Source organism: Streptomyces sp. NPDC012474 (assembly GCF_042955185.1).
GTDB lineage: Bacteria > Actinomycetota > Actinomycetes > Streptomycetales > Streptomycetaceae > Streptomyces > Streptomyces cahuitamycinicus.
Genome location: NZ_JBIBEP010000021.1, coordinates 57,672 through 170,113, shown reverse-complemented (window position 1 = coordinate 170,113; position 112,442 = coordinate 57,672). Strand labels below are relative to the sequence as shown.

Sequence of the window (112,442 nt, the reverse complement as noted above, 5' to 3'; positions counted from 1 at the left end):
TCGGCGTTGCGGACATCGACGGTGTTCTGGGCCAGGTCACGAAAGTCTTCCCAGTCTTCCGGCTCGACACCCCGCAGGCGTACCTTCTCGCCGGCCCACATGTCACTCATGGCGCCTACTATTTCAGTCGGTTGCAGGCGCTGTCGGCCGTGCACGTCAAATGCCACACGATATCGGCGGGATGCGGTCGCGCATCGAGTGGGCTCTGCTCTTGACGCCGCGTTCGACACCTACCTCCCGCTCCGCTACTCGTCGTGCCGGCAGTGCTGCGCTGTGACCAGCGGCCCGGCGGCCTGGCCGGCGGCAACGGAGTACACCGCACCACCGTGACCCGATGGGTCCGCGAGGTCATCGGCCTGCTCGCCGCCCGCGCCCCACGCCTGGACCGGGCCCTGAAGGGGATCGCCCGAATGGGCGGCGGCATCGTACTGCTGGACGGATCGGTGGTCCGCACCTGCCACGGCCTGCTCGTGATCGCCCTCACCGACGACCGGGGCCGACTGCTGTGGATCTCGGCGGCCCGCCCCGGGCGCACCTCGGAGATCACCGCCTGCCGGCACGACAAGCTCACCCAGAAACTGCGGGAAGTCGGACTCGGAGCCATCGCCGACCTGGGATTCGTCGGCCTCGACGACGGCGGCCCCGACGCCGACCCCGCCTGGGCGACCGCCCTGGTCAGGGCCTTGCTGGTCCTCACGAACCGGCGGAGTCGCCCGATGACCGACGATCTTCACCAAAGTCACCTGCCGGCGACCAGCACGAGCATCCCGATGCCCACGCACACCAGCCCAGTGACCAGCAACTTCAGCTTGCACACCTCCCACTGGTCCCGCCTCTTCGAAGAGCTGCCTGGCCTCGCGCGCATGCGTGCCACGACAGATCCCCGCATCGCCTCGATCATCGTCTGGAGCGACGTCACACGGGCCGAACACCCGCAATGCCCCATCGTCAGGAAGGAGCGCGGCAGCGGAAACGCCCGACTGCTCACCTCCCGCACCAGCGCACTCCACGAAGCCGACGTCGGCCGCGGCGAACGATTCCGCCTGCGCCAACGCCTCAGCCTCTACGCGACGCGACTCGCGGCAGCCTGCGACCAGAATCAGCCCCTGTGCGTCTCCGTACGCGCGATCATCGCGGAAGAGACCCGTACTCGCCGCACGGCCCAGTTGCGCTGGCCCTGCGGAATCAGCAGGTCAGCGGGCCTAGGACGCCAACCAGCCAAGCCCATCGCGCGTCAGGCCGAGCGCTCCGCTCAGTGCCAACTATCCCGCTTTCATGCCAACGAAAAAGCCTCGTCACACCCCGTCAGCGCCGGACCCTCGGCATCCCCAGCCCGATCCACGAGATGATCTCCCGCTGGATCTCGTTGTTGCCGCCGCCGAAGGTGAAGATGACCGCCGAGCGGTAGCCGCGTTCCAGTTCGCCGCGCAGGACCGCGCCGGCCGAGCCCTCCTTCAGGACACCGGGGGTCGCGACGATCTCCATCAGCCAGGCGTAGGCGTCGCGCCGGGCCTCGGAGCCGTAGACCTTGACGGCTGAGGCGTCCTGCGGGGTGAGGGTGCCGTCCTGGACGGCGCTGACCATCTGCCAGTTGAGCAGTTTGAGCGCGTCCAGGCGGGTGTGGGTGCGGGCCAGGAGGCGCCGTACCCAGGGCAGATCGGCGACGCGGCGGCCGTCGGCGAGTTTGGTCTCCATCGCCCAGCGCTGCACGTCGTGCAGGGCGCGGATCGCCATGGTGCCGTGGGCGGCCAGGGTCACGCGCTCGTGGTTGAGCTGGTTGGTGATCAGCCGCCAGCCCTGGTTCTCGGCGCCGACCCGGCGGGAGACGGGGACGCGGACGTTCTCGTAGTAGCCGGCGGTGGTGTCGTGCGAGGCGAGGGTGTTGATCAGGGTGCAGGAGTAGCCGGGGGCGGTGGTCGGCACCAGGAGCATGGTGATGCCCTTGTGCGGCGGGGCGCCGGGGTCGGTGCGCACGGCCAGCCACACCCAGTCGGCCGTGTCGCCGTTGGTCGTCCAGATCTTCTGGCCGTCGACGACGTACTCGTCACCGTCCCGTACCGCCCTGGTGCGCAGGGACGCGAGGTCCGTGCCCGCGCCCGGCTCGCTGTAGCCGATGGCGAGGTCGATCTCGCCGGAGAGGATCCTCGGCAGGAAGTACGCCTTCTGCTCGTCGGTGCCGTACTGCATGATCGTCGGGCCGACGGTGTTCAGCGCCATCAGCGGCAGCGGTACGCCGGCCTGGGCGGCCTCGTCGAAGAAGATGAACTGCTCCATGGCCGTCAGGCCTCGCCCGCCGTACTCCTTCGGCCAGCCCACACCGAGCCAGCCGTCCGAGCCGAGCCGCCGGATGGTCTCGCGGTAGAACCGCTTCTGGGCGGCCGGGTCGCCGTGCCGGGCGTACAGGTGGTCCGGGACCAGTTCGGCGAAGTACGACCGCAGTTCGGTACGCAGCCGCTGCTGCTCGGGCGTGTATTCGAGGTGCACGGCGCCTCCAGGCTCCCAAGGCCGGTCCTGTCGGCGCACACCGTAGAACGTGTTCCAGAAATAGGGAATGGCGTTGTCAGTTCAGCGTGGCGAGGAAGTCCGTGCACGCCCGCGCGCAAGCGCGGCATGCCGCCGCCGAGTCCTCCGCTCCTGGTTGCCGGTCGAAGACGTGGGCGGCCTCCAGGCACACGGTCCGGCACCACTCCACCTGGACTCGGATGCCTGCCTCGTCCACCTGGTTCTGCTCGGACAGCACGCGGCAGGTCGCGTCACAGACCTCCGCGCACATGATGCCCTTGCGTCGTACGAGTTCCTGGTTCTCGGTGCCGTCGGGATCCACGAGGCTCGCGCGCAGCGCGCACGCCCGTGCGCACTCGGTGCACGCCTGCGCACAAGCGAAACGGTCCTCCAGGAACCGGAACAGCTCCTGCTGGGATGTCGTCGAAGTCACACCGCGCGGGTAGCCCCGGTCGGCGCCGGTCAAACCGGTGTCCCCGCGGAGAACCCTCCGACAAGCGTCCTGCTCCCGTCGGCCGCGAGGGCCGGGTTCATGGTGAGGGCCAGAGGACCAGGGGTACCCGCGTGCCATGAATAGCGCATGGATGGAGATGGCCGCGGGCGGCGACGCCCCCGGCTTCGGGTTCGTCGTGACCGGTCTGGTGGTCGTGGCGCTGCTGTTGGGCGCCTTCATCCTGGGCCTGCGGCACAAGCGCCGGCGCCCGCCGCGGCCCGACGAGCAGCCCAGGCTCCCCGAGGGCGGCCCGGTCCGCGAGACGCTGGAGCGCCGTGAGCCGGACGAGATGCCGAGAAGTGAGGAGCGTCTGACGCCGCACGAGCTGAAGACGCACGGCAACCAGAGCGATCGGACCAGCGCCTCGCAGACGCGCCCGCGCTGGAACGAGGGCAGCAGCGGTGGCTTCGGCAGCGGCGGCCCGGGAGGCCGCTGAGCCGCCACCGGCTCGTACAGCACGTCGTACACAGGGAAGTGAGAACCATGGCCGATCCCGCCCGCAGCACCCTGCCACTGCCCGACTACGACCACCTGCCGATCGGCAGCCTGGAGAGCCGGGTGCGGTCGCTGTCCGCGGACGAGGTCGAGCAGCTGCTCGCGTACGAGCGGTCGCACGCCGACCGACTGCCGGTGATCCGGGTGCTCGACTCCCGGCTTGAGCAGTTGCAGGGGGGCGCCGAACCGACGTCCGGCGACCCGAACGCCCTGCGCCCCGAAGCGGGGGCGGGCGGCAGGGGAGGCTCTCCCGTGTCGCCGGCGACCTCGCCGCAGCCGCACAGCCCCCCGCCGCACGGCACACCGGACCAGCCGGCCCAGCCGAAGGGTGACCGCACGTAAGGAAGCCACCCCGCCCAGGAAAGGGCCCGTGCCTGTGCACGGGCCCTTTGCCATGCCTCGCCTCCGGTGAAGTGAGGTGGATCACAGGCTTGGGGTGCAGCGTGGGGCGGGGGCCAGCGTCTTTTCAGAGGTGTAGGGGGCCACTGAGACGCAGGACGGTGAGGATGGAGCAGGTTCGGGCGGACGGCTTCGACGAGTTCGCGGCCGCCCGTTGGTCGGCGCTGCTCCATGTCGCGCGTCTGCTCACGGGGGGCGATCGGCAGCGTGCCGAGGATCTTGTGCAGGAGGCCTTGGTCAAGTTGTGGTTCGCCTGGCCGAAGATCGCCGAGCAGGCTCCGGAGGCGTACGTCCGCACCGTGCTGGTGCGGCTGGCGGCCCGCTCGGCGCGGCGGCGCTGGTGGGGGGAGCGCCCGGTGGAGCAGCTGCCGGACCGGGCCGACCCGGGCGACATGTCGTCGGCCGTCGCGGAGCGTTCGCGGCTGGAGGCGGCGCTCGCCCTGCTGTCACCGAAGCAGCGGGCCGCGGTGGTGCTGCGCTACTACGAGGACCTGCCCGAGGCGCAGGTCGCCGAGGCCCTGGGCTGCCCGGTGGGCACCGCCCGGTCCCATGCGTCGCGCGGAGTCGCGCAGCTCCGCCGGATCCTGTCCGACGCCGTCAGGCCCGTGGGGTGAAAGGAGAACCGATGGACGACTTCGAGCGGGACCTGTCGCGGCTGATGCGCGACACCCGGCAGCACACCCCCTATGAGCCCGAGCACCGGCAGCGGCTGCACGCGGGCATCCGCGCCCGCCGCCGGTCGCGACTGCTGTGGAAGGCGGGGGGCTCCGCCGTGGCGGTGGCCGGGCTCAGCGTCGGGCTGGCCCTGCTGCCCAGCATGCTCACCCGGGCGCAGCCCGCCGACCACCGGCCGCAGCCGGCGACGAGCCCGACGACCTCGCCGGACAGCACGCCATCGACCGCCCCACCGGCGCCGAGCACGACGCCGACCGAGCAGCCCGAGACGAACCTGCCCGCGACCATGACCGACGGCAGCACCCCGACCGTGCCGACGAGCGAGCCTGCCGCCTACCCCACGCCGACAGCCACGGCCTCCGAGGGCCGGGCCGGCACGACGCCGCCCGCGACGCCGCCCTCCCCGACGCCCACGACGGCCCCTGCGTCCCCACTGGACTCCGAGGAACCCTCCGCATCGGTCCACCCCGAGTAGCCGCCTGAGCGGCCCTCCCCGTCCCGGGCGATTTCGCCCCGAACCTTCCTTCACCGCACCACCCGCCACGGGCGCCTTCGGCATGCCCGGAACCGGCGCCCGGGCCCGTCCCGCGCCAGAAGAGGACCGTGAAACAGCCATGCGAACCGTACGGCGGTCGGCCCTGATCGACCGCCCGATACCCGAGCCGTCCGCGTTGCCCCGGCGGGCGCCCCTGCCCGCGCACCACCCGGAACCCGTCCTCGACGTGGTCGTTCCCGTGTACAACGAGGAGAACGACCTGGAGCCCTGCGTCCGGCGGCTGCATGCTCACCTCGGCGAGACCTTCCCCTACGCCTTCCGCATCACCATCGCCGACAACGCCAGCACCGACGCCACCCCGCGGATCGCCGCCCGGCTGGCCGCGGAGCTGCCCGGCACGGACTGGATCCGGCTCGCCGAGAAGGGGCGGGGCCGGGCGCTGCACACGGCGTGGTCACGCTCCCGCGCCCCGGTGCTCGCGTATCTGGACGTGGATCTGTCCACCGACCTCGCCGCGCTGCTGCCGCTGGTCGCGCCGCTGATCTCGGGTCACTCGGACATCGCCATCGGCTCCCGCCTGGCCCGGGGCTCACAGGTGGTGCGCGGACCGAAACGGGAGATCATCTCCCGCTGCTACAATGGGCTGCTGCGCTCCACGCTCGCCGTGGGGTTCTCCGACGCGCAGTGCGGGTTCAAGGCGGTGCGGCGGGACGTCGCCGAGCGGCTGCTGCCACTGGTGGAGGACCGCGAGTGGTTCTTCGACACCGAGCTGCTGGTGATCGCCGAGCGCGCGGGGCTGCGGATCCACGAGGTGCCGGTGGACTGGGTGGACGACCCCGACAGCCGGGTCCACATCCTCTCCACGGCACTGGCCGATCTGCGGGGCATGGCACGAATCGGCCGGGCCCTGGCCGGCGGCCGGCTGCCGCTGACCGCGCTGCGCCGCAGCGGCGGCGACCTCGACGGGGAACTGCCCGCGGGCCTGGCCCGGCAGGTGGTGCGCTTCGCCGCGGTCGGCGCCGCCAGCACCCTGTGCTATCTGCTGCTGTACACCCTGCTCAGACCGGCGACGGGAGCGCAGGCCGGCAACGCGCTCGCCCTGCTCGCCAGCGCGATCGCCAACACGGCGGCCAACCGGCGGCTCACCTTCGGGGTGCGGGGCCGCGACGGCGCGCTCCGTCACCAGCTCAAGGGCCTGGCCGCCTTCGTGGTCGGGCTGTTCCTGACCAGCGGTTCGCTGGCCGTCCTCCACCACACCGCGCCCGGTGCCGGCCACCGGGTCGAGCTGGTCACGCTGATCGCCGCCAACCTGGCCGCGACGCTGCTGCGCTTCCTCCTCCTCCGGGCCTGGGTGTTCCCGGCCCGCCGTACGACAGGAACCACCTCGCCATGAGTACCGTCCAGCTGCGCCGCCCACCCTCCGGCGTCGGCCGCCCCGAAGTCCCCAGCGGCTCCAGGGAGTTGCGGCCGAGGCTGCGTGCCGCCGCCATCCGCTACGGGCCGGTGCTGCTGACGTACGGCGTGCTGAAGCTGGCCGGCTTCGCCGTCTTCATGTACCTGCTGGACTCCGCGGGCGACTTCCGGAAGAAGAACCCGCGCTTCGGCGGCGGCGAACACGCCTGGGACGTCCTGGCCAGTTGGGACGGCTGGTGGTACCAGCAGATCGCCGAGCACGGGTACGACCCCGCACTGGAGCCCGTCCCGGGTGCGAAGGGCCTGATCACGCTGGAGGGCAACTCGGCGGCGTTCTTCCCGCTGTACCCGACCCTGATGCGGCTGGTCTCGGAGTGCACCGGACTGGGCCTGTACGGCGCCGGCATGACGGTCTCCGTCATCGCCTCGTTCGTCGCGGCACTGGGCGTCTACGCCGTGGCGAAGCGTCTGGGCGGCCACCGGGCCGGTCTGGTCGCGGCGGGGCTGTGGGCGGTGTGGCCGGGCTCGGGCACGGAGTGGTCGGGCTACTCGGAGTCCCTCTACACGGCCCTGGCCGCGTGGGCCTGTCACGCCGTCATGTCCCGCCGCTGGCTCACCTCCGGCTTGCTGACCTGCGCGGCGGGGCTCTGCCGGCCCACCGCCATCGCGCTCGTCGCCGCCCTGGCCGTGGCCGTGGCGCTGTCCTTGCGCCGTGGTGAGGACGGGGTGCGCCGCCCGCTCGCCGCCGTGGCGATCGCGCCGTCGGGCCTGTTCGGCTACCTCGCCTGGGTCAACTACCGCATGGGCGACATCAACGGCTACTCCAAGCTGCAGGACGGCGCCTGGGCCCACAAGTTCGACTGGGGGGTCCACACGTTCAACGTGCTGACGTCCATCCCTGTCGGTCACTTCGACTACCTGTTCGCGATGCCCTTCGAGGACGTCATCGGAGTCTGCGTGGTGCTGATGGTGCCGGTGCTGACGGTGCTGCTGCTGCGTCTGCGACCGCCCGCCGTGCTCGTCGTCTACACGGTCCTGTCCTACCTCATGGTGATGACGACCCAGCAGTACTTCGGCAACGTCTCGCGCTATCTGCTCCCGCTCTTCCCGCTGTTCGTCCCGCTCGCCCTCGCGCTGCGCCGGCTCGGATGGCCGTCCCTGGTCACGGTCCTCGGCACGGCCGCGCTGGCCTCCGGGTCGTACGCGGGGTACGTGCTGTTCGTGCTCGGAGTGCCGTAGACGAACCCCGAACGGCCCCGGCGCCCGCTGAGATGTCTCCGAAACATTCCCTTCACGCAGGAAGTATTTAGGGGTAACGGCCGCTGCCTACCGTGCCTGCCTTGTCGTCCCCGACCCGCAGCAAGGAGGCCTGGCATGAGTGCCGAGCCACGACTGGCAGAAGTCGCCGAGCCGGAACCCGCGCAGGAGGCAGCGCAGGGTACGGACCAGGCCGTCAAGGAGACCCTGGAGGACTACACCCTCCGCTTCGCACCGCGCAGCTACCGGCGCTGGACCCCGATGGTGGTGGCGACGACCGCGCTCGGCGGCATCGCCTACATGGCCGACTTCTCCATCGGGGCCGGCATCGGCCTGGCCCACGGCACCGGCAACGCGCTGCTCGCCATCGCCGTCGCCGCCGTCGTCATCTTCGTGACGGGCTTTCCGCTCGCCTACTACGGGGCCCGCCACAACATCGACCTGGACCTGATCACCCGCGGCTCCGGCTTCGGCTACTTCGGTTCGGTGCTCACCAGCGTCATCTTCGCCAGCTTCACCTTCATCTTCTTCGCCCTCGAAGGCTCGATCATGGCCCAGGGCCTGAAGCTGGGCCTCGGACTGCCGCTCTGGCTGGGCTACCTGGTCTCCACCCTGATGGTGATCCCCCTGGTGATCTACGGCATGACGGCGCTGAGCAAGCTCCAGGTGTGGACCACCCCCATCTGGCTGCTGCTGATGGTCGGCCCGCTGGTCTACCTGGTCACCACCGACCCGGGCAGCGTCGACCGCTTCCTCGCCTACGCGGGCACCGACGGGGAAGGCGGCGTCAACACCGCCTCCGTGCTGCTCGGCGCGGGCGTTTGCCTGTCGCTGATCGCGCAGATCGGCGAGCAGATCGACTACCTGCGCTTCATGCCGCCCAAGACCGAGGCCAACAAGCGCAGTTGGTGGACGGCCGTGGTGATGGCCGGTCCGGGCTGGGTGGTGCTGGGCGCGCTGAAGCAGGCCATCGGCGTGTTCCTCGCGGTGTACATCATCGCCGAGGTCGGTGCCTCCGCCGCGCCCGAACCGATCCAGCAGTTCAAATACGCCTTCGACGCGATGATGCCGTCCTGGATCGTCCTCCCGCTGGCCGTGGCCCTGGTCGTGATCAGCCAGATCAAGATCAATGTCACGAACGCCTACTCCGGCTCCCTCGCCTGGACCAACTCCTTCACCCGGGTCACGAAGCGCTACCCGGGCCGGATGGTCTTCGTCCTGGTCAACCTGGGCTTCGCGCTCGCGCTGATGGAGGCGGACATGTTCAGCTTCCTCAACGGCATCCTCGGCTTCTACTCGAACTGCGCGATCGCCTGGGTGGTCACCGTGGCCACCGACATCGGCATCAACAAGTACGTGCTGAAGCTGTCCCCGCACGCCCCCGAGTTCCGCCGGGGCATGCTCTACGCCGTCAACCCGGTCGGGGTCGTCTCCTTCGTCGCCGCCTCGGGGCTGTCCATCGCGATGTACTTCCACGGCCTCGGCGACACACTCCAGCCGTACTCCCCCGTCGCCGCGGCCGTGATCGCGTTCGTCCTCACACCGCTGATGGCCGTGGTCACCAAGGGCAGGTACTACCTGCGCCGCACCGACGACGGCATCGCCGAGCCCCTCCTGGACGAGGACGGCAACCCCAGCGCCGTCACCTACGAGTGCCATGTGTGCCGGCAGCAGTTCGAGCGGCCGGACGTCGCCGCATGCCGGACGCACGACGCGGTCGTCTGCTCGCTGTGCCTGAGCACCGACAAGGTCGGAGACCACGTCCTGCCGGCCGCGGTCTGACCCGTGGGCGGGAGCGCGGCCGGGCGCTCCCGCCGCAGGACACGTTCCAACTCGGTCTCGGACGCGTCGTACGGGACCGGACGGGCGGCGGCTCCGGGGCCCGGCCTGCATACTGATCTTGCGCTGCGCGGCGAGCGGGCCGACGGTCGGAGAGGGGATGACGGGACGTGACCACCGATGAGCATGACGGGCGGGGAATCCCCCACGATCCGCCGGGCATCCCCCCGGCCCCCGACGACGTGTGGCTGAGGTTCCTCACGGACAGCGAGTCCGCCATACGCGTCTCCGCTCCCCGGGAGCCCTCCGCCGAGGAGCGGGCGGCGGGGCGGGGACTGCGGCCCCCGCTCGCCGTCGGCGACCTGTGGCAGCCGGAGGAGTTGTGGGTGCGCGTGGCGTGGCAGGACCTGGACCGCCGTGCCAAGGTCCGGCGCGCGGGACGGGTCGTCGCCACCGCGGCGGCCGTCGCCCTGGCCCTGGGGGCCTGGTCCCAGCTGTCCACCGGCGCGGGCACGGGCCACCGGCCCGGCGAGAGCACGGTGCGGCAGGTCGAGGGGGCGACCGCCCGGCTGCCCACGGCCACACCCGTCCCCTCCGCATCCCCCTTCCCGCAGCCGTCCCGATAGCCCACGCAAGGGGTACGGTCGCGCCCCGCCGCCTAGGATGAACGACACAGGCCGGATCTGGGCGCTCGTCCGGGCGCGGCCCCCCACAGGCAGGAACGCGCAGGCACCGAAGGGGGACGGAGATGAGCGCGCCACGCCTCAGCAGCACTCCATTGCCGGGTATAGGGGTCCGCTACGACCTGACGACACGGGACAACGGCCGGCGCCTCTCGGTGGTCGCACACCGCGACGGGCACCGGACGGTCAGCGCCTACCGCGAGGACGACCCGGACGCGTGCGACCTCTCGGTGCGACTGACGTCCGAGGAGGCTGCCACGCTCATCGACGCCCTGATGCCCGAGCACCACACGCCGAACCTGCTGTCCACCACCGACCTGGGACTTGTCGCCGAGCGGATCGAGCTGCCCGGCTCCTCGCGCTGGAACGGGAGGCTGCTGGGCGAGTCCCGGATCCGTACCGAGACCGGTGCGTCCGTCGTGGCGGTGCTGCGCCGGGCGGAGGCGATCCCCTCCCCCACCCCGGGCTTCCGGCTGGCCGGCGGCGACATCCTCATCGTGATCGGGACCCGCGAGGGCGTGGAGGCGGCCGCCGCGATACTCGGGCGGGAGTGACCCGCCATGCACTCCTCCGCCGTCTTCCTGATCGAGTTCGGCTGCCTCATCCTCGGGCTCGGGCTGCTCGGCCGCTTCGCCGGGCGCTTCCGCTTCTCGCCGATCCCCCTCTATCTGCTGGCCGGGCTCGCCTTCGGGGAGGGCGGGCTGCTGCCGCTGGGCGCCAGCGAGGACTTCGTCGCCGTCGGCGCAGAGATCGGTGTCATCCTGCTGCTGCTCATGCTGGGCCTGGAGTACACGGCCACCGACCTCGTCTCCCACCTCAGGACCCACTACCCCGCCGGGCTCCTCGACGCCGTCCTCAACGCCCTGCCGGGGGCGGTCCTGGCCCTGCTGCTCGGCTGGGGCCCGGTCGCCGCCGTCGTCCTGGCCGGCGTCACCTGGGTCTCCTCCTCGGGCGTCATCGCCAAGATCCTCGGGGACCTGGGGCGGCTGGGCAACCGCGAGACCCCGGCCATTCTGAGCATCCTCGTCCTGGAGGACCTCTCCATGGCGGTGTACCTGCCCATCGTCACGGCCCTGCTGGCCGGGGTGGGCCTGGCGGCGGGCGGCGTCACGCTGGCCATCGCCGTGGGCGTGCTGACCCTGGTGCTGGTCCTCGCTGTGCGCTTCGGCCGCCTCGTCTCACGCTTCGTCTCCAGCGACGACCCGGAGAAGCTGCTGCTGGTCGTCCTCGGTGTCACGCTCGTGGTCGCAGGGGTCGCCCAGCAGTTGCAGGTGTCGGCGGCGGTGGGCGCCTTCCTGGTGGGCATCGCGCTGTCGGGTGAGGTCGCCGAGGGCGCGACGACTCTGCTCGCGCCGCTGCGGGACCTGTTCGCCGCGGTGTTCTTCGTCTTCTTCGGCCTGCACACCGACCCGGCCAGCATCCCGCCCGTGCTGCTGCCCGCCCTCGCCCTGGCCGCCGTCACCACCGCCACGAAGATCGCCACGGGCTACTGGGCCGCGCGCCGCGCGGGGATCGGGCCCAGAGGCCGCTGGCGCGCCGGCGGCACCCTCGTCGCCCGTGGCGAGTTCTCCATCGTCATCGCCGGGCTCGCCGTCACGTCCGGCATCGAGCCCTCCCTCGGGCCCCTGGCCACGGCGTACGTCCTCATCCTGGTCCTGCTCGGCCCTCTGACCGCCCGCTGGACGGAACCTCTGGCCACGCGCCTGACCGCACGCTCCCACCTGCGCAGGACGACGGTCTCCCCGGGCGCGCACGAGGCACTCGGCGACCAGGACACGGTCGGCCGCACCTGAGCGAACCCGGGGCAGCCGGTGAGGACCCTCGTGGGCCGCCGGAGCAGGCAAGGAGCCCCGGCGGGACAGCCGGTACCGCCGCGTTCAGCCCGTCTTCCAGCCCTTGCGCGTGTCGATCCGCTCCCACTCCGCGTCCCACTGGGCGAAGCGCCGCCGGTCGAGGGCCAGGCGGGTCAGCCAGACGACTGACAGGACCGCTCCGCCCGCGAACACCCCTGCGAGCGCGCCGCCCATCGCGGTGTGGAGCCACACCTCGCCGTCGGACACCGGCCGGCTCGTGATGTCACCGTTGCGGTTCACCCATACGGCGATGGTGCTCCCGGCGGGGGCCCTGGGCGCCACCCGGGCCTCCTCCCGGTGCGTGGAGCCGTCAGGCGCGGTCCACCGCACCTTGCCCCACACCCGGTGGTCGCTCGCCGTACGGGCCGGGGACGGGCCGGGAGCGTCCTCGACGACCACCGCCGTGACCCGGCGGGTCTCGGCACGCTGGCGTTCGGCGGCCCGCTCGACCGTGCCCGCCGCCATCGTCCCGGCGACCAGCCCGCCCAGCAGGGCGAGCACCCAGCCGGCGAGCACGACCCAGGCTTCGACGACGTCGACGCGCCGCTTGAGCGCGTTGCGTCGCCACCGCCACCACCGCACGGTCACCCGCTCTGACGCTTTCATGGGCCGACACCCCCTCTTGAGCACCGGCAGCACCCTTCCAGTGTGCGCCTGACTGCCGCTGACGCTCGCCGATCAGTGCCGGGCCGCTCACCGCGAGGGTGTGAGGAACGTGGTTCACACGGGAGAGGCCGCGATCCGTACCCGGTCGCTCTCGTCGCCCGAGAGGAAGGAGGCCATCGCGCGGCCCTCCTCGGCGACGGCGCCGCGGTCGGACCGGGAGAAGCGGCGCAGCGGGTTCACCAGCACCGTGTCCGCCTCGACGGTCCAGGTCGCGGCGACCCTGCCGTCGACCAGCACGACGCGCTCACCTGCGACGGACAGGTGGCGGTGCGCGTCGTCGATGATGCGGCTGCGGTCGTGGTAGCCGAGGATCGCGTTGTCGAACGCCGGCAGGAACCGCACGGGCGCCGGTGTGTCGGGGTCGGGGCGGGGCGCGTCGGGGAGGTCGAGCAGTTCGCGGCCGCGTTCGTCGCGGAAGGCGACCAGTTCCTCGCGCAGGGCGGAGACCGCGGCGGGCAGTCCGGCGAGGCCGCACCAGGCGCGCAGGTCGGCCGAGGCGGCGGGGCCGAAGGCCGTCAGGTAGCGCCGCACCAGCGCCTGGCCGACCGGGTCGGAGCCGTCCGTCGCGGGCGGGTCGACCTCGCGCCCCAGCCAGGAGGAGATGAGCGCGTAGCGCACTCCGGCTTTCGTGCGCCACAGTCCGCGCGGCGGCAGTTGGACCGTCGGGAGGAGGGCTGCGACCAGCATCTCGCCCAGGGGCCGGGGCCCCGGCGCGGGCCAGCGGCCGGCGACGGCTCGCGCGAGTTCCGGCATGGAGCGCGGCTCGCCGTCGTCCAGGACCTTCCGGCCCGCCGCGGCGAGTTCTCCGGGATCGACCCCGTCGAGCTCGCGCCGGTAGACCCCGAGGACCCGCTGGCGCAGCATGCCGTCATGGCGGGCACGCCAGGCGACGACGTCGTCGGCGGTGACGAGATGGACGGTGCGGCGCATGAGGTGGGTACGCACGACGCGCCGCCCGGTCAGCAGCTCCGACAGCTCCGCCGGGTCGAACGCCCGCAACCGCGACCACAGGCCGGGGAACGGCTCCTGCGGTTCCTGCGCCTGAAGGCCGCACAGGTGCGCGACGGTGTCGAGGACCGGCAGGTCGGCGCGGGCGAGGAGCAACTGCCGGGCGAGGGTGGCGCGGTTGAGCGCCCGGGCGTCGAGAACGGTCATCGGTGCACCTCGGCCTTTGCGTCGTGTGCCGACCCGCGGTCCAGGTGCCCGGGCGGCGTCCACGATCACCGTGGCACGGGATGCGGTCAGGTCATGACCGCAAAGTGCGCCGCCGGGGGCGGTCATGACCGCATGGGCCACCGCAGCCGGCCGCCCGGGGCGCGGTGGTCAGCGTGGTCCTGCGCGTCCACCGCCTGTGCGGCCGGCTGGGCACGCTGCTGTCGGTGGCCACGCACAGCGCGCCCGTCCGCCGCGCGCTCGAGGCGAACGCCGACACCGCCGGCACGCGACTGGTCGTCCACGCCCGCGCCGACACCGCCGTCGCCGCGGCGTTCGCGGCAGCGGCCTGAGACCGGTTCCGCTGCGTCACGGCATCGTGCTCTGCGCGCTGACCAGCTCGGTGACCGCGCGCAGACCGCCGTGGGCGAGGGCGGCGCGCTGCCGGTCCGCGCCGGTCCCGTCCTGCAGCAGCCGGTGGATCAGGGAGGTGACCTGACGGCTGTCACCGGACGCGTCGAGGGCGGGAGCGACGTGCCGCAGGAACTCGTAGAGCACGTCGCCGGCGCGGTGCGGTGTGCCGTCCGGGGCGATCAGGGTGTCGCCGAGCCCATGGCGGGCGGCGTGCCACATGGCGGCCTGCAGCAGTTCGGGCGCGCAGTCGGGCAGGGGCATGTCGGCGGCCGCTTCCGCCAGTGAGGTCTCCACGAGAGCCCGGATGATCGCGGCGAGCATGACCGCCTCGTCCGCCCTCAACTGGACGTCCAGGCACCGCACCTCGATGGTGGGGTAGGTCGCCGAGAGCCGGGCCTGCCAGTAGAGCTGACCGGTGTCGGAGATCAGACCGGACTCCTCCAGCCGTTCCACGCGCCGGTCGTAGTCGGCGGCGTCCTGGAAGTGCGGGGGCATGCCGCTGACCGGCCACCGGCTGAAGATCACCGTGCGCCAGCTCGCGAAGCCGGTGTCGTGGCCGTCCCAGAGCGGGGAGTTCGCGGCCATGGCCGTCAGTGTCGGCAGCCGGAAGCGGATCCGGTTCAGGACCTGGACGCCCGCCTCCCGGTCGGGAACGGCGACGTGCACATGCGTGCCGTTGACCAGTTGTTCCGCCACCAGTTGCGGCGCCTGGGTGACCATGGCCCGGTAGCGGGCCTGGTCGGTGACGGCGATGGGGCGGCCGTGCCGCAGCGGCGGTGTGCCGCAGACCCCGATCCGGCAGCCGTGCTCCTCCGCGGCCACACCGACGGCGTGCCGCAGCCGCAGCAGGTGGCCGCCGACCTCCTCCAGGGTGTCGCAGACCGGGGTAGCGACCTCGACCTGTGCCTGGAGCAGCTCGTACTGCACCTCCTGGTCGGTCACGAGATGTCCCACGCCCGCCGCGGCGCGCACCTTGTCCGCCTGAGGTACCGGCAGGCCCGTGACCGGGTCGAGCAGCAGGTACTCCTCTTCCACGCCGATCGTCGTCATCGAACCCTCTGTTCCGCCCGGCGCCGGGCCGGATTCCGGCGCGCGGGTGGCGCACCGCACGCGGCCGGCCATCTTCCGGGGACCGGCCCGTGGCCTACCGAGTGCCGCACCCGGCCCGGAACAAAACGTGACACAGACACAGAAAACGCTTACACCGAAAAGAAGCCCTGGACGAAGCCCGTTGCGCCGGATCGGCACCGCGTGGGAGTCGGTCCGCAGAACCGCGCCCACGCACCCCCAACCCGTCGTCCCGCGACGGCCGCCCGGCAACGCGCTGCCGGGTGTGCGGCTCAGTTTCTACGACCGGATACGTGACGGGCTCGGGCCGGTCCTCCCTTCCGCCGTGATGAAGAGGATTCTCACCGGACTCACCGGACTCAGCGGCCTCCTCGTTTCCCTCGCGGCAACCGCGATCGTGCGCAAACGGCGTTGACCCACCGCTCGGTCGGACCCCACCGCTCGGTCGAATGGATCACTCCGCCATTCGGCCGAAGGACACTCGACGGCAGGCAAGGGTGACGAACCGGAAGCAATAGGTTCCTCCGGGGCGGATCACCGCCCGTGCACCGTTGCCGGCGATCGAGGACTGATGGCGACACATACTGAACCGGTTGCGCCCGTACCCGCGGTGGAGCGCCGCGGCCGAGGGAAGGTGGTCGTCTCCTGGCTGACGACCACCGATCACAAGAAGATCGGGCACCTGTATCTGATCACGTCGTTCGGTTTCTTCCTGGTCGCCGGGGCGCTGGCGATGCTCATCCGGGCCGAACTGGCCCGACCGGGACTGCAGATCGTCTCCAGCGAGCAGTACAACCAGGCGTTCACCATGCACGGCACGATCATGCTGCTGCTGTTCGCGACGCCCACCTTCGCGGGCTTCGCCAACGCGGTCATGCCGCTGCAGATCGGCTCGCCCGACGTGGCCTTCCCGCGGCTGAACATGCTGTCGTACTGGCTGTTCCTCTTCGGCGGCCTGATCGTGCTCGGCAGCTTCCTCACTCCGCAGGGCGCCGCCGACTTCGGCTGGACCGCGTACACCCCCCTCAGCGGCGGGGAGCGCACCCCTCACATCGGCGGCGACCTGTGGATCATGGGGCTGGCGCTGTCCGGCTTCGGCACCATTCTCGGCTCGGTCAACTTCATCACCACCATCATCTGCATGCGCGCCCCCGGCATGACCATGTTCCGGATGCCGATCTTCACCTGGAACGTGCTGCTCACCTCGGTGCTGGTGCTGCTGGCCTTCCCGGTCCTGGCCGCCGCGCTGCTCGTGCTGGAGGCGGACCGGCGCTTCGGGGCCCAGGTGTTCAACGCCGAGAACGGGGGTGCGGTCCTGTGGCAGCACCTGTTCTGGTTCTTCGGCCATCCCGAGGTGTACATCCTGGCGCTGCCGTTCTTCGGGGTGATCACCGAGATCATCCCCGTCTTCGCCCGTAAGCCGATCTTCGGATACACGGGTCTGGTCGGCGCCACCGTCTCCATCGCCGGGCTGTCGGTGACGGTGTGGGCGCACCACATGTTCGCCACCGGAGCGGTACTGCTGCCGTTCTTCTCCTTCATGACGTATCTGATCGCCGTGCCGACGGGTGTGAAGTTCTTCAACTGGATCGGCACGATGTGGCGGGGCTCGCTGTCGTTCGAACCACCCATGCTCTGGGCGCTCGGCTTCCTGGTCACCTTCCTCTTCGGGGGCCTGACCGGCGTCGTCCTGGGCTCCCCGCCGCTCGACTGGCACGTCACCGACAGCTATTTCGTGATCGCTCACTTCCACTACGTGCTGTTCGGCACCATCGTGTTCGCGATGTTCGGCGGATTCAGCTTCTGGTGGCCGAAGATGACCGGCACGATGCTCGACGAGCGTCTGGAGAAGATCCACTTCTGGACGCTGTTCGTCGGCTTCCACACCACGTTCCTGGTGCAGCACTGGCTCGGCGCCGAGGGCATGCCCCGCCGCTACGCCGACTATCTGGCCGCCGACGGTTTCACCGCCCTCAACACCGTCTCCTCGATCGGCGCGTTCCTGCTCGGCCTGTCGACCCTGCCCTTCCTCTACAACGTGTGGCGGACCGCGCAGAAGGGCGAGAAGGTCGAGGTCGACGACCCCTGGGGCTACGGCCGCTCCCTGGAGTGGGCCACGTCCTGCCCGCCGCCCCGCCACAACTTCCTCACGCTGCCCAAGATCCGCTCCGAGTCCCCCGCCTTCGACCTGCGTCACCCGGACCTGGCGAGTTTCGACGAGGCGGAGAACACCGGGCGGCGCGATGTGCTCGACGCCGAGGGGCACAAGGGCGACCGGCGGTGAGACGCGGCAGGCGCGTGACACCGGCCGGTGAGCCGAGCAGCGTCCTGGCCGACGAGACCGAGGGGTACCTTCTCGCCCACGCCCACCGCCACCAGGCGCAGCAGGAGGCCGAGGATCTCTGCGCGCGGATGCCGTGGCTGACCACGGCCCAGGCCGAGGAACTCACCGCCCAGTACATTCGCCGGCGCCTCGATGTCACCCGGCAGCTGATGCTCGGCACCGTGCGACGAGCCGCAGAGCTGCGGGAGGAGTACGAGAGCCGCTACGCCGAGCTCCGGAGGGCCCTGCTGCGGCGACACGCGGCCGGTGCCTGCGCGGTCCTGACCTGCGCCGCCGGGGTGGGCACGGTGGCCGGTGTGCTCGTCCGCTGACGGTCCGGATCAGCGGCCGTTGCCGTCCTCCCGGGGCAGCGGCCCGACGGCGGCATGGCGGCCCGGGCGGCGGGCGGCGTGGCGTTCAACCCGGGCCGGGGCCGTTCCGGGCCGCCAGGGCGTCGGCCACGGCATCACGCATCGGCGAGTGCCCCGGCGGCCACGGCCTCACCACGGAACAGCACTCGGCGGTTCTCAGTGACCGTACGGCGGCTCGAAGCGGCCGGTCTCGGGGTACGGGGCCGCTGTTCCCCGTTCAGGCAGCAGCCGACGCGTGCCGCGCAGACGCGTAGGGGGTAGCGCTTCGCAAGCTGCCGTCGCCGAACCGGAACACGGCCTACCGGGGTTCGAAATTTCGCATGCCATTCGGAAACTCGCAGGGCCGGGGACGCGAGACGCAGGCCCGATCATCCCAGCGCGACGGACACCTCCCCGGAGCAGGCGACCGACCTGCCGCTATTCGACAACGAGGCTTCGAATGTTTCGCCTTGTGAATCGAATCCTGCGACAAGGATTGACGAGCCGCACGGGCCTCCTATCATCCAGAGTGCTCGACAAGTCGCTGCCCGTTCGACATCCCGAACAGATGCAGCACTGCACTCGTACACAGCAAGGCACCTCCCGGTAACGCCACACCACGCAACGGCCGAACCACGCGGGGAGAACGCCACACATGGACATGTCATGGCCTCATCAAGCTTTGTCCCGTCGCCACGCCCTGACGGCCGCCACCGGCCTGACCGCCGGCGTGCTGCTCCCTCCGGCCGCGCCCCGCGGCACCGCCTCCGCCCGGGGACCCGACCGCGCGACCGCGGCGCCCTACACGAACCCGGTGATCTGGCAGGACTTCGCGGACATCGACGTCATCCGCGTCGGTGACACCTTCTACGCCTCGGCCTCGACGATGCACTACTCGCCGGGCGCGCCCGTCCTGCGGTCGTACGACCTGGTGCACTGGGAGATCGCCGGTCACTCGGTGCCCGTGCTGGACTTCGGCGCCAAGTACGACCTCAACGGTGCCCGTGGCTACGTCAGGGGGATCTGGGCGTCCTCCCTGGCCTACCGGCCGAGCAACAGGACCTTCTACTGGCTCGGCCAGATCGACTTCGCCCGGACATACGTCTACACCGCCACCGCCGCCGAGGGACCGTGGAACAGACTGACGACGATCAGCACCCCCTACTACGACGCGGGGCTGCTGGTCGACAGCGACGACACCCTGTACGTGGCGTACGGCAACACCACCATCAGTGTGGCCCAGCTCTCGCCCGACGGCCGGACCCAGGTCCGCACCCGGCAGGTGTTCACGACACCGTCGAGCGTCGGCACCCTGGAGGGCGCCCGCTTCTACAAGATCAACGGGCAGTACTACATCTTCCTGACCCGCCCGGCGAACGGCCAGTACATCCTGAAGTCGTCGAGCGGCCCCTTCGGTCCGTACACGATGCGGCAGGTCCTCCTCGATCTGCGCGGGCCGATCCCCGGCGGCGGTGTCCCGCACCAGGGCGGGCTCGTGCGTACGCAGAGCGGCGCCTGGTATTACCTGGCCTTCGTCGACGCCTACCCCGGTGGCCGGATGCCCGCCCTGGCTCCCGTCACCTGGACCCCGGACGGCTGGCCGGTCGTACAGCTCGTCGACGGCGCGTGGGGCACCTCGTACCCCGGCCCGGCCGTGCCCCCTCCTCCGCGCCCGGTGCCCCCCATGACCGGCGTCGACACCTTCGACGGCCCGGTCCTGAAACCGCGATGGGAGTGGAACCACAACCCGGACAACACCAAGTGGTCGGCCGGCAACGGACTGACCCTGCGGACGGCGACCGTCACCAACGACCTCTACTGGGCCCGCAACACCCTGACCCACCGCATCCAGGGCCCCACCTCGACGGCCACGGTCCAGCTCGACCACTCCGCCATGCGGGACGGCGACCGGGCCGGGCTCGCGCTGCTGCGTGACTCATCCGCCTGGATCGGCGTCAGGCGTGAGGGCGGCGTGACGCGGGTGGTGATGGTCAACGGGCTGACCATGGAGGGGAGTTGGAACACCACCGGCACCGGCAGGGAGGTCGCGAGCGCGGTCGTGCCGGGCAGCCGCCTCTGGTTGCGCGCGAGCGCGGACATCCGCCCCGGCGCGGCCCGCCCCGGCACCTTCTCCTACAGCACCGACGGCACCACCTTCACCCGCCTCGGCCCCGCCTTCTCCCTGGGCAACGACTGGCGCGCCACGCAGGCACTCGGCGGCGCGGTCCGCATCACGCGGTTCGAGCTGTCCACGCCGTGAACCGGCCCACGGATCGCACGACGCACCCCCCACCCACCCCCACGAGGAGACCCATGAACCCGCTGAAACGGCTCGGCTGTCGCCGGGCCTCCGTCCTCGGCCTGCTGGCCGCGACCGTCCTGGTGACACCCGGGACGGCGACCGGCGCGCCCGACGCCGTGCGGGCCTCCACCCTCGGTGCCCAGGCCGCCCAGTCCGGACGGTACTTCGGAACCGCCGTGGCCGCCGGAAAGCTCGGCGACGGCACGTACACCGGCATCCTGGACCGTGAGTTCAACTCGGTCACGGCCGAGAACGAGATGAAGTGGGACGCGACCGAGCCGTCCCGGGGCTCGTTCACCTTCAGCCGCGCCGACCAGATCGCCCATCGCGCACAGGCCCGCGGTCAGCGCCTGCGCGGCCACACCCTGGTCTGGCACTCCCAACTGCCCGGCTGGGTCGGCTCCATCAGGGACGCGAACACCCTGCGCGGCGTGATGAACAACCACATCACCACCCTGATGAACCGCTACAAGGGCCGGATCCACTCCTGGGACGTGGTCAACGAGGCCTTCGCGGACGGCAGCAGCGGCCAGATGCGCAGCTCGGTCTTCCGGGACGTGCTGGGCACCGGCTTCGTCGAGCAGGCGTTCCGCACGGCGCGGTCGGCCGACCCGGCGGCCAAGCTCTGCTACAACGACTACAACATCGAGAACTGGAGCGCCGCCAAGACCCAGGGCGTCTACCGCATGGTGCGCGACTTCAAGGCACGCGGGGTGCCCATCGACTGCGTAGGCCTCCAGGCCCACTTCGGCGCCGGTGGCCCGCCCGCCGGCTTCCAGACGACGCTGTCGAACTTCGCCGCCCTCGGGGTGGACGTCCAGATCACCGAGCTGGACATCGCGCAGGCGCCGCCGACGGCCTACGCGAACACGGTCAGGGCCTGCATGAACGTGGCGCGCTGCACCGGCATCACCGTCTGGGGCATCCGCGACAGCGACTCCTGGCGCAGCGGCGAGAACCCGCTGCTGTTCGACCGCAACGGCAACAAGAAGCCGGCGTACAACGCGACGCTGACGGCGATGGGTGGCACGCCCACCACCACCCGCGGTACGTCCGCCATCACCAGCGGCACGTCCGCCGCCACCCGCGGTACGTCCGCCGTCACCGACGGCACGTCCGCCGTCACCAGCGGCACGCCCACCGGCTCACGCGGCGCCACCGACGTCGCCGCTCTGCCCAGCCGTTACTCGAGGAGCTGACCGACCCTGCCGTGGGGAGCGCTCCCGGCGGGAGCGCTCCCCCGCCCGCCGCCGACCTTCGGACGCACCCCCGACAGAAAGCCGAGGTACCCGTCATGCGCCGCAGACTCCTCGCCCTGGTGGCAGCGCTCTCCGCACTGCCGCTGGCGCTCGCCGCCGCCCCGACCGCCCACGCGGCGGACCCGACGACCATGACCAACGGGTTCTATGCGGACCCCGACTCCAGCGCGAAGCGGTGGGTCGCCGCCAACCCCCGTGACGGCCGGGCGTCCGCGATCAACGCCTCGATCGCGAATGTCCCGACGGCCCGCTGGTTCGGCTCCTGGAGCGGCACCATCGGAACCGCCACCGGCGCGTACGCGGGCGCCGCGGACGCCCGGGACAAACTGCCCGTCCTCGTCGCCTACAACATCTACAACCGCGACTACTGCGGCGGACACTCCGCGGGCGGAGCCTCCTCGCCGTCCGCCTACAGAAGCTGGATCGCCCAGTTCGCGGGCGGGATCGCCGGCCGCCCGGCCGTCGTCGTCCTCGAACCGGACTCTCTCGGGGACTACGGCTGCATGACCCAGGCCCAGATCGACGAACGCGAGAGCATGCTGACCGGAGCGCTCGGCGAGTTCAACCGCCAGGCGCCCAACACCTGGGTCTACCTCGACGCCGGCAACCCCGCCTGGGCGGGCGCGGCGACCATGGCCCGGCGTCTTCACGAGGCGGGTGTCCGGCAGGCCCACGGTTTCTCGCTCAACGTCTCCAACTACCTGACCACCGCCGAGAACACCGCGTACGCCGACGCCGTCAACAGGGAACTCGCCGCCCGGTACGGCTACACCAAGCCGTTCGTCGTGGACACCAGCCGCAACGGCAACGGCTCCAACGGCCAGTGGTGCAACCCCGCAGGCCGCCGTACCGGCACTCCCACCCGGCTGGGCGGGGGCGCCGAGATGCTGTTGTGGATCAAGGTGCCGGGCGAGTCCGACGGCAACTGCGGCGTGGGAAGCGGCTCCTCGGCGGGGCAGTTCCTCCCGGAGGTCGCTTACAAGATGATCTACGGCTACTGATCCCTCACGCGAACCGCCGGCCGAACATCCGACCGAACCGCAGCCTGCGGCCCACCCGGCGATGGGCCGCAGGCTGCGGTGTCGCGACGTGGAACCGGCGAGCCGGACATCGGCATCCCCTTCCTGCGAGTCGCTTCCTGATTCCTCCGAGGTATCGAGGTCGTACGGTGCGGCCGCTGCTGCTGAGCGGCGCCTTCCCTCTTCCCGAGGGGCCCTGGCGCTGCGGCGGGCCTAGGCTGGAAGCGGCCGCTGGAAACGAGCCCCGATGGGGACCGCTGTCCGGACGGAGGCGTGCCGCGTGGAGATGGCCGACAAGCAGGACGCGCCCACTGCCGTTGTCGTGGTGAATCCGGACGGCCTGGTGAGCGGCTGGAGCGACGGGGGCCGGCTGCTGCTGGGCTGGACCGCGGAGGACACCGTGGGCCGCCCCGTGACCGACCTGCTGGTCGATCCCCCGCCCCCCGGCTTCCCCGGGGGTTATGGCGCCGGCCCCGACTCCACGGGGTTCACAGCACTGCGGCACCGGGACGGTTCCACGGTGGACGCCGTGCTGGCCGCCCACCCGCTGTTCGGCCCCGACGGGCGGGCGATAGGGCACGCGGTGACCGTCCAGCGCTGGGGACGCCGCCCGGTGATCGCCGACCGGGCCTTCGAGCAGTGTCCCTTCGCTCTCGGCGTCTACGACCCTGAGCTGCGGTTTCTGTGGATCAACGACTCCTCGGGCCGAGTGATAGCGCACTCCGAGGAACAGGTGCTCGGCAAGAAGTACCGAGAGGTGCTTCCCGAGTTCGACCGCACACTGTTTCCCGAAAGGGACGACAAGCCCTACACCGACACGCTCTCCGAAGTGGCGAGGACGGGCGAGCCCGCGCGTCTCATCACCGTCTTCCGCCCTCGCGGCAGTGACTACGCCAATGCCTGGGCCACCAGCATCTGGCCCGTCCGGGATGCCCAGGGACGGGTCCGCGCGATCGCCAACTGGGGCTTCGACATGAGCGCCGAGTACTGGGCCCGGCAACGCCTGCTCATCCTCAACGAAGCCAGCGGCGGCATCGGCCGGACGCTCGACGTGATCGGCACCGCCCAGGAACTGGCCAGGACCCCGGTGCCGGGGTTCGTCGACCTCGTCAGCGTGGATCTCCTCGACGAGGTGCTGCGTGGGGAGGAACCCCCCTCGGTGTCCGCCTTCACGTCCGGCGAGGCGATCAGGCTCGGCCGGGCCGCCCAGCACAGCGCGAAGGACGAGGCCGGCCGGGTCGCGGGGCCCACGACACCGGTCACGCACCCTGCCGGTTCCGTCGCCGCCCGCTGCCTGACCACCGGCAGGTCCACGGTCGAGCTCGCCGCTGACCCCGGCCAGGGCGGCGAATGGGCCTTCGGTCCCGGACTCGCCGCCGACCCGGCCCACTGGCCACCGGGCAACCCGGTGATCGACGGATCCATCGCCGCCGCGGGGATGACCGGCCGGATCACCGTGCCCCTCCGGGCGCGCGGCGCGCTGCTCGGGGTCGTCTCCTTCTCCCGCCTCGACCGGCCCGAGGCCTTCACCGCCGACGACCTGATCCTCGCCGAGGAGCTGACCGCCAAGGCGGCCGTCGCCATCGACAACGCCCGCCGGTACTCGCGCGAGCGCGCCACCGCGCTGACCCTGCAACGCAGCCTGCTGCCGCAGGGGCTGCCGAACCAGGAGGCGGTCGAGGTGGCATCCCGCTACCTGCCCGGCGGGACCGGCACGGAAGTGGGCGGTGACTGGTTCGACGTCATTCCGCTGTCCGGCGCCCGGGTCGCCCTGGTCGTCGGCGACGTCGTCGGCCACGGCCTGCACGCCTCGGCCAGCATGGGCAGGCTGCGCACGGCGGTCCGCACGCTCGCCGACGTCGACCTGCCGCCCGACGAGCTGCTGACCCACATGGACGACCTGGTCCTGCACCTCGCCAGTGACCATGAGCCCGACGGCCATTTCCAGTCGGCCGGCGAGTCCGGCGCCACCTGCCTGTACACCGTCTACGACCCCGTCTCCCGCCGCTTCACGTTCGCCAGCGCCGGCCATCCGCTGCCGCTGATCATCTCCCCGGACGGCACCCGGACCCCGGTACCCGCCCATCCGGGGCCGCCGCTCGGCCTCGGTGGTCTGCCGTTCGAGGCCGCCGAGCTCGAACTGCCCGAGGGCAGCCTGCTGGCGCTCTACACCGACGGGCTGGTGGGGAGCCACGAGCGCGATATCGATGACGGGATCACCGAACTGCGGCGGCTCCTGAATCACTCGGCCACCTCGCTGGAGGCGCTGTGCGACACGGTGATGGACGGCATGCTCCTGGACAGCAGGACCGACGACGCCGCCCTGCTGCTCGCTCGCACGCGCGCGCTGGATCCCCACCACGTCGCCGACTGGGACGTCGAGCCCGACACCGCGCAGGTGCCGCACGCCAGGAAGTTCGCCGTCGACCAGGTGGACGCCTGGGGCTTGGAGGACGCGTCGTTCGTCACCGAACTGGTCGTCAGCGAGCTGGTCACCAACGCCATCCGGTACGGCGAGCCGCCGATCAGGCTGCGGCTGATTCGCGACGCCTCGCTGATCTGCGAGGTCTCCGACGCCAGCAACACCGCCCCGCACCTGCGCCGGGCCCGCGCCTTCGACGAGGGCGGCCGGGGTCTGTTGCTCGTTGCCCAGCTCACGCAGGGGTGGGGCACCCGCCACACCGGCAACGGCAAGACGATCTGGTGCGCGCAAGCGCTGCCCGGCCACCGGCGTCCCGTACCTGACGGCTCGTGAGCGGAGTCGGGGACAGCCAAGATCGACAACTGGTCAAACGTAATGTGGCCTGCGAAGCTGGAGTTCAAGGGCTCATCTACTAGGTTGTCTAGGAGGTTCCCGTGAAGATGCTGATCAATGTCCCGGAGACCGTGGTCGCGGACGCGCTGCGCGGTCTGGCGGCTGCCCACCCGGAGCTGGCCGTGGACGTGGAGAACCGGGTGGTCGTGCGGCGGGACGCTCCCGTCGCCGGGCAGGTGGGGCTGGTCTCGGGCGGAGGCTCGGGGCACGAGCCGTTGCACGGTGGCTTCGTGGGCCCCGGCATGCTGTCCGCGGCCTGTCCGGGCGAGGTGTTCACCTCCCCCGTGCCCGACCAGATGCTGCGCGCGGCCGCCGCCGTGGACAGCGGGGCCGGCGTGCTGTTCATCGTGAAGAACTACACCGGTGACGTGCTCAACTTCGACATGGCCGCCGAGATGGCCGAGGACGAGGGCATCCAGGTCGCGAAGGTGCTGGTCAACGATGACGTGGCGGTGACCGACAGCCTGTACACGGCCGGGCGGCGCGGCACGGGCGCGACCCTGTTCGTGGAGAAGATCGCCGGTGCCGCCGCTGCCGAGGGCATGCCTCTGGAGCGGGTCGAGGCCATCGCCCGGCAGGTGAACGAGAGCTCCCGCAGTTTCGGGATCGCGCTGAGCGCGTGCAGCACCCCGGCCAAGGGCAGCCCGACCTTCGATCTGCCGCCCGGCGAGCTTGAGTTGGGCATCGGCATCCACGGCGAGCCCGGCCGGGAACGGCGCGCCATGATGACCTCCGGAGAGATCGCCGAGGCGGCCGTCGAGGCGGTGGTGGAGGACCTGCAGCCGCGCAATCCGGTGCTGGTCCTGGTCAACGGCATGGGTGCGACGCCCCTGCTGGAGTTGTACGGCTTCAACGCCGAGGTGCACCGGGTGCTCGCCCAGCGCGGCGTCCCCGTGGCCCGTGTCCTCGTGGGCAACTACGTCACCTCCCTGGACATGGCGGGCGCCTCGCTCACCCTGTGCCAGGTCGACGAGGAGCTGCTGCGGCTGTACGACGCGCCGGTGAAGACCCCGGGTCTGCGCTGGGGTGTGTGACACACAGGGGGTAGAGGATCACCACGTACCTACCAGGCAAGGAGATCCAGTGCTCGACGCCGATTTCTTCCGCCGTTGGATGACGGCCACCGCCGCGTCCGTCGACCGTGAGGCGGAACGGCTCACCGCCCTCGACTCCCCCATCGGGGACGCCGACCACGGCAGCAACCTCCAGCGCGGGTTCACGGCCGTCGTGGCCGTTCTGGAGAAGGAGGCCCCGGAGACACCCGGCGGGGTCCTGACCTTGGCCGGACGCCAGCTGATCTCGACGGTCGGCGGTGCCTCGGGGCCCCTGTACGGGACGCTGCTGCGCCGTACCGGCAAGGCCTTGGGCGACGCCGGCGAGGTCAGCGCGGAGCAGTTGGCCGAGGCTTTCCGGGCGGGGGTGGACGCGGTCATGACGCTCGGCGGTGCCGCCCCGGGCGACAAGACCATGATCGACGCGCTGGTGCCCGCGGTGGACGCGCTCGGCGACTCGTTCACGGCGGCCCGGACCGCCGCCGAGGAGGGCGCGGTGGCGACGACGCCCCTGCAGGCGCGCAAGGGCCGGGCGAGCTATCTGGGCGAGCGCAGCATCGGCCACCAGGACCCGGGGGCCACCTCGGCGGCGCTGCTGGTCGCCGGACTCGCGGAGGCCGCCGGTGAGTGACGAGCAGCTGGTGGGGATCGTGCTGGTGTCGCACAGCGCGGAGGTGGCCGCGTCGGTCGCCGAGCTGGCGAAGGGGCTCGCCGGCGGTGGCCCGGCGGTGCCCGTCGCTCCGGCGGGCGGCACCGAGGGCGGTGGACTGGGGACGAGTTCCGAACTGATCGCCGCGGCGGCCGCGTCCGTCGACCGGGGCGCCGGGGTCGCCGTCCTGACCGACCTGGGCAGCGCGGTGCTCACCGTGAAGGCGCTTCTCGCGGAGGGCGACGAACTCCCGGAGGGCACTCGCCTGGTGGACGCGCCCTTCGTGGAGGGGGCCGTGGCCGCGGTCGTCACGGCGTCCACCGGGGCGGACCTGGCGGCGGTGGAGGCGGCCGCCACGGAGGCGTACACCTACCGGAAGGTGTGAGCGACGGCTGCGGCCGGGCACACCCGGCCGCGGCCGTACCCGTGACACGCCGTGAGCCGCTCAGTCTGCGTCCGCCCGGCTCCCGTCGGCAAACCGCCTTGCCACCCGCTCCCCCTCCGTCACGGCCGCCGCGTGGTCCTCGATGGGCGACACCTTGGTGTTCTTGAAGACGATGTAGGTGACGCCGGAGGGTACGCCGCCGCCGTGCGGATCGGCGCGGATGCCGAGGGCCTTGGCGGTCGCGTAGGACGCCTCCCCGATGATGCCCTGCGGGCCGGTGTCGCCGACGACGGCGTACTGCACCCGGTCGCGGTAGACGACGGCCACCACCGAACCGCCGCCGATGCCGTGGTCCCGGTAGTCCCAGAGACCGCTCGGCGCGGGTACGACGATGAAGGGCAGGCGTTCGGCGCTCAGCGGGCGGCCGTCGGACTGCGCGTAGGCCGTACTCGCGGCGAAGTACGGGTCGGTGCGGCTGTTGCAGCGGGGTCCGGGGCGGCCGTCGCAGTCGATGTCCATGTCGGCCTTCCAGAACACGGCGTCGCGGGTGCCGCAGACCGGGATGTTCGCGGGTGCGCCGTTGTCGCTGCGGTAGCGGCCGCGCGAGACGGGATCGCAGTGCCGCACTCGGGCGAGCAGTTCGGCGGCGCTGACGGTGCTCTCGCGCCATACCGCGGGGTGGGGTTGTGCGGCGGGCGGTGTCGTCGGGGCGAGGAGGGCGGCGCTGGCCGCGGCCAGAGTGAGCGACTGGACACGCACGATACGGGAGCCTCTCGTGGGGGACCTGACGGGCACTCAGCCCAATCTGGTCCCGGGGCGATCACCCGGCCACCCTTGGGGGGCCGGACGGTGCACGTCCCCAACCCCCGACAGGGGCCGGGGGCCTGAGTCCGTGTGAGGCTCCGGCCGCCCGGCCGCCTGCGCCGGCGCGGGATCTGCGACGACAGCTGTCCGCGCGACAGGTCCGAACTCCCTGGTGTCCGCGAGGAGTTCGGCCGTGGTGACCTTCAGCATACGTAACTGTCCCGGGTGGTCGCGCCCGGCGGTGGTGCCGTGCCTTCTCCGGGAGCTGGTTCCGCGCCACGGACCACACCCTCTTGATGTGATCGCGCCAACGGCGTCATATTGGTTCGGACCATTCATGTGTGCCGCCCCCGGGAGGCAGTGCCGTGCGAAGCCGTTCCTCCGCTCCCTCGTCCCTCCTGCGTCACCTGGCGGTCTGCGGCGCTCTCACGCTGGTCGCCTCCTGCGGCTGGGCCGGAGCGGAGGAAGGGGACGGCGGTGCCGTGCCCGGCGCGCCCACGGGTGTCACCGCCGCGGCGGGCAGCGCGACGAGTGTGCACGTCATGTGGAACGCGACCGCCAATGCGGAGGCCTACGAGGTGTATCGCGGCACCACCAAGGTCACCGAGGTGCCGGGTTCGAAGCACATGGTGGACGTCACCAGGCTGCGGCCCTCGACGCGGTACGCCTTCTCCGTCCGGGCGCGCGACGCCGGCGGGCGGCTCGGGCCGCCGAGCCGCCCGGTGCGGGCGAAGACGCCCGCGGCCGTCGCGGACGACCGCTCCGCGCCGACCCGCCCGGCGGCGCCCGAGGGCCGGGCGGCCGGAAGCCGGACCGGCCGGCTGTCCTGGTCCGCCTCCACGGACGACCGGGGCGTGGTCTCGTACGACATCCACCAGGGAGCCACGAAGATCCACAGTGTGGGCGGGGGCCACACGGCCACCGTGCTCACGGGGCTGCGGCCCGGCACGGACTACACGTTCACCGTCCGGGCCCGGGACGCGGCGGGCAACGTCTCCCCCGCCAGTTCCACCGTCCGCCTCACCACCCCGGGTACGGACGACGGACGCGCCACGGCCCCCACGGGCTTCCGGGCGACGAGCCACCGCGAGGACGGGGCGTACCACGTCGACCTGAGCTGGGAACCACCCCGCGTGGACGGTGAGATCGCCGAGTACCAGATCCAGTTGGACGGCCGGCCCGCCACGTCCCTCGTGTACGGCGGCAGCGTGCCGCGCGACCGGGCCGTGTACAGCTTCTACGTGGGGCGGAAAGCCGGTGTCACCCACCGGGTCCGCGTCCGGGCGATGCTGCCCGACGGCACCTGGGGAGGCTTCTCGGCGGAGCGGGCGGTGACGACGGGCGCGGGGCGCTGACCGTCCCTCGGCATCGGCCGGGAGCGGGAACCCGTCACCTGCACGGAGGCGCTCGGAGTGCGGCGGAGGCCGGGGGCGCATTGGCTGACCCCGAGGCAGCACGGGCGTTCCCCGACCCTCGGCGGCGCAAGGGATGTACCGCCAACCGTGCCGCCGGAGGGCAGTCCACATGCGCAACTCATCGCCAGTTCTCCGCTCCGGCCTGACCGTGGCAGTCGCTGCCGCACTGCCCCTCGCCCTGGCCTCGGCCGCTGTCGCGGGCCCGGGCATCTCCGTGAGCACCACGGGGTCCACGGTGTCGGTCACGACCAGCTCGTGCACGCAGATCAACGGCAGCTGGGGCACCGCCTCGCTCCTCACCAGCAGCCAGGGCAGCTTCGCCCAGGGCCGCCAGGTGACGCTGTCCGGGACATCGACGAACCAGTCCGCCGCCTGGTCCAGCGTCACCGCGGGCACGTACACGGTGATCGTCATCTGCTCGGACGGCACCACCGCCGGCACCCAGTCGGTCGTGGTGTCCACCTCCCCGTCCCCCTCGCGGTCCGTGACCCCCACCGCCTCGCCGTCCCGCGGCGTCATGGGCGGGGTCGGCGGGTCCTCGACGGACTACGGCACCGTCACGCTGGTGGCCGGCGGCACGCTGGTCGGATCGGGCCTGCTCGCCACGGCCTGGTACCTGCGCCGGCGCAACAAGCCGCACCGGCTCTGATCCGGTGCGAACGGCGGCCCGCCCCTTCCGAAGCGCTCCGGTCGGGCGGGCCGCCGTCAGGTCGCGGCGGGGACCGGCGGGACGCTCAGATCGGTTCGCCGTCCGGAAGTTCGGCGAAGTCCGCCAGGGCGCGCCGCAGCCACTGGGTCCAGAAGGTCTCCAGGTCGATGCCGGCCCGCAGCACCAGATGCCGCAGCCGGTCCTCGGTGCCGTCCCGGCCGGGCGGGAAGTCGCGCTGCTTGATCTCCCGGTACTCCGCCAGCTGCCGTTCGTGCAGTTCCAGATGGCGTCGCAGATCCGTCTCCAGCCCCGCCGTGCCGACCACCGCCGCCGCCCTGAGCCGCAGCAGCAGGGTGTCGCGGTGCGGCTTGGGGTCCTGGGAGGCAGAAGTCCAGCGGGCCAGTTCGGCGCGGCCCGCCGGCAGGACCTCGTAGCTCTTCTTCTGCCCGCGGGCCGGCTGCTGTGACGGCAGGGCCCTGATGAGGCCGTCGGCCTCCAGCTTCCCGAGCTCGCGATAGATCTGCTGGTGCGTCGCCGACCAGAAGTAACCGATCGACCGGTCGAACCGGCGGGTCAGCTCCAGCCCGGACGACGGCTTCTCGAGCAGGGCGGTGAGGATCGCGTGCGGGAGTGACATGGCCTCATCCTAGGGACGGTGCACCGCACTACAGGGCGGCCGCGAGCTCGGTGCCCTGCTTGATGGCGCGCTTGGCGTCCAGCTCGGCGGCCACGTCGGCGCCGCCGATGAGGTGCGCGCTGCACCCGGCGGCCAGCAGTTCCTCGTACAGGGCGCGGCGGGGTTCCTGGCCCGTGCAGAGCACGATCGTGTCGACCTCCAGCAGCGTGCTCTCCTCACCCACGGTGATGTGCAGTCCGGCGTCGTCGATCCGGTCGTAGCGCACGCCGGGGACCATGGTGACGCCGCGGTGCTTGAGTTCGGCCCGGTGGATCCAGCCGGTGGTCTTGCCGAGGCCGGCGCCGACCTTGGAGGTCTTGCGCTGGAGCAGGTGGACGGTGCGCGGCGGGGCGGGCCGCTCGGGTGCGGCGAGGCCGCCGGGGCCGCGGTAGTCCATGTCGACGCCCCACTGGCGGAAGTACGTCTTCGGGTCCTCGTGGGCCTTGTCGCCGCCGTCGGTGAGGAACTCGGCGACGTCGAAGCCGATGCCGCCCGCGCCGAGGATCGCGACCCGGTCGCCGACGGGGGCTCCGTCGCGCAGGACGTCCAGGTAGCCGACGACACTCGGGTGGTCGACTCCGGGGATCTCGGGGGTGCGCGGGCTGACGCCGGTGGCGACGACGACCTCGTCGTAGCCGTCGACGTCCGCGACCGTGACGGGCGTGTTCAGCCGGATGTCGACGCCGTGCCAGTCGAGCTGGGTGCGGAAGTAGCGGAGCGTCTCGTCGAACTCCTGCTTGCCGGGGACCTTGCGGGCGACGTTGAGCTGGCCGCCGATCTCGCTCGCCGCGTCGAACAGCGTCACGTCGTGCCCGCGCTCGGCGGCGGAGACCGCACAGGCCAGCCCGGCCGGTCCGGCGCCGACGACGGCGACGCGCTTGCGCAGCCGGGTCGGGGAGAGCACGAGCTCGGTCTCGTGACAGGCCCGCGGGTTGACCAGGCAGGAGGTGATCAGGCCGCTGAAGGTGTGGTCGAGGCAGGCCTGGTTGCAGCCGATGCAGGTGTTGATCGCCTCGGGCCGGCCGGCGGCCGCCTTGGTGACGAAGTCGGGGTCGGCGAGCATCGGGCGGGCCATCGACACCATGTCGGCGGCGCCCTCGGCGAGCAGTTCCTCGGCGAGTTCGGGGGTGTTGATGCGGTTGGTGGTGACGAGCGGGACGGACACCTCGCCCATGAGCCGCTTGGTCACCCAGGTGTACGCGCCGCGCGGCACGGAGGTGGCGATGGTGGGGATACGGGCCTCGTGCCAGCCGATGCCGGTGTTGATGATCGTCGCGCCGGCGGTCTCGACGGCCTTGGCCAGGGTGATGACCTCGTCGAGTGTCGAGCCGCCCGGGACGAGGTCGAGCATGGACAGCCGGTAGATGACGATGAAGTCCTCGCCGACCGCCTCGCGCACCCGGCGCACGATCTCCAGCGGGAAGCGCGTCCGGTTCTCGTACGAGCCGCCCCAGCGGTCGGTGCGGTGGTTGGTCTGCTGCGCGATGAACTCGTTGATGAGGTAGCCCTCGGAGCCCATGATCTCGACGCCGTCGTAGCCGGCCTGCCGGGCGAGGCGGGCGGTGCGGACGTAGTCCTCGATCGTCCGCTCGATGTCGGCCTCGGTGAGCTCGCGGGGCGGGAAGGGGCTGATGGGCGCCTGCTCCGGGCTCGGCGCGACGAGATCCCGGTGGTAGGCGTACCGGCCGAAGTGCAGGATCTGCATCGCGATCCGCCCGCCCTCGCGGTGCACGGCGTCGGTGATGACCCGGTGCTGCTCCGCCTCCGCCTCGGTGGTGAGCTTCGCGCCGCCCTCATAGGGGCGCCCCTCGTCGTTCGGGGCTATGCCGCCGGTGACGATCAGGCCCACTCCCCCGCGGGCGCGGGCGGCGTAGAAGGCGGCCATGCGCGCGAAGCCGCCCTCGGCCTCCTCCAGGCCCACGTGCATGGAGCCCATGAGGACACGGTTGGGCAGGGTCGTGAAGCCCAGGTCGAGGGGGGTCAGCAGGTGCGGGTAACGGCTCATCGGGCCCTCCGTGCGCGGTGTCGTGCCTGTAGTTGTAGAGGACTACCGACGGTTTATGCAACTAGTTGCACAAGGTGATGGAGGGCACAGCAGGGTCATGACCAGGGACCTCGGACCGCTCCGTGCGGTGGTGGACCTCGCCGGTGAGCTGATCCGCCGCCCGAGCCGGGCCGGACTCGACGACCCGAACCCGTCCTGGTGGTCCCGGAGGACCGGCTCACCGGCCGCGGGCTGCCGCACGCCGCCTCCACGACGACACCCGCCGCCCGGTCGCGCTGCTGGTGGAGATCGCCGCGGGCCGGCCCGGGCCCTGGTGGGCGCTGGACGCCTGTGTGGACACCGCGCCGTACGGCGACGAGACGGCCTGCTCCTTCCCGCCCACCGCCGGGGACGTCGTCGACGGCCGGCTGCGCCGACGGGGCGCGGCCGACTCGAAGCTCGCCGCCGCCCTGTTCTGTCGTGTAGCGACCGAGCTGCACGGGCGGTCGGCCGGGCTGCGCGGCCGGCTCGCGGTGCTGCTCGACGCCGGCGAGCACCGGCGAGCACACGGGCGCCCGGGAGACGCCCGGGTCCACCGCGCCGATACGGACGCGGTCCGTCCGGCCGGGGTGATGATCGGCTCCCCGGGTGCCGACGAGGCCGCGGTAGGCGGGCGCGGGCCGTGCCGGGCCCGGATCACCCTGCACGGGACGTCGGGGCACTCCGGGACACGCCGTGAGGTGGTAGGTGTGGACGACCCCGTGGATCTGGCGTACCTGCCGGTGGCGCACGCCGTCCACCGGCAAACCGGCCTCGGTCTGCTGACGGGCCGAGGGGCGGTCACCGGCTCCGCAGACGCACGTGGAGTTCCTTCTCCTGGTCGCCCGAGACCGTGCTCAGATCGTGCACGTCGAACAGCGAGTCCAGGGTCGTGCGGAACCGTTCGATCGCCCAGTAGCCGCCGTGCAGGTCGGCTTCCACGGAGGACGACAGGTGCACCGGCCGCGCACCCTCGTGCTCGTCGGCGACGTCGAAGGTGCCGAGCCACACGGTCGGACGGGTCTCATGCAGTTCCTCGGGCACGTCGTCGGCGCACCGGTCGGACTCGAAGCAGGAGCACAGCGCGTCGAACACGATCCGCGCGTCGTGCTTGCTGCACCCGCTGATCTCCACCGAGACGGAGTGGGGGTGCGGTCGCTCGTGGTCCATCGCCATCGTGATCGCTCCTCTCGTGGCCACCGGATGCCGTATCCGCCCCTACCCCAGCAAAGCACCACCTTCCGGCGAGCACTACCGGCGGTGCCCCGCTTCCGGCGTCGGGTTTGCGGGGCGGCCCGCGCCGCCTTGGGGGATGGTGGAAGGTGGCGGAAGGGGCCTTCGGGAAGCGGCTCCGCGCGGTAGAACATGGGGTGTCGGCACACGACGGCGTGCCGCGAGGACGGCGAAGGCGGGGCGTGGGATGAGTGCAGCCGGGTCTCCCGAGTCCGAGGGCGACGGTCCGGTGCGCGGGTCGGCGCGCCCGAGCGGGTTGCTGGACGTGCTGCGCGTGGCCTCGGTGGTCCTGGACTCCGAGGGCCGCATCGTGCTGTGGAGCCCGCAGGCCGAGGAGCTGTTCGGGTACGAGGCGCGGGAGGCGCTCGGGCAGTACGCCGCCCGGATCATGGTCCACGAACAGCACGTCGACCTGGTGGTCAAGCTGTTCGCCGATGTCATGGGCACCGGGCAGAGCTGGGCGGGGGCCTTCCCGATCCGCCGCAAGGACGGCGGAACCCAACTGGTGGAGTTCCGCAACATGCGGCTGCTGGACGACCAGGGCGACGTCTACGCGCTCGGGCTGTGCGCCGACCAGACGACCGTGCACCGGCTGGAGCGGGAGGTGGCGCTGTCGACGCGCATGATCGCGCAGTCCCCGATCGGGCTGGCCGTGCTGGACACCGAGCTGCGGTACGTCTCGGTCAACAGGGCACTGGAGGAGATCAACGGCGTGCCGGCCGGGGAACACCTGGGCCGCACCCCCCGGGAGGTGGTCCCCCGGATGGACGTCGACGCCCTGGAGGCCGCGACGCGCCGGGTCCTGGAAACGGGCACACCGGTCGTCGACCAGTCCACGATCGGCCGTACCCACGCCGACCCGCACCAGGACCACGCCTGGTCGATCTCGCTGTACCGGCTGGAGAACGCCTTCGGGACCGTGCTGGGCGTGGCCGTCTCGATCGTCGACGTCACCGAGCAGTACCGGGCGGGCATCGAGGCCGAGGCGGCCCGCCGGCGGCTGGCCCTGATCGCCGACGCCTCGGGCCGGATCGGCACCACGCTGGACCTGGACCGCACGGCCCGCGAACTGGCCGAGGTGGCCGTGCCGGAGCTCGCCGACATCGCGGCCGTCGACCTGCTGGACGCGGTGGTGCAGGGCCGGCGCACCAGCCTGGGCCCCTCCGAGGCGGCCGTGATCCGCGCGCTGGCGGTGCAGGGGTACGACTCCGCCGAGGCGCTGGAGGCGGCCGACCCGCCCGGGCAGGTGGCCCGGTACGCGCCCGACCGGCTCGTCACCCAGTGCGTGCGCACGGCGAGCCCCGTGATGCTGCCGGAGGTCAAGGACGAGGACCTGGACCGCATCGCCCGTTCCTCCGAGGCCGCGGAGCTGCTGGGCCGGGCCGGGGTGCACTCGTATCTGGCCGTGCCGCTGATCGCGCGGGGCGAGGTGCTGGGGGCCCTGGACCTCAAACGCACCCGCAATCCGCTGCCGTTCAGCGAGGACGACCTGCTGCTGGCGCGCGAGCTGGCCGCGCGGGCCGCCGTGCAGATCGACAACGCCCGCTGGTACCAGAGCGCCCGTGAGACCGCGCTCACTCTGCAGCGCAGCCTGCTGCCCAGCCATCCGCCGGTCACGGGCGGACTCGAGGTCGCCTCCCGCTACCAGCCGGCCGGGGCCACGAGCGAGGTCGGCGGCGACTGGTTCGACGTGATCCCGCTGGACGCCGGGAAGACGGCGCTCGTCGTGGGCGATGTGATGGGCAGCGGCATCCCCGCGGCGGCGGCCATGGGGCGGCTGCGCACCGCGACCAACACCCTCGCCTCCCTCGACCTCGACCCGAACGTTCTCCTGGAGCACCTGGACAAGATCACCGCGGGTCTCGAACAGACCATCGCCACGTGCGTCTACGCCGTTCACGACCCGCATCTGCGGCAGTGCCGGATCGCCAACGCCGGACATCTGCCGCCGGTCCGCGCACGAACGGGCCGGCCCCCGGAGCTGCTCGACCTGCCGACCGGAGTGCCGCTCGGGGTGGGCGGTGTGGCCTTCTCCACCACCACCGTCGACCTGGAACCCGGCGACCGGCTGGTGTTCTACACCGACGGCCTCGTCGAGACCCGGCGCGACCCGCTCGACGAGCGGCTCGGCACCCTGCTGTCCCTGCTCGACGGGCCCGACCGGCCGCTGGAAGAGGTCTGCGACCTGCTGCTGCGCACACTGCACGAGCCGGACAACTTCGACGACGTGGCGCTGCTCATCGCGCGGGCCACCCCACCGGACCGAGGGCTTGCGGGTCCTACGCCCTGACGCCGATCACCACGTGGGCGTACAGCTCCTCCGACACGGCCAGCCGAGCCGCAAGGCCGGTGCGCTCGAAGGCCTCGACGGCGGCCGGGGCCTGGTCCCGGCTCGTCTCCACCAGGACGCAGCCGCCGGGGGCGAGCCAGCGTGGCGCCTCGGCCGCGACCCTGCGCAGCACGTCGAGGCCGTCCGTGCCGCCGTCGAGGGCGGTGAGCGGCTCGTGGTCACGGGCCTCCTGCGGAAGCAGCCCGATCTCGTCGCTCGGCACGTACGGCACGTTGGCCGCGAGGATGCCGACGCGACCGCGCAGCGCGTCGGGCAGCGCCTCGAACAGATCTCCCCGGTGGACCTGGCCGCCGGCGGCGGCGATGTTGCCGCGGGCGCACCGCACGGCGGCCGGGTCGATGTCGGCGGCGTGCAGTTCGACGTCGCCGAGCGCGGCGGCCAGCGCCGCTCCCACGGCGCCCGAGCCGCAGCACAGGTCCACGACGACGGCGGCCCCGGGCGCCCGCTCAAGGGCCTGCTCCACCAGGAACTCGGTGCGTCGGCGCGGCACGAAGACACCGGGGGCGACGGCGATGCGCAGGCCCCGGAAGTCGGCCCAGCCGACGACGAGTTCGAGCGGCAGGCCCGCCACGCGGCGCTCGACCATGGCGGCGGCCTCGGCCGGGGTGCCCGCGGCGGCGAGGATCAACGCGGCCTCGTCCTCGGCGAAGACGCACCCCGCGGTGCGCAGGGCGGTGACGACCGCGTCACGGGAGGGCGTGGAAGAGGGGAGGGAGGACAGAGACGGCATGAAGCCCAGAGCCTTTCGGGAACCGAAGGGCGCTCCGGCGGTCGCCTACGACCGGCGATCCGCGCGACGTCGAGAGGAGAGCACCCGAACTGACACAGCGGTAATGGGTCTCACCTCCTCGTCGGCTTCCGACGGCGGGGTCCCTCCCCGGCCGGACGGCAACCCTACCCGACGGCCCGGCGCCCCGTACGGCGGTCGCGACGCCGCCCGGGTCGGGGTGGTTGGGTTGTGCAACCATGGGAGGAGCCGTGCAGCACCGTGGTGAGGGAGGCCCCGTGCACAGCGCCGACGCCGTGGAGAGCATCCAGCGGGAGATGACGGTCTTCGCCCGCCGCGCCCGGGCCGCGGCGGGCCGGATGCACCCCGAGCTGTCGCTGGTGTCGTACACGCTGCTGGGGCACCTCGAGGAGAGCGGCGGATGCCGGGCCACCGACCTGGCCGCCCACTACGCCCTGGACAAGTCCACCGTCAGCCGCCAGGTGGCAGGGCTGGAGCGCGCCGGCCTCATCGAGCGCCGACCCGACCCGGCGGACCAGCGCGTCCAGGTCCTGCATCTGACGCGGTCCGGGCGGCACATCCTGGCCCGGGTCACGGAGAGCCGCCGGGCGGCCTTCCGGGAGCGCCTGGCCGGCTGGCCGGCGGAGGACCTTCGCCGGTTCTCGGAGTACCTCGTGCGCTACAACGCGTAGGCCCGCTCCCGGCCGGCGGGGCCAGGACGCCCTGCACGTACGGTTGAGGACGCAAACACCGAGCACACCGGTCCCGCGGGGCACCGCCGGCCCGGCCCGGAGGCACCACCGCATGCACATCACCCGAGGCTTCACCGGGCGACCGCGCGTCGCCGACCCCGGTCTGCCGCCCGGCCAGTACGACGCGGGCGACGACTGGCCCGTGCTGTCCGCCGAGGTCACTCCCGAGCTGGCGCCCGCCGACTGGACCTTCCGTGTCGACGGGCTGGTTGCCGAGCCCCGCACCTGGGACTGGGAGGAGGCGCACCGGCTGCCGCCGTCGGCGTACGAGGGGGCCATCCACTGTGTGACGAGCTGGTCGAAGTTCGGGGTGCGGTTCGCCGGCGTGTCCCTGGACGCGTTCCTGGACACGGCCCGGCCCCATGCGTCGGCCACCCATGCCGTGGCCTACTCGCACACCGGGTACACCGCGAACCTCCCGCTCGCCGACCTGACCGGCGGACGCGCCTGGATCGCCTGGGAGTACGACGGAAAGCCCCTGGCCCCCGAGCACGGCGGCCCGGCACGGCTGCTGGTGCCGCACCTGTACTTCTGGAAGAGCGCCAAGTGGATCGCGGGCCTGCGGATCCTCGACCACGACGAGCCGGGCTTCTGGGAGCGCAACGGCTATCACGAGCGGGGCAACCCGTGGGAGGAGCAGAGGTACTCCGGTGACTGAGACCGCGGTGACGGACATCTTCGTGCCCCCGACGGGGTTCGCCGTGCCCGGGCGCATCGCTGTGAGCGAGCAGGCCGCGTCGCAGTGGCAGACCGCCACCATCACCGGGATCCGCCGGGAGACCCCGCGGGTGGTCACCTTCCGGCTCGCGGTGCCCGGCTGGCCGGGGCATCTGCCCGGCCAGCACCTGATGGTGCGGCTGACCGCCGAGGACGGTTACGCGGCCCGGCGGCACTACTCGATCGCGTCCGCGCCGGACGGCTCCGGGCAGATCGAGCTGACCCTGGACCACGTCGAGGGCGGCGAGGTGTCGGGCTGGTTCCACACCGTCGCCCGGCCCGGCGACCGGGTCGAGGTGCGGGGGCCGGTGAGCGGCTTCTTCGCCTGGCCGGGCGACCGGCCCGCGCTGCTCGTCGGGGCCGGCTCCGGCGTCGTACCGCTGATGTCGATGATCCGGCACCACCGGGCCCGGAAGCTGACCGTGCCGCTTCGGCTGGTGGTGTCCGCGCGCAGCCCCGAGGAGCTCGTCTACGCGCAGGAGCTGGGCGCGGAGACGATCCCTGTCTTCACCCGGAGCGCGCCGGAGGGTGTGGCAGTGGGACGTATGGCGGCCGCACATGTGGCGCCGCTCCTGGCCGAGCAGCCTTCCGGTGGGTGGGAGGCCTATGTGTGCGGCTCCAACGCCTTCGCCGAGCACGCCTCCCGGCTGCTCGTGACGGTCGGTCAGCCGGTGGACCGGATCCGCATCGAGCGTTTCGGCTGACCCGCTGTTTCGCCGCGGTCGCGCCGGGGCCCAGCAGGAGGGCCACCGCAGGGCGCTTCCGCCGTGCGTACGGCCCCGGGGGCGATCGGCGGGCGCCGGAGGGGGTACTCCGTCCGTGAGGGCACTCTCACGCGTGGCGGGACCGCGGCGCTCGGCCGGTCCGGGTCTCCGGGCCGCGGGGTGACGGCGAGGAGGTGTGCATGCGAACCCGGGTGCGCGGCTGGCGTTGGCGGCGCAGTCCGCTGCGGCGCCGGTCGGATGTCGTGGAAGCGTGGACGGTACTGGTGGTCGCCGTCCTCGTCCTCGTGGGCGCGCCACTGGCCGGAACCTCCGCCGCCTGGTGGGCCCACGGAGAGGCGCGGTCGGTGTCTGCCGAACAGCGGGCCGAGCGGCATCGCGTCCGGGCCGAGGTGATCGACAGGAACGACGACTCACTGCCGTCGGTGCAGGCCGGCGAGCAGCACGCCTACCGGGCGACCGTGCGCTGGACCGAGCCGGGCGAGGGCACGCGCACCGAGACGGCCCGGGTCCCCGTGGACACCCGGCAGGGCGAGACCGTGGACGTCTGGTTCGACGACCGGGGCCGGAACGTGCTGCCGCCGGTGGACGGAGCGGCGGTCTGGCAGCACACCCTCACCATCGGTACCTGCGCCGCCGGCGGCGCGGTGCTGGTGGTGCTGTTCGGCCACTTCCTGGTTCGCAGGGTGGCGATGCGTCACCGGCTGGCCGAGTGGGACCGGGCATGGGCCCGTACGGAACCGCAGTGGACGCACCGCGACGCGTGAGACGCGGCGGCGGACATCAGGCACCCTGGTCAGTCCTCCGACCACTCACGTAATGTGATCATCCGCACTGCACCCCGTAGCGGCTCCTCATCCAAGGCGGTCCCAGATGGCCCTGTTCGACCTTCCGCTCGACGAACTCCGCGAGTACCGCAGCGCGGCCATCGAGCCCGAGGACTTCGACGCGTTCTGGTCCAAGACCCTCCAGGAGGCGCGCGGGCACGATCTGGACGCCCGTTTCGAACCGGTGGACACGGGCCTGACCACCGTGCAGGTGTTCGATGTGACGTTCGCCGGTTTCGGCGGTCATCCGGTCAAGGGCTGGCTCACGCTCCCGGCCGGGGCGGACGGCCCGCTGCCGCTGGTCGTGGAGTTCATCGGATACGGCGGCGGACGCGGGCTGCCCCACGAGCACCTGCTGTGGGCGTCCTCGGGCCGGGCACACTTCGTGATGGACACCCGCGGGCAGGGCAGCGCCTGGGGCGGGGGCGGCGGCACGGCGGACCCGGTGGGAGGCGCGCCCGCCTACCCCGGTTTCATGACGCGCGGCATGGACGCCCCGGAGAACTACTACTACCGCCGGGTGTACACGGACGCCGTGCGTGCCGTGGAGGCGGCCCGCTCGCACCCCCTCACCGACCCGGCGCGCACGGTGGCCGTCGGTTCCAGCCAGGGCGGCGGCATCACGATCGCGGTCGGAGGCCTGGTCCCGGACCTTGCCGGTATCGCGCCGGACGTGCCCTTCCTGTGCGATTTCCCCCGCGCCGCGACGATCACGGACCGGCACCCGTACCGGGAGATCGGTCTCTACCTCAAGACGCACCGCGGCCGCACCGAGGATGCCCTGCGCACGGTGTCCTACTTCGACGGCGTCCACTTCGCCGCCCGCGGCCGGGCACCGGCGCTCTTCTCGGCAGCCCTGGAGGACCAGACCTGCCCGCCCTCGACCGTCTTCGCGGCGTTCAACGCGTGGAGCCACGAGGACAAGGCGATCGAGGTCTACGAGTTCAACGACCACGAGGGCGGCGGTCCCTTCCAGCAGGCGGCCAAGCTGCGCTGGCTGCGCTCGTACATCTGATCCGGCCGTTCACCCCCGGCGGCCTTCCACCCGGTCCGACCAGTCGGTACGTTCATCGCGCCCGGGCGGCGACGCGGCGGCCCGGAGCGGAGACGGTCGGCGGAGGGGGCTCATGTCCGGGAACGGCATACAGGTGCACGGTCACTGCGACGCGCGGTTCACGGCGGTACGCACGGCGTTCGAGGAGAACTTCCGGGAGCGGGACGAACTGGGCGCCGCGGTGGCCGTCACCGTCGGCGGCGCGACCGTGGTGGATCTGTGGGGCGGCTGGGCGGACGCGGCCCGCGCCCGCCCGTGGGAGCGGGACACGCTGGTCAACGTGTGGTCCACGTCCAAGGGGCCGGTGGCGCTGTGCGCGCACATCCTCGCCGACCGGGGCCTGCTGGACCTGGACGCGCCGGTGGCCGTGTACTGGCCGGAGTTCGCGGCGGCGGGCAAGGAGAAGGTCCTCGTCCGGCACCTGCTGTCCCACCGCGCCGGCCTGGCCGGCCTGCGTGAGCCGCACGCGCTGGAGCAGCTCTACGACTGGGAGCTGACGACCCAGCGGCTCGCGGCGACCGAGCCCTGGTGGGAGCCGGGCACCCGGTCCGGCTATCACGCGCTGACCTACGGCCACCTGGTCGGCGAGGTCGTACGGCGGGTGTCGGGGCTGCGGCCGGGGGCCTTCCTTGCGCGGGAGGTGACGGGGCCGCTCGGCATCGACTTCCGTATCGGTCTGCCGAAGCATGATTCCGGCCGGGCGGCCGAGCTGGTCCAGCCGGCGGTCACGGCGAGCGGTGAACAGGCGGCGGTCTTCGCCCGGTTGGCGCCCGCGGCCGTCGCGGCGCTGACCAACCCGACGGTGTCCGCCGCCGCGGCCGGCACCCCCGGGTGGCGGGCCGCCGAGATCCCGGCGGCGAACGGGCACGGCACCGCGCGTTCGGTCGCCGGGCTGTACGGCGTCTTCGCGGGGCGCGGCTCGTACGGGGGCCGCCGTGTCCTGTCCCAGGAAGCGGCCGAGCGGGTGCGCGAGGGGCAGGGCAGCTGCCGGGACCTGGTGCTCGGCGCCGGCTTCGAGCACGAGACGGAGGTGGGGCTCGGCCTCTGGCTCAGCGGCCCCGACGGCTCGTACGGACCCAACCCGCGCGCTGTCGGACACGACGGCTTCGGCGGTTCCTGCGGGCTCGCCGACCCGGAGGCGGGGGTGTCCCTGGGCTATGTGATGAACCGGATGGGGACCCGTATCGCCAACGACCCGCGGAAGCTGGCCCTGGTCGACGCCTTGTACAGCGCGTTGTGAGGGCGGGCGGCGGGCGGGTTTCGGCCGAACCGCCCGGCCACCCTTCCCAGCTGGTTTAGACCAATGCTAGATGTGGTGGCGCACCGAGCCCGCACGGCTACCGAACGTCACCCACAGGAGGGGCGGCATGGCCCGCACCACCCCGCACGACCCCCCGTCGGCCGAGGGAGAGCCCCTGTACCGCCGGATCGCGACGGAGTTGCTCGGCGAACTGCGCGACGGCACCGTCCCGCCCGGTGAGCGACTGCCCGGGGAAAGGCGGTTGGCCGGTCACTTCGGGGTCAGCCGGGAGACCGTACGGCAGGCGCTGGAGCTGCTGCGCCGCGACGGCCTCGTCGCCACCGACCGGCGCGGCAGCCACGCCACCCTGCCCGGCCTGCCGGTCGAGACAGCGGTGTCGCTCACCTTCCCGGTCGGGGCCGGGACGGCGATCGCGGGCGGCGTCGCCCACGCCATGGTCACCTATGAGGCGCCCCCGGCGGACCACGCCGAGGCCCTGGAACTGGCCCCCGGCCGCCCGACCCTGGTCCACCGCTACCGGTACGCCACCGCCGACGGACAGGGCCTGCGGACCGCCGTGACCTCGTTCTCCGCCGTGGCGCTCGCGGAGGTGGAGGAGCTGGCGCGTTACCGCGACCGTGCCGACGGCACCGCCGCCGCACAGCTGCGGCGGGCCTACGACTGGATGCTCCGGGCCGGTCTGACCCTGCACCACCGCGATGCCATCACCCGTCTGACGAACACCTCGTCGGTACGGGTCACCCGGCGGGTGCACGACCAGTACGCGCGCCCGCTGGAGATCACCGACCTCGTGGCGGACGCCCGACGGGACGCACTGGTCTACGAGTTCACGCTGCCGGGCCGGGCGGCACAGGCCGAGCCGGACAGGCGTCGGCCCCCGAAGGTGGGCCCGGGCGCGCCGCACGGCCTGGTCGGCGGCTGCGAGAAGGCGTTCAACGACGATCTGCTGAACTTGCTGCGCGGCTGACGAGCACCGTCGGCGGCGGGGCCTAACCCGGCAGCCGGGCCATGACGAGCCGTACCCGGGGGCTGCCGTCCGCGCGCCGCCCGAACTCCGGAAGCGCGTGGAGCTCCACCCGGAAGCCGGCCTCCGCGAGTTCGCGCCGCACGTCCCCCAGGCGGAACGCGCGGTAGTACATGACGAACGGAGGCCTCCAGAGCGCGTTGCGCACCCGCATCACCGTGTCGAAACCGAGCAGCGTCCAGGAGCCGGGCGAGCCCGGGCGGGGCGGGGCGACCAGCGGGAAGGCGAAGCTGCCGCCCGGCCGCAGGACGGACCGGACCTGCGCGAACAGCCCGGGCAGTTCGCGGGGCAGGAAGTGCCCGAAGGCCCCGAAGCTCACGACCAGGTCGAAGGCGGGCCCGAAGGGCAGGGCGCGGGCGTCGGCCCGGACCCAGGAGACCGGCGGGCCCGCCGGCCCGGCCTGCTCCCGCGCGACGTCGAGCATGCCCGCGCTGAAGTCGACGCCGGTGACCCGCTCCCGGCACACCCCCGCCAGCACCCCGACGCCCGCTCCGGTGCCGCAGCACAGGTCGAGTCCGGCGTCGTAGGGCCCGGTCCGCCGCAGTAGCGAGCCGACGGCGTCGAGGACCGCGTCGGGTGTCCGGAACGGCGTGTGATCGAACTTCGGCGCGAGGAGGTCGTAGCCGCGCTCGACGGACGACAGCGCCTGGACGGCGAGCTCGCGCAGGCTGGGGCCTTCGGGGCTGAACATCGGCTCAGCCTAGGGGAGCCCGCTGCTTCAGGACGGTGAGCACGCGCTCGCACCAGCGGAGGTTCTCCTCCTCGAAGCCGATGCCTCCCATCAGAGTGAGGTACGGGCCGACGCGGCCGGTCTCCCTGAGGTACTCCTCCTCACTGCGGCCGGCCAGGAGGCGCTCGCGCACCCGCCGGTAGCGGGCGAGCTTGCCGCCGGCCCACGCCGCGCGCTCCTCGACCAGCGCGCGGGTCGCTCCCGGATCCGCGCCGTCCATCGCCTGGATCTTGATGAGGAGTTCGTCGCGGATGGCGGTCGGCCGCCGGGTCGGTGTGGCGGCGAACGCGCTCAGGTCCTCACGGCCGGCCTCGGTCAGCGTGAACATGCGCTTGTCGGGCCGCCGTTCCTGACGCACCACCCTGGCCTCGATCAACCCGTCCTGCGCGAGGCGCTCCAGTTCCCGGTAGAGCTGCTGCGGGGTCGAGGCCCAGAAGTTGGCCAGCGACACGTCGAACACCTTGGACAGCTCGTACCCCGAGGCCTCGCCCTCCAGGAGCGCGGCGAGAACGGCGTACTTGAGAGACATGTGGACACCGTATCAATGGTTGACTAATCTACTCCACACCTACTCAACAAATTGACTAAGGCGGGTTCCATGCGTGCATTCCGTGAGGCGGTCGAGAAGCTCGACCTCGACGCCGCCGAGGCGCTGCTGGCGCCGGACGTCGTCTTCACCAGCCCGGTCGTGTTCAAGCCGTACGCCGGGAAGCCGATCACCGCCGCGATCCTGCGCGCCGTCTCCGGGGTCTTCCAGGACTTCCGCTACGTGCGCGAGATCAACGACGTGAACGGCCGCGACCACGCCTTGGTCTTCACCGCGCGCGTGGGTGACCGGGAGATCAACGGCTGCGACTTCATCCACGTGGACGACAACGGGCTCATCGACGAACTCACGGTGATGGTGCGCCCGTTGTCGGGGGCCCAGGCCCTCGCGGCGGCCATGGGCGAGCAGTTCGAGCGGATCGCCGAGGAAGCGCGCGCCCGTTCGGTCTGAGCGACACGTCAACTCGTCCGTTTCCCGCGTTCTCCCGGCGCCCGCGGACGCTTAACGGTTGGATGTCCCCATGACGTCCGCCGAGCACGACCGGCTGATGCGGGCCAACCAGGCGAACTGGGACGCCCGCACGCCCGTCCATCTCGCCAGCCGCTTCTACGGTCTCGACCAGGACCTCGACCCCGAGCGCTGGTTCGCCCCGTTCGAGTGGGAGGACCTCGGCGAGCTGGCCGGGCGGGACGTGCTGCACCTCCAGTGTCATCTCGGCACGGAGACGATCGCCTTCGCACGGCGCGGCGCCCGGGCCGTCGGCCTCGACTTCTCCGAGGCGTCCGTGGCCGCCGCCCGGGACATCGCGGCGAGGTCCGGCGCCGGCGTGAGCTACGTACGGGCGAACGTGTACGACGCCCCCGAGGCCCTGGACGGGCGGCGGTTCGACGTCGTGTACACCGGCAAGGGCGCCCTGTGCTACCTCCCCGACCTGGACCGGTGGGCGGAGACCGTCCACCGACTCCTGCGTCCCGGCGGCCGGTTGTACGTCGTCGAGTTCCACCCCCTGCTCAACTCGCTCGGGCCGAAGCCCGCTCCGGGCGAGGGGCCCGGGCTGCTCCTGCGCCACGACTACCTGGGAGGCGCCGGTCCGGTGCACCGCGACGGGACCCACACCTACACGGACGGCCCGGCCGTCGAGGGCGCCACGGACAGCTACGAGTGGATGCACGGAATGGGTGAGGTCGTCACCGCGTTGACGGAGGCGGGACTCGCTGTGCGGCGGCTGCGGGAGGGTGACGAACTCCCCTGGCCGCGGTGGCCGCAGATGGTCCGTACGGAATCCGGCTGGTGGCGGCTGCCCGAGCCCCGGATCCCCTTGCTGTACGGGCTGCTGGCCACGCGCTGAGGTAGTCTGCCCCGTCCACCTCTTTCGGTGGTACGGTTCGATGAGCACTCGTGCACGCCCCTTCTTGTGGGCGCCGGTGCCGGTTTTTCTCTCTTCATCCCTTCCAGCACCACGACGTCTTCCGTCGTATCCGATGTGCTGTTTCTCCGCCGCCCGGAGGCGCGCCCCAGGCCCTCCTCTCGCGGCCCCTCTCCCCCTCCACTCGTATGACTCACGCCCGCCGTCCGTGAAAGGACACCCACCACCATGACCACCACACTCGACAACCCACCCGTACAGCGGCGGTCCCCGGACCGGACGGTGTCCGGCATCCTCGACGCCGACGCGAGCGGGAAGGGGCACCTGCGCGGTGAGAACTGCCTGCCCACGCCCGCCGACGCCGCCGTCTCCCCCACGCTGATCCGCCGGTACGGCCTGCGCAAGGGCGACCTCGTCGAGGGCGTACTCGGCGACCGGCGCGGCCTCACCGACGTCGTACGGGTCGAGGGCCGCACGGCCGGGAACCCGCGCGACCGGCGCGGCTTCCGGGACCTGACGCCGCTGCATCCGCACGAGCGGCTGCGGCTGGAGCACCCGGCCGCCGGACTGGCCGGACGCGTCGTCGACCTGATCGCACCGGTCGGCAAGGGCCAGCGCGGCCTCGTCGTGGCCCCGCCCAAGACCGGCAAGACCGTCCTCCTCCAGCAGCTCGCGGCGGCCGTCACCGGCAACCATCCCGAGTGCCGTCTGATGATGCTGCTGCTCGACGAGCGGCCCGAGGAGGTCACCGACATGCGGCGCTGCGTGCGGGGCGAGGTGTACGCCTCGACGTTCGACCGCAGCGCCAAGCAGCACATCGCGCTCGCCGACCTCGTGATCGAACGGGCCAAGCGGCTCGTCGAGTCCGGCGAGGACGTCGTCGTCCTGCTCGACTCCCTGACCCGGCTGTGCCGGGCGCACAACAACGCGGCCGCTTCCGGCGGCCGCATCCTCACCGGGGGTGTCGACGCCGCCGCGCTGACCGGCCCGAAGCGGTTCTTCGGGGCCGCTCGGTCGGCCGAGGAGGGCGGGTCCCTCACGATCCTCGCGACCTCCCTGGTGGAGACCGGTTCCCGCGCCGACGACTTCTACTTCGAGGAGCTGAAGGGCACCGGCAACATGGAGCTCCGCCTGAGCCGGGACCCGGCGTCCCGCCGCGTGTTCCCGGCCGTCGACATCATCCCCTCGGGCACCCGCCGCGAGGAACTCCTGCTGCCCCCCGGCGAGTTGGCGGCTGTCCACGGTCTGCGGCGGGTGCTGCAGGGCCGGGACGGGCAGAGTGCGCTGGAGACGCTCCTGGAGCGGATGCGCGAGACACCGGACAACGCGACGTTCCTGCGGCGCATTCAGCCGACCCTGCCCCCGGTCTGACGCCAGGAGCTCATCCATTCGGGTGCCGGAGCGCGGTGTGCGGCCCCGTCGTCGCCGTGCGGGGCGGGTCCGTTCCTACGTTGATCATATGATCATCGGATTCTCATCCCGGGTGACCGTGTCGGCGGGTGCGCTCTGCCTCGCGGGGCTCATGGCGCTGACGCCCTCGGCGGCGGCCGAGCCCGGCGGGGCCGAGCCCACCCCGCCGGGCGGGCCGAGGGCCGCGGCACCGCATCCCTCTCTGCTGTACCGCCCCGGCACCCAGGTCCGCCTGCGCACCGGGGCGTCTCGTGTCCCGGAGGTCTCCGCACTGTCCTGGGTGGTGGCCGACGCCCGCACCGGTGAGGTGCTCGCCGCGCACAACGCACACCGCGAACTCCCCCCGGCCAGCACCCTGAAGACCCTGTTCGCCCTCACCGTGCTGCCCGGACTGCCGGCGGGCACCCGGCACACGGTCCGCGCATGGGAGCTGAAGGGCATCGGTGCCGGGAGCAGCCTGGTCGGGGTCGCCGAGGGCCGTACGTACCGGATCGCCGACCTGTGGCGCGGTGTCTTCCTCAACTCGGGCAACGACGCCGTGCGCGTCCTGGCCGAGCTCAACGGCGGCTGGCGGCTCACGGCCCAGCGGATGCAGGCCAAGGCCCGGTCCCTCGGCGCCCATGACACCCGCGTGGTGTCGCCCGACGGCTACGACGCACCGGGCCAGGTCTCCTCGGCGTACGACCTGGCGGTGTTCGGCCGGGTGGGGCTGCGCAACCCCGACTTCGCCCGGTACTGCGCCACGGTGGAGGCCAGGTTCCCCGGTGGCGGCGGCTGGTCGTACCCGATCCTCAACACCAACCGGCTGCTCAGCGGTACCAAGGGCGTGAAGCCGTACCGGGGGCTGATCGGCATCAAGAACGGCTACACCAGCAAGGCCGGCAGCACGCTCGTCGCGGCGGCGCAGCGGGACGGGCGCACCCTGGTCGTGACGGTGATGAACCCTCAGGAGGGCGGCGGTTCCGCCGTGTACGAGGAGGCGCGCTCACTGCTCGACTGGGGCTTCAGGTCGGCCGGGAAGGTCGAGGCCGTGGGCTCGCTCGGCGCGCCACCCGCGCGGCCGGCGGTGACGACGCCGCCCGCGGTCGCGGCGGCGGTGCCACAGGAGCAGGGGTCCGTCTGGACGGAGGCGGGGCTGATCGCGGGCGCCGCCGGTACGGGCGCGGCGGTCGTGGTGCTGGTCCTGCGGGTTCCGGTCCGCAGGCCCGGCCGGAGCTGACCGGCCGGCAGCCACAGCAGCAGGCCCAGGAACGGGCAGGGCACCGGCCGTCTCACCGCCCAGGACGAGGTAGGCCGTACCGGCCGGACCGAGTATCCGGCAGCGGCGGAGATTGACGGGGAAAGTCATGGCCGACACTCGGACCGCGTGTCAACGGCGCATGACCGGAAGGGGACGCTTCCCTCTTCGGCGGGCGGCCCGCGTGTGACCGGCCGGTGATCACCGGCCGGAGCGTTTCGGGCGCGGGCGCGGTCCTGCCGGGACGCCGGCCCGGTGAGAGCCGGGACGCCGGCCCGGTGAGAGCCGGGACGCCGGCCCGGTGAGAGCCGGGACGCCGGCCCGGTGAGACCAAAGGTCAGAAGACCGACAGGCCGGTCAGCGTCGTGAAGCGGTCGAGCGCCGCCACGCCCGCCACCGAGTTGCCCCGCTCGTCGAGGCCCGGGCTCCACACGCACAGGGTGCAGCGACCCGGCACGACCGCGATGATGCCGCCCCCGACTCCGCTCTTGCCGGGCAGGCCGACGCGGTACGCGAAGTCGCCCGCAGCGTCGTAGGTGCCGCAGGTCAGCATGATCGCGTTGATCTGCTTGGCCTGGCTCCGGGTGAGCAGCCGGGTGCCGTCCGCGCGGATGCCGTGCCGGGCGAGGAAGCGCGTGGCCAGCGCGAGGTCGGCGCAGGACGCGGCGATCGAGCACTGCCGGAAGTACTGCTCCAGGAGCGTCGGCACGGGGTTGTCGATGTTGCCGTAGGACGCCATGAAATGGCCGAGCGCGGCGTTGCGGTCGCCGTGCGCGGACTCGGAGGCGGCCACCTCCCGGTCGAAGGCCAGGCCGGGGTTGCCGCTCTCGGTCCGCAGGAACGACAGCAGTTCGCCCGACGCGTCGCCGGTACGGGTGTGCAGCCGGTCGGTGACGACGAGGGCGCCCGCGTTGATGAACGGGTTGCGCGGGATGCCGTTCTCGTACTCCAGCTGGACGAGGGAGTTGAAGGGGTTGCCGGAGGGCTCGCGGCCCACGTGCTCCCACAGGGCGTCGCCCTCGCGGGCCAGGTCGAGGGCCAGGGTGAAGACCTTGGTGAGGGACTGCGCGGAGAACGGCTGCCGCCAGTCCCCCACGCCGTACACCGTGCCGTCGAGGTCGGCGACAGCCATGCCGAAGCGGCGCGGGTCGCAGGCGGCGAGCGCCGGGATGTAGTCGGCGGGCCGGCCACGGCCGGGGGTCCGCTCGATCTCCTCGGCGATGCGCTCCAGGACCGGCTGGAAGGTCGTCGACGACGTCATGCTCGCTATTCTCCCTTTGCCGGTCCCGGTGCGCTGTCGTGGGTCAGGCCGTGGTCCGGACGCTGCCCGCCAGGACCTCGGGGCGCAGCAGTCCGGCGAGTGTCTCGGCGGGGAGCAGGCCCTTCTCCAAGACGAGTTCGGCGACGCCCCGGCCGGTGGCGAGGGCCTCCTTGGCGATGTCGGTGGCGGCCGTGTAGCCGATGTGCGGGTTGAGGGCGGTGACCAGGCCGATGGAGTTCTCGACGCTCGTGCGCAGCGCCTCGGTGTTGGCGGTGATGCCGGACACGCAGCGCTCGGCCAGAGTCACGCACGCGCTCCGCAGATGCGTGATGGACTCCGACAGGGAGTGCAGGATGATCGGCTCGAAGGCGTTGAGCTGGAGCTGTCCGGCCTCGGCGGCCATGGTGATGGTGACGTCGTTGCCGATCACCTCGAAGGCGACCTGGTTGACGACCTCGGGTATCACCGGGTTGACCTTGCCGGGCATGATCGACGAACCGGCCTGCACGGGCGGCAGGTTGATCTCGCCGAGGCCGGCGCGCGGTCCGGAGGACAGCAGCCGCAGGTCGTTGCAGCTCTTGGAGAGCTTGACCGCGATGCGCTTGAGCACGCCGGACATCTGCACGAAGGCCCCGCAGTCCTGGGTCGCCTCCACCAGGTTGGCCGCCGTCACCAGCGGGAGCCCGGTGATGGCCGCGAGGTGGCGGCGGGCCGACTCGGCGTATCCGGCGGGGGCGTTGAGGCCGGTGCCGATGGCGGTCGCGCCCAGGTTGATCTCATGGATCAGCTGGACGGCCTCGGCAAGACGGGACCGGTCCTCGTCCAGCATGACGGCATAGGCCGAGAACTCCTGGCCCAGCGTCATGGGTACGGCGTCCTGCAACTGTGTCCGGCCCATCTTGAGCACGTCACGGAACTCGACGGCCTTGCGGGCGAACGTGTCCTGCAGGACGGACATCGCGTCGAGCAGCCCGCGCACCGCGAACACCGTCGCGATCTTGACGGCGGTCGGGTAGACGTCGTTGGTGGACTGGCCGAGGTTGACGTCCTCGTTGGGGTGCAGGAAGCCGTACTCGCCCTTGGCGTGGCCGAGCAGTTCCAGCGCCCGGTTCGCCACGACCTCGTTGGCGTTCATGTTGGTGGAGGTGCCGGCACCGCCCTGGATGACGTCCACGACGAACTGGTCGTGCAGCTTGCCGTCACGGATCTCGCGGCAGGCCTCGACGATGGCGGCGGCCTTCTTCGGGTCCAGCAGGCCGAGCTCCTCGTTGGCGAGGGCGGCGGCCTCCTTGACTGCGGCGAGGGCGTCGATCAGGTGCGGGTAGGAGGAGATGGTCATGCCCGTGATGGGGAAGTTCTCCGTGGCCCGCAGGGTGTGCACACCCCAGTACGCCTCGGCGGGAACGTCACGGTCGCCGAGCAGATCGTGCTCGGAGCGAGTGGCGGCGGTCATGACGGTGAGGGTCCTCTTTCTTAGGGAAGTGAGGGTAGGGGTGCGCCCCTTCAGGGGCGCGGGGAACTGCGCGATCAGCCACAGGTGACCCGCAGCCGCCGAACGGGAGAACCCGGCACGTCGTCAGGCGCGGGCAGCCCCGGCAAGCGGCTCCAGCGAGCGAACGGGCCGCACCCGCCCGACCTCCCGGCCACCCCCGAGCAGCGGCTCCCCCGCGAACTCGGCAAGCAGGTCCGGATCGACACCCGCCCGGGCCAACGCGGCGGCAGCCACCGGCACCCGCGCCCGGTTCGCCCCGTCGGCGATCTTCACCGCCACGGCCCGCCCGTCCGGCAGCGCGGCGACCTGCACACCCTCGAAACCATCCTTGGTGAGCAGCCCGGGTACGGCCCGCATCAGCGCGGCCACGTCCCGGCCGGAGCCCGAGGCCATCTCGGCGTGCTCGCGCATCGCGTCGGCGACCCGGGCCTCGGGCGTATCCGGCGCGGCGGTGACGATCCGGGCGGTGGCGCGGGCGAGGCCGTGCAGCGAGATGGAGAACAGGGGTGCGCCGCAGCCGTCGACGGTGACCCCGGCGATGCGCTGCCCGGTGAGATCCTCGACGATCTCGGCGACGGCCTGCTGGAGTGGATGGCCGGGGTCGAGGTAGTTCTCCAGGGGCCAGCCGTTGAGCATGCAGGTGTAGAGCATGGCGGCGTGCTTGCCGGAGCAGTTCTGCGCGAGCCGTGAGGGCAGCCGGCCCTCGCGCACCCAGGCGTCCCGGACGACCGGGTCGAACGGCATGTCCGTGACGTTGCGCAGATGGTCCTCGGTGAGCCCGGCGAGGTCGAGGATGCGCCGGGCACCGGCGAGGTGGCGTTCCTCTCCGGAGTGGCTGGCCGCCGCCAGGGACAGGAGCTCGCCGTCGAGCGGCAGCCCGGCCCGGGCCATGGCGACGGCCTGGACGGGCTTGATCGCGGAACGGGGGTAGAAGGCGGCCTCGATGTCTCCGATCTGGAGCGCGACCCCTCCGTCGGCGTCGAGGACGACGACGGAGCCGTAGTGGATGCCTTCGACGATTCCGCCGCGGATGAGGTGGGCGACGGGGGCGTGGACGGGTTCGCGGACAAGGGGTGCGTCCGCGAGGGAGCTGCTGTACATCACTGCCTGCTTCTCGTGGAGCGGCGCGTCTGTCACGCGTCGGCTCCGGTCGTGGACTTGCGCGCGACACGGCCTCGGACGGCGAACCATCCGGCGGCGAGTGCCCCGACGATCAGCGGCAGGCACAGCACGGTGGTGCGTCCCGCGCCGCCGTCGGCGTACATGAGGACCAGGACGGAGGCGAGGAACGCCAGCGTCACGATCTCGGTCCAGGGGGAGCCCGGCAGCCGGTAGTCCGGGCGGGTCAGCTCGCCCTTCTGGGTCTTCTGCCAGAAGAGGAGGTGACAGATCATGATCAGGCCCCAGGTGGCGAGGATGCCGATCGCGGCGAAGTTCAGCACGATCTCGAACGCCTCGGCGGGCACGACGAAGTTGAGGCCGACGCCCAGGACGCAGATGCCGCTGGTGAGCAGGATGCCGCCGTAGGGGACCTGGCTGCGGCTCATCACGGAGGTGAACCGGGGCGCGGATCCGGCCATGGCCATGGAGCGCAGGATGCGGCCGGTGGAGTACAGGCCGGAGTTGAGGGAGGACATCGCGGCGGTGAGGACGACGAGGTTCATCACGTCGCCGGCCGCCGGTATGCCGATGTTGGACAGTACGGTCACGAAGGGGCTCTCGCCGGCGGTGTACCTGTTCCACGGCAGCAGCATGGACAGCAGGACGACCGAGCCGACGTAGAACACACCCACGCGCCACATGATCGAGTTGATCGCCTTCGGCATGATCTTCTCGGGGTTCTCGGTCTCACCGGCGGCCACGCCGACCAGTTCGACGGAGGCGTAGGCGAAGACGACGCCCTGGATGATCAGGAGCATGGGCAGCAGGCCGTGCGGGAAGACGCCGCCGCTGTCGCTGATGAGGGACGGGCCGGGGGTGTGGCCGTCGACGGGGTGCTGGGTGGCCAGGAGGAAGATGCCGATGCACATGAAGACGACGAGTGCGCCGACCTTGATGATCGCGAACCAGAACTCCAGCTCGCCGAAGATCTTCACCGAGATCAGGTTCACGGTGAGCACCACGGCCAGCGCGATGAGCGCGATCACCCACTGCGGGATGTCGGAGAACATGCCCCAGTAGTGGGTGTAGGTGGCGACGGCTGTGATGTCGGCGATGCCGGTGGTCGCCCAGTTGAGGAAGTACATCCAGCCCGCGGTGTAGGCGCCCTTCTCCCCCATGAACTCCCGGGCGTACGACACGAAGGCGCCGGAGGAGGGCCGGTACAGCACGAGTTCGCCGAGGGCGCGCACGACGAGGAAGGCGAAGAGGCCGCAGACGGCGTAGGCGATGAAGAGGGACGGGCCGGCGTCGGCGAGGCGGCCGCCGGCGCCGAGGAAGAGGCCGGTGCCGATGGCGCCGCCGATGGCGATCATGTTGACGTGCCGGGACTTCAGGGACTTGCTGTAGCCCGCGTCTCCGGCATCGACATGGCCGATACGTTTCTGCACGCCTTCGTGCAGGGACTGCTCGCTCACGCCTCGGGTCCGCCTTCCGTGGGGGTGTCCGTGCGCGGGGGGCGCACGATGTCGGTGAGGGTGGTCTCGACGCGGTCGAGGTGGTGGGCCATGGCCTCCACCGCGTCGTTCTCGGAACCGTCCATCAGCGCCTCGACGATGGCCCGGTGCTCCCGGTTGGACTGCTCGCGGCGGCCGCCCAGCTGGTTGAGGAAAGCGGACTGGCGGGCCAGCGCGTCCCGGATCTCCTCGATGACCCTGCGGAAGACCGGGTTCTGCGCGGCCTCGGCGACAGCGAGGTGGAACAGCGTGTCCATGGCGACCCACGCCGTGGTGTCCGTCTCGCGTTCCATCCGGTCCAGGATGTGGGCCAGGTGGTCGAGGTTCTCCGGGGTGCGGCGGCGGGCCGCGTAGCCGGCGACCGGGATCTCGACGTGGCGGCGCACCTCCAGCAGGTCGCTGGCCGAGTAGTCGCCGAAGGTGGGGTCCTCGACGGTGCTGGCGACGACGAAGGTTCCCTTGCCGGTACGGGAGACGGTCAGGCCCATGGTCTGCAGCGCCCGCAGCGCCTCGCGCAGCACGGGCCGGGAGACCTCCAGGGTGCGGCACAGCTCCGCCTCGGAGGGGAGCTTGTCACCGATCGCGTAGTCGCCGCGTTCGATGGCGTCGCGCAGATGCGCCAGCACCGCTTCCATGGCGCTGACGCGACGTACGGGCTGTCCGGCTGTCCGGCTGTCTGACAGGTTCACGGGGGTGATCCTCCGGGCGAACGGGAGGCGCTGTCAAGGGGGCCGCCCCACAGGCGTGCGGGGAACGGCGCGACCGGCCACGGAGGCGCCGCGGAGGAACGACGGCGCCCCGGCGGAACGCTCAGCTGCTGAGCACCCCCGCGCCGAGCAGGCCGAACAGCAGCACTCCCACCACGATCCGGTAGATCACGAAGGCGTTGAAGGAGTGCTTGACTACGAACTTCAGCAGCCAGGCGATGGAGGCGTAGGCCACGACGAACGACACGGCCGTGCCGACGGCGAGCGGCGCGGCGCCCACCCCGGCGCCCAGGGCGTCCTTGAGCTCGTAGAGGCCGGCGCCGGTCAGGGCGGGGATGCCGAGGAAGAAGGAGAGCCGGGTGGCGGCCACGCGGTCCAGGTCGAGGATGAGCGCGGTGGACATGGTGGCGCCGGAGCGGGAGAAGCCGGGGAAGAGCAGGGCGAGGATCTGGGAGCTGCCGACCAGCATCGCGTCCTTGAACGAGGTGTCGTCCTCGCCGCGCCTGTGCCGGCCCATCTGGTCCGCCGCCCACATCACGCCGCTGCCGGCGATCAGCGAGCCGGCGACCACCCACAGGGAGGCGAGCGGGCCCTCGATGAGCGGCTTGGCGGCCAGTCCGACGGCGACGACGGGGATGGTCGCGCAGATGACCCACCAGGCGAACCTGTAGTCGTGGTGGTACCGCTCCTCGCGGTCGCGCAGGCCCCTCCCCCAGGCGGAGACGATCCGCACGATGTCCTTGAAGAAGTACACGAGCACCGCGGCGATCGCGCCGACCTGGATGACGGCCGAGAACCCGACCACGGCGTCGTCGTCGACGGGTATGCCCATCAGCCCCTCGACGATCTTCAGATGGCCGGTCGAGGAGACGGGAAGGAACTCGGTCACCCCCTCGACGGCTCCGAGGACGACGGCCTGACCGACGCTGATGACGCTCATGGGATCCAGTTCTGCTCGGGGGCTGGAGCGGAGAGGACCGTCCTACAGCACCCGCACGAGAACGGATCTCGACGCGTCTCACATACTCGCCAGTGCCGCCCCCGCGAAGGCCGCGGCGAGACCGGCCGCCACACTGACCGCGACGTTGAGAGCGGCCTGGAGACGTGCCCCGGTCTCCGCCAGCCGCAGCGTCTCGTAGGAGAACGTCGAGTATGTCGTCAGGGCCCCGCACAGGCCGGTGCCGAGCAGCAGGTGAAGGTGGGCGGTGGCTCCGGTGAGCAGGCCGAGGACCAGGCAGCCGGCCACGTTCACCGTGAAGGTGCCCCAGGGGAAGACGGAATCGTGCCGCGACTGGACCGCCCGGTCCGTGAGGTAGCGCAGCGGGGCGCCGACCATCGCACCGCAGACGACCAGCAGCCAGTTCACAACGACCTCTTACCCTTCGTGTCCGGTGTGCCGGGATCGTCCCGTCGTCCGGCGTACCGGATCACCTCGCAGTCCTCCAACGTCACGAGCCCCTCGGCGACGATGTCGTCGAGTTGCGGGAGGAACGCGCGGACGCGCGGCGCGGTGTCGACGATCACGACTGCGATCGGCAGGTCCTCGCTCAGGGACAGCAGCCGCGAGGTGTGGACGAGGGAGGACGCGCCGAAGCCCTCGATGCCGCGGAAGACGCTGGCACCCGCGAGGCCCGCCGCGTGGGCCCGGTGGACGATCTCCGAGTACAGGGGCCTGTGGTGCCAGGTGTCGCTCTCGCCGATGAAGACGGTCAGGCGCAGGGCGCTGCCGGTGAGTCCCGTCATGGCTGCCTCCCTTTCAGGGCGCGGCGGGTCGTCCCGGCCGCGAGCCACACCGCTGTGAGCGCCGCGATCGGGGTCGCGGCGAGGTAGGCCAGACCGGTGCCGGCCTGGCCGCCGTCGACGAGTCCGCGGATGTCTACGGCGTAGGTCGAGAAGGTGGTGAAGCCGCCGAGGACGCCGGTGCCGAAGAAGGGGCGGACGAGGGGGTGGACGGTGCGGGTCTCGGTGATGACCACCATGAACACGCCGATCACGGCGCAGCCGGCGATGTTGACCCAGAGGGTCGTCCAGGGGAAGCCCTCCGGGGGCGTGGTCCACCACAGGGAGGCCGCGTAGCGGGCGGTCGCGCCCACTCCCCCGCCGACCGACACGGCGGCCACGACGGGTGCCTGGGCGCGCCAGGAGGCCGGACGCCGGACCGGAGGGAGGAGGCGCTCTTCGGGGGCCGTCATGGTGGTACGTCTCCTACTCGCCGGGGCCCGGGTCGTGCGGGCGCGTGCCGTCGCAAGTAGGGACCGTTGGCGGCGTCACTGCCGCGGTTCGGGTACGGCGGGCCCCACCGCCGCGCCGCGGTGGATGCCCGCGGCCGCGTTCAGGTTAACCCCGGGAGCGGAGCGGGGTCATGTCGGGACGGGTGCCAGGACCCGGCCGGGCGGGTCGGCGACCACGTCCTCGGGGCCGGGGCCCACCTCGACGTAGTGGCGTGGGACGAGTGCCGTGGGAGGGTCCATCGCGCGCGTGTCCTTCACCGTCGGGGGCGATACCGCCCTACCGGGTCGCCTACCAGCCCTTCTCAAACATCCGGGCGACCTCCGCGATCCGCATGTCGTCGCGGTGGTAGCGCACGCGGCCCGCGGAGCTGCTGGTGCGCAGCATGCCGGTGGCCTCGAGCAGCCGGAGATGGGTGACGGCGACCGGGCGCGGCAGCGAGAACCGCTCGGCGACGGCGTCCGCCGTGACACCGTCCGCCGCGGCCCGGGGTTCCTTCAGCCAGGCAAGGATGCGCAGCCGTGTCTCGTCGGTGGGAGTCCTCAGCATGTCGTGCCCCTGCCTCGCGGCTTCGCCCTCTCACCGCGTCTTCCCACTGTCTCGCAGTCGACGCCACCGCGTCCGGGCTTCGACATCCTTGACCGATACCGAACTCCCGCCCGGCACCGTGGAGTTCGCGCGGGGCCGCGACGGGAGAGGAGGGGTCCGGAAGTCAGACCCCTCCCCCGCGCACTCAGCGGTGCCGGAACCAGGACATCGACGGCAGCGCCCGGTCGTCGTAGCCGAACAGCGCCTGGTTCTCCCAGGCGTTGCCGGAGGCAACGTCGGTCGGGTCCCAGCCGTTGCCGTTGACCGCGGTCCAGGTCGACTCCCAGTAGAAGATGCCCAGGCCACGGCCGTTCGGGACGGCCTCCACGATGCTCATCATGTCGTTCATCCACCGGGTCTGGCCGGTCACGCTCGCCGGGTAGCCGGGGACCAGTTCGGCACTGGTGTCGATGATGTTCTCGTGGGCGTCCTCGCTGTCGAGGCGGAACGGGTAGGCGGTCTCGGCGACGAAGACCGGCTTGCCGTAGCGGGCGGCCGCGTCGTCGAGGGTGGTCTGGAAGTCGGCCAGGGTGCCGTGCCAGTAGCCGTAGAACGACAGGCCGATGGCGTCGAACCTGACGCCGCCTGAGCGCGCGCTGTCGAACCACCAGCGGGTGCCCTCCAGGTCACCGCCCTCGGCGAGGTGCAGGGCCACGGTGGTGGACGGGTTGACCGCCTTGACCGCGTCGTAGCCGGAGTTGAGCAGACCGGCCAGCCGCGTCCAGTTCGAGGTGGAGCCCTCGTTCCACAGCATGCCGCCGTTGATCTCGTTGCCCACCTGGACCATGTCGGCGGTGGTGCCCTGGGCCTTCAGGGCGTTCAGCACGTCGTACGTGTGGTTGTACACGTCCGTCTTCAGTTGACCGTAGGAGTGTCCGGCCCAGGCGGCGGGCTTGTCCTGGCGTCCCGGGTCGGCCCAGAAGTCCGAGTAGTGGAAGTCGACCAGCAGCTTCATGCCCTGGGCCTTGACCCGCTTGGCCGTGGCCAGGACACGGGCCTTGTTGTTGTAGCCGTCGGCCGGGTTCACCCAGACCTTGAGGCGGGCGTAGTTCATGCCGGACGACTTCAGGACGGCCAGGGGGTCGGCGGCGGTGCCCGAGCCGTTGCGGTAGACGCCGCCCCTGGCCTCGCTCTTGGCCAGCGACGAGATGTCGGCGCCCTTGACCGACGTACCGGAGGTGCCGGATGTGAAGGTCAGGTCGTCGACATTGATCCAGTTGCCCGCGTTCGCGTCACTGTTGACGCTGATCGTGCACTGGTTGACGGTCACCTTGACCGGCACGACGATCCTGATCCACCCGTCGGCCGAGACCGGCAGATCGGTGCGCTGCTCGGCGCCGCCGCAGTTCTTCAGCGCCAGGTACGCGGACTTCTGTCCGCCGCCGGAGCGCACCCAGGCGGTGAGCTTGTAGTTCCCGTTGGTGAGCCCGGACAGGTACTGGTAGGTCTCCACCTTGTACGCCGAGGAGGACCAGTGGCTGAGGCGGTGGCTGCCGCCGTGACCGCCGGACTCGGTGAACGAGGCGCCGGTGTCGCCGTACTCGGACCAGCCGCTCGGGGCGGCGGTGCCCGCGCCGTCGGCTTCGAAGCCGCCGTTGGTCAGGGTGCTCGCGGCGTGGGCCGGGCCGGCGGGCAGGGCGGTGAGGGCGAGACCTGCGGCGAGCGGGAGCAGCAGGGCCCTGAGGGTGCGTCTGGGATGGAACATCGTCGTCCGTCGTCCCTTCGACGTGGGGGTGGGGAGTGCCTCTTGCGCGGAGGCGCAGTGCCTCTCTCGCGGAGGCGGGTGCCTCTCGCCCTGAGGCGCAGTGCCTCTCACGCGGAGGCGGGTGAGGATCCCTCCGCCCGCGGCTCGTGGCGCGCACGGGCGGAGGGGGTCGGTTCAGCCGTCGAGCCGGACGACCCGGACGGCTCCGGCCGGGACGGCCAGGCGGCCGACGGCGCGGTCACCGGTCAGCAGCTCGGCGCCGGGGGCCTCCAGCGGCACCTTGGCGTCGGAGCCGGTGTGGTTGACGGCGAAGAGGTAGGTGCCCGACTCGCCGGTGCGGCGGACCACTTCGACGTCCCGGGGCAGATCGGCGCGCGGGGGGATCCCGGCGTCCTCGCCCGCCCGGCCGAGCAGCGCGTCGAGGCCGTCGGCACCGAGCCGGGTGGAGACGTACCAGGCGGTGCCCTCGCCGAGGCGGTGCCGGGTGACGGCGGGCAGACCGGCGGCCAGGCCGTCGGCGTAGGCCGAGACGGTCTCGGCGCCGCGCGGTACGACGAACTCCGTCCACACGTCGGCGGACAGCTCTGTTCCGTCGAGACCGGTGACGCGCACGCGTTCGCCGGGCAGCAGCGGTGAGAACTCTTCCACGGTGAGGCCGAGGACGTCCCGCAGTGGGCCCGGGTAGGCGCCCTCGTGGACGGCGTCGTGCTGGTCGACGATGCCGGAGAAGTACGAGACGACCAGCGTGCCGCCCTGCTCGACGTACGCCTTGAGGTTGTGACCGGCCGCCTCCGTCATCAGGTACAGGGCCGGTACGACGACAAGGGGATACTTCGACAAGTCGGCTTCCGGGTGGGCGAAGTCGACGGTGAGGTGGCGGTCGTAGAGGGCCTCGTAGAAGGCGTCGGCGCGCTCGCGGGCATCGTGGTCGACGCTGGGGCGCCAGTCGAGGTTCTGCGCCCACCACGAGTGCCAGTCCCAGAGCACGGCCACGTCGGCCTCGGTGCGGGTGCCGCGGATCTCGCTCAACGCCTCGACGCTCGCACCGAGTTCGACGACCTCGCGCCACACGCGGGTGTCGGTGCCGCCGTGCGGGACCATCGCCGAGTGGAACTTCTCGGCGCCGCGCCTGGACTGGCGCCACTGGAAGAACAGGGCGCCCTCGGAGCCGCGCGCCACGTGCGCCAGGGAGTTGCGGGCCATCTGGCCGGGGGCCTTGGCGGGGTTGCGGGGCTGCCAGTTGACGCCCGAGGTGGAGTGCTCCAGCAGCAGCCAGGGAGCGCCGCCCGCCACGGAGCGGGTGAGGTCGGCGGCCATCGCCAGGTTGACGTGGGTGCGGCGGCCGTCGGTGATCAGGTAGTGGTCGTTGGTGACGAGGTCGACCTCGCGGCCCCAGGCCCAGTAGTCGACGGAGTCGCACTGGCTCAGCGCCGTCATGAAGTTGGTGGTGACCGGGACGCCGGGTGAGAGGCGGTGCAGGATGTCCCGCTCCATGCGGAAGTTCTCGCGCATGGTGGCGTCGGCGAACCGCTTGTAGTCCAGCGCCTGGCCCGGGTTGACCGCCGCGGGGGTGAGCCGGGGCGGGTTGATCTCCTCGAAGCCGGCGTAGCGCTGACCCCAGAAGGCCGTGCCCCAGGCTTCGTTGACCGCGTCGACCGTGCCGTACGTGGTCCCCAGCCAGCGGCGGAAGTGGGCGGCGCACGACTCGCAGTAGCAGGCGGAGACGGGGACGCCGTACTCGTTGTGGACGTGCCACATCGCCAGGGCCGGGTGGTCGCCGTAGCGCTCGGCGAGCTTCGTCGTGATGGCCGCGGCGGCGGTGCGGTAGTCGGCGTTGCTGTGGCAGATGGCCGCGCGGGAGCCGAACTCGTAGCGCACCCCCTCCGCGGTGACCGGCAGCGCTTCGGGATGGGCCCGGTAGAACCAGACGGGCGGGACGACGGTGGGAGTGCCGAGGTCGACGCGGACGCCGTGCTCGTGCAGCAGGTCCAGGAGCCGGTCCAGCCAGCCGAACTCGTACGTGCCGGGTGAGGGCTCCAGCAGCGCCCAGGAGAAGATCCCGACGCTCACCATCGTGACGCCGGCCTCCCGCATCAGCCGGACGTCCTCCTGCCAGACGCTCTCCGGCCACTGCTCGGGGTTGTAGTCCCCACCGAAAGCGAGCCTGGTGAGGCCCCTGGGGGTGGTCTCCGGCATGGAAGGTCTCCCGGTCGGTCGATCAAATTGGGAACGTGCACACACAGCGACGCAGTGCGCAGGCCAACATAACCGCACAGCAACAACCATTGACAAGTGTCCGGGAGGTTTCTCTACTGTGAACGCTCACAGAAGCGTGGCAGGTCCTCGCAGCAGGCGAGGACCCCAGGTCAGGGGAGAGATCCATGCCGTACACGAAGCGCCGCCGCCTCGTGAGAACCGCCGCCGCCATAGCCCTCGGCGCCAGCACCCTCGCCGCCTGCGGCTCGGACTCCGGGGACAGTGAGACCGAATCGGGCCCGGCCTCGCTGACGTACTGGACCTGGACGCCCGGCATGGACAAGGTCGTGGACCTGTGGAACAAGGGGCCGGGCAAGAAGGACCGGATCACCGTCACGGTGAAGAAGCAGGCGTCCGGTGACACCCTGGTCACCAAGATCCTCACCGCGCACAAGGCGGGCAAGGCGCCCGACCTGGTGCAGGCGGAGTACCAGGCGCTGCCCACACTGGTCAGCAACGACGCGCTCGCCGACATCTCGGGGAACGTCGGCGATGCGGAGGGCAGGTTCGCCGAAGGCGTCTGGCAGCAGACGACCCTCGGCACGGACGCGGTCTACGCGGTCCCCCAGGACATCGGGCCGATGATGTTCTACTACCGCGAGGACCTGTTCAAGGAGTACGGCCTGACGGTCCCGACCACCTGGGACGAGTTCGCCGAGACCGCCCGCAAGCTGAAGAAGGCGGCGCCGGGCAAGGACCTCACCACCTTCTCCGCCAACGACTCCGGCCTCTTCGCGGGCCTCGCCCAGCAGGCCGGCGCCAAGTGGTGGACGACGTCCGGCGACCAGTGGAAGGTCTCCATCAACGACGCGGCGACGCAGAAGGTCGCGAAGTTCTGGGGCGGCCTGGTGAAGGAGGGCGCCATCGACAACCAGCCGATGTACACGCCCGCCTGGAACAAGGCGCTCAACACCGGCAAGCAGATCGCCTGGGTCAGCGCCGTGTGGGCGCCGGGCACGCTGACCACGGCCGCGCCCGACACCAAGGGCAAGTGGGCCATGGCTCCGCTCCCCCAGTGGTCCGCGAGCGAGAACAGCACCGGCAGCTGGGGCGGCTCCTCCACCGCCGTGACCACCGACTCCGAGCACCGGGCCGCCGCCGCGAAGTTCGCCGCCTGGCTGAACACCGACAGCAAGGCCCTGAACGCGCTGGCGAAGGAGAGCGGCATCTACCCGGCCGCCACCAACGCCCAGACCAGCGGCGCCTTCCTCAAGCCCCCGGCCTACTTCGCCAACCAGGCCGACTTCTACAGCAAGGCCGCCGACATCGCCGAGACCACCGCGCCGTCCGCATGGGGTCCGAATGTGAACGTCGCCTACACCACGTTCAAGGACGCCTTCGGCGCCGCGGCGAAGAGCAAGTCGGACTTCGGCGCCGCGCTGGACGAGATGCAGGCCGACACCGTCACCGACATGAAGAAGCAGGGCTTCGAGGTCGCGGAGTGAAAAGCACGGCAAACCGGCAGTCGTACGGGGTCAAAGGGGCCCCGTACGCCCACCCGTCTCCCACCACCACCCTCAAACGAGCGCGAAGCGCCCCCTATTTTTTCCTCGTTCCCGCGACGCTCCTGTTCGCGCTGTTCTTCGCCCTGCCCATCGGCTACGCGCTCTGGCTCAGCTTCCGCAAGGTGAGGGTCTCGGGCCTCGGTCTCGGCTCCGGCGCCCGCAGCGAGATCTGGGCCGGTGCGGAGAACTACACCGACGCGCTCTCCGACAGCGAACTGCTGCACGGCACCCTGCGCGTGCTCGGCTACGGGTGCATCGTCGTGCCGGTCATGCTCGGCCTGGCCCTGCTGTTCGCGCTGATGCTCGACTCGGAGAAGGTACGGTTCGCGCCCGTCACCCGGCTCGCGATCTTCCTGCCGTACGCCATCCCCGGTGTGGTGGCGGCCCTGCTGTGGGGCTTCCTCTACCTGCCGGACGTGAGCCCCTTCTACTTCGTGCTCGACAAGCTCGGGATGCCGCAGCCGGACCTGCTGGACGGCGGGCCGCTGTTCCTGGCCCTGTCGAACATCGCGGTCTGGGGCGGCACGGGCTTCAACATGATCGTCATCTACACCGCGCTCCAGGCGATCCCGGCGGAGGTGTACGAGGCGGCGAAGCTGGACGGCGCGACCCCGGTGCAGATCGCGCTGCGGATCAAGATACCGATGGTGGCGCCCTCGCTGGTGCTGACCTTCTTCTTCTCGATCATCGCGACACTCCAGGTGTTCAACGAACCGACCACCCTCAAACCGCTCACCAACTCCGTGTCCACGACGTGGAGCCCGCTGATGAAGGTGCACCGGGACGCCTTCGGCGAGGGTGACATCCACGGGGCGGCGGCGCAGGCCGTGATCATCGCCTTCGCCACGCTCCTCCTCTCGTTCGGCTTCCTCCGGGCCGCGAACCGTCGTCAGAAGCAGGAGGCCGCCCGATGAGCTCCCTCACCGTCCCCCAGGCCGAGCCGGTGGCGGGCAGCACGCCCGGCACCGCCCAGGACCGCCCGCCGCTGCGCCGCCGGATCGCCCTGGTCCCCACGGTCACCCTGCTGCTGGGCGCGCTCTACTGCCTGCTCCCGGTCGCCTGGGTGGTCATCGCCGCCACCAAGTCCGGGCGGGAGCTGTTCTCCACCTTCACCTTCCTGCCGGGCACGGGCTTCGCCGGCAACCTCCGGGACCTCAACGCCTACCGCGACGGCGTGTACTGGCAGTGGATGGGCAACTCCGCGCTGTACGCCGGCCTCGGCGCGCTGCTGTCGACGTGCGTGTCGGCGTGCAGCGGCTACGCCCTCGCGACCTACCGTTTCCGCGGCCGCGAGACGATCTTCAACGTGCTGCTCGCGGGGGTGCTGATGCCGCCCGTGATCCTGGCCGTCCCCCAGTACCTGCTGCTGGCGAAGGCCGACCTCACCGACTCCTACCTGTCCGTCCTGCTGCCGCAGATCCTCTCGCCGTACGGCGTCTACCTCGCGCGGATCTACGCCGCTGCCGCGGTGCCCGCCGACGTGGTCGAGGCCGGGCGGATGGACGGGGCGAGCGAGTGGCGGATCTTCACGCGGGTCGCCCTGCCGATGATGATCCCCGGGATGGTGACGGTCTTCCTGTTCCAGTTCGTGGCGATCTGGAACAACTTCCTGCTGCCGTACATCATGCTCAGCGACGACGAGAAGTTCCCGATCACGCTCGGCCTGTTCACGTTGCTGGAGCAGGGCGCCAACACCCCCGCGCTGTACACCCTGGTGATCACGGGTGCCTTGCTGGCGGTGCTCCCGCTGGTCGCCCTCTTCCTGGTCGTCCAGCGGTTCTGGAGCCTGGATCTGCTCTCGGGAGCCGTAAAGTCGTGACCATGAACGCTGCGGGAGGCAGGCGCAGGCCGCCCACGATCCATGACGTGGCACGCGAGGCCGGCGTCTCGCGCGGTACCGTCTCGCGCGTCCTGAACGGCGGGCACTACGTCAGTCCGGCCGCCCAGGAGGCGGTCAACGCGGCCATCCGCAGAACGGGTTACGTCGTCAACCGGCACGCCCGCTCCCTGATCACCGGGCGGTCCGACTCGATCGGCTTCCTGCTCACGGAGCCGCAGGAGAGGTTCTTCGAGGACCCCAACTTCAATGTCCTGCTCCGCGGCTGCACCCAGGCGCTCGCCGCGCACGACATCCCGCTGCTGCTGATGCTGGCGGGCACCGAGGACGAACGGCGGCGCATCACGCGGTACATCACCGCCGGGCACGTCGACGGGGTGCTGCTGGTCTCCAGCCACTCCGGTGATCCCGTCGCCGAGCAGTTGCGCGAGGCGGGGGTGCCCCTGGTCGCGTGCGGGAAGCCGATCGGGCTGGCCTCCAAGGTGAGTTACGTGGCCGCCGACGACCGTGACGGCGCCCGCGACATGGTGCGCCATCTGCTGTCGCTCGGGCGGCGCAGGGTGGGCACGGTGACCGGCCCCCTGGACACACCCGGCGGCGTCGAGCGCCTCGCCGGCTACAAGGAGGTGCTGGCGGAGGCGGGCCTGGAGTTCGACGAGCGGCTGGTCGTCTCCGGTGACTACAGCCGGGCGAGCGGCGATGCGGGCGCCGAACACCTGCTGGCGCGGGCGCCGGACGTCGACGCGGTGTTCGTCGCCTCCGACCTCATGGCGCAGGGAGTGCTCACGGCCCTGCACCGGGCCGGGCGGCGGGTTCCCGAGGACGTGGCCGTCGGAGGTTTCGACGATTCACCGGCCGCGGTGGCCGCCCGCCCCGAGCTGACGACCATCCGGCAGCCCTGGGACCGCATCAGCAGCGAGATGGTGCGGGTGCTGCTGGCCCAGATCGGGGGCGAGGATCCGGCGGCGGTGATCCTGCCGACGGAGCTGGTGAAACGGGAGTCGACGTGACGCCGTGAGGACGGACCGGCAGCCCGTATGCATGCACGGTCATGGAACCGTGCGCCGGTGTTACCGTTCCCGTATGGCGGCGAAGACGGCTGGTGGGCAGCTCGAGGACCGGTGGCGGGGCATCCTGTCGGCGCACGCGCGCACCATGTGCGAGATCGACCGGGCGCTGCATCCGCACGGCCTCGGCGCGTCCGACTTCGAGGTCCTGGACATGCTCGCGACCGCAGCGCCCGGGGAGGGCGAGCAGTGCCGCGTGCAGAACCTCGTGGGGCGGGTCCACCTCAGTCAGAGCGCGCTGTCGCGGCTGATCGCCCGGCTGGAGAAGGACGGGCTGGTGGCGCGGTCGGTGTGCGCGGAGGACCGCCGGGGCGTGTGGGTCGCCCTGACGGCCAAGGGCCGTGGCCTGCACGCCGAGGTGCTGCCGCTGCAGCGGGCAGCACTGACCCGGGCACTGGGCGAGGAGCCGCCCAGCCCCGGATCACGCCGGTCGCCCTCCTAGGCCCGCGCGTCCGCGAAAGTCCCCGCCTGGCACACACTCGCCGCACCGGAGGCCGCGGGGCCCGCCCTCCGGGCGGACGACGGGAGCAGTGGACACGACCTACCGGGCCAGCAGGGTGCGCACCCCCTCCGAGGTCAGCGTCAGGCGGTGCTCCGAACTGCCGTCGATGGTGAGCGACAGGTCGTCGGCCGGCCACTGCGCGGCGAGAGCCCCTAGGGGCACCAGGCGGTAGCGGGAGACGAACGGCAGCAGCCCGGCCATCTCCACCTCGGAGGTGAACACGGGCACCACCGGTTCGCCGCCCGGCTGCTCCAGCACCGGCAGCGCCACCGCCGAGGGGTTGGCGGCGTCCGAGTCGTTCGCGTCGTCGGGCACGGGGATGAGCACGTCGCTGTTGGCGAGCGCGTCCAGAGCCGCCGTGTCCTCGGTGTTGTCGGAGAGGACGTCCAGAGCCCGCTGGGCGGGCGTGGGCGTGGGGTCGTTTGCGGGTGTCTCCATGGCAGATTCCCTGGTAGCGGCGGTCGTACGGCCCGCCCGGGGCATGATCCGCCCCGGGAACGGTCCTGCTCGCGTACCCGAACGGGACCGGAGCAACCCTGATGGATCTCCGGGGTTCGTGGGAGCCCGGGGGAGATCTCGTGGCGAGCCGGGGGATACCGGGCCGCCGGGGAAGCCTGGGCTGCCGGGGGCTGTCGGAACGGTTGATGTTACCGGTAACATTCCTCTCTGATCCAGACGTACGCGCCCGTGCCCTCGCCCACCCACCCGGTGGCCCGTCCTTCGGAGTCCTGGTGATCGAAGAACGCGTTGCCCGTCTCACCCCCGCGCCGCCCTTCCCCGTGTTCAGCAGGGCCGCCGTGGTGGCCTCGTGTGCCGGCTTCGTGCTCATCGGGGCGTTGCAGGCCCTGTACGGGCCGGCGATCCCGGCGCTGCGCGCGGAGTTCGGGCTGTCGCCCTCCGCCGCGGGGCTGGGACTGAGTGCTCACTTCGTCGGTGGTGTGGCCGGTGTGCTGCTGTTCGACCGGCTCTACGGGCGGGTCGGCAACCGGCGGATCCTCGGCAGCTCGTATCTGCTGATGGCCGTCGGCGCCGCCGGCTTCGCGCTGGCGCCCGACTGGCCCACCGCCCTGGCGGCGGCCCTGCTCGCCGGGCTCGGCTTCGGCGGTATCGACTACGGCCTCAACCAGCTGTTCGCCGTGGGCTTCGGCCACCGTTCGACGGCGATGCTCAACATCCTCAACGCCCACTTCGGCATCGGCGCCATCCTGGGCCCCGCCGTGATCGGTACGGTCGGCTCCGAGCACTACCCGGCCGTCTTCCTCGCCTTCGCGCTCGCCAACCTGCCGTTGGTGCTGTGTCTGCGAGGGGTACGGAGCCAGGTGCCCGTACCGGACGGGGAACGGGCCGGCGGCGAGGCCGTCCTCGGGCGGAGCCTCGGCTCGGTGCTCGCCGTCTTCGTGGTCCTCTACGTGCTGCACGTCGGCATCGAGGCCGGTGTCGGAGGCTGGGAGCCCACGCATCTGGAGACCGTCGGCTACGGCGCGGGCGTCGCCGCGACCGCCACCTCCGTGTACTGGCTGATGATGACCGTCGGCCGCTTCCTGGTCGCCCCGCTCGCGCTGCGCTTCTCCGCCCAGGCCATCATCACCGTCTCGTGCGCCGGCATGACGGTGTGTCTGCTGGCCGCGACGGTCCCGGCCCTCGCGCCCTACGCGTACGCCGGTGTCGGTCTGTTCATCGCGCCGATCTTTCCCACCGGGCTGCCCTGGCTGAACCGCGCCGCCCCGCGGGCCCGCAGGGCCGGTGCCCTGGTCATCGCTGCCTCCATGGCCGGCGGTGTCGCCGCGGGGCCGGCCCTGGGCAAGGCCATCGAGTGGTCCGGGGTCCGCGCCGTGCCGCTCCTGCTGTGCGGTGTCTCGGCCCTCTGCCTGGCCGCCACGCTCTGGCTGATCCGTGCCACCCGCTCCCGCTGACTCCACTCCTCTGTCCCGAAGGGAAGCTCCGCATGCCTGCCCTGACGACCACGCCCGACGGATTCCTGCTGCACGGCGAGCCGTTCCGGATCATCTCCGGCGCGCTGCACTACTTCCGCGTCCACCCCGGACTGTGGTCCGACCGGCTGCGCAAGGCGCGGCTGATGGGCCTCAACACGGTGGAGACGTACATTCCCTGGAACCACCACCAGCCCGAGCCCGAGGGCCCCCTGGCCCTCGACGGCTTCCTCGACCTGCCCCGTTTCCTGCGGCTCGCCCAGGACGAGGGGCTGCGGGTGCTGCTGCGTCCCGGGCCTTTCATCTGCGCCGAGTGGGACGGCGGCGGCCTGCCCGACTGGCTGACCTGCGACCCGGACATCCGGCTGCGCACCAGCGATCCCCGCTTCACCGGCGCCGTCGACCGCTACCTCGACCTCCTGCTGCCCGCGCTCCGGCCGCACCTGGCCGCGGCGGGCGGTCCCGTCATCGGCGTGCAGGTGGAGAACGAGTACGGGGCCTACGGCGACGACAGCGCCTATCTGAAGCACCTCGCCGAGGCCTTCAGGGCCCGTGGCGTCGAGGAGCTGCTGTTCACCTGCGATCAGGCCGACCCCGGGCATCTCGCCGCCGGAGGCCTGCCCGGCGTCCTGGCGACCGCGACCTTCGGCAGCCGCGTCGAGCGGTCCCTGGAGCGGCTGCGCGAGCACCGCCCCGAAGGACCGCTGTTCTGCGCCGAGTTCTGGATCGGCTGGTTCGACCACTGGGGCGGTCCGCACCACGTGCGGGACGCGGCCGACGCCGCCGCCGACCTGGACCGGCTGCTGTCCGCCGGGGCCTCCGTCAACATCTACATGTTCCACGGCGGTACCAACTTCGGCTTCGCCAACGGCGCCAACCACAAGCACGCCTACACGCCCACCGTCACGTCCTACGACTACGACGCCGCCCTCACCGAGTGCGGCGACCCGGGCCCGAAGTACCACGCCTTCCGCGAGGTCATCGCCCGCCATGCCACCGTGCCGGACGAACCCGTCCCGGGGCCGGGCCCCAAACTCCCGCCCAAAGCTGTTGAGTTGGACAGCCGGGCAGCTCTCCTGCCCCTGGCCGGCTCGCTCGCCGCAGCCGTGCGCACCGACGTGCCCGTGACCATGGACGAGCTCGGGCAGCGCACCGGCTACGCCCTCTACCGCACCACCCTCCCGGCCGACGGCGACGGGCTGCTGCACTTCGCCCGCGGGGTGGGCGACCGCGCCCAGGTCTTCGTCGACGGCGCGCCCGTCGGCGTACTGGAGAGCGAACGCCACGACGAGTCGCTGCCCGTGCGCGTGCCGCGTCCCGGTGCGACGCTGGAGGTCTTCGTCGAGAACATGGGCGGCGTCAACTACGGCCCCCGCATCGGAGCGCCCAAGGGACTGCTCGGACCGGTCTCCTTCAACGGCACGGACCTGACGGGCTGGGACTGCCGCCCGCTGCCGCTCGGCGACCTGGACGCGGTGCCGTTCGCCCCGGCCGGTGACGCGCCGCTCACCGTGCCGGCCTTCCACCGCGGCACCTTCGACGTCGGCACACCCGCCGACGCCTTCCTCTCCCTGCCCGGCTGGTCGAAGGGACAGGCCTGGGTCAACGGCTTCCACCTGGGCCGCTACTGGAACCGCGGCCCGCAGCGCACGCTGTACGTCCCCGCGCCGGTGCTGCGTCCGGGCTCCAACGACCTCGTCCTGCTGGAGCTGCAGGGCTCCACCGCCACCGGTGCCCTGCTCACCGACACCCCCGACCTCGGCCCGGAGAACACCTGGTGACGCATCTCCTGCGCGTGCCCCCGCCCGCCGCTCCCCCGCTGACCGGCCACCTGCCCTTCACGGACGCGCCGGGCGTGCCCGACCCGATCGAGGTCACCAGCCGATGGCTCACCAGGGGCGGCCGCCCCTGGTTTCCGGTGTCCGGCGAGTTCCACTACTCCCGCTACGCGAACGGGCAATGGGAGGAGGAGCTGCTGAAGATGAAGGCGGGCGGGGTGACCGCCGTCGCCTCCTACGTCATCTGGATCCACCACGAGGAGGCCGAGGGCCGGGTCCGCTTCGACGGCGACCGCGACCTCAGGCGCTTCGCCGAGCTCTGTGCCCGCCACGGCCTGGACTTCATCCCCCGGATCGGCCCCTGGTCCCACGCCGAGGTCCGCAACGGCGGCCTGCCCGACTGGCTCCTGACCCGCGCCCGCGCACCGCGCACCGACGACCCGGCCTATCTGGGCCCCGTCCGCACCTGGTTCTCACAGATCGCGGGGCAGCTGAGGGGCCTGGAGCGGGCGCACGGCGGCCCGATCGTCGCCATCCAGGTCGAGAACGAGCTGTACGACCGACCGGGCCATCTGCGCACGCTCAAACGGCTCGCCCAGGAGGCCGGGCTGAGCGCGCCGCTGTGGACGTCGACCGCCTGGGGCGGGGTCAGGCTCCCGGGCGAGGACCTGCTCCCGCTGTACGGCGGCTACTCCGAGGCGTTCTGGACGGCGGCCGACGGCGGCTGGCCCGACACCTGCCGCAAGCACTTCTTCTTCACCCACGAGCGCGACGACGAGGGCATCGGCGCCGATCTGCGGCCCACGTCCGTGCGCGGGGCCGGCCCGGCTCCGACGGACCGCTTCCCCTGGGCCACCTGCGAGCTGGGCGGCGGCATGGCGGCGGCCTATCACCGGCGGCCGAGGGTTGACGCCGCCGATGTCGGGGCCCTCGGGCTGACCAAGGTCGGCTGCGGGTCGGTGTGGCAGGGCTACTACATGTTCCACGGCGGCACGAACCCGGCCGGCGAGCTGACCTCCCTGCAGGAGTCGCACGCCACCGGCTACCCCAACGACCTGCCCGTCCTGACCTACGACTTCCAGGCCCCGCTCGGCGAGTACGGGCAGGTGCGGCCCTCCTACCACGAACTGCGCCTCCAGCACCTGCTGCTGGCGGAGCTGGGGCACCGGATCGCGCCCATGCGGTCCGTGCTGCCCGAGCAGTCGCCGGCCGGGCAGCACGACCGGGACACCCTGCGCTGGGCCGTGCGGACCGACGGCAGTTGCGGCTTCCTGTTCGTGACCAACCACCAGCCGCACGAGCCGCTGCCGGACCACCCGGACACGGCCTTCACGATCGACTTCCCTCTCGCGCCCCCGCTGACGCTGCCGAGCACTCCCGTCACCGTCCCCTCCGGCGCGTACTTCTGCTGGCCGCTCCGGCTGGACGTGGCCGGACTGCGGCTGGAGTGGGCCACTGCGCAGCCCGTGTGCACCGTCGAGGCGGACGGCCGTACGGTCCTGGTGCTGTCCGCGACGGACGGCATCGCCCCCGAACTCGCCCTGGACGCCGACACGGTGACGTCCGTCGCCGCGCCGTCCGGGGAGATCACGCCGGTCGGCGGGCGGGTCCTGGTCAGCGGAGTGCGGCCGGGCACCGACGCCCTGGTCGAGGTGGAGGCGGCCGACGGTTCACGCGTCGGCCTGCTCGTCCTGGACGCGGCGACGGCCCGGACCGTCTACCGGGGCCGGGCGTGGGGTGCCGAACGGCTGGTGCTGTGCGGGGACGGTGTCGTCTTCGACGAGCACCGCGGCGAGGTGCGGCTGCACAGCCCGGCCGTCGAGCCCTCGTTCGCGGTGCTGCCCGCACCGGATTCCGCCCTGGTGGTGGAGGGAGCCCGGGTACGGGAGGCGGCCGACGGTGTGTTCACGCGCTACACCCTCGACGCCGGGCCGCCGGCGGGCACCGTCGCGACCGTGACGTCCGTCAGGCCCGGCGGCCCGCCGCCCGAGCCGGTGACCGGCATACAGGGCCGGGCGAGTGTGCCGGGCGAGAAGGACGTGGACGCGGCGGCCGCCGAGTACCGGGTCGACGTACCGGAGGACCTGCTTCGGAGCCCCTCGGGTGTGCTGTTGCGGCTGCGCTGGACGGGGGACCTGGCACGGGCCTACGTGGGAGACGCCCTGGTCGCCGACCAGTTCTGGTCGGGGCGGGTCTGGGACATCGGGCTGGACCGGCTGCCGGGCCGGGCGCTGCGCGCGGAGGGCCTGCGGCTGAAGGTGCTGCCGCTCGCCCCGGACGCGCCGGTGCACGTGCCGGGGCAGCCGGATGACACCTGGCGGGAGGCGCGGGTGCTGGACGCCACGTGGGTGGTCACGCGACGCTGGACGGTCCGCAGCGGCTGAAGACGCCCGGGCGCACCATCCGGCCTATGCTGTGCTCCTGCCGGGCGGGTTCAGGACCGCCGCCAGGACCGCCGTACCGACGCCGAGGATCACCCGCCATGACACCGAGCGCCCCCGACGGCCCCGGGCCCAAGGGCCGCAGCAGGCGCAACTTCGCGGGAGCGCGGCCGGTGATGGCCGACGTGGCCCGGATGGCCGGGGTCTCCAAGCAGACCGTCTCACGGGTGCTGAACGACCATCCGGCCGTCCGCCGCGAGACACGCGAGGCGGTCCTGGAGGCCATGCGCACGCTCGGCTACCGGCCCAGCCGCAGTGCGCGGTCCCTGGCCAGTGGCAGGACCCGGATGCTCGGGGTCATCTCCTTCGACGCCGCCCGCTACGGGCCCGCCTCGATCCTGACCGCGATCAACACGGCGGCCCAGGAGGCCGGTTACCTCGTCAGCTCCATCGCCCTCGACACCGCCGACCACGACACCGTCGTCGAGGCCGTCGACCGGCTGTCGGCCGAGGGCGCGGACGGGGTGATCGCGATCGCGCCGCAGCTGTGGGTGGGGCGGGCTCTGGCCGAGACGTCCGGTCTGGGTACTCCCCTGGTGGTGCTGGAGAGCGCGCTCGACGAGGAAACTCCCCTGATCACCGGCGACTCGCGCACCGGCGCCCGCAAGGCCACCGAGCACCTCCTCGGCCTCGGACACCCCACCGTGTGGCACATCGCCGGTCCTACCGGCTGGACCTCGGCCGACCACCGGCTGGCGAGCTGGCAGGCGACGCTCCGGGCCGCCGGTGCCGCCGTGCCGGCCCCCCTCGTCGGGGACTGGAGCGCCGGATCCGGCTACGACCTGGGCCGTTCGCTGGCCCGGCGCCCCGACGTGACGGCGGTGTTCGTCTCCAACGACCAGATGGCGCTGGGTGTGCTGCACGCCCTGCACGAGTCCGGGCGGCCCGTTCCCGGGGACGTCAGCGTCGTCGGCTACGACGACATCCCCGAGGCCGCACATTTCCTGCCCCCGCTGACCACCGTCCGCACCGACTTCGCGGAGATCGGCACCCGTTCGCTGCGACTGCTCCTCGACCGGATCGAGGGCCCGGCCGAGCGTCCCGGCGTCGGCACCCTCGTCCCCGTGGATCTCGTGGTGCGGGCCAGCAGCGGTCCCGCACCGGTGCGCTGAGGGGCGTTGGTCAGCCGTTTCCCTCGGCGGTGGCCCGCTGCCAGGCCCCTTCCCTCAGCAGCCGCAGTCCGTTCAGGCCGACCAGGACCGTGGAGCCCTCGTGGCCCGCGACGCCCAGCGGCAGCGGCAGGTCACCGGCCAGGTCCCAGACGACGAGTCCGGCGATGAACACCCCGGCGATGACGAGGTTCTGCACGACCAGCCCGCGCGCCCGGCGGGACAGGGCGACGGTGGCGGGGACCGCGGCGAGTTCGTCGCGCACGATGACGGCGTCCGCGGTCTCCAGGGCCAGGTCGGACCCGGCCCTGCCCATGGCGATCCCGGTGTGCGCGGCGGCCAGGGCGGGTGCGTCGTTGACGCCGTCCCCGACGACCAGCACCTTGCGGCCCGCGCTCTCCATCTCCTGGACGGCGGCCAGCTTGTCCTGCGGCAGCAGCCCGGCGCGCACGTCGTCGATGCCGGCCTCGGCGGCGAGGCGGGCCGCGGCGCGGGGGTTGTCGCCGGTGAGGAGCACCGGGGCGGTGCCGGTGAGTGCGGCGAGGGAGGTGACCGTGGCGGCGGCGTCCGGGCGCAGCCGGTCGGCGATGCCGAGCAGTCCGGCGGGGGTGCCGTCGACGACGACCAGGACGGCGGTCCGGCCGGACTCCTCGAGTTCCGCGGCGGCACCGGGGGTGTCGTCCAGCAGCCGGGCGGGTGCGCCCACCGCGACCGTGCGGCCGTCGACGACGGCGGTGACGCCGACGCCGGGTGCGGAGGTGAAGTCCCGCGCGCCCGGCAGGTCGAGGCCACGGTCGCGGGCCGCTTCCACCACCGCCCGGGCCAGCGGGTGTTCGCTGGGCCGCTCGGCGGCGGCCGCCAGCGTCAGCAGCGCGTCCTCGTCCAGGGCGGATCCGGGCAGCGGCCGGACGTCCGTGACCCGCGGGCTCCCCTCCGTGAGCGTGCCGGTCTTGTCCAGGGCGACCGCGTCCACCTGGCCGAGCCGCTCCATCACCACGGCCGACTTCACGAGCACGCCGTGCCGTCCGGCGTTGGCGATGGCCGACAGCAGCGGCGGCATGGTGGCCAGCACGACCGCGCACGGGGAGGCGACGATCATGAAGGTCATGGCGCGCAGCAGTGCGTCGGTGAGCTGTGCGCCGAAGGCGATCGGCACCAGGAAGACGGCGAGGGTCGCGGCCACCATGCCGAGTGAGTAGCGCTGTTCGACCTTCTCGATGAACAGCTGCGTGGGTGCCTTGGTCTCGGAGGCCTCCTGGACCATGCGCACGATCCGGGCGATCACCGAGTCGGAGGCGTCGCGCTCCACCCGGATCCGGAGTGCGCCGGTGCCGTTGAGGGTGCCGGCGAAGACCTCGTCGCCCGGCTCCTTGGGCACGGGCAGCGGCTCGCCGGTGATGGTCGCCTGGTCCACCTCGCTCGCCCCGTCCAGCACCCGGCCGTCGGCGCCGACGCGCTCCCCGGGGCGTACGAGGACGGTGTCACCGACCGCCAGCTCCTCGACGGATACGGCCTGTTCACCGCCGTCGGGGCTGAGCCGGGTGGCCGTGGCGGGGGCAAGGTCGAGCAGGCCGCGGACGGAGTCGGCGGTGCGGGCCGTGGCCAGGGCCTCCAGCGCGCCGGAGGTGGCGAAGATGACGATGAGCAGGGCGCCGTCCATGACCTGCCCGATCGCGGCCGCGCCGAGGGCGGCCACGACCATCAGCAGGTCGACGTCGAGGGTGCGCTCCTTCAGCGCCTTGAGCCCCTCCCAGCCCGGTTCCCAGCCGCCCGTGGCGTACGCCAGGGCGTACAGCGGCCCCCAGGCCCAGGCCGGGGCGCCGGTCAGCTGCAAGGGCAGGGCGAGCAGGAAGAGGACCGTGGCCGCGGCGGCCCAGCGTGCCTCGGGGAGTGCGAGGACGCGGGTACGCCGCCGGGCCACCGTCCCGGTGCGTGCGGGCTTCGGCCGTTCGACCGGCTGAGGCGCGAGCGTGGAGGTCATCAGGGGGTCCTTCTGGCGGGGGCGCGTCGGCGCCCCTCACCATACAGGAACACATGAAGACTCATTCATGCCTTCATGTGGATGCCGTGTCACGGCACAGGTCCCGGCGTCATCGCACGGGCACCGCCACGTACTGGTACTCCAGGAACTCGTCGATCCCCACCCGGCCGCCCTCGCGTCCGAGCCCGGACTGCTTGACCCCGCCGAACGGAGCCGCCGGGTTGGAGACGAGGCCGGTGTTCAGGCCGACCATGCCCACCTCCAGGCCTTCGCTGACCCGCAGCCCGCGGTCCAGGCCCTGGGTGAACACGTAACCGACGAGACCCCAGGGCGTGTCGTTGGCGCGGCGCAGGACCTCGTCCTCGTCGTCGAAGGTGAGGATCGCAGCGACCGGGCCGAAGATCTCGGTGTCCATCAGGCGGCTGCCGGGGTCGACGCCGGCCAGTACGGTCGGCGGATAGAAGTTGCCGGGCCCTTCGGGCGTACGTCCGCCGACGAGCACCTCGGCGCCGCGCTCCACCGCGTCGGCGACGAGTTCCTCCACCTTGGCGCGTCCGTTGGCGTCGATCAGCGGGCCCACGTCGACACCGCTGCGGGTGCCGGGGCCCACCACGAGCGCGCCCATCCGCTCGGCGAGCCGCCGCCCGAACTCCTCAACCACCGACCGGTGGACGAAGAAGCGGTTCGCGGCCGTGCAGGCCTCGCCCATGTTCCGCATCTTGGCGACCATCGCCGCGTCCACCGCCACGTCCAGGTCGGCGTCGTCGAAGACGATGAACGGTGCGTTGCCGCCCAGTTCCATCGACGTCCGCACGACAGTGTCGGCGCACTGGGCGAGCAGCAGCCGTCCGACGCCCGTCGAGCCGGTGAAGGAGAGCTTGCGGATCCGGCCGCCGCGCAACAGCGGCTCGCACACCTCGCCGGCGCGGGAGGTGGTGACGACGTTCAGCACACCGTCCGGCAGGCCCGCCTCCTTGAGGATCCCGGCCAGCGCGAGGCTGGAGAGCGGGGTCTGCGGGGCGGGCTTGAGGATCATGGTGCAGCCGGCGGCGATCGCGGGGCCGATCTTGCGGGTGCCCATGGCCAGCGGGAAGTTCCACGGCGTGACCAGCAGGCAGGGGCCGACCGGGCGGCGGGAGAGCAGCATGCGGTTGCGGCCGTCGGGCAGGGTGCCGCAGCCGCCGTCGATCCGGACGGCCTCCTCGGAGAACCAGCGGAAGAACTCGGCGGCGTACGCCACCTCTCCCCTGGCCTCGGCGAGCGGCTTGCCCATCTCGGACGTCATGAGGTGGGCGAGCTCGTCGGTGCGTTCCAGGATGAGCTCGTAGGCGCGGCGCAGGATCTCACTGCGCGCCCGGGGTGCCGTACGCGCCCAGTCCTGCTGGGCCTGGACGGCGGCCTCCTCGGCGAGCCGGGCGTCCTTCGGGCCGGCGTCGGCGACGTGACAGAGGATCTCACCGGTGGCGGGGTCGTCGACGGGCATCGTGGCACCGTCCGCGGCGTCCGTCCAGGCACCGCCGATGAACAACTGAGTCAGTACCTCGGTCATGTCGTTTCTCCTGGTTGATCGGCGGCGGGGTCGAGGAGTTCGGCGAGGTGCCGGGCCCGGATGCCGCGGTCGCCGGCGAGGTGGTCGATCTGGGTGGCGCAGCTGAAGCCGTCGGCGACGACGGGTCGTCCGCCGAGTTCATCGAGGCGGGGCTTGAGGGCCAGATCGGCGACAGCGACGGAGGTGTCGTAGTGCTGGGCCTCGAAGCCGAAGTTGCCGGCCAGGCCGCAGCACCCCTCCGCCTCGTCGACCGCCCGCACGCCCAGGCGGCGCAGCAGGTCGGCGGGGCGGTGGCCCTTGAAGGTGGCGTACTCGTGGCAATGGGTCTGCAGCACGACGTTCTCGGGCAGGGGCGGCGGGGTCCAGTTCTGGTCGGCCAGGTCGGTGAGCGCCCCGGTGAAGGTCCGCACACGGTCCGCCACCCGCTGCGCGGCCTCGGTCCCGAGGAGTTCCGGCACGTCGCGCCTGAGGGCGGCGGCGCAGCTGGGTTCGGCCACGATGATCGGCCGGTCGTCGCCGTTGTCCAGGGCGGCGACGGTGCGGGCCATGATCCTGCGGGCCGTGGACAGCTGGCCGGTGCTGACCCAGGTCAGTCCGCAGCACAGGCCGTCCTGCGGTGTGCAGGGGATGCCGGCGTCGGCGAGCACGCGGCTCGCCGCTCCCGCGACCTGGGGACGGAAGGCGCGGGTGAAGCTGTCGACGAAGAGGATCGCCTTGGCGGGTCCTGAGGGCTTCGCCGCACGGAGGGTCCTGCGCAGGGCGCGCCGGGAGGTGAAGGCGGGGATCCTGCGCCTGGTCGTCACTCCGCCCAGGCGGGCCAGCAGCTTCCCGACCGGCCCGCGCAGCACGAGGTTGACCGGCCGGGCCACGAACCCGGCCAGCGCCGAGGTCAGGGGCAGCCAGCCCAGCGAGTAGTGGGAGCGGGGGCGCAGGCGGCCCTTGTAGTGCTGGTGGAGGAACTCCGCCTTGTAGGTGGCCATGTCGACGCCGACCGGGCAGTCGCTGGAGCAGGCCTTGCACGACAGGCACAGATCCAGCGCGTCGCGTACTTCGGTCGAGCGCCAGCCGTCGGTGACGGCCTCGCCGCGCACCATCTCCTGGAGCATGCGGGCCCGGCCGCGGGTGGAGTCGTTCTCCTCGCCCGTGGCCCGGTAGCTGGGGCACATCACCCCGCCCGCGTCCGAGCGGCAGCGGCCGACACCGACACACCGGCGTACCGCGCCGACGAAGCCGTCCTCGTCGTGCGGGAAGCCGAACGTCGTGTCCAGCAACGGCAGTTCACGCAGCGCGAAGTCACTGTCGAGGGGGGCCGGGTCGATGATGACACCGGGGTTGAGCAGCCCGTCGGGGTCGAAGACCTTCTTGAAGGCGGCGAACGCGGCGATCATGCGGTGGCTGTACATCACCTGCAGCAGCTCACTGCGGGCGCGTCCGTCACCGTGTTCACCGGACAGGGTGCCGCCGTGCTCGACGACCAGGGCGGCGGCCTCGGTGACGAAGCGGCGCATGACCGTCCGGCCGGTATCGGTGGCCGTGTCGAAATCGATGCGCACATGCACACAGCCGGCGCCGAAGTGCCCGTACAGCACACCGGTCAGCTGGTGCGAGACGAGCAGCTTGCGGAAGTCGCGCAGGTAGCCGGCCAGGTCCTCCGGGGCGACGGCCGCGTCCTCCCACCCGGGCCAGGACTCCCCGCCGTCCACCAGCCGCGCCGCGAGCCCGGCCCCGTCCTCACGCACCCGCCACAGCGAGCGGCGCTCCGCCGGGCTCTCCACGATCCGGCCCCCGGTAAGCCGGCCCTGCGCCTTGAGGGCATCCAGCAGCTCGGCGGCCCGCGCGTCGACCACGCTCTGGTCGTCGCCTTCGAGCTCGACGTACAGCCAGGCCCGGCCCTCGGGCAGGCCCGTCACGGAGTCCGCGCCCCGGCGGGCGCGCATGGTGGCGACGATCGCCTCGTCCATGCCCTCCACGGCGCTCGGCGCGAAGCGCAGGATCTCCGGCACGTCCTCGGCCGCCTCGACCACGTCGTCGTAGCCGAGGGTGAGGAGTGTGGATGCCTGTGCGGTCGCCACCAGGCGGACCGTCGCGGCGGTGACGACCGCACAGGTGCCTTCGGTGCCCACCAGGGCGCGGGCCACGCCGAAGCCGTTCTCCGGCAGGAGGTGGTGGAGCTGGTAGCCCGAGACCTGACGCGGGATACGCCCCAGCTCGGTGCGGATCGGCGCCAGATTCTCCTCCACCAGGCGCTTGAGATCCGCCTCGAGACGGGCGACGAGCTCGACATCCGCCGGGTCGACCGGGTGCAGCCCCGCGTGATCGGCCACGGCCCGCACGCCGTCGGCCGTCACGATCTCCAGCGCCACGACATGGCCGCTGGTACGCCCGTCGCGCACCGACCGGTTGCCGCACGCGTCGTTGCCGATCATCCCGCCCAGCGTGCAGCGGCTGTGCGAGGACGGATCCGGCCCGAAGTCCAGCCCGTGCAACGCGGTCGCGCCGCGCAGGGCGTCCAGGACCACACCGGCCTCGACCCGGGCGGTACGCGCCTGGGGGTCGATGTCCAGGATCCGGTTCATGTACCGGGAGAAGTCCAGGACCGCACCCGGCCCGACGGCGTTTCCCGCCATGCTCGTGCCGCCGCCCCGGGCCGTGACCGGCACACCCGCCTCACGGCAGGCCCGCAGCACCGCGACCACATCGTCGGCGGTGCGCGGGAAGACCACCGCCCGCGGCGGCACACGGTAGTTGGACGCGTCGTAGGCGTAGGCGCCGGTGGCTCCGGGGCCGGCCTCCACCCGCAGACCGGGCGCGAGCTCGGCGAGGCGCGCCGTGAGACCCGCCGGGTCGCGGGTGGCGGTGGTCATCGGTCTCCGGCTCCCGACGTGCCGGACTCGACCGCGTTCGCCCAGGCCTGGAGACCCTCGTCGACACCCGCCTCGTCGATCACGAGCGCCGGGATCATGCGGACGACCTGGTTCGAGGCGCCGCACAGCAGCAGGAGCAGGCCCTCGTCGATCGCGGCGCGCTGCACCCGGGCGGCGGTCTCGGGGTCGGGGCTGCCGTCCTCGGTGACGAACTCGGTGGCGAGCATGAGGCCGAGGCCGCGGACGTCGCCGATGCCCGGGGTCCGGTCGGCCACGGCCTCCAGGCCCTGGCGGAGCCGCTTGCCCATGGCCTCGGCGTTCTCGACGAGCTTCTCGTCGCGCACGACGTCGAGCGTCGCGCAGGCGGCGGCGCAGGCGACGGCGTTGGCGCCGTACGTGCCGCCCTGCGAGCCGGGCCACGCCTTGGTCATCAGTTCCTCGGAGGCGGCGATGCCGGAGAGTGGGAAGCCGCTGGCCAGACCCTTGGCCGTGACGAGGATGTCCGGGGTGACGCCGAAGTGGTCGTGGCCCCAGAAGCGGCCGGTGCGGCCGACACCGGTCTGCACCTCGTCGAGGATCAGCAGGAAGCCGTGCCGGTCCGCCCGTTCCCGCAGGCCTTCCAGGAAGGCGCGGTTCGCGGGGACGTAGCCGCCCTCACCGAGGACCGGCTCGACGATGATCGCTGCCGTGTCGGCGGGCGACGAGATCGTCTGGAGGGTGTAGTCGAGCTCCTTCAGCGCGAAGCGGGTGGCGGTCTCCTCGTCCCAGCCGTACCGGAAGGCCGTCGGGAACGGGGTGACGACCACGCCGCTCATCAGCGGCGAGAACCCCGACCGGAAGCGGATGCCGGAGGTGGTCATGGAGGCGGCGGCGACCGTGCGGCCGTGGAAGCCGCCGTGGCAGACGATGACGTTCGGCCGGCCGGTGGCCTGGCGGGCCAGCCGCAGCGCCGACTCGACGGCCTCGCTCCCGGAGTTCGAGAAGAACAGGCTGTCCAGGCCGGCCGGCAGTACCTCGCCGAGCTTGTCGACCAGGCGGCGCAGCGGCTGGTGCATCACGGTCGTGTACTGGCCGTGGATCAGCGTGCCCACCTGCTCCTGCGCCGCCGCCACGACCTTGGGGTGACAGTGCCCGGTGCTGGTGACGCCGATGCCGGCGGTGAAATCGAGGTAGCGGCGGCCGTCCTCACCGTAGAGGTGGACGCCCTCGCCCCGGGCCGCCACGACGGGCGTGGCCTGGCGAAGGTGCGGCGACAGTGCGGTCATGGTGTCTCCCGGCCGTACGACGAGGTCTGGTTGTCTGGCTCAGCTCCGGTCCGAGCATCCAAGCCGCCGCGACACGTGACAACGCGTGATCTGTCCAGCCGAAACGCGTTGTTCGGACGTTGTGTCAACCGCCGGACCCCCCGGGCCCCGGCAGCCCCTCCCGTGGACAGCTCTTGCGCAGGTCAGCCACGCTTGTCAGAGTGACCGGGCATGCAGGGAGGCACCGTGAACGATCACCCCCCGCCGGCCGGTCGTGCCCCGACCCTCGCCGACGTCCTGGCCCTGCCCGTCCTGGCCGCCGGACAGCCCCAGGTCGTCACGGGCCTGACCGAGCTGGACCGGCCGGTGCGCTGGGTGCACATCACCGAGCTGACGGACCCGGCCTCCTTCCTCAAGGGCGGCGAGCTGGTCCTGACCACGGGCATGCCCCTGCCCGAGGACGCCGCGGGTGTCCGCCGGTACGTCGACGAACTCACCGAGGTGGGGGCTGCCGCCCTGGTCATCGAACTCGTACGCCGCTACCACCGGCCGCCCGAGACCCTCGTTCAGGCCTGCCGGGCCCGGGGGCTGCCCCTGGTCACCCTCGCCCGGGACGTCAACTTCCTGGAGGTCACGCAGGTCGTGCACGCGCTGATCCTCGGCAACCAGGCCGACGCGATGCGGCGGACCCAGCGGATCCACGAGGCGTTCACGGCTCTGACGTTGCGCGGGGCGGGGCCGGAGGACGTGGTGCGCGCGGCGGCGGAGATGAGCGGCCGGACCGTCGTGCTGGAGAACCTGGTGCACCAGGCGCTGATCTGCGAGCCCTCGGGAAGCACGGTGGAGCAGGCACTCGAGGGCTGGGAGCAGCGCTCCCGGGCGGCCGAGCCGGGCGACCACACCTGCGTGGGCGGCCCGGAGGGCTGGCTCACCGCGCCCGTCTCCTACCAGGGCGAACGCTGGGGGCGTCTGGCCATGCTGCCCGCCGACGGGCCGGCTTTCGGGCCGGAGCACCTCACCGTCCTGGAGCGGACGGCGATGGCCCTGACCGTGGCCCGGCTCATCCACTCCACGCCGTGGGAGCACACGGCCCACCGCAACGCCCTGCGCGACCTCGCCGAGCAGCGCCACCACTCCGCCGAGGACGTCCGGGCCCGCTGCGCCGCGCTGGGTCTGCCCACGGAGGACGGCGTCTTCCTGGCCGTCCTCGTGGACCTGGGCCCCGGAGGGGCGGGCGCCGAGCCGGAGACCCGACTGCACCGGGAGCTGCGGTCGGCCGGGATCCCGGCCCTGGTCGGCGAACTGTCCCCCCACCGCCTCGGCGTCCTGCTGGCCCTGCGGCCCGCCCAGCCCTGGCGGCCCGTGGCCGAACGCCTCAGCCGCACCGCACTGGCGCTGGCGCCGGAGGCGATCGTCGGCGTCGGCTCGGAGGTGGCGGATCTCACCGAGAGCGCACGCTCGTTCCGGGAGGCGGCCCGGGTCATAGAGGCCACCCCGCCCGGCCAGCCCCTCCCCGCGGACCGTTCCTTCCACGAGCTGCCGGACATCGGCCTGCGCCGGCTGCTGTACGCGCTGCGCGAGGACACCCGGATCCAGGACTACACGGAACGCCGGCTGGGCCGGCTCATCGACCACGACACCCGGCACGGCACCGACCTGCTGGCGACCCTGGGCCACTACCTCGACGCCGCCGGCAACAAGACCACGGCGGCCCGTCGCGGCGGCCTGTCCAGGGAAACCCTGTACCAGCGTCTGCGCACCGTCGAACGCCTCCTCGACACCGACCTCGAATCCGGCGACCGCCGCACCGAACTCCACGTGGCGCTCACGGCGTTGCGGGTCATGCGCGCCGGACGGGGAGCACACCCCCTGTAACGCTTTGCGCGTCCCGTTCCAAGAACAAGTGACAGGCACCTGTCGACGAGAAGGGGACATCGGTGGACGACGCGGAACGGTTACGGAGTGGGCCCGCTGCGGCGGTCGGCGACCCGCGGCTCTTCGAGGAGTTCTACCGGCGTCACGTCGACGCGGTGCTCCGCTTCGTGGCCCGCCGGGTGGACGACCCGCACACGGCGGCCGACCTGACGGCCGAGATCTTCCTCGCCGTCCTCGACTCGGCCTCCACCTACCGGCCGCACCTCGGCAGCGAGACGGCCTGGTTGTACGGCATCGCCCGCCACGTCGTGTCGTCGGAGCGCCGCCGGGTCGCCCGGGAGACCGAACGCGACCGGCGCATCTCCGGGCGGCGGTTGCTGGAGCCCGACGACATCGCCCGCATCGAGGACAGACTCGACGCGGAGAGCCCCGGGCGGCGTGTCCTGGCCGCGCTGGCGCGGCTGCCCGAGGGCGAGCGGGCCGTCATGGAACTGGTCGCGGTCGACCAGCTCACGGTCACCGAGGCCGCGGCCGCACTGGGCATCCGCCAGGTCACGGCCCGGGTCCGGCTGCACCGGGCGCGCAAGGCGCTGCGCGAGGAGACGGAGTGCCGGACCGCTCAGGCGGCGGATGCAGCGCTGGTGTACGTGGCGAGGGGGGAAGCATGAGCACGAGGACGACGTTCGAGGACCGGCTGCTCGGTGAACTGAAGAAGGAGATCGAGCTGCGTGAGGCCGGGTCCGGAGCGGGCACTGGCACTGGCACTGGCACTGGCACTGGCACTGGCACGGCGACGGCTTCCGTGCGCCGCCGGTTCGGCCCGCGCCGGATCGCCGTGGTCGCGGCCTGCGCCGCGGCGTGGGCCGCCACGGTGGTGGTGCCCGGCTCGCCAGCCGACTCCGGTGCGTGGGCGGCGGAGCGCCACGACGACGGCAGTGTCGAACTCACCGTCAGCAAGCGGGGCTTCGGCATCGACGACCAGCTGGAACTCGCGGAACGCGTGCGTCCGTGGGGCATCCGGGTGGATGTGGTCGCTCCCGGGGACGCGTGCAGCTCGTGGGACATCCCCCGGGTCATGGTCCTCACCGGCGAGGGCGACCCCATCCGCGCCTGGCCGGTCACCCTGCGGCGCGGCAGCACGCTGGTGATCGAGAACTCCTGGGGCGAGCCGGTGACCCGGGACGAGATCGAGCACTACCGCGTGAAGCCCTGTGACCGGTGAGCGCGCGGCTGGGCTGGCTCGACGCGCTGCGCGGCCTCGCCGCACTCGTCGTGGTGTTCGACCACTCGTCCCACACCTTCATGCCGGACCTGCGGGGGGAGTTGATGCCGCAGTTCAACACCAGCCGCTACGGCATCATGGTGTTCTTCCTGGTCAGCGGCTACATCATCCCGGCCTCGCTGGAACGCCGGGGCTGCGTGCGGGCGTTCTGGATCGGACGGGTCTTCCGGGTGTACCCGCTGTGGGCGGTCGTCGTCGCCGCGCTGCTCGCGGTCGACCTGCTGGGGCTCGCGGGGCTGCGTGACTTCGGCCGGCAGGGGGCGGTCACCGTGGCCCTCGCCCACGCCGGCATGCTCCAGGAACTGCTGGGGACACCCAATGTCCTCCTCGTCCTCTGGACGCTCTCGTACGAGATGTGTTTCTACCTGCTGGTCGTCGCCCTCTTCACGGTCCGGCTGCACCACCGGTCCGCGGCGGCCTCCGGGGTCCTGGCCGTGCTCGCCGTGGTGAGCGCGGCGGCGGGGGCGGTGCTGCCGGTGTCCGCGCTGTCCGGCCTGGTCGGCACCGGCCCGCTCATCGCGTTCGCGTCGATCGCCATGGGTGCCGCCCTGTGCTGCGCGAGCTCCGCCTCACCGGCGCTGCAGGTGTTCGGGGGTGTGCTGGGCGGAGTGCTGGCGCTCATGCTGGTTGCGTTCAACGGCACGGTCCCGGTGTGGGAGGGCCTGGTGATTCTCGCCGTCATGTTCCTCGGTACCGCGGTCCACCGGGCCGAGCGCGGGCAGAGCACCTGGCACCGTGCGGCGGGCACGGCAGCCCTGGTGGTGGCCTGCGCCGTGGGAAGCGCCTACCGGTACGGCGACGGCCACCACTTCACACGGCGCGGCTGGATCGTGGCGTTCCTGCTGGCCGTGCTGACCTTCGCCGCCGGGCTGGCCTGGCGCCGGCGGCGGATTCCGGTGCCGCTGACCGGCCTGGGAGCGATCAGCTACTCGGTCTACCTGGTGCATCCGGTGCTGCTGGCGGTGGTCGACGGCACCGTGGGACGCCGGCGCGACGACCACGCCGCCCTCGAAGTGGCCTTCTTCGCCGTTCTGTTGCCGCTGTGCGTCCTGACCCACCGCTGGGTCGAGGCCCCGGGCCAGGCCTGGGGGCGCAGGCTGGCCCGCCGGTGGGGGGATCAGGTGTCGAAGTCCACCGTCAACGCCTCGGACACCGGGAACGTCTGGCACGTGAGGACGTAGCCGGCGTCGACCTCGGACGGTTCGAGGGCGAAGTTGCGGCGCATGTCGGCCTTGCCGTCGGTGACCAGGGCACGGCAGGTGCCGCAGACTCCGCCCTTGCAGGCGAAGGGAAGGTCGGGGCGGGTCTGCTGGGCGCCTTCGAGGAGGCTGCGGTCGCGGGGCAGGGGCGCCGTGGTGGAGCGGCCGTCGAGGGTGACGGTGACCTGGCTGACCGGGCCGGAGGGGCCGGTCTCGGCGTGCTGGACCTCGCGGACGGGCTCGTCGTCGGCGTAGAAGAGCTCCTGGTGGACGCGGTCGTCGGGGACGCCGAGGCCGGTCAGGACCTGCTGGGCGGCACGGACCATGCCGTGCGGGCCGCACAGCCACCAGTGGTCGACACAGTCCACGTCGACCAGCGCATCCACGAGGGCGGAGAGCCGCTCGGCGTCGAGGCGGCCGGAGAGCACCTCGGCCTCGCGGGGATCGCGGGACAGGACGTGGGCGAGCTGGAACCGTGTCGGGTAGAGGTCCTTCAGGTCGGCGAGCTCGTCGGCGAACATCACCGTGCCGGTGCGGCGGTTGCCGTAGAGGAGGGTGACGCGCGAGCGGGGGTCGGCGGCCAGGACGGACTCGGCGATGGAGACCATGGGCGTGATGCCGGAGCCCGCGGCGATCAGGACGTGGTGGCCGTGCGTGGTGAGGTCGGGTGTGAAGGCACCGGTGGGTGCCATCACCTCGACGGTGTCGCCGGGACGCACGTCGTGCACCAGCCAGGAGGAGAACAGGCCTCCCGGCACCACCCGGACGCCGATGCGCGGCGCGGTGCCGGCGGGGGCGCAGATCGAGTACGAGCGGCGCTCGTCCCGGCCGTCGATGTCGCGCCGCAGGGTGAGTGACTGGCCGGGCGTGAAGGTGAACTCTGCGGCCAGCTCGGCCGGGATGTCGAAGCTCACGGCTGCCGCGTCCTCGCACAGCGGCTGCACGGCGGCGACCCGCAGGGGGTGGAAGACCGGACGTCGGCGGGGGCGTGCCACCGGGGCGGGGGCCGGCTCCATCAGGTCCTCCATCAGATCTCCTTGACGTACTCGAACGGCTCGCGGCAGGCGAGGCAGCGCCACAGGGACTTGCAGGACGTGGCGCCGAAGCGGGAGGTCTCCTCGGTGTCGGGGTGACCGCAGCGGGGACAGGGCACGGAGCGGCGGGCCGGTGACAGCACGAGCGGGACCGGTCCGGTGGCGCGCGCGGGCGCGGTGCCGGGCGGGGCGATGCCGTGCTCGGCGAGCTTGCGCCGGCCGGCCGCCGTGATCCAGTCGCTGCTCCAGGGCGGGTCGAGGACCGTGCGGATCTCCACGCGCGCGTACCCGGCGTCCCGCAGCCGGGCCGCCACGCCGGCGCGCATCTCCGCCATCGCCGGGCATCCCGAGTAGGTCGGGGTCAGGCTCGCGATCACCGTGCCGTCGGGTGCCAGTGACACCTCGCGCAGCACTCCGAGGTCGGCCAGGGTGAGCATGGGCAGTTCGGGGTCGGGCACCTGCTCGGCGATGTGCCGGGCCCGCCGCGCGTCCAGGAGTGCCGTCACCATGTCGCCCCCGGGTGGGCGCGGGCCACGCCCTGCAACTCGGCCAGCAGCGGTGCGAGGTGCTCGGTGTGCTCCCCGGTGCGGCCGGAGCCGGGCAGCGGGCGGTAGACGGGCATGGGCAGCCCGGCCGCCTCGGTGACCTGGCGGAGGACCGCGACGACCTCGTCGCGGACGTCGTACGCCGTGAACAGCTCGCCCAGGTAGGGCGCCACCTGCTCCTGCGCCCTGCGCATCCGGCGGTGCGACTCCTCGGTGCCGTCGCCGAGGCGCACCGCCCACTCGGCGGCGTACTGGCGGTGGTAGGCCAGTTCCTTGACGCCCTTGGCGGCGATCGCCGCGAGCACCGGGTCGCCGTGTGCGGTGAGCCGCTCGAAGTGCGCGAGGCGCCAGGTGGCGAACACCAGCAGCCGCACGACGGAGAACGCGAAGTCCCCGTTGGGGAGTTCGGCCAGGCGTACGTTGCGGAAGTCGCCGGCGCCGCGGAAGTAGGCGTAGGCGTCCTCGGCACGGCCGGTGCCGTCGGCCTGGCCCGCGCGGGAGTACAGCAGGCGGGCCTGGCCGAGCAGGTCGAGCCCGATGTTGGCCAGCGCCACCTCCTCCTCCAGCTCGGGGGCGCGGGTGGTCCACTCGGCGAGCCGCTGGGCGCAGACCAGGGCGTCGTCGCCCAGGGTGACGCAGAGATCCGCCAGCCCGGCGGCGTCGACGCCCTCGGGCACGGTGGTGTCCACGCCGTGCAGGGGGTCCTCGAAGCCCGTTCCGTAGGCCCAGCGGGTGTCGTCCTCGTGGCCCTCGGCGAGGGTCATGTAGACGTGGTCGTCGCTCATGCCCTGTCCTTCAGATGTGGGGGACGTCGTCGGGGATGTCGTAGAAGGTCGGGTGCCGGTAGACCTTGTCGGCGCTGGGCTCGAAGAAGGGGTCCTTCTCGTCACGGGTGGAGGCGGCGATGTGCTCGGAGCGCACGACCCAGATGGAGACGCCCTCGTTGCGCCGGGTGTAGAGGTCGCGGGCGTGGGTGAGCGCCATGCGGTCGTCGGCGGCGTGCAGCGAGCCCACGTGGACGTGGTTCAGGCCGCGCTTGCCCCGCACGAACACCTCGTACAGCGGCCAGTCCTGCTTGTCGGCGGTCATGCCACCGCTCCCTTCCGCTCGCGGGCGGCCTGCTTGGCGGCGTGGGCGGTGGCCGCCTCGCGCACCCAGGAGCCCTCCTCGTGGGCCGTGCGGCGGCGTTCCATCCGCTGGTCGTTGCACGGACCGTCGCCCTTGATGACCCGCATCAGCTCGTCCCAGTCGGGCGTGCCGAAGTCGTGGTGGTCCCGCTCCTCGTTCCAGCGCAGCTCCGGGTCCGGGAGCGTCACGCCGAGCTTCTCGGCCTGCGGGACGGTCATGTCGACGAACCGCCGGCGCAGTTCGTCGTTGCTGTGCCGCTTGATCTTCCAGGCCATGGACTGCGCGGAGTTGGGGGAGGCGTCGTCGGGCGGGCCGAACATCATCAGCGACGGCCACCACCAGCGGTTCACGGCGTCCTGCACCATCTCGCGCTGCTCCTCGGTGCCGCGCATCATCGTCATCAGCAGCTCGTAGCCCTGCCGCTGGTGGAACGACTCCTCCTTGCAGATCCGCACCATGGCGCGCGCGTACGGCCCGTACGAGGAGCGGCACAGCGGCACCTGGTTGCAGATCGCGGCGCCGTCCACGAACCAGCCGATCACTCCGACGTCCGCGAAGCTCAGCGTCGGGTAGTTGAAGATCGACGAGTACTTCTGACGGCCCTCGATCAGCCGCCCGGTCAGATCGGCGCGGTCGGCGCCCAGCGTCTCCGCCGCCGAGTACAGGTAGAGCCCGTGTCCGGCCTCGTCCTGGACCTTGGCGAACAGAATGGCCTTGCGGCGCAGCGACGGGGCGCGGGTGATCCACTCGCCCTCCGGCTGCATGCCGATGATCTCCGAGTGCGCGTGCTGCGCGATCTGCCGGATCAGTGTCTTCCGGTAGCCCTCCGGCATCCAGTCACGCGGCTCGATCCGCTGGTCCCGCGCGATCGTCGCGTCGAAGTGCTGCTGGAGAACCGGCTCGGCGCCGTCCGTCCCCGCAGGGCTGGAGCGTGTCGTATCCATCCGTCCCCCTTCCCAACCGACCATTCGTTCGGTCCATGGTAGGACAAGCCGGCGCGCCTTGGTAAGACCCCTGAGCCTTGACAGTCACCGGGGCGGCTGGATTACTTGGCAGCGCCAAACTAACCGAATGGTCGGTCGGGCTACACCCTTCGTGGCCCCGGCCCGCGAGGCCGACATCCTCGTGCCCCGGGCCGAGGAGCGCGTGCGCTACGGCCGCAGCGGCGTCTGTGCCGTGAGCGTACGGCGGGGTGACGATGTGATCGCGGAGTTCCGGGGCCGCAGCCGCGGCATCGGGAGTACGAGGCCGGAGGAGTCGGCATGACCAGGGAAGCGCACACCACGACGGACCCCGCGGTCACGGCCGGCCGACGGCGCGGCGAGCCCCTCCCCCACGACCTGCTCGACGACGGGGAGCGCCTGACACGCGAGCAGCTGCGCGAGGTCCAGCTGGACCGTCTGCGCCGGAGCCTGCGGCACGCCTACGACAACGTGGAGGCGTACCGGAAGAATTTCGACGCGGCCGGGGTCCGCCCCGACGACTGCCGCTCGCTGGAGGACCTGGCCCGCTTCCCCTTCACCACGAAGGCCGACCTGAGGGACACCTACCCGTTCGGGATGTTCGCCGTCCCCATGGACCGGGTGCGGCGCCTGCACGCCTCCAGTGGGACCACCGGCCGCCCCACGGTGGTCGGCTACACGGAGAACGACCTGTCGATGTGGGCGGACCTCGTCGCCCGCTCGATCCGCGCCGCCGGCGGGCGCCCGGGTCACAAGGTGCACGTCTCCTACGGGTACGGGCTCTTCACCGGCGGACTCGGCGCGCACTACGGCGCGGAGCGCGCCGGCTGTCTGGTGATCCCGGCCTCCGGGGGCATGACCGCGCGCCAGGTGCAGCTCATCGAGGACTTCCGGCCCGAGATCATCATGGTCACCCCGTCCTACATGCTCACCCTGCTCGACGAGTTCGAGCGTCAGGGCATCGACCCGCGCGGCAGCAGCCTGCGCGTGGGCATCTTCGGTGCCGAACCGTGGACGGAGGAGATGCGCCGCGAGATCGAGGAGCGCACGGACATCCACGCCGTCGACATATACGGCCTGTCCGAGGTGATCGGTCCCGGTGTGGCCCAGGAGTGCGTGGAGACCAAGGACGGGCTGCACGTGTGGGAGGACCACTTCTACCCCGAGGTCGTCGACCCGGTCACGGGTGAGGTGCTGCCCGAGGGCGAGGAGGGCGAGCTGGTCTTCACGTCCCTGACCAAGGAGGCCCTACCGGTCGTCCGCTACCGCACCCGCGATCTGACCCGGCTGCTCCCGGGCACGGCCCGGCCCGGCTTCCGCCGCATCCGGAAGATCACCGGCCGCTGCGACGACATGATCATCCTGCGCGGGGTGAACGTCTTCCCCAGCCAGATCGAGGAGATCGTGTTGCGCACGCCCGGCGTCGCCCCGCACTTCCAGATCCAGCTGACCCGGCGCGGCCGCCTGGACCACATGACCGTCCGGGTCGAGACCCGCCCCGGCACCGGCCCCGAGCAGCGCGAAGCCGCGGCCGGGGCGATCGCGCAGGCCGTCAAGGACGGCATCGGCATCACCGCCGACGTGACGGTCGTCGAGCCGGAGACCCTGGAACGCTCCGTGGGCAAGATCCGCCGGGTGAAGGACCTGCGCGAGTCGTGAGCCGCCGCGGCGGCCGTCAGGAGCAGCATCCGGCCTCGGACGCCCCGGTGACGGCGATGGGGCCGGGGCGGTCCGCCCCGGGAGCCGCCGCCCGGCCGGCGGTCGGTTTGCGGATCAGGAGCAGCGCCGCGTCGTCGTGCAGCCGGCCGCCCACATGGGCCAGGAGTTCGTCGTGCAGGGCGTCGAGGGTACGCGCCGGCTCGTGGGAGACGTGACGCTCCAGCCCTTCGGCGAGCGGGTAGAAGGCCCGTCCGCCATCGCGGGCCTCGGTGACCCCGTCGGTGTAGAGCAGTAGTTGGTCGCCGTCGGCGAAGGGCAGGGTCCGGAGCCCGGGCGGGTGGCCCGTGAGCGCGCGCAGACCGAGCGGCGGGGCAGGGTGCGGGGGCTCCACGGCGCTGATGCTCCCTGAGGCGCGGACCAGCAGCGGGGGCGCGTGCCCGCAGTTCACCACCTCCAGGTGCCCGGCCCGCGGGTACCCGGCGACCACGGCGGTGACGAAGTCGTCGTGGCCGAGGTTGCGGGCGAGGCTCCGCTCGATGCGCTCGACCACGGCCAGGAGATCGGGCTCGTCGTGGGCGGCTTCCCGGAACACACCGAGCACCAGCGCCGCGGTTCCCACGGCCGGGAGCCCCTTGCCGCGTACGTCGCCGACGATCAGCCGGACCCCGTGCGGGGTGGGTATCAGTGCGTACAGGTCCCCGCCGATCCGGGCCTCGGCCGCCGCCGCGCTGTAGCGGACGGCCGCCTGGAACGGCCCGACCGTCGCCGGCACGGGTTTGAGCAGTGCGTGCTGGGCGGTCTCCGCGACCGAGCGGACGGCGGCGAGCACCCGTTCCCGCCGCCCGCGCAGGACGCTGGCCAGACCGCTCGCGAGGGTGACCGTCACCAGGGCGGCCAGCACGGCGGTCAGCTCCCGGCCCGGCACACCGTCCCGGGTCCCGAGCAGGGCGCCGAGCAGTGCGGTGAGGAGGCCGACCCAGAAGACGCCGCGCGGCCCGTTGGTCGTCGCCGCCAGAGCGGGACCGGCGACGAGCAGGGGCAGCCAGATCATTCCTGCGCCGTCGGCGAGTCCGGAGAGCACGACCACGCAGACGACCAGCGCGGGCAGGAGGGGGGTGCCGGCGGCCAGCTGCGCGAGCACCCGTCTGCGGGCCGACGTCCTGGCACCGGCCACTCGCACGCCGGACGGCCGTGCGGGCCGGTGACCCTCACCAAGGTCTCGCGCATGGCTCATGTCGCTATCGATGTCCTTACCTGTGAGCGGGGCGCGAGGCTCGGGATGCGCCCACGAAATGTCTGTTTCATCCAGAGAACGGGATGAGCCGGGGCGCGGGCAAGAAGAGGGATTTCAGATAGTGAGCGACAGGCCCCGCGTCACGCGGCTCGCGGCCGGGAGCAGCCGTTCGCGGATCTCCGGCAGCCGGGAGAGCCGGTTCGACGGCAGCGAGACGCCGAGGGAGCCGATGGTGTCCCCGCTGTAGACCGGGACGGCGACGCAGACCGTGCCGAGGGAGTACTCCTCCACGTCCGTGACGGCCGGGGCCAGGGGCGGGGTCTCCAGTCGCCGGAGCAGTTCCGGGAGGCTGGTGATGGTCCGCGGGGTGAGGTCGGCGAGGTGGTGGCGGGAGAGGTAGTCCCGGCGGGCCTCCTCGTCCAGCTCGCTCAGGACGGACTTGCCCAGCGCGGTGGCGTGCCCCGCGTCCTCGAATCCCACCCAGAGATCGACGCGCGGGGTGCCGGGGCCGTCGACGATCTCCGCGACCCGGATCTCGCCCTCCTCGTAGAAGGTGAGGTAGGCGGCGGTCGCGAGTTCGTCCCGCAGGGCGGCGAGGGCGGGCCGGACGCGACTGAGCAACGCCTGCGCGCGCCCTGTGGACCGCAGGGTCTGGAGTTTGTCGCCGAGGATGAAGCCGCCGTCGTCCAGCTTGCGCACGTACCCGTCGTGCACCAGGGTCCGCAGCAGGTGATAGGCCGTGGCCAGGGGCAGACCGGTCTCGCGCGCCAGCTGCTTGGCCGGCGCGCCGTTCTCGTGCGCGCTCACCGCCTCCAGCAGCCGCATGGCCCGCTGGACGGAGTTGATGAGCGTTGGGCCGTCTTGCCCACCCATACGAACAGCGTGCGCCAGGCGTACGGCCCGGGCAAGGGGAGAAGGGTGGGTAGCCCGGGCGGGGTCGCGAGTGCAGGAGCGAGAGCGGCAGCGCGGCAGCGGCAGCGGCAGCGGCAGCGAGATCAGGAACGGGCGCAGGACCGGGCGCTGGCGCGGGGCACGGGCGCAGGCGCGGGCACGGGCACGGGCCCAGGCACGGGCCCAGGTCGCCGTGCCGCCTCGTGCCGGGCACCTGCGCGCGTCGGGGGCGGAACGCGACCGCGCGGACACGGGCCACCGCCCCGCGGGCGGCGCGGCCTCACCGTCCTGCGCCCGGACCGGATGGTCGACGCCCGGGCGGGCGCCGGGGGCCGTGGACGCGGGACGGGCGGACGACGGGGGCGGCCGTGGGCCGCTCGCGGGGGGGCAGGCCCGTTCCCCCTGCGTCGCGTTCCAGCCGGGAGCTCCGGTGGACCACCGGCGGCGGAGGGCGATCGCGTCCCTTCGGTGCCGTCCACGTGGTCCGTGACGTCGGCCCCCGACGGCAGGGAGGTGACGGCATCTCAAGCCGGCGGTCCGGTCTCGACGCGTGGCCGGCCGCCGTCGGCCCGGACGACGGTCGCGATCGTCCCGCCGGTCCAGGACACACACGACCCACGCAACCGGGGCGGCACAGGACGTCGAGGGCCTGCCGCGCGACGCTCTGGCCCCGTGGCGGCAGCCGCAGGGCCCGCACCCGTTCGGCCGGAAGCGCAAGAGGACCGCGAAACGCCGACGTGGTCCTTCGCGGCCCTCCCCCGACGGGCGACCATGCCATGTCATGGACATCTTGCTCGTCGCCAGCGCGTTCAACAGCCTGACCCAGCGTGTGTTCGCCGAACTGTCGGACGAGGGGCACCACGTGGACGTCGTGCTCGCCTCGCACGGCCCCGACGCGGTCCGGGCCGCCGTACGCGAGGGGAGCCCGGAGCTGATCGTCGCCCCGATGCTGAAGTCGGCCCTGCCGGAGGACGTGTGGCGGGAGCACACCTGTCTGATCGTGCACCCGGGGCCGCCCGGTGACCGGGGCCCGTCGTCGCTGGACTGGGCGATCGCCGAGGAGGCGTCCGAGTGGGGCGTGACGGTGCTCCAGGCCGAGGCGGCCATGGACGCGGGGGACGTGTGGGCCGACGGCTCCTTCCCGGTACCGCCGGCGGGCAAGAGCGACGTGTACCGCAACGAGGTGGCGGACGCCGCCACGGCCGCCGTGCTGCTGGCCGTGCGGCGCTACGCCGACGGATCGTACAAACCGCGCCCGCAGAGCGAACCCGGGACCGACGTGGTGTGGCGGGACTTCTTCCGCCAGGAGCAGCGGCGGATCGACTGGGAGAACGACAGCACGGCGACGGTGCTGCGCAAGCTCCGCGGGGCCGACTCGCAGCCCGGTGTCCGGGACGAGATCTGCGGCCGGGAGGTGTTCCTGCACGGCGGGCACCCCGAGGACCGGCTGCGCGGGGAGCCCGGGGAACTGCTCGCGACCCGGGCCGGCGCGCTCTGCCGGGCCACCCGGGACGGCGCGGTGTGGATCCCGGAGCTGCGGCCCCGCAAGAGCTCCGGAGACCCAGCGCCGTTCCGCCGCCCGGCGGCTTCGGTGCTCGCCGGCTTCCCGGCCCCGCCCGGCAGCGCACCGGGCATGCCGGGAGCGTACGACCGCCCCTACTGGCTCCCCGAGATCGCCGCGCCGCTCGAACTGCCGCCGGACCGCACCACCTGGACCGACATCCGCTACCGGCAGCGCGGTCGCATCGGCTTCCTGACCTTCTCGTTCCCCGGCGGGGCCATGAGCACCACCCACTGCCGCAGGCTGCTCGCCGCCTGGCGGTACGCCCTGACCCGCCCCACCTCGGTCCTGGTGTTCGGCAGCGCCCGCGACTTCTTCTCCAACGGCATCCACCTCAACGTCATCGAGGCGGCGGCCGACCCGGCAGGCGAGTCCTGGTCCAACCTGAACGCCATGAACGACCTGGTCGAGGCGGTGCTGCGCACCACTGACCGCCTGGTGGTGGCGGCCCTCGGCGGCAACGCGGCGGCCGGCGGCGTCATGCTCGCCCTCGCCGCCGACGAGGTCTGGTGCCGCACGGGCAGCGTCCTCAACCCGCACTACCGGAACATGGGCCTGTACGGGTCGGAGTTCTGGACGTACTCGCTGCCCCGCCGGGTGGGTGCCGAGACGGCCGAGCGGCTGACGACCGAGGCGTTGCCGGTGAGCGCCGCGACCGCCCAGCGGATCGGCCTGGTGGACCGTCTGGTACCGGTCGGGGCCCAGGACTTCACCGCCGAAGTCGAGCGTCTGGTCGCCGACCTGGCCGGTGATCCCGATCTCCCGCGCCGGATCACCGCCAAGGCCACGGCCCGTCACGCGGACGAGCTCCAGCGGCCCCTCGCGGAATACCGGCGGGCCGAACTCGCCCGTATGCGAGCCGTCTTCTTCGACCCGGAGGCGCCCTATCACGCGCTGCGGTCCGCCTTCGTCCGCAAACTCCCCAGCGGCTCCGCCCGGCCGCTGGCCACCGGGGACGCGCGATGAGCGCGCGGCTGCTCGTGGCGGGGATCGGCAACATCTTCCTCGCCGACGACGCCTTCGGGCCCGAGGTGATCCGCGCCCTGGAGCGGCGTCCGCTGCCGGCGGAGGTTCGGGTGCGGGACTTCGGCATCCGCGGCATGGACCTGGCGTACGAACTGCTCGACGGCTACGACACGGCCGTCCTGGTCGACGCGGCCGTGCGGGGGCACGAGCCGGGCACGCTGTCGCTGATCGAGCCGGACCTGCCCGACGGCGCCACGGCGGGCGCTCCGCCCGAGGCGCACGGCATGGACCCGGCGAAGGTCCTCGCCCTGGCCGTCCACCTGGGCGACGAGCCCCTCCCCCGCGTCCTGGTCCTGGCCTGTGAGCCCGAGCTGCGAACCCCCGCCGACGAGGACATCGCCCCGGGTATCAGCGCGACGGTGCGCGAGGCGGTCGGGCGGGCGGTCGCGGCGCTGCACACCATGGTGCCGGTGCTGCTCGCCGACCCGGCTGCCACGCCCCCGTTGAGCCGGCCGGACGAATCCGCCGCCCTGTCGTCGGCCGGGCTGCCGGGCACGGTGAGCGGCGGCACGGAAGATCGGTAGCGGAACGACTTTCCTACCGACCCGCGAGGAGCGGCGCCCATGTGCGATTCCGTGGACGAGGTCACCCGGGCCGTCCTGGCGAAGAACGACGGTCTGGCCGCGGGCCTGCGCGAGGCGTTGGCCCGGCGCGGTGTGAGCGTGGTCAACCTGCTGTCCAGCCCGGGCAGCGGCAAGACGGAACTGCTCGGGCGGGTGCTGGCCAGGGCGGTGGAGCGGAGCCTTCCGGTGGCCGCCCTCACCGCCGACCTGGCGACCGAGAACGACGCCGACCGGCTGGCCCGTTCGGGCGCCCCGGTGAAGCAGCTGCTGACGGACGGCCTGTGCCACCTGGAGGCACGGCAACTGCGCGGCCATGTGGAGGGCTGGCTGCCCGCGGGCACGTCGCTGCTGTTCGTGGAGAACGTCGGCAACCTCGTCTGCCCGGCGTCCTACGACCTCGGCGAGAGCCTGCGGGTCGTGCTCATGGCGGTGACGGAGGGCGAGGACAAGCCGCTGAAGTACCCCACGGCCTTCGGGTCCGCCCATCTGGTGGTGCTGACGAAGACCGATCTGGCCGGGCCGGCCGGGTTCGACGAGGCGGCCTTCGAGGCGAACGTCCAGCGGGTCAACCCGGGGGTGGAGGTGCTGCGGTCCTGCGCCCGCACCGGTACCGGTGTAGACACCGTCCTGGGACGGGTGCTCGCCGTCCGGGACGGGGCCCCCGTCCACCAGCCGCCCCTGGCGCCCCGCCCGCACACCCACACCCGCGAAGGCGCCGAAGCCGGCCTCGTCCCGTGACAGCGCCCGTCACCCGGGCGGTGCGCCGCCGCGTCACCGTGCGCGGCACCGTGCAGGGCGTGGGCTTCCGCCCCTTCGTGCACCGCCTCGCCACTGACCTGGCGCTCGCGGGCTTCGTGAGCAACACGGCGTCCGGCGTCCTGATCGAGGTGGAGGGCCCGCCGGACGGTGTCGCCGCCTTCTGCGACCGGCTGGCCGCGGAGCCTCCGCCGCTGGCGACCGTCACCGACGTCGGGGTGGAGGACCTGTCCGTCACCGGCGCCGGCGGCACCTTCACCATCCGATCCACCGACCGCTCCCCCGGCAGCACCCTCCTCCCGCCCGACACGGCGACCTGCCCGGACTGCCTGCGCGAGCTGGGCGATCCGGCCGACCGCCGGCACCGGCACCCGTTCATCACCTGCACCCACTGCGGCCCCCGCTTCACCATCGCCACGGGCATGCCCTACGACCGGGCGGTCACGACCATGTCGGGGTTCCCGATGTGCGGCGAGTGCGCCCGGGAGTACGGGGATCCGCTGGACCGGCGCTTCCACGCCCAGCCGGTGGCCTGCCCCGGGTGCGGTCCCCGGCTGCGTCTGGTGCCGGCTTCCGGGAGCGGGGTGCGCCCGGCGCGTGACGCCGAGGCCCTGGCAACGGCCCGGGCGCTGCTGGCGGCCGGGCGGATCGTCGCCGTGAAGGGCCTCGGCGGCTACCACCTGGCCTGCGACGCCACCGACGCCCGGGCCGTCGACACCCTGCGCACCCGCAAGGCACGCGGCGGCAAGCCGTTCGCGGTGATGTGCGCGGACCTCGACGACGTACGCCGCATCGCCGAGGTCTCCGCCGCCGAACGGGCTGCCCTCACCAGCCCCCGGCGCCCCATCGTCCTGCTGCGCCGGCACCCGGAGGCGAGCGGCCTCGCGCCCGGCGTCTGCCCCGGCAGCCCGCACCTCGGCGTGCTCCTGCCCTACACACCCGTGCACACCCTGCTGTTCGGCCTGCCCGGTGACCCGCCCGGCCCGCGCGTGCTGGTGATGACGAGCGGCAACCGCTCCGGGGAGCCGATCGTCACGGACGACGACGAGGCGCTGAACCGGCTCGCCGGGCTGGCCGACGCCTGGCTCGCCCACGACCGGCCCATCGCCTCGCCCTGCGACGACTCCCTGCTGCGGGTGCGGCCCGACGGCACCGAGCAGGTGCTGCGCCGGTCCCGGGGCTATGTGCCCCGACCGCTGCGACTGCCGCTCCCGGTGCGGCCCGCGCTCGCCGTGGGCGGCGACCTGAAGAACGCCCTGTGCCTCGGCGCCGGCGACCAGGCCTGGTTCGGGCCGCACATCGGCGACATGGGCGATCTGGCCACCCTGGAGGCGGCCCGGCGTGCGGACGCGCGGCTGCGGGGCCTGACCGGCGTGAGCCCCGAACTGGTCGCCGCGGACCGGCACCCCGGGTACCACTCGACGCGGTGGGCCGCCCGGCTGGCCGGGCGCGCGCCCGTCCTGGTCCAGCACCACCACGCGCACATCGCCTCCGCCATGGCCGAACACGGCCTCGACGGCACCACCCCCGTGATCGGCGTGGCCTTCGACGGCACGGGTTACGGCGACGACGGCACGGTCTGGGGCGGGGAGATCCTCCTCGCCGGTTACACCGGCTTCCGGCGCTACGCCCGCCTCTCCCCCGCCCCGCTGCCCGGCGGCGACGCGGGCGTCGCCAACCCCTGCCGGCTGGCCCTGGCCCGGCTGTGGGCGGCGGGACTGCCGTGGGACGCGGACCTGCCCTGCGTGACCGCGTGCGCGCCGGACGAACGGGCCGTGCTCCAACGCCAGTTGACCGGCGGTCTGGCCTGCGTGCCGACCTCCGGCATGGGCCGCCTCTTCGACGCCGTGTCGTCGCTCGCCGGCGTGTGCCATCGCGCGGGGTACGAGGCGCAGGCCGCGCTGGAGCTGGAGGCGGCGGCCGCTTCGGCGTGGGGTGCCGACACGTCGGCGTACGCCTTCGCCGAGGGGCTCGACCCGGTGCCCGTGCTCAGCGCGCTGATCGCCGATCTCCGGCGCGGCACCCCGGCCGCCCTGCTCGCGGCCCGTTTCCACCGCGGCGTGGCGCGGGCGGTGGCGGAGATCTGCCGGCGGGCGCGTCAGGACACCGGCCTGGCCACCGTCGCGCTGAGCGGCGGGGTGTTCGCCAACGCGCTGCTGGAGGAGGAGTGCGCGCGGCTGCTGGCCGAAGACGGCTTCGCGGTGCTCCGGCACGGCGAGGTTCCGCCCAACGACGGCGGGCTGGCCCTCGGCCAGCTGGTGGTCGCGGCACACCTACGACAGGAGGAGTGACCCATGTGTTTGGCAGTGCCCGGCAAGGTCGTGTCCATCGACGCCAGTTCGGATCCGCTCACCGGGCTGATCGACTTCGGCGGCGTGCAGAAACAGGCGTGCCTGGAGTACGTGTCCGATGTGCGGGTGGGTGAGTACGTCATCGTGCATGTCGGATTCGCGCTCCAGCGTCTGGACGAGGAGTCGGCCCTGGCCTCCCTGAAGCTGTTCGAGGAACTGGGGCTCTTGGAGGAGGAGTTCGGAGACGCCTGGGAGCAGGCGTCGAAGGAGGCGGGAACGGCGTGAAGTACATCGACGAGTTCAACGACCCCCAACTGGCGCGACGGCTGCTGGACGAGATCCACGCCACCGCCACCCGGCCGTGGGCCCTGATGGAGGTGTGTGGCGGGCAGACCCACTCGATCATCCGGCACGGGATCGACCAACTGCTGCCCGAAAAGGTGGAGTTGATCCACGGGCCGGGCTGCCCGGTCTGTGTCACGCCGCTGGAGGTCATCGACAAGGCGCTGGAGATCGCCTCGCGGCCCGGGGTGATCTTCTGCTCCTTCGGCGACATGCTCCGGGTGCCGGGCACCGACCGTGACCTGTTCCGGGTCAAGGGCGAGGGTGGCGACGTACGGGTGGTGTACTCGCCGCTCGACGCCCTGGAGCTGGCCCGCGGCAACCCGGACCGGGAGGTGGTGTTCTTCGCGATCGGCTTCGAGACCACCGCCCCGGCCAACGCGATGGCCGTGCACCAGGCGCGCCGGCTGGGCCTGTCCAACTTCAGCCTGCTGGTGTCGCATGTGCGGGTCCCCCCGGCCGTCGAGGCGATCATGACGGCGCCCGAGTGCCGGGTGCAGGGCTTCCTGGCCGCCGGGCACGTGTGCAGCGTGATGGGGATGGCCGAGTACCCGGAGCTGGCCGAGCGGTTCCGCGTGCCGATGGTGGTGACGGGCTTCGAGCCGCTGGACATCCTGGAGGGCATCCGCCGGGCGGTCCGCCAGCTGGAGCGCGGTGAGCACCGGGTGGAGAACGCCTACCCGCGCGCGGTGCGTGAGGAGGGCAACCCGGCCGCGGTGCGCATGATCGAGGAGGTCTTCGAGGTCACCGGCCGGTCGTGGCGCGGGATCGGGCGGATCCCGGACAGCGGCTGGCGGCTGACCGACGCCTTCCGCGCGTACGACGCGGAGCACCGCTTCGACGTCGGCGGGATCCGGACCGAGGAGCCCGCCGAGTGCCGGGCCGGCGAGGTGCTGCAGGGTCTGATCAAGCCGACCGAGTGCGCCGCGTTCGGCACCACCTGCACCCCGCGCACCCCGCTCGGCGCCACCATGGTCTCCAGCGAGGGCGCCTGCGCGGCCTACTACCTGTACCGCCGGATGAACGCCCCGGCAGCGCAGACCGGCGGGGCCGGGAAGCAGGAGGTGGCTCCCGTTGCCTGAGCGACAAGCCGATGTGGTCGACCCGGCCGACTGGACCTGCCCCGCCCCGCTGCGCGACCAGGGGGTCGTGGTCATGGGGCACGGCGGCGGGGGCGCGCTGTCGGCGGAGCTGATGGAGCAGATCTTCACCCCTGCCTACGGCAACGCCACCCTGTCCGCTCTCGCCGACTCCGCCGTCCTCGAACTGGGCGGGGCGCGGCTGGCCTTCTCCACCGACTCCTACGTGGTCCGGCCGCTGTTCTTCCCGGGCGGCTGCCTCGGCGACCTCGCGGTCAACGGCACCGTCAACGACCTCGCGATGAGCGGCGCCGTGCCCGCGTACCTCTCCGCGGCCTTCGTCCTGGAGGAGGGCGTGGAGCTGACCGTGGTCGAGCGGATCGCGCGCTCGATGGGCGCGGCAGCCGAGGCCGCCGGGGTGACGATCGCCACGGGTGACACCAAGGTGGTGGAGTCCGGGCACGGCGACGGGGTGTACGTCACCACCGCCGGTGTGGGGCTGGTGCCCGACGGGGTGGACATCCGGCCGCAGCGTGCCCGGCCCGGCGACGCGGTGATCGTCAGCGGCCCGATCGGGCTGCACGGTGTGGCGATCATGAGCGTGCGGGAGGGGCTGGAGTTCGGGGTGGAGGTCGCCAGCGACACCGCGCCGCTGGCGGGCCTGGTGGCGGCGATGCTGGCCGTGACTCCGGACGTCCATGTGCTGCGGGATCCCACCCGGGGCGGCCTGGGCGCCTCCCTCAACGAGATCGCACGTGCCTCCGGGACCGGCGTCCGGCTTCAGGAGCGGGCGATCCCGGTGCCGGACGCGGTGGCGAACGCCTGCGGGTTCCTCGGGCTCGACCCGCTCTACGTCGCCAACGAGGGGCGGCTGGTCGCCTTCGTGCCCCCGGCGGAGGCGGAGGAGGTACTGGCGGCGATGCGGGCCCATCCGCAGGGCGCCGGGGCGACGCTGATCGGGGAATGCGTCGCCGAGCACCCCGGGATGGTGGTGGTCGCCACCGGGCTCGGCGGGACCAGGGTGGTGGACCTGCCGCTCGGGGAGCAGCTGCCGCGCATCTGCTGACAGGGGTGTGTCAGGGGCCCCGCCGACGTCGGCGGGGCCCCTGCCGGTCACGCGGGTACCGGCTCGATCCCGGTGATCTCCAGTTCCCGGCCGCTGCGCAGGTCGCTGGAGGGCTGGTCGCAGCGCGGGCACCAGAAGAACGGGGGCATGCCCACCGGGAACTCCTCGGCGCACGGGCCGCACCAGGCCTGCGCGGGGATCTGCTCGACGACGAGCCGGGCCCCCGCCAGGGCGGTGCCGTCGCGGGCCACCTCGAAGGCGAAATCCAGGGCGTCGGGGACGACGCCCGCCAGCTCGCCGACCCGGACGGTCACCGTCGAGACGGCGTCCGTCCCGTCCGCCCGGGCCAGCTCGTCGGCCCGCTCGATGATCGCGGTCGCGATCGACAGTTCGTGCACGGCCGGCTCACGGGTAGCGGCGGCCGGCGCGGAATCCGCCGGCCATCCGCCAGAGCCGCACCTCGCGCCTCAGGCTGGGCCACTCCCAGCACAGCAGGGCCAGGGCCGTACCGCCCACCAAGGCGGCCTCGGCCTTCAGTACCCGCCGTCCGCTCATCCCGCCCCGCCTGCGCGCGACGGGTCTGCGTACTCGTTTCATTGCAGTGACTCCCTGCTCGTTCCCATCACGGTGCTCATCCCGGCGAGATGTTCGGCATGGTCTCCGCGAGGGCGTCATGCCGCTTCCAGTGGATCCCCGTGGAGCGGCGCGCGTCGGCGGTGCCGTCCTCGTGGTGCCCCTTCTGCTGCTCGCGCGGGCCCTTGTTGCCCTGGTGCATGCCGGCGACGTGCCGGGGTGTGTCGGGCTTCGCCTGGGGCCGGCCCACTCTGATGCTGCCCATGGGATGTTCTCCTTCCTCGCCTCCGACCTGCGGAGTGCGTGGCTATGGCCGCTCGGTGAGGTCCTCGAAGAACTGCTCGACAGCCGGCCAGATCCGGCCGCCGCCGGACAGGCCCCGCCACTCCCGGCGTACGACGGCGACCATCCGGTAGCAGTCGTCGACCGGCACGATCCAGTGGTGGTCGAGGCCGTGAACGGTGTTCACCAGGAGGGCCTCCACCTCGGGTTCCACGGTGGCGAGCTGCGGACACCTGCCGGACAGCTCCTGCCAGGCCGCGGCGTCCACCTCCCACCGCATGGCACCCGCGGGGCTCGGGCCCTCGGCGGTGACGGTGCCGTCCGCCCGGGGCACGAAGAAGACCAGGCCGACCGGTACGCCCAGCGCGGCCGTGTCTACCTCGGGCAGCCGGACCCGGCGCCGGGGCACGAGCCGGTAGTGGCCGTCCCCGGCAGCCGCCTCGGCGAACAGCACCGAGCAGGGGCCGCAGACGCAGCGCACCTCCTCCTGCCCGGTGTCGTACAGGTGGGCGTGCTCCTCGGCGACCGGCGCGGCGCACAGGTCGCACACCTCCGTCCGGGCCGCCGCGGTGCGGTCGGCCGAGGAGCGGATGATCCGGGCCAGTGCCCCCTCGGTGGTCACGGCGCGGCCCGGTGCGTGAGGGTGGTCAGCGGGACGAAGGCGGGGGCCGTCTCGGTGAGGGGCTCCACCGCCGTCAGCTCGGGCGCCGCGGCGAGCACCGCCGCGCGGACCACGTCGGTGACCTCGGAACCTCCGCCGCCGCAGCCGGACCCGCACCCACCGCCCTTCGTCAGACGCACCCGGGCCACCTGTCCTTCCACCCCGGCCCACTCCACGTCGCCTCCCCGCTCCTGCACGGCGGGCCGCAGCCGTTCGACCGCGCGGGCCGCCCGGCGTTCGGCGGGCTCGGGGTGGATGTCGTGCAGCACCATGAGGTGCCCGAGCAGCTCGTCCTCGGCGAGGCGCTCGGCCACTCGCTCGTCCGCGTGGTCCAGGACGCGCGCCAGGGCCTCGCCGTAGACCTCGGTCAGCAGGGCCACCGCCTCGGTCGCGGAGCGTGTCGTGGGACCGGGCGCGGACTCGATGCCTTCCAGCAGCTCGTCGAGCCGGCCGAGGCGGGCCTCGACGTCCGGGTCCGCCAGGCGTGCGGTGGCGGCCTCAGCCATGGTTCGCCCCGTATGTCGGCGAGTGCAGGGTGGTCAGCGTCTTGCCCTTGCCGACGTACATGTGCACACCGCACGGCAGACAGGGGTCGAAGCTGCGGACGGTGCGCATGATGTCGACGCCCTTGAAGTCGTCCGGACCGTTCTCCTCGAAGATGGGCTGGCCCTGGACGGCGTCCTCGTACGGGCCGGGGGTGCCGTACATGTCGCGGGGGCTGGCGTTCCACGGGGTGGGCGGGTACGGGTGGTAGTTGGCGATCTTCTTGTCCTTGATCACCAGGTGGTGGGAGAGGACGCCGCGCACGGCCTCGTGGAAGCCGCAGCCGATCGCCTCGTCGGGCACCTCGTAGTTCTCGAACACCTTGGTCTCGCCCGCGCGGACCATGCCCATGGCCTCTTCGAGGAACTGCAGGGCCATGGCGGCCGCGTAGGCGATGAAGTACGGCCGGGCGCGGTCGCGTTCGATGGTGTTGCTCCACTGCGGGATGCGCCACTCCAGGGTGGTCTCCGGCAGGGACTCGCCCTTGGGCAGGGAGATGCGCACACTGTGGCCGGTGGACTTGACGTAGGGGGTGTCGACCAGGCCGCTCAGCGCGGTCGACCACAGGCGGGCCAGCGGGCCGCCTCCGGTGTCGAGGGCGAGGTGGTCGCCGGTGCGCTGGTCGAACCAGCGGGGGCTCATCACCCAGCTGTACTTGTCGTCGAAGTCGCGCTTCTGCGGCACCGGGACGGTGGTCTGGTTCCACGGGTGGCGCATGTCGACGGGGTTGCCGAGCGGGTCGTGGGTGACGAAGGGCGACTCGTTCACCCAGTCCTCGTAGTACGAGCTGCCGAGCATGATGCGCAGCCCGAGGTTGATGTCGACGAGGTTGTTGGTGACCAGTTCGCCGTCGACGATGATGCCCGGGGTGACGTACATCGCCTTGCCCCAGGTGTTCATGGTCTCGTAGCGGTAGTCGACGACCTTGGGGTCCTGGAAGGCGCCCCAGCAGCCCAGCAGGACGCGGCGGCGGCCGACCTCCTCGTAGCCGGGCAGCGCCTCGTAGAAGAAGTCGAAGACGTCGTCGTTCATGGCGACGGCCTTCTTCACGAAGTCGATGACCCGCATGAGGCGGCTGAGGTAGTCGGTGAAGACCGTCGGCTGCGGCATCGTGCCGACGCCGCCCGGGTACAGCGTGGAGGGGTGGACGTGCCGTCCCTCCATCAGGCAGAACATCTCGCGGGTGACCCGGCTGACCTTGAGGGCCTCCTTGTAGACCTCGCCCTCGAAGGGGTTGAAGGCCTTCATGATGTCGGCGATCGTCCGGTAGCCGTGGATCTCGCCGCGGGGCGCCTCGGTGCGCTCGGCGCGGGCCAGGACGCCGGGGTTGGTGGCCTTGACCATCGCCTCGCAGAAGTCCACGAAGACCAGGTTGTCCTGGAAGATGGTGTGGTCGAACATGTACTCGGCGGCCTCGCCGAGGTTGACGATGTGCTCGGCCAGCGGAGGCGGCTTGACGCCGTAGGCCATCTGCTGGGCGTAGTCGGAGCAGGTGGTGTGGTTGTCGCCGCAGATGCCGCAGATCCGGGACGTGATGAACCCCGCGTCGCGCGGGTCCTTGCCCTTCATGAACACCGAGTAGCCGCGGAAGAGCGACGAGGTGCTGTGGCATTCGACGACTTCCCGGTTGGCGAAGTCGATCTTCGTGTAGATGCCCAGGTTCCCGATGATCCGGGTGATCGGGTCCCAGGACATGTCCACGAGCTCTGGCGGCTTGCGGTCCGTGGGCCGGGCCTCGGTGGTGGTCATCTGCGGTACTGCCCCTCGCTGTCGGTGGTGTGGGGGTGGGTGCCGGGGTGGGTGCCGGGTGTCATCACGGCCGCCAGCGCGGGTCGTAGCCGCTGGTCAGCTTGCGCTTGTTGTGGCGCCACCTCGGCTCGTGGTTGACCAGTTCGTTCGTCATGCCGCGCAGCCTGCGGATGACGGCTCCGTACGGCTTGATGACCAGGGACGACAGGGTGCTGCCCGGCGGCTCGTCCATGAACGGCATGAACGCGTCGGGGAAGCCGGGCATCGTGCAGCCGATGCAGATGCCGCCGACGTTGGGGCAGCCGCCCAGGCCGCCCATCCAGCCGCGCTTGGGCACGTTGCAGTTGACGACCGGGCCCCAGCAGCCCGTCTTCACCAGGCATTTTGGGGAGTTGTAGTCCGTGGCGAAGTTGGCCTGCTCGTAGTACGAGCCGCGGTCGCAGCCCTCGTGGACCGTCTTTCCGAAGAGCCACTGGGGGCGCAGCATGTGATCCAGCGGCGGCGGGGGCGCGGAGCCGGCCGCGTGGTAGAGGACCCAGATCAGGGTCTCCATGAAGTTCTCGGGCTGGATCGGGCAGCCGGGCACGTTGACGATGGGCAGGCCGGCCTGGGAGGTGTAGTCCCAGCCCAGGTAGTCGGCGAGGCCCATGCAGCCCGTCGGGTTGCCGGACATGGCGTGGATGCCGCCGAAGGTGGCGCAGGTGCCGGCGGCCACCACCGCCCAGGCCTTGGGGGCCAGTTGGTCGATCCACCAGTTGAGGGTCTGCGGCTCACCGGTCTCCGGGTCGTTGCCGAAGGACGTCCAGTAGCCGTCGCCCTCGATGATGTTCTGGTTGGGGATCGAGCCCTCGATGACGAGGATGAACGGGCCCAGTTCGCCGCGTACGGCCGCCCGGTAGGGCGCCAGGAAGTCCTCGCCGCCCAGGCTGGGCGAGAGCACCTTGTTGACCAGGTTCACCTTCGGCAGGCCCGGGATCAGTCCGAGCACCAGGTCCTCGATGGAGGGCTGGTCGGCTGCGGTGAGCGAGACGGTGTCGCCGTCGCAGCTCATGCCCTCGGAGATCCAGAGGATGTGGATCTCGTCTATGCCCTGCCGGTCCTCGGACCGTTCGGGTTCCTTGCTGACTTCGGTGGTGCTGCTGTGGGTTGTCATGTCACTCGGCCTCCGCTGCGGGGGTCTCGGAGTCGGTCGTGTGCCGCGCCGGAGCTGCGGCGGGAGCCGGTGCCGACGGCTCGTCCGGGGATCCGGCGGGCCCGAGGGGTTCGAGCTCGTCGGGCCGGAAGTAGTGGAAGCGCCCGTACCAGTTGTTGAGTTCGGCGGCCGGGTCGTCGTCGAGGGTGACGGCGAGGTGCACGCTGCCGTCCACGTCGTGGAAGACGGCGGCGACCTCGGCGGTCCGCCCGGCCAGGAACATGTCCTGGGCGTCGGCGCCGCGTCGCCGGGGGCGTAGCCGTACACGGCTGCCTCCGCCGAGGGGGACGCCGTCGACGAGCACGGTGTCGCTGGTCGGGGAGAGTCCGTCGTCGGCGCCCTCCTGCCACCAGGCGGGGCGGTCGGCGGGCGGCGTGGGGGCGATGGGTGTCAGGGATCGGACCGCGCCGTGCAGCCGTTCGAAGACCTCCTGCGGCATGGTGTCGACCCGGTCGAGGATCGCGGCGGCCCGCGGGTCGGTGGCCCGCGCCTCGCGCTTCTCCTCGTCGGTCAGCAGCATCGTGCGCAGGGTGAGGATCTCGTCGATCTCCGCGGCGTCGTGCAGGTCGCCCGGGCTTTCGGGGGCGACCTGGGGGTGGTCGGGCAGGATGATCGGCGCGGACAGCAGGACGTGCCCGACGTCGCCGGCTTCGCCGCCGAGGACGGGGAAGGTGAACTCGTTGCGGCACGCGCGCACGGCTGCTTCGAGGTCCGTCGGCGGATCGATCAGCGAGACGAACTCCACTCCGTCGCCGCCGATGAGGGTGTGGGTGGCGATGAGGGCCCGGCGCAGTGCCTCGTCGCGGGTGGTGCGCGACGGCGGGGCGGGCGCGGTGTTGGTGGTCCGTACGCGGATCCGGCAGAGGTCGTCGGAGAGCTGTTCGGCCGTGACGGTGGTCTCGGCCCGGATCTCCTCGCGGGTGCGCACCACCCGCCCGGCGCCTTCCGGCAGTGCCTCTACGTCCTCACCGGCCGCGGCGCCCACCACGAAGGTGTGCCCGCCCCGCAGGAGTTCGTCGAGCGGAACCTCGGCCTCGCACTCGCGCGGCAGGGCCTCGTCGAAGGTCAGATGGACCGTGCCGTCGTCGGTGCGCAGCGACTCCACGGGGCGGTGGCCGGCTTCCTGCACCTGCTTGCGCTGCATCTGGAGGTACCGGACCCGCACGCGCACGCCGGCGATGTCCGGCTGCCGGAGCCGCAGCAGGCACTCGGTCTGCTGGTACCAGGAGTCGGCGGAGCCGGAGACACCCGGCGCGACGGGGCCGTCCGCCTCCACCCAGTCCCTGGGGAACAGCACGCCGAACTGCCAGCGGACGCGGTTCTTGGTGGAGGAGCGGCGGTAGGGGTAGAGGAGGTAGCCCTCGTAGAGGACGGCGTCAGCGACGGCGCCGAGCTGCTCGAAGACGCCCGGGGAGGGGCCCGTGCCGCTCCTCGGGGCAGCGCTCTTCGTGCCGCCCTCGGCCAGTGCCTCCGCCATCGCGCCTCCTCGTCCCTGGGTGCACACGCATCCCTTCCACCACCGTCACACCGCATATCGACGGTCGCCTCCTGCGGCGCAGCAGGACTGGGCCGTTCGGGGGTGGTCGTGGAGCTGTCGCCGTGTGGCGCGGGGCGGAGGGTGGGCGCAGCGACCGGGCCCGTCGGCGCCGAGGCGCGGACGGGCCCGTGTCGGTGGTGGTGGAGGGTGGGACGTGTTCAGCGCCGCACGTGGGCGAGCCTGCGCGCAAGCATCGGGACGATGACCGCGGCGGCCACCACATGGGACGCGGCGAGGACGATCTGGGTGGACGTGGCGGTGTGCGGGGCGACGGCCGGGCCGGCGAGGGACAGCGCGGTGAGTGCGACGGTGGCCACGGTGAAGGTGCGGGCGGGCCGCCGGGCCCAGCGGGCGAGGGCCACGGCGAGGATGATTCCGGCGACCGACCAGAACACCACCCCGCCGAAGAAGCCGCCGACCGGGATCTCCGCGGCCTCCTTCGCGCCAGGGCCGGCCGCCTCCATCGGGACACCGGCGGCCCGCGAGACGAGCGCGAACACCTCCGTCACGACGGCTCCGGCGAGGGTGGCCAGAACGCCGACCAGCCACACGGGACGGGCGGAGAGAAACCCGGAGATGCTCCGGGACGCGCTCTGCGGGGCCTGGGTCCGGGGCGTCGTCACACTCATGTCGCTGTCTCCTGACGGGCGTTGGGGCGCGGTGGGTCTTTCGGAGAGGTAGACCGGACGGCGGCGCGGAACTCATCGGTGGCCGGGGGACGTTTTCACGGGGCCGGTGGTTCAGCCGGATGGCACACGTCACCCGCACGAACCGGCGCGTAACGGGAAGGCGTTACGTCATGGACCAGCCGACACATCACCCCCGCCCCACCACCAGCCCCGCAGTGACGACCCTGGCCGACCCCCTGGTCAACAGGGGCACCGCCTTCAGCCGGCACGAACGCGAGGAGCTGGGGATCGACGGGCTGCTGCCGCCCGCCGTGGAGAGCCTGGACGAACAGGTCGCCCGCGCCTACGAGGCGTTCCACGGCTACGACAAGCCCCTCAACCGGCACATCTACCTGCGGCAGCTCCAGGACACCAACGAGGTGCTCTTCTACCGCCTGGTCACCGAGTACCTGGAGGAACTGCTGCCCGTCGTCTACACGCCGACGGTGGGTGAGGCCTGCCAGAAGTTCAGCGAGATCTACCGGCGGCCGCGCGGCCTGTTCCTGACCTGGGAGGACCGGCACCGCTTCCGGGAGATCCTGCGCAACCGCCCGCACCGGGACCACGACGTCGACGTCATCGTCGTCACCGACGGGCAGCGCATCCTCGGCCTGGGCGACCAGGGCGTCGGCGGCATGGGCATCCCGATCGGCAAGCTCAGCCTCTACACGGCCATCGGCGGCATCCACCCCGCCCGCACCCTGCCGATCCTGCTGGACGTCGGCACCGACAACGAGACCCTGCTCGACAACCCCCGCTACCTGGGCCGCCGCGCCCGGAGGCTGACCGGCGCCGAGTACGACGAGATGATCGAGGCGTTCGTCTCGGCGGTCGAGGCGGAGCTGCCCGGGACCCTCCTGCAGTGGGAGGACTTCGCCACCGCCCACGCCCATCCGATCCTCGCCCGCTACCGCGACCGGCTGCTCACGTTCAACGACGACATCCAGGGCACCGCGGCCGTCACGCTCGGCGCCCTGTCCACCGCGGCGGACGTGGCCGGCACCTCGCTGCCCGAGCAGCGTGTGGTGATCCTGGGCGCGGGGTCGGCCGCCATCGGCGTCGCCGACATGATCCGTACGGCCATGATCGACGAGGGCCTGGCCGAGGACGAGGCAACGGCACGGTTCTGGATCCTCGACGTCGACGGCCTGCTGGTCTCCTCCCGCTCCGAACTGACCCCGCAGCAGCGGAGGTTCGCGCGTGACGACAGCGAGGTGACCGGCTGGGACGCCACCGGCCTCGCCGAAGTGGTGCGCCGTGTCGAGCCGACGGCGCTCATCGGGCTGTCGACGGCGCACGGCGCGTTCACCGAGGAGATCGTGCGACAGATGGCCTCGACCTGCGAACGGCCCGTGGTCTTCCCGCTCTCCAACCCCACCTCGCACTCCGAGGCCGAGCCCGCGGACCTCACCCGCTGGACCGACGGGCGGGCGCTGATCGCCACCGGCTCGCCCTTCCCTCCGCTCACGGTCGACGCGCACGAGGTGCCCGTGGCGCAGTCGAACAACGTGTACGTCTTCCCGGCCATGGGCCTCGCGGTGACCGCGAGCCGGGCCACACGGGTCACGGACCGCATGCTCGTGGCCGCCGCCCGGGCCGTGGCGCGGTGCGCCGTGCGGGCGGCGGACGGCGACGACGGCCCCGTGCCGCTGCTGCCGCCGCTGGCCGGGATGCGGGAGTCCGCCCGCGAGATCGCCCTGGCGGCGGCACTCGCCGCCGTCGAGGACGGGGTGGCCCCGCGGGCGACGGAGGAGGAACTGCGCGAGGCGGTCACCCGGACGCAGTGGGAGCCGCGTTACGCGGACTAGGCCGTCGCGCTGTTCGCGGACCCGCGTCCCTCACCCGACCCGGATGCCCACGATGCACGTGTCGTCGTCGGTGTCCGACTTGCTGTACGTCAGGAGGCGGTCCAACTGCTGGTCGAGTGTGCTGGGTGCCGTGCGGGCGGTGGTCAGGAGGTGGGTCAGGGACTCCTCCACGGGCCGGTCGCGGCGTTCGACGAGGCCGTCCGTGTACATCAGCAGAGTGTCTTCGGGCGCCAGTTGGAGCTCGGTCTCCTCGTACACCGCCTCCGGCACCGCTCCGAGCAGCAGCCCCTTGACCAGGGGCAGGGGAGCCGCTTCGGTGTCCCGGACGAGTACGGGCGGCAGATGTCCCGCCCGGGCCCAGCGCAGCGTCCGCCGGACGGGGTCGTACAGCCCGCACACCGCGGTCGCGGTGACGGCACCCGTCAGATGGTGCGCCACGATGTTGAGCCACGACAGCAACTGGCCCGGCCCGGCGCCGGTCACCGCGAGGCCGCGCAGCGCGTTGCGCAGGACGACCATGCTGGTGGCGGCCTCGATGCCGTGACCGGCCACGTCCCCCACGCACAGCAGCACCTTGCGGGACGGCAGGACGACGGCGTCGTACCAGTCGCCGCCCACCAGTTGCTCGGTCTCCGCGGGCCGGTAGCGGACGGCCACCTGAAGCCCGGCGACCTGCAACGGCGCCTGGGTGGGGGGCATGATGGCGTGCTGCAGCTGCAGGGTGAGCCGGTTGCGTTCGGTGGCCTGCTGCTCGGTGTGCGCCAGCTGGTCACGGGTGGCGGCCAGCGCCACCTCGGTCCAGTGCTGGGCCGAGATGTCCTGGTAGGCACCGCGCACCAGGAGCAGCCGGTCGTCGGTGTCGAGCACCGGTTCGGCGACGATCCGGATGTGCCGGGTCACGCCGTCCGGCCGCTGCAACCGGAACGCCGCGGCCGCCGGCCGCCGATGGTGCAGCAGCGTGCGCAGGAAGCGGCGGATGGAGACGCCGTCGTCCGGGTGGGCGTGGGCCGGCAGCTCCTCCAGGGCCACCGGGGTGCTCGTCTGCGGGCGTCCGTAGAGGTCGAAGAGCTGCCCGTTCCAGGTGATCTCACCGGTGAGCACGTTCTCCTCGAACCCGCCGATACGGCCGAGTCGCTGGGCGTGCTGGAGCAGACTCGCCAGCCGTGCCGCCTCGTCCTCGATACGCCAGATGAGGAGCACGGACATGCCGTGACGGCTGATGCTGATGTCGGCCACCGCCGAGAGGGGGACC

At 72.3% G+C, this 112,442-nt stretch carries 102 protein-coding genes and 3 pseudogenes (2 of these 105 cut by a window edge); 58 read left to right on the top strand and 47 right to left on the bottom strand.

The genetic code is table 11. The features are described from left to right. Positions 1-110, bottom strand: partial view of a GNAT family N-acetyltransferase gene (locus tag ACFY9S_RS34515; RefSeq protein WP_391136553.1) — the 5' end (the start) only. It extends 457 nt beyond the left edge of the window; the window shows 110 of its 567 coding nt (coding positions 1-110); it begins with the start codon at positions 108-110; its stop codon lies off the left edge, out of view. Between the two features lie 144 nt (positions 111-254). Between ACFY9S_RS34515 and ACFY9S_RS34510 the strand changes: the two genes are divergently transcribed. Next, a complete protein-coding gene (locus ACFY9S_RS34510; RefSeq protein WP_391136550.1) occupies positions 255-1,349 on the top strand; it encodes a hypothetical protein in 1,095 nt (364 codons plus the stop codon). On the opposite strand, the gene ACFY9S_RS34505 is transcribed toward ACFY9S_RS34510, so the two are convergent. Both ACFY9S_RS34505 and ACFY9S_RS34500 read right to left on the bottom strand, forming a co-directional pair. Next, positions 1,306-2,484: an acyl-CoA dehydrogenase family protein gene (locus ACFY9S_RS34505; RefSeq protein WP_391136547.1), complete on the bottom strand. Its 1,179-nt coding sequence runs from the start codon at positions 2,482-2,484 to the stop codon at positions 1,306-1,308. The genes ACFY9S_RS34510 and ACFY9S_RS34505 overlap by 44 nt on opposite strands. Positions 2,485-2,560: 76 nt before the next feature. Then, on the bottom strand, positions 2,561-2,935 hold the full coding sequence (locus ACFY9S_RS34500) for a ferredoxin (protein ID WP_102912808.1): 375 nt from the start codon (positions 2,933-2,935) through the stop codon (positions 2,561-2,563). 136 nt (positions 2,936-3,071) lie between these two features. Between ACFY9S_RS34500 and ACFY9S_RS34495 the strand changes: the two genes are divergently transcribed. From ACFY9S_RS34495 to ACFY9S_RS34450, 10 genes are all read left to right on the top strand, one after another. Continuing rightward, positions 3,072-3,431 carry a DUF6479 family protein gene (locus ACFY9S_RS34495; protein ID WP_391136544.1) on the top strand — a complete coding sequence of 120 codons (360 nt, stop codon included), beginning with the start codon at positions 3,072-3,074 and terminating at the stop codon, positions 3,429-3,431. Positions 3,432-3,478: 47 nt separating this feature from the next. Further along, positions 3,479-3,832 carry a hypothetical protein gene (locus tag ACFY9S_RS34490; RefSeq protein ID WP_391136541.1) on the top strand — a complete coding sequence of 118 codons (354 nt, stop codon included), beginning with the start codon at positions 3,479-3,481 and terminating at the stop codon, positions 3,830-3,832. Positions 3,833-3,996: 164 nt separating this feature from the next. Next, the gene (locus tag ACFY9S_RS34485) at positions 3,997-4,503 is read left to right on the top strand and encodes a SigE family RNA polymerase sigma factor (RefSeq protein ID WP_391136539.1); all 507 of its coding nucleotides are present in this window, start codon (positions 3,997-3,999) and stop codon (positions 4,501-4,503) included. An 11-nt stretch (positions 4,504-4,514) separates the two neighbouring features. Then, complete coding sequence (locus ACFY9S_RS34480) at positions 4,515-5,039, top strand: cellulase (protein WP_391136536.1); 525 nt, start codon at positions 4,515-4,517, stop codon at positions 5,037-5,039. Positions 5,040-5,178: 139 nt separating this feature from the next. Next, complete coding sequence (locus ACFY9S_RS34475; RefSeq protein ID WP_391136533.1) at positions 5,179-6,453, top strand: glycosyltransferase; 1,275 nt, start codon at positions 5,179-5,181, stop codon at positions 6,451-6,453. Beyond that, complete coding sequence (locus ACFY9S_RS34470; RefSeq protein ID WP_391136531.1) at positions 6,450-7,712, top strand: hypothetical protein; 1,263 nt, start codon at positions 6,450-6,452, stop codon at positions 7,710-7,712. Before ACFY9S_RS34475 ends, ACFY9S_RS34470 begins: the two co-directional genes overlap by 4 nt. Positions 7,713-7,847: 135 nt before the next feature. Beyond that, positions 7,848-9,512: a purine-cytosine permease family protein gene (locus ACFY9S_RS34465; RefSeq protein WP_391136528.1), complete on the top strand. Its 1,665-nt coding sequence runs from the start codon at positions 7,848-7,850 to the stop codon at positions 9,510-9,512. A 167-nt stretch (positions 9,513-9,679) separates the two neighbouring features. Then, complete coding sequence (locus tag ACFY9S_RS34460; protein ID WP_391136525.1) at positions 9,680-10,135, top strand: hypothetical protein; 456 nt, start codon at positions 9,680-9,682, stop codon at positions 10,133-10,135. 122 nt (positions 10,136-10,257) lie between these two features. Further along, complete coding sequence (locus tag ACFY9S_RS34455; RefSeq protein WP_391136522.1) at positions 10,258-10,746, top strand: TrkA C-terminal domain-containing protein; 489 nt, start codon at positions 10,258-10,260, stop codon at positions 10,744-10,746. A 6-nt stretch (positions 10,747-10,752) separates the two neighbouring features. Beyond that, positions 10,753-11,985, top strand: a complete 1,233-nt coding sequence (locus tag ACFY9S_RS34450) for a cation:proton antiporter (protein ID WP_391136519.1) — start codon at positions 10,753-10,755, stop codon at positions 11,983-11,985. Positions 11,986-12,069: 84 nt separating this feature from the next. Here ACFY9S_RS34450 and ACFY9S_RS34445 read toward each other — a convergent pair whose 3' ends face one another. Together ACFY9S_RS34445 and ACFY9S_RS34440 are read right to left on the bottom strand one after the other, a co-directional pair. Then, a complete protein-coding gene (locus ACFY9S_RS34445; protein WP_391136516.1) occupies positions 12,070-12,651 on the bottom strand; it encodes a hypothetical protein in 582 nt (193 codons plus the stop codon). A gap of 114 nt (positions 12,652-12,765) precedes the next feature. Beyond that, entirely contained in the window at positions 12,766-13,866 is a 1,101-nt protein-coding gene (locus ACFY9S_RS34440) for a DNA glycosylase AlkZ-like family protein (RefSeq protein ID WP_391136513.1), read from the bottom strand. Between the two features lie 173 nt (positions 13,867-14,039). On the opposite strand from ACFY9S_RS34440, the gene ACFY9S_RS34435 reads away from it, so the two are divergent. After that, a complete protein-coding gene (locus ACFY9S_RS34435; RefSeq protein ID WP_391136510.1) occupies positions 14,040-14,216 on the top strand; it encodes a hypothetical protein in 177 nt (58 codons plus the stop codon). A 16-nt stretch (positions 14,217-14,232) separates the two neighbouring features. Here the strand turns inward: ACFY9S_RS34435 and ACFY9S_RS34430 are convergent, their stop codons facing one another. Continuing rightward, positions 14,233-15,327: a glutamate--cysteine ligase gene (locus tag ACFY9S_RS34430; protein WP_391136507.1), complete on the bottom strand. Its 1,095-nt coding sequence runs from the start codon at positions 15,325-15,327 to the stop codon at positions 14,233-14,235. A gap of 589 nt (positions 15,328-15,916) precedes the next feature. Here ACFY9S_RS34430 and ctaD point away from each other — a divergent pair. The 9 genes and pseudogenes from ctaD (at position 15,917) to ACFY9S_RS34385 (ending at position 27,499) form a co-directional block, all read left to right on the top strand. Then, positions 15,917-17,629, top strand: a complete 1,713-nt coding sequence (ctaD, locus tag ACFY9S_RS34425; protein WP_391136504.1) for a cytochrome c oxidase subunit I — start codon at positions 15,917-15,919, stop codon at positions 17,627-17,629. Then, entirely contained in the window at positions 17,626-18,000 is a 375-nt protein-coding gene (locus ACFY9S_RS34420) for a hypothetical protein (protein WP_391136501.1), read from the top strand. The genes ctaD and ACFY9S_RS34420 overlap by 4 nt, the downstream gene beginning before the upstream one ends. A 673-nt stretch (positions 18,001-18,673) precedes the next feature. Then, positions 18,674-20,278: a family 43 glycosylhydrolase gene (locus tag ACFY9S_RS34415; RefSeq protein ID WP_391136498.1), complete on the top strand. Its 1,605-nt coding sequence runs from the start codon at positions 18,674-18,676 to the stop codon at positions 20,276-20,278. A gap of 53 nt (positions 20,279-20,331) precedes the next feature. Further along, positions 20,332-21,516, top strand: a pseudogene (locus ACFY9S_RS34410) (endo-1,4-beta-xylanase); the annotation flags it as partial. Positions 21,517-21,614: 98 nt separating this feature from the next. Continuing rightward, positions 21,615-22,580 (top strand): glycoside hydrolase family 6 protein, encoded by a 966-nt coding sequence (locus tag ACFY9S_RS34405; RefSeq protein ID WP_391136495.1) that lies wholly within the window; start codon positions 21,615-21,617, stop codon positions 22,578-22,580. 265 nt (positions 22,581-22,845) lie between these two features. Further along, a complete protein-coding gene (locus ACFY9S_RS34400) occupies positions 22,846-25,353 on the top strand; it encodes a SpoIIE family protein phosphatase (protein WP_391136492.1) in 2,508 nt (835 codons plus the stop codon). A 101-nt stretch (positions 25,354-25,454) separates the two neighbouring features. Further along, the gene (gene dhaK, locus ACFY9S_RS34395) at positions 25,455-26,447 is read left to right on the top strand and encodes a dihydroxyacetone kinase subunit DhaK (RefSeq protein WP_391136489.1); all 993 of its coding nucleotides are present in this window, start codon (positions 25,455-25,457) and stop codon (positions 26,445-26,447) included. A 49-nt stretch (positions 26,448-26,496) separates the two neighbouring features. Next, positions 26,497-27,096, top strand: coding sequence for a dihydroxyacetone kinase subunit DhaL (gene dhaL, locus ACFY9S_RS34390; RefSeq protein ID WP_391136486.1), 600 nt, complete (start codon positions 26,497-26,499; stop codon positions 27,094-27,096). Next, positions 27,089-27,499 carry a PTS-dependent dihydroxyacetone kinase phosphotransferase subunit DhaM gene (locus tag ACFY9S_RS34385; protein ID WP_391136483.1) on the top strand — a complete coding sequence of 137 codons (411 nt, stop codon included), beginning with the start codon at positions 27,089-27,091 and terminating at the stop codon, positions 27,497-27,499. The genes dhaL and ACFY9S_RS34385 overlap by 8 nt, the downstream gene beginning before the upstream one ends. Before the next feature lie 60 nt (positions 27,500-27,559). Here the strand turns inward: ACFY9S_RS34385 and ACFY9S_RS34380 are convergent, their stop codons facing one another. Then, on the bottom strand, positions 27,560-28,258 hold the full coding sequence (locus ACFY9S_RS34380; RefSeq protein ID WP_391136480.1) for a glycoside hydrolase family 75 protein: 699 nt from the start codon (positions 28,256-28,258) through the stop codon (positions 27,560-27,562). A 410-nt stretch (positions 28,259-28,668) separates the two neighbouring features. Here ACFY9S_RS34380 and ACFY9S_RS34375 point away from each other — a divergent pair, with 410 nt between their 5' ends. Next, complete coding sequence (locus ACFY9S_RS34375) at positions 28,669-29,658, top strand: fibronectin type III domain-containing protein (RefSeq protein WP_391136477.1); 990 nt, start codon at positions 28,669-28,671, stop codon at positions 29,656-29,658. A gap of 169 nt (positions 29,659-29,827) precedes the next feature. Beyond that, entirely contained in the window at positions 29,828-30,367 is a 540-nt protein-coding gene (locus ACFY9S_RS34370) for a hypothetical protein (RefSeq protein WP_391136474.1), read from the top strand. Between the two features lie 85 nt (positions 30,368-30,452). Here the strand turns inward: ACFY9S_RS34370 and ACFY9S_RS34365 are convergent, their stop codons facing one another. From ACFY9S_RS34365 to ACFY9S_RS34355, 3 genes are all read right to left on the bottom strand, one after another. Continuing rightward, on the bottom strand, positions 30,453-31,004 hold the full coding sequence (locus tag ACFY9S_RS34365; protein WP_391136471.1) for a helix-turn-helix transcriptional regulator: 552 nt from the start codon (positions 31,002-31,004) through the stop codon (positions 30,453-30,455). A 28-nt stretch (positions 31,005-31,032) separates the two neighbouring features. After that, the gene (locus ACFY9S_RS34360) at positions 31,033-33,048 is read right to left on the bottom strand and encodes an FAD-dependent oxidoreductase (RefSeq protein ID WP_391136468.1); all 2,016 of its coding nucleotides are present in this window, start codon (positions 33,046-33,048) and stop codon (positions 31,033-31,035) included. Between the two features lie 819 nt (positions 33,049-33,867). Next, positions 33,868-34,236, bottom strand: a complete 369-nt coding sequence (locus tag ACFY9S_RS34355; protein WP_102909522.1) for a hypothetical protein — start codon at positions 34,234-34,236, stop codon at positions 33,868-33,870. A gap of 250 nt (positions 34,237-34,486) precedes the next feature. Between ACFY9S_RS34355 and ACFY9S_RS34350 the strand changes: the two genes are divergently transcribed. After that, positions 34,487-36,589, top strand: a complete 2,103-nt coding sequence (locus tag ACFY9S_RS34350) for a SpoIIE family protein phosphatase (protein ID WP_391136465.1) — start codon at positions 34,487-34,489, stop codon at positions 36,587-36,589. Here ACFY9S_RS34350 and ACFY9S_RS34345 read toward each other — a convergent pair. Next, positions 36,579-37,379, bottom strand: coding sequence for a putative protein N(5)-glutamine methyltransferase (locus ACFY9S_RS34345; protein WP_391136462.1), 801 nt, complete (start codon positions 37,377-37,379; stop codon positions 36,579-36,581). The two genes, ACFY9S_RS34350 and ACFY9S_RS34345, sit on opposite strands and share 11 nt — an antisense overlap. Positions 37,380-37,615: 236 nt before the next feature. On the opposite strand from ACFY9S_RS34345, the gene ACFY9S_RS34340 reads away from it, so the two are divergent. The 7 genes and pseudogenes from ACFY9S_RS34340 to ACFY9S_RS34310 form a co-directional block, all read left to right on the top strand. Next, positions 37,616-38,068 carry a MarR family transcriptional regulator gene (locus ACFY9S_RS34340; protein ID WP_391136459.1) on the top strand — a complete coding sequence of 151 codons (453 nt, stop codon included), beginning with the start codon at positions 37,616-37,618 and terminating at the stop codon, positions 38,066-38,068. Between the two features lie 112 nt (positions 38,069-38,180). Next, complete coding sequence (locus ACFY9S_RS34335) at positions 38,181-38,786, top strand: molybdopterin-dependent oxidoreductase (protein WP_391136456.1); 606 nt, start codon at positions 38,181-38,183, stop codon at positions 38,784-38,786. A gap of 7 nt (positions 38,787-38,793) precedes the next feature. Next, positions 38,794-39,549, top strand: coding sequence for an FAD-binding oxidoreductase (locus tag ACFY9S_RS34330; RefSeq protein WP_391136603.1), 756 nt, complete (start codon positions 38,794-38,796; stop codon positions 39,547-39,549). Positions 39,550-39,749: 200 nt separating this feature from the next. Continuing rightward, a complete protein-coding gene (locus tag ACFY9S_RS34325; protein ID WP_391136453.1) occupies positions 39,750-40,334 on the top strand; it encodes a hypothetical protein in 585 nt (194 codons plus the stop codon). Between the two features lie 106 nt (positions 40,335-40,440). Then, positions 40,441-41,409, top strand: coding sequence for an acetylxylan esterase (locus ACFY9S_RS34320; RefSeq protein WP_391136450.1), 969 nt, complete (start codon positions 40,441-40,443; stop codon positions 41,407-41,409). A 112-nt stretch (positions 41,410-41,521) separates the two neighbouring features. Next, entirely contained in the window at positions 41,522-42,688 is a 1,167-nt protein-coding gene (locus ACFY9S_RS34315; protein ID WP_391136447.1) for a serine hydrolase, read from the top strand. Positions 42,689-42,815: 127 nt separating this feature from the next. Continuing rightward, positions 42,816-43,547: pseudogene (locus ACFY9S_RS34310) on the top strand (GntR family transcriptional regulator); the annotation flags it as partial. A 151-nt stretch (positions 43,548-43,698) separates the two neighbouring features. Here ACFY9S_RS34310 and ACFY9S_RS34305 read toward each other — a convergent pair. Both ACFY9S_RS34305 and ACFY9S_RS34300 read right to left on the bottom strand, forming a co-directional pair. Beyond that, positions 43,699-44,424, bottom strand: a complete 726-nt coding sequence (locus tag ACFY9S_RS34305) for a methyltransferase domain-containing protein (RefSeq protein WP_391136444.1) — start codon at positions 44,422-44,424, stop codon at positions 43,699-43,701. 4 nt (positions 44,425-44,428) lie between these two features. After that, positions 44,429-44,992: a helix-turn-helix transcriptional regulator gene (locus ACFY9S_RS34300; RefSeq protein WP_391136441.1), complete on the bottom strand. Its 564-nt coding sequence runs from the start codon at positions 44,990-44,992 to the stop codon at positions 44,429-44,431. 69 nt (positions 44,993-45,061) lie between these two features. Here ACFY9S_RS34300 and ACFY9S_RS34295 point away from each other — a divergent pair, with 69 nt between their 5' ends. The 4 genes from ACFY9S_RS34295 (at position 45,062) to ACFY9S_RS34280 (ending at position 49,005) form a co-directional block, all read left to right on the top strand. Then, positions 45,062-45,460, top strand: a complete 399-nt coding sequence (locus tag ACFY9S_RS34295) for a nuclear transport factor 2 family protein (protein WP_391136438.1) — start codon at positions 45,062-45,064, stop codon at positions 45,458-45,460. Positions 45,461-45,530: 70 nt separating this feature from the next. Then, positions 45,531-46,358: a methyltransferase gene (locus ACFY9S_RS34290; RefSeq protein ID WP_391136435.1), complete on the top strand. Its 828-nt coding sequence runs from the start codon at positions 45,531-45,533 to the stop codon at positions 46,356-46,358. Positions 46,359-46,604: 246 nt separating this feature from the next. Next, entirely contained in the window at positions 46,605-47,747 is a 1,143-nt protein-coding gene (gene rho, locus ACFY9S_RS34285; RefSeq protein WP_391136432.1) for a transcription termination factor Rho, read from the top strand. An 88-nt stretch (positions 47,748-47,835) separates the two neighbouring features. After that, the gene (locus ACFY9S_RS34280) at positions 47,836-49,005 is read left to right on the top strand and encodes a serine hydrolase (RefSeq protein WP_391136429.1); all 1,170 of its coding nucleotides are present in this window, start codon (positions 47,836-47,838) and stop codon (positions 49,003-49,005) included. 355 nt (positions 49,006-49,360) lie between these two features. Here the strand turns inward: ACFY9S_RS34280 and ACFY9S_RS34275 are convergent, their stop codons facing one another. From ACFY9S_RS34275 to ACFY9S_RS34220, 12 genes are all read right to left on the bottom strand, one after another. Next, positions 49,361-50,284 carry a glutaminase gene (locus tag ACFY9S_RS34275; protein ID WP_391136426.1) on the bottom strand — a complete coding sequence of 308 codons (924 nt, stop codon included), beginning with the start codon at positions 50,282-50,284 and terminating at the stop codon, positions 49,361-49,363. 43 nt (positions 50,285-50,327) lie between these two features. Continuing rightward, positions 50,328-51,737, bottom strand: a complete 1,410-nt coding sequence (aspA, locus tag ACFY9S_RS34270) for an aspartate ammonia-lyase (protein WP_391136423.1) — start codon at positions 51,735-51,737, stop codon at positions 50,328-50,330. 123 nt (positions 51,738-51,860) lie between these two features. Beyond that, complete coding sequence (locus ACFY9S_RS34265) at positions 51,861-52,877, bottom strand: asparaginase (RefSeq protein ID WP_391136600.1); 1,017 nt, start codon at positions 52,875-52,877, stop codon at positions 51,861-51,863. A gap of 32 nt (positions 52,878-52,909) precedes the next feature. Continuing rightward, positions 52,910-54,352, bottom strand: coding sequence for an amino acid permease (locus ACFY9S_RS34260; RefSeq protein WP_391136420.1), 1,443 nt, complete (start codon positions 54,350-54,352; stop codon positions 52,910-52,912). Then, positions 54,349-55,026, bottom strand: a complete 678-nt coding sequence (locus ACFY9S_RS34255) for an FCD domain-containing protein (RefSeq protein WP_391136597.1) — start codon at positions 55,024-55,026, stop codon at positions 54,349-54,351. Before ACFY9S_RS34255 ends, ACFY9S_RS34260 begins: the two co-directional genes overlap by 4 nt. Before the next feature lie 175 nt (positions 55,027-55,201). Beyond that, entirely contained in the window at positions 55,202-56,038 is an 837-nt protein-coding gene (locus tag ACFY9S_RS34250; protein WP_391136417.1) for an undecaprenyl-diphosphate phosphatase, read from the bottom strand. 78 nt (positions 56,039-56,116) lie between these two features. Beyond that, entirely contained in the window at positions 56,117-56,464 is a 348-nt protein-coding gene (gene crcB, locus ACFY9S_RS34245; RefSeq protein WP_391136414.1) for a fluoride efflux transporter CrcB, read from the bottom strand. Further along, positions 56,461-56,841 (bottom strand): DUF190 domain-containing protein, encoded by a 381-nt coding sequence (locus ACFY9S_RS34240; RefSeq protein WP_391136411.1) that lies wholly within the window; start codon positions 56,839-56,841, stop codon positions 56,461-56,463. Before ACFY9S_RS34240 ends, crcB (ACFY9S_RS34245) begins: the two co-directional genes overlap by 4 nt. Next, positions 56,838-57,290, bottom strand: a complete 453-nt coding sequence (crcB, locus tag ACFY9S_RS34235; RefSeq protein WP_391136408.1) for a fluoride efflux transporter CrcB — start codon at positions 57,288-57,290, stop codon at positions 56,838-56,840. Before crcB (ACFY9S_RS34235) ends, ACFY9S_RS34240 begins: the two co-directional genes overlap by 4 nt. A 328-nt stretch (positions 57,291-57,618) precedes the next feature. Continuing rightward, on the bottom strand, positions 57,619-57,876 hold the full coding sequence (locus ACFY9S_RS34230) for a helix-turn-helix transcriptional regulator (RefSeq protein ID WP_102913173.1): 258 nt from the start codon (positions 57,874-57,876) through the stop codon (positions 57,619-57,621). A 184-nt stretch (positions 57,877-58,060) separates the two neighbouring features. Beyond that, positions 58,061-59,620 (bottom strand): glycosyl hydrolase 53 family protein, encoded by a 1,560-nt coding sequence (locus ACFY9S_RS34225; RefSeq protein ID WP_391136405.1) that lies wholly within the window; start codon positions 59,618-59,620, stop codon positions 58,061-58,063. Positions 59,621-59,794: 174 nt separating this feature from the next. Further along, positions 59,795-61,816, bottom strand: a complete 2,022-nt coding sequence (locus ACFY9S_RS34220) for a beta-galactosidase (RefSeq protein ID WP_391136402.1) — start codon at positions 61,814-61,816, stop codon at positions 59,795-59,797. A gap of 185 nt (positions 61,817-62,001) precedes the next feature. Between ACFY9S_RS34220 and ACFY9S_RS34215 the strand changes: the two genes are divergently transcribed. The 5 genes from ACFY9S_RS34215 (at position 62,002) to ACFY9S_RS34195 (ending at position 66,727) form a co-directional block, all read left to right on the top strand. Next, positions 62,002-63,321, top strand: a complete 1,320-nt coding sequence (locus ACFY9S_RS34215; RefSeq protein WP_391136399.1) for an extracellular solute-binding protein — start codon at positions 62,002-62,004, stop codon at positions 63,319-63,321. Further along, entirely contained in the window at positions 63,318-64,295 is a 978-nt protein-coding gene (locus ACFY9S_RS34210) for an ABC transporter permease subunit (RefSeq protein WP_391136396.1), read from the top strand. Before ACFY9S_RS34215 ends, ACFY9S_RS34210 begins: the two co-directional genes overlap by 4 nt. Then, a complete protein-coding gene (locus ACFY9S_RS34205; protein ID WP_391136393.1) occupies positions 64,292-65,200 on the top strand; it encodes an ABC transporter permease subunit in 909 nt (302 codons plus the stop codon). The genes ACFY9S_RS34210 and ACFY9S_RS34205 overlap by 4 nt, the downstream gene beginning before the upstream one ends. Further along, positions 65,197-66,228, top strand: a complete 1,032-nt coding sequence (locus tag ACFY9S_RS34200) for a substrate-binding domain-containing protein (RefSeq protein WP_391136390.1) — start codon at positions 65,197-65,199, stop codon at positions 66,226-66,228. The genes ACFY9S_RS34205 and ACFY9S_RS34200 overlap by 4 nt, the downstream gene beginning before the upstream one ends. Positions 66,229-66,301: 73 nt before the next feature. Next, entirely contained in the window at positions 66,302-66,727 is a 426-nt protein-coding gene (locus ACFY9S_RS34195) for a MarR family transcriptional regulator (RefSeq protein WP_391136388.1), read from the top strand. A gap of 99 nt (positions 66,728-66,826) precedes the next feature. On the opposite strand, the gene ACFY9S_RS34190 is transcribed toward ACFY9S_RS34195, so the two are convergent. After that, positions 66,827-67,225, bottom strand: coding sequence for an SseB family protein (locus ACFY9S_RS34190; RefSeq protein ID WP_102913177.1), 399 nt, complete (start codon positions 67,223-67,225; stop codon positions 66,827-66,829). Between the two features lie 341 nt (positions 67,226-67,566). Between ACFY9S_RS34190 and ACFY9S_RS34185 the strand changes: the two genes are divergently transcribed. The 4 genes from ACFY9S_RS34185 to ACFY9S_RS34170 all read left to right on the top strand — a co-directional run bounded on the left by ACFY9S_RS34185 (position 67,567) and on the right by ACFY9S_RS34170 (position 74,049). Then, positions 67,567-68,700, top strand: coding sequence for an MFS transporter (locus ACFY9S_RS34185; protein ID WP_391136595.1), 1,134 nt, complete (start codon positions 67,567-67,569; stop codon positions 68,698-68,700). A gap of 32 nt (positions 68,701-68,732) precedes the next feature. After that, positions 68,733-70,499, top strand: a complete 1,767-nt coding sequence (locus tag ACFY9S_RS34180; protein WP_391136384.1) for a beta-galactosidase — start codon at positions 68,733-68,735, stop codon at positions 70,497-70,499. Next, positions 70,493-72,880: a beta-galactosidase gene (locus ACFY9S_RS34175; RefSeq protein WP_391136592.1), complete on the top strand. Its 2,388-nt coding sequence runs from the start codon at positions 70,493-70,495 to the stop codon at positions 72,878-72,880. Before ACFY9S_RS34180 ends, ACFY9S_RS34175 begins: the two co-directional genes overlap by 7 nt. A gap of 98 nt (positions 72,881-72,978) precedes the next feature. After that, complete coding sequence (locus ACFY9S_RS34170) at positions 72,979-74,049, top strand: substrate-binding domain-containing protein (protein ID WP_391136381.1); 1,071 nt, start codon at positions 72,979-72,981, stop codon at positions 74,047-74,049. A gap of 10 nt (positions 74,050-74,059) precedes the next feature. Here ACFY9S_RS34170 and ACFY9S_RS34165 read toward each other — a convergent pair whose 3' ends face one another. The 4 genes from ACFY9S_RS34165 to ACFY9S_RS34150 all read right to left on the bottom strand — a co-directional run bounded on the left by ACFY9S_RS34165 (position 74,060) and on the right by ACFY9S_RS34150 (position 81,705). After that, positions 74,060-76,027 carry a heavy metal translocating P-type ATPase gene (locus ACFY9S_RS34165; RefSeq protein ID WP_391136379.1) on the bottom strand — a complete coding sequence of 656 codons (1,968 nt, stop codon included), beginning with the start codon at positions 76,025-76,027 and terminating at the stop codon, positions 74,060-74,062. A gap of 109 nt (positions 76,028-76,136) precedes the next feature. Then, positions 76,137-77,576, bottom strand: coding sequence for an aldehyde dehydrogenase family protein (locus ACFY9S_RS34160; protein WP_391136375.1), 1,440 nt, complete (start codon positions 77,574-77,576; stop codon positions 76,137-76,139). Then, positions 77,573-80,440, bottom strand: a complete 2,868-nt coding sequence (locus tag ACFY9S_RS34155; RefSeq protein WP_391136372.1) for an FAD-linked oxidase C-terminal domain-containing protein — start codon at positions 80,438-80,440, stop codon at positions 77,573-77,575. Before ACFY9S_RS34155 ends, ACFY9S_RS34160 begins: the two co-directional genes overlap by 4 nt. After that, a complete protein-coding gene (locus ACFY9S_RS34150) occupies positions 80,437-81,705 on the bottom strand; it encodes an aminotransferase class III-fold pyridoxal phosphate-dependent enzyme (RefSeq protein WP_391136370.1) in 1,269 nt (422 codons plus the stop codon). The genes ACFY9S_RS34155 and ACFY9S_RS34150 overlap by 4 nt, the downstream gene beginning before the upstream one ends. A 210-nt stretch (positions 81,706-81,915) precedes the next feature. Between ACFY9S_RS34150 and ACFY9S_RS34145 the strand changes: the two genes are divergently transcribed. The 4 genes from ACFY9S_RS34145 to ACFY9S_RS34130 all read left to right on the top strand — a co-directional run bounded on the left by ACFY9S_RS34145 (position 81,916) and on the right by ACFY9S_RS34130 (position 86,022). Beyond that, complete coding sequence (locus tag ACFY9S_RS34145) at positions 81,916-83,559, top strand: PucR family transcriptional regulator ligand-binding domain-containing protein (protein ID WP_391136367.1); 1,644 nt, start codon at positions 81,916-81,918, stop codon at positions 83,557-83,559. Positions 83,560-83,621: 62 nt separating this feature from the next. Next, on the top strand, positions 83,622-84,227 hold the full coding sequence (locus ACFY9S_RS34140; RefSeq protein ID WP_391136364.1) for a sigma-70 family RNA polymerase sigma factor: 606 nt from the start codon (positions 83,622-83,624) through the stop codon (positions 84,225-84,227). Then, on the top strand, positions 84,224-84,781 hold the full coding sequence (locus ACFY9S_RS34135) for a hypothetical protein (RefSeq protein ID WP_391136361.1): 558 nt from the start codon (positions 84,224-84,226) through the stop codon (positions 84,779-84,781). Before ACFY9S_RS34140 ends, ACFY9S_RS34135 begins: the two co-directional genes overlap by 4 nt. Next, positions 84,778-86,022 (top strand): acyltransferase family protein, encoded by a 1,245-nt coding sequence (locus ACFY9S_RS34130; protein WP_391136358.1) that lies wholly within the window; start codon positions 84,778-84,780, stop codon positions 86,020-86,022. The genes ACFY9S_RS34135 and ACFY9S_RS34130 overlap by 4 nt, the downstream gene beginning before the upstream one ends. On the opposite strand, the gene paaE is transcribed toward ACFY9S_RS34130, so the two are convergent. From paaE to paaA, 5 genes are read right to left on the bottom strand one after another with little or no spacing between them, the layout of a single operon-like run. After that, complete coding sequence (gene paaE, locus ACFY9S_RS34125; protein ID WP_391136355.1) at positions 85,959-87,068, bottom strand: 1,2-phenylacetyl-CoA epoxidase subunit PaaE; 1,110 nt, start codon at positions 87,066-87,068, stop codon at positions 85,959-85,961. The two genes, ACFY9S_RS34130 and paaE, sit on opposite strands and share 64 nt — an antisense overlap. Then, on the bottom strand, positions 87,068-87,583 hold the full coding sequence (gene paaD, locus ACFY9S_RS34120) for a 1,2-phenylacetyl-CoA epoxidase subunit PaaD (protein WP_391136351.1): 516 nt from the start codon (positions 87,581-87,583) through the stop codon (positions 87,068-87,070). Before paaD ends, paaE begins: the two co-directional genes overlap by 1 nt. Beyond that, positions 87,577-88,404: a 1,2-phenylacetyl-CoA epoxidase subunit PaaC gene (paaC, locus tag ACFY9S_RS34115; RefSeq protein WP_391136348.1), complete on the bottom strand. Its 828-nt coding sequence runs from the start codon at positions 88,402-88,404 to the stop codon at positions 87,577-87,579. Before paaC ends, paaD begins: the two co-directional genes overlap by 7 nt. Before the next feature lie 10 nt (positions 88,405-88,414). Then, the gene (gene paaB, locus ACFY9S_RS34110; RefSeq protein ID WP_031142175.1) at positions 88,415-88,708 is read right to left on the bottom strand and encodes a 1,2-phenylacetyl-CoA epoxidase subunit PaaB; all 294 of its coding nucleotides are present in this window, start codon (positions 88,706-88,708) and stop codon (positions 88,415-88,417) included. Further along, a complete protein-coding gene (paaA, locus tag ACFY9S_RS34105) occupies positions 88,705-89,691 on the bottom strand; it encodes a 1,2-phenylacetyl-CoA epoxidase subunit PaaA (RefSeq protein ID WP_391136344.1) in 987 nt (328 codons plus the stop codon). The genes paaB and paaA overlap by 4 nt, the downstream gene beginning before the upstream one ends. Before the next feature lie 148 nt (positions 89,692-89,839). Between paaA and ACFY9S_RS34100 the strand changes: the two are divergent. Both ACFY9S_RS34100 and paaK read left to right on the top strand, forming a co-directional pair. Further along, a pseudogene (locus tag ACFY9S_RS34100) lies at positions 89,840-90,013 on the top strand (phenylacetic acid degradation protein PaaD); the annotation flags it as partial. Beyond that, entirely contained in the window at positions 90,010-91,368 is a 1,359-nt protein-coding gene (gene paaK / locus ACFY9S_RS34095; protein ID WP_391136341.1) for a phenylacetate--CoA ligase PaaK, read from the top strand. The pseudogene ACFY9S_RS34100 and the gene paaK, both read left to right, overlap by 4 nt. Positions 91,369-91,384: 16 nt before the next feature. Here paaK and ACFY9S_RS34090 read toward each other — a convergent pair whose 3' ends face one another. Both ACFY9S_RS34090 and ACFY9S_RS34085 read right to left on the bottom strand, forming a co-directional pair. Then, positions 91,385-92,602, bottom strand: a complete 1,218-nt coding sequence (locus ACFY9S_RS34090) for a SpoIIE family protein phosphatase (protein WP_391136338.1) — start codon at positions 92,600-92,602, stop codon at positions 91,385-91,387. 114 nt (positions 92,603-92,716) lie between these two features. Next, on the bottom strand, positions 92,717-93,475 hold the full coding sequence (locus ACFY9S_RS34085) for an IclR family transcriptional regulator (protein WP_102909977.1): 759 nt from the start codon (positions 93,473-93,475) through the stop codon (positions 92,717-92,719). A 799-nt stretch (positions 93,476-94,274) separates the two neighbouring features. On the opposite strand from ACFY9S_RS34085, the gene ACFY9S_RS34080 reads away from it, so the two are divergent. The 7 genes from ACFY9S_RS34080 (at position 94,275) to hypE (ending at position 102,177) form a co-directional block, all read left to right on the top strand. Continuing rightward, complete coding sequence (locus ACFY9S_RS34080; RefSeq protein WP_391136334.1) at positions 94,275-96,020, top strand: enoyl-CoA hydratase-related protein; 1,746 nt, start codon at positions 94,275-94,277, stop codon at positions 96,018-96,020. Next, positions 96,017-96,604: a hydrogenase maturation protease gene (locus ACFY9S_RS34075; protein ID WP_391136331.1), complete on the top strand. Its 588-nt coding sequence runs from the start codon at positions 96,017-96,019 to the stop codon at positions 96,602-96,604. The genes ACFY9S_RS34080 and ACFY9S_RS34075 overlap by 4 nt, the downstream gene beginning before the upstream one ends. Before the next feature lie 39 nt (positions 96,605-96,643). Then, positions 96,644-97,381, top strand: coding sequence for a hydrogenase nickel incorporation protein HypB (hypB, locus tag ACFY9S_RS34070; protein WP_391136328.1), 738 nt, complete (start codon positions 96,644-96,646; stop codon positions 97,379-97,381). Beyond that, the gene (hypF, locus tag ACFY9S_RS34065; protein ID WP_391136325.1) at positions 97,378-99,690 is read left to right on the top strand and encodes a carbamoyltransferase HypF; all 2,313 of its coding nucleotides are present in this window, start codon (positions 97,378-97,380) and stop codon (positions 99,688-99,690) included. Before hypB ends, hypF begins: the two co-directional genes overlap by 4 nt. Positions 99,691-99,693: 3 nt before the next feature. After that, positions 99,694-99,975 (top strand): HypC/HybG/HupF family hydrogenase formation chaperone, encoded by a 282-nt coding sequence (locus ACFY9S_RS34060; protein WP_391136322.1) that lies wholly within the window; start codon positions 99,694-99,696, stop codon positions 99,973-99,975. Further along, entirely contained in the window at positions 99,972-101,114 is a 1,143-nt protein-coding gene (gene hypD, locus ACFY9S_RS34055) for a hydrogenase formation protein HypD (protein WP_391136319.1), read from the top strand. Before ACFY9S_RS34060 ends, hypD begins: the two co-directional genes overlap by 4 nt. Positions 101,115-101,187: 73 nt before the next feature. Continuing rightward, complete coding sequence (gene hypE / locus ACFY9S_RS34050) at positions 101,188-102,177, top strand: hydrogenase expression/formation protein HypE (protein WP_391136589.1); 990 nt, start codon at positions 101,188-101,190, stop codon at positions 102,175-102,177. Positions 102,178-102,224: 47 nt separating this feature from the next. On the opposite strand, the gene hypA is transcribed toward hypE, so the two are convergent. The 9 genes from hypA to ACFY9S_RS34005 all read right to left on the bottom strand — a co-directional run bounded on the left by hypA (position 102,225) and on the right by ACFY9S_RS34005 (position 109,343). Next, positions 102,225-102,575 (bottom strand): hydrogenase maturation nickel metallochaperone HypA, encoded by a 351-nt coding sequence (gene hypA / locus ACFY9S_RS34045; RefSeq protein WP_391136316.1) that lies wholly within the window; start codon positions 102,573-102,575, stop codon positions 102,225-102,227. Positions 102,576-102,582: 7 nt separating this feature from the next. After that, positions 102,583-102,774, bottom strand: coding sequence for a hypothetical protein (locus tag ACFY9S_RS34040; RefSeq protein WP_391136313.1), 192 nt, complete (start codon positions 102,772-102,774; stop codon positions 102,583-102,585). Between the two features lie 34 nt (positions 102,775-102,808). Beyond that, the gene (locus tag ACFY9S_RS34035) at positions 102,809-103,015 is read right to left on the bottom strand and encodes a hypothetical protein (RefSeq protein WP_107460245.1); all 207 of its coding nucleotides are present in this window, start codon (positions 103,013-103,015) and stop codon (positions 102,809-102,811) included. Between the two features lie 42 nt (positions 103,016-103,057). Further along, positions 103,058-103,654 (bottom strand): DUF5947 family protein, encoded by a 597-nt coding sequence (locus ACFY9S_RS34030; protein WP_391136310.1) that lies wholly within the window; start codon positions 103,652-103,654, stop codon positions 103,058-103,060. Next, positions 103,651-104,199 carry a NifU family protein gene (locus tag ACFY9S_RS34025; protein ID WP_391136307.1) on the bottom strand — a complete coding sequence of 183 codons (549 nt, stop codon included), beginning with the start codon at positions 104,197-104,199 and terminating at the stop codon, positions 103,651-103,653. Before ACFY9S_RS34025 ends, ACFY9S_RS34030 begins: the two co-directional genes overlap by 4 nt. Then, positions 104,192-105,985: a nickel-dependent hydrogenase large subunit gene (locus ACFY9S_RS34020; RefSeq protein WP_391136305.1), complete on the bottom strand. Its 1,794-nt coding sequence runs from the start codon at positions 105,983-105,985 to the stop codon at positions 104,192-104,194. The genes ACFY9S_RS34025 and ACFY9S_RS34020 overlap by 8 nt, the downstream gene beginning before the upstream one ends. Positions 105,986-106,049: 64 nt before the next feature. Further along, entirely contained in the window at positions 106,050-107,138 is a 1,089-nt protein-coding gene (locus tag ACFY9S_RS34015) for a hydrogenase expression protein HypE (protein WP_391136302.1), read from the bottom strand. A gap of 1 nt (position 107,139) precedes the next feature. Continuing rightward, entirely contained in the window at positions 107,140-108,654 is a 1,515-nt protein-coding gene (locus ACFY9S_RS34010; protein ID WP_391136301.1) for a hypothetical protein, read from the bottom strand. 218 nt (positions 108,655-108,872) lie between these two features. Continuing rightward, complete coding sequence (locus ACFY9S_RS34005) at positions 108,873-109,343, bottom strand: DUF6069 family protein (protein ID WP_391136298.1); 471 nt, start codon at positions 109,341-109,343, stop codon at positions 108,873-108,875. Positions 109,344-109,513: 170 nt separating this feature from the next. Here ACFY9S_RS34005 and ACFY9S_RS34000 point away from each other — a divergent pair, with 170 nt between their 5' ends. After that, positions 109,514-111,190 carry an oxaloacetate-decarboxylating malate dehydrogenase gene (locus tag ACFY9S_RS34000; RefSeq protein ID WP_391136295.1) on the top strand — a complete coding sequence of 559 codons (1,677 nt, stop codon included), beginning with the start codon at positions 109,514-109,516 and terminating at the stop codon, positions 111,188-111,190. A gap of 30 nt (positions 111,191-111,220) precedes the next feature. Here ACFY9S_RS34000 and ACFY9S_RS33995 read toward each other — a convergent pair whose 3' ends face one another. Next, positions 111,221-112,442, bottom strand: the 3' end of a protein-coding gene (locus ACFY9S_RS33995) for a SpoIIE family protein phosphatase (RefSeq protein ID WP_391136292.1). 1,307 nt of this gene lie beyond the right edge of the window; only the last 1,222 of its 2,529 coding nucleotides appear in the window; the start codon falls outside the window, past its right edge — the gene reads right to left on this strand; the stop codon is at positions 111,221-111,223.

What these genes read in the sequence shown, in the direction of transcription:
- ACFY9S_RS34495 (WP_391136544.1), top strand. Translation starts at nt 3,072, where the DNA reads ATGAATAGCGCATGGATGGAGATGGCCGCGGGCGGCGACGCCCCCGGC.
- ACFY9S_RS34490 (WP_391136541.1), top strand. Translation starts at nt 3,479, where the DNA reads ATGGCCGATCCCGCCCGCAGCACCCTGCCACTGCCCGACTACGACCAC.
- ACFY9S_RS34485 (WP_391136539.1), top strand. Translation starts at nt 3,997, where the DNA reads ATGGAGCAGGTTCGGGCGGACGGCTTCGACGAGTTCGCGGCCGCCCGT.
- ACFY9S_RS34480 (WP_391136536.1), top strand. Translation starts at nt 4,515, where the DNA reads ATGGACGACTTCGAGCGGGACCTGTCGCGGCTGATGCGCGACACCCGG.
- ACFY9S_RS34475 (WP_391136533.1), top strand. Translation starts at nt 5,179, where the DNA reads ATGCGAACCGTACGGCGGTCGGCCCTGATCGACCGCCCGATACCCGAG.
- ACFY9S_RS34470 (WP_391136531.1), top strand. Translation starts at nt 6,450, where the DNA reads ATGAGTACCGTCCAGCTGCGCCGCCCACCCTCCGGCGTCGGCCGCCCC.
- ACFY9S_RS34465 (WP_391136528.1), top strand. Translation starts at nt 7,848, where the DNA reads ATGAGTGCCGAGCCACGACTGGCAGAAGTCGCCGAGCCGGAACCCGCG.
- ACFY9S_RS34455 (WP_391136522.1), top strand. Translation starts at nt 10,258, where the DNA reads ATGAGCGCGCCACGCCTCAGCAGCACTCCATTGCCGGGTATAGGGGTC.
- ACFY9S_RS34450 (WP_391136519.1), top strand. Translation starts at nt 10,753, where the DNA reads ATGCACTCCTCCGCCGTCTTCCTGATCGAGTTCGGCTGCCTCATCCTC.
- ACFY9S_RS34445 (WP_391136516.1), bottom strand. Translation starts at nt 12,651, where the DNA reads ATGAAAGCGTCAGAGCGGGTGACCGTGCGGTGGTGGCGGTGGCGACGC.
- ACFY9S_RS34440 (WP_391136513.1), bottom strand. Translation starts at nt 13,866, where the DNA reads ATGACCGTTCTCGACGCCCGGGCGCTCAACCGCGCCACCCTCGCCCGG.
- ACFY9S_RS34430 (WP_391136507.1), bottom strand. Translation starts at nt 15,327, where the DNA reads ATGACGACGATCGGCGTGGAAGAGGAGTACCTGCTGCTCGACCCGGTC.
- ctaD (WP_391136504.1), top strand. Translation starts at nt 15,917, where the DNA reads ATGGCGACACATACTGAACCGGTTGCGCCCGTACCCGCGGTGGAGCGC.
- ACFY9S_RS34415 (WP_391136498.1), top strand. Translation starts at nt 18,674, where the DNA reads ATGGACATGTCATGGCCTCATCAAGCTTTGTCCCGTCGCCACGCCCTG.
- ACFY9S_RS34405 (WP_391136495.1), top strand. Translation starts at nt 21,615, where the DNA reads ATGCGCCGCAGACTCCTCGCCCTGGTGGCAGCGCTCTCCGCACTGCCG.
- ACFY9S_RS34400 (WP_391136492.1), top strand. Translation starts at nt 22,846, where the DNA reads ATGGGGACCGCTGTCCGGACGGAGGCGTGCCGCGTGGAGATGGCCGAC.
- ACFY9S_RS34370 (WP_391136474.1), top strand. Translation starts at nt 29,828, where the DNA reads ATGCGCAACTCATCGCCAGTTCTCCGCTCCGGCCTGACCGTGGCAGTC.
- ACFY9S_RS34365 (WP_391136471.1), bottom strand. Translation starts at nt 31,004, where the DNA reads ATGTCACTCCCGCACGCGATCCTCACCGCCCTGCTCGAGAAGCCGTCG.
- ACFY9S_RS34360 (WP_391136468.1), bottom strand. Translation starts at nt 33,048, where the DNA reads ATGAGCCGTTACCCGCACCTGCTGACCCCCCTCGACCTGGGCTTCACG.
- ACFY9S_RS34355 (WP_102909522.1), bottom strand. Translation starts at nt 34,236, where the DNA reads ATGGACCACGAGCGACCGCACCCCCACTCCGTCTCGGTGGAGATCAGC.
- ACFY9S_RS34350 (WP_391136465.1), top strand. Translation starts at nt 34,487, where the DNA reads ATGAGTGCAGCCGGGTCTCCCGAGTCCGAGGGCGACGGTCCGGTGCGC.
- ACFY9S_RS34345 (WP_391136462.1), bottom strand. Translation starts at nt 37,379, where the DNA reads ATGCCGTCTCTGTCCTCCCTCCCCTCTTCCACGCCCTCCCGTGACGCG.
- ACFY9S_RS34340 (WP_391136459.1), top strand. Translation starts at nt 37,616, where the DNA reads ATGGGAGGAGCCGTGCAGCACCGTGGTGAGGGAGGCCCCGTGCACAGC.
- ACFY9S_RS34335 (WP_391136456.1), top strand. Translation starts at nt 38,181, where the DNA reads ATGCACATCACCCGAGGCTTCACCGGGCGACCGCGCGTCGCCGACCCC.
- ACFY9S_RS34325 (WP_391136453.1), top strand. Translation starts at nt 39,750, where the DNA reads ATGCGAACCCGGGTGCGCGGCTGGCGTTGGCGGCGCAGTCCGCTGCGG.
- ACFY9S_RS34320 (WP_391136450.1), top strand. Translation starts at nt 40,441, where the DNA reads ATGGCCCTGTTCGACCTTCCGCTCGACGAACTCCGCGAGTACCGCAGC.
- ACFY9S_RS34315 (WP_391136447.1), top strand. Translation starts at nt 41,522, where the DNA reads ATGTCCGGGAACGGCATACAGGTGCACGGTCACTGCGACGCGCGGTTC.
- ACFY9S_RS34305 (WP_391136444.1), bottom strand. Translation starts at nt 44,424, where the DNA reads ATGTTCAGCCCCGAAGGCCCCAGCCTGCGCGAGCTCGCCGTCCAGGCG.
- ACFY9S_RS34300 (WP_391136441.1), bottom strand. Translation starts at nt 44,992, where the DNA reads ATGTCTCTCAAGTACGCCGTTCTCGCCGCGCTCCTGGAGGGCGAGGCC.
- ACFY9S_RS34295 (WP_391136438.1), top strand. Translation starts at nt 45,062, where the DNA reads ATGCGTGCATTCCGTGAGGCGGTCGAGAAGCTCGACCTCGACGCCGCC.
- ACFY9S_RS34290 (WP_391136435.1), top strand. Translation starts at nt 45,531, where the DNA reads ATGACGTCCGCCGAGCACGACCGGCTGATGCGGGCCAACCAGGCGAAC.
- rho (WP_391136432.1), top strand. Translation starts at nt 46,605, where the DNA reads ATGACCACCACACTCGACAACCCACCCGTACAGCGGCGGTCCCCGGAC.
- ACFY9S_RS34280 (WP_391136429.1), top strand. Translation starts at nt 47,836, where the DNA reads ATGATCATCGGATTCTCATCCCGGGTGACCGTGTCGGCGGGTGCGCTC.
- ACFY9S_RS34275 (WP_391136426.1), bottom strand. Translation starts at nt 50,284, where the DNA reads ATGACGTCGTCGACGACCTTCCAGCCGGTCCTGGAGCGCATCGCCGAG.
- aspA (WP_391136423.1), bottom strand. Translation starts at nt 51,737, where the DNA reads ATGACCGCCGCCACTCGCTCCGAGCACGATCTGCTCGGCGACCGTGAC.
- ACFY9S_RS34265 (WP_391136600.1), bottom strand. Translation starts at nt 52,877, where the DNA reads ATGTACAGCAGCTCCCTCGCGGACGCACCCCTTGTCCGCGAACCCGTC.
- ACFY9S_RS34255 (WP_391136597.1), bottom strand. Translation starts at nt 55,026, where the DNA reads ATGGAAGCGGTGCTGGCGCATCTGCGCGACGCCATCGAACGCGGCGAC.
- ACFY9S_RS34250 (WP_391136417.1), bottom strand. Translation starts at nt 56,038, where the DNA reads ATGAGCGTCATCAGCGTCGGTCAGGCCGTCGTCCTCGGAGCCGTCGAG.
- ACFY9S_RS34240 (WP_391136411.1), bottom strand. Translation starts at nt 56,841, where the DNA reads ATGACGGGACTCACCGGCAGCGCCCTGCGCCTGACCGTCTTCATCGGC.
- crcB (WP_391136408.1), bottom strand. Translation starts at nt 57,290, where the DNA reads ATGACGGCCCCCGAAGAGCGCCTCCTCCCTCCGGTCCGGCGTCCGGCC.
- ACFY9S_RS34230 (WP_102913173.1), bottom strand. Translation starts at nt 57,876, where the DNA reads ATGCTGAGGACTCCCACCGACGAGACACGGCTGCGCATCCTTGCCTGG.
- ACFY9S_RS34225 (WP_391136405.1), bottom strand. Translation starts at nt 59,620, where the DNA reads ATGTTCCATCCCAGACGCACCCTCAGGGCCCTGCTGCTCCCGCTCGCC.
- ACFY9S_RS34220 (WP_391136402.1), bottom strand. Translation starts at nt 61,816, where the DNA reads ATGCCGGAGACCACCCCCAGGGGCCTCACCAGGCTCGCTTTCGGTGGG.
- ACFY9S_RS34215 (WP_391136399.1), top strand. Translation starts at nt 62,002, where the DNA reads ATGCCGTACACGAAGCGCCGCCGCCTCGTGAGAACCGCCGCCGCCATA.
- ACFY9S_RS34205 (WP_391136393.1), top strand. Translation starts at nt 64,292, where the DNA reads ATGAGCTCCCTCACCGTCCCCCAGGCCGAGCCGGTGGCGGGCAGCACG.
- ACFY9S_RS34195 (WP_391136388.1), top strand. Translation starts at nt 66,302, where the DNA reads ATGGCGGCGAAGACGGCTGGTGGGCAGCTCGAGGACCGGTGGCGGGGC.
- ACFY9S_RS34190 (WP_102913177.1), bottom strand. Translation starts at nt 67,225, where the DNA reads ATGGAGACACCCGCAAACGACCCCACGCCCACGCCCGCCCAGCGGGCT.
- ACFY9S_RS34180 (WP_391136384.1), top strand. Translation starts at nt 68,733, where the DNA reads ATGCCTGCCCTGACGACCACGCCCGACGGATTCCTGCTGCACGGCGAG.
- ACFY9S_RS34170 (WP_391136381.1), top strand. Translation starts at nt 72,979, where the DNA reads ATGACACCGAGCGCCCCCGACGGCCCCGGGCCCAAGGGCCGCAGCAGG.
- ACFY9S_RS34165 (WP_391136379.1), bottom strand. Translation starts at nt 76,027, where the DNA reads ATGACCTCCACGCTCGCGCCTCAGCCGGTCGAACGGCCGAAGCCCGCA.
- ACFY9S_RS34160 (WP_391136375.1), bottom strand. Translation starts at nt 77,576, where the DNA reads ATGACCGAGGTACTGACTCAGTTGTTCATCGGCGGTGCCTGGACGGAC.
- ACFY9S_RS34155 (WP_391136372.1), bottom strand. Translation starts at nt 80,440, where the DNA reads ATGACCACCGCCACCCGCGACCCGGCGGGTCTCACGGCGCGCCTCGCC.
- ACFY9S_RS34150 (WP_391136370.1), bottom strand. Translation starts at nt 81,705, where the DNA reads ATGACCGCACTGTCGCCGCACCTTCGCCAGGCCACGCCCGTCGTGGCG.
- ACFY9S_RS34145 (WP_391136367.1), top strand. Translation starts at nt 81,916, where the DNA reads ATGCAGGGAGGCACCGTGAACGATCACCCCCCGCCGGCCGGTCGTGCC.
- ACFY9S_RS34135 (WP_391136361.1), top strand. Translation starts at nt 84,224, where the DNA reads ATGAGCACGAGGACGACGTTCGAGGACCGGCTGCTCGGTGAACTGAAG.
- paaE (WP_391136355.1), bottom strand. Translation starts at nt 87,068, where the DNA reads ATGGAGGACCTGATGGAGCCGGCCCCCGCCCCGGTGGCACGCCCCCGC.
- paaD (WP_391136351.1), bottom strand. Translation starts at nt 87,583, where the DNA reads ATGGTGACGGCACTCCTGGACGCGCGGCGGGCCCGGCACATCGCCGAG.
- paaC (WP_391136348.1), bottom strand. Translation starts at nt 88,404, where the DNA reads ATGAGCGACGACCACGTCTACATGACCCTCGCCGAGGGCCACGAGGAC.
- paaB (WP_031142175.1), bottom strand. Translation starts at nt 88,708, where the DNA reads ATGACCGCCGACAAGCAGGACTGGCCGCTGTACGAGGTGTTCGTGCGG.
- paaA (WP_391136344.1), bottom strand. Translation starts at nt 89,691, where the DNA reads ATGGATACGACACGCTCCAGCCCTGCGGGGACGGACGGCGCCGAGCCG.
- paaK (WP_391136341.1), top strand. Translation starts at nt 90,010, where the DNA reads ATGACCAGGGAAGCGCACACCACGACGGACCCCGCGGTCACGGCCGGC.
- ACFY9S_RS34090 (WP_391136338.1), bottom strand. Translation starts at nt 92,602, where the DNA reads ATGAGCCATGCGCGAGACCTTGGTGAGGGTCACCGGCCCGCACGGCCG.
- ACFY9S_RS34085 (WP_102909977.1), bottom strand. Translation starts at nt 93,475, where the DNA reads ATGGGTGGGCAAGACGGCCCAACGCTCATCAACTCCGTCCAGCGGGCC.
- ACFY9S_RS34080 (WP_391136334.1), top strand. Translation starts at nt 94,275, where the DNA reads ATGGACATCTTGCTCGTCGCCAGCGCGTTCAACAGCCTGACCCAGCGT.
- ACFY9S_RS34075 (WP_391136331.1), top strand. Translation starts at nt 96,017, where the DNA reads ATGAGCGCGCGGCTGCTCGTGGCGGGGATCGGCAACATCTTCCTCGCC.
- hypB (WP_391136328.1), top strand. Translation starts at nt 96,644, where the DNA reads ATGTGCGATTCCGTGGACGAGGTCACCCGGGCCGTCCTGGCGAAGAAC.
- ACFY9S_RS34060 (WP_391136322.1), top strand. Translation starts at nt 99,694, where the DNA reads ATGTGTTTGGCAGTGCCCGGCAAGGTCGTGTCCATCGACGCCAGTTCG.
- hypE (WP_391136589.1), top strand. Translation starts at nt 101,188, where the DNA reads ATGGGGCACGGCGGCGGGGGCGCGCTGTCGGCGGAGCTGATGGAGCAG.
- ACFY9S_RS34040 (WP_391136313.1), bottom strand. Translation starts at nt 102,774, where the DNA reads ATGAAACGAGTACGCAGACCCGTCGCGCGCAGGCGGGGCGGGATGAGC.
- ACFY9S_RS34035 (WP_107460245.1), bottom strand. Translation starts at nt 103,015, where the DNA reads ATGGGCAGCATCAGAGTGGGCCGGCCCCAGGCGAAGCCCGACACACCC.
- ACFY9S_RS34025 (WP_391136307.1), bottom strand. Translation starts at nt 104,199, where the DNA reads ATGGCTGAGGCCGCCACCGCACGCCTGGCGGACCCGGACGTCGAGGCC.
- ACFY9S_RS34020 (WP_391136305.1), bottom strand. Translation starts at nt 105,985, where the DNA reads ATGACCACCACCGAGGCCCGGCCCACGGACCGCAAGCCGCCAGAGCTC.
- ACFY9S_RS34015 (WP_391136302.1), bottom strand. Translation starts at nt 107,138, where the DNA reads ATGACAACCCACAGCAGCACCACCGAAGTCAGCAAGGAACCCGAACGG.
- ACFY9S_RS34010 (WP_391136301.1), bottom strand. Translation starts at nt 108,654, where the DNA reads ATGGCGGAGGCACTGGCCGAGGGCGGCACGAAGAGCGCTGCCCCGAGG.
- ACFY9S_RS34005 (WP_391136298.1), bottom strand. Translation starts at nt 109,343, where the DNA reads ATGAGTGTGACGACGCCCCGGACCCAGGCCCCGCAGAGCGCGTCCCGG.
- ACFY9S_RS34000 (WP_391136295.1), top strand. Translation starts at nt 109,514, where the DNA reads ATGGACCAGCCGACACATCACCCCCGCCCCACCACCAGCCCCGCAGTG.